The sequence below is a fragment of the Bradyrhizobium sp. USDA 4502 genome, from assembly GCF_054063355.1.
This window is the reverse complement of sequence record NZ_JBSSGF010000001.1, coordinates 9180592-9295934: the sequence shown is the minus strand read 5'-3', so window position 1 is coordinate 9295934 and position 115343 is coordinate 9180592. Positions and strand designations below refer to the sequence as shown.

Sequence of the window (115343 nt, the reverse complement as noted above, 5' to 3'; positions counted from 1 at the left end):
GGATTTAAAAGGTGCGATCGCTGCGACAATCAACCTGGTGAGCGGCGAGATCACGGTGCCGCGCTCATGATATTGGACGGTATCCGCTCCGCGCTTGCCTCGCCGCAAAGATGGGCATGCAGCGCGACCAAGCATTGATCCGCGCTCCTGTTATTACGCTTTCCCGGGACGATGGTGAGATCGGCAAGTTGATAGAACGGTTCGCGATCGCGGATCAATTGCGTGATCTTGTCCTCCCGGTCCTCGGTCTGCAACAGCGGGCGGGTGATGTCACGAGCAAGGCGCTTCCTGATCTCACCCGCGTCGGTATTGAGCCAGATCGAGACCCCTTTCTTGGCGACGCGGTGCCGCGTCTCCTCACGCATGAACGCGCCGCCACCAGTGGCGAGCACCGTGGGTCCCCGCTCGAGACACTCCGCGATCAAACTCGCCTCGAAGTCTCTGAAGTACTGCTCCCCTTTGGTCGCAAAAATCTCCGTGATCGACATGCGAGTCATCGCCTCAATCTTTTTGTCGGTGTCGATGAAAGGCAGCCCTAGTCTTCGCGCAAGATGTGGGCCGATAGTGGATTTGCCGGAGCTGGGCATGCCGACGAGCACGATCGGCCGGCCGTCGAGGGCAGCGACAACTTCCTTTGCAGTCGGTGATCGCTCGGGCGTCGCGGTCTGTTGGGCAGATCGCAACCCGAGGGTTGCGCCGACGCCAGCTGTCCGCGCCCCTTCGATCGAAAAGTGGGGAATGTTTCTGACACCCTCCGGTATCGCAACTTCTTTGCAGACCTCGCGCACGCGCTGGGTGAGCTGCTCCATCTTACGGGGATCCGGTGCATCGCCTCTGCGCCGTCGCTGGAGTTCCTTGTACGTGTCGTGATTGGCAATTTTGGCCTTGTAGCTGCCCGGCGTATGGAACTCCGCCTCGAATCGGTAGCCATCCGGCGTGGCGAGCACAGTCTTCATGCCGACAAACGTCGGAGCGCTCATCCTGAACCAGTTGGTTGTGCTGATTTCGGCGTAGCCTTGCTCCTCAAACGCCAGAATGCCTTTCGTGAAGGCACGTGCAAAATCCTTGTCGGGCACTTCGAAGACATGGCGCACGGCGCTGCTGATCAGCAGTGAGGCGCCTTCGGGGGCATCATTCACCTCCATGAGTTGGTCTCTGAGGGAGCTTTCCGATCTTAACCGACGGTCGAGATGGGGCATCTTCACATCGATGCCCAACAGCTCAAGGTCCTTGGCAACCTGACGTGCTGCTACAGTGATCTCCTTCTCTTCGGCTGCGGCGCGCGCGACCTCGATTTGGGCGCGCTCTGAAGCCTGCTCGCGAGTTAGCGTCAACGTGATGGCAGAAGCCTCGGCAGGCTGTCGGCCAAAGCCAGGCAGAATCCCTTTCTCCGCAGCAAGATGAATAGAGGCCTCCATGATTGAAGCTGCCAATGTGGGATTGTCCTTCAGATCCTCCAGGGTCGTGTCGACATTGAACCGTCCGTGGTTGAGGGTCGCCGCCATGCTCTTGACATAGGGCACGGACTTCAGGCCTGGCGTCTGCTGCAGGAGCCCCTGGAGCCATTCGCTTTTCTTCATGAAGAGCTGGACACTCGTGTCGGACTTGAAGGCGTCCGTTCCGACCTTGATCCCGAGGCTCAGAAGATTGCTCGCGCTTTGCACGAGGTCATCGGCAATGTACCCATCCGGCCGCGGAGTGATGCGCGGAGGATAGTGGTCGAGCAAGGACTGGATGCGGTCGCGTGGGTGAGCGGCTGCCGGATAAGTCTCCGCCAGGCTTGGGAAAAGCTCCGCAAGCGCTGGGCTCACAGTCAGTTTAGTGTCGCTCACGCTTTCGGATGTTTCGGGCAGCATCTGCTCAGCTGTGCTCGCTGCCCACGCCTCGAGGTCGTTGACGAGCAACTCGGCAATTTCGTGGGCGACTGCATGGTCTGCAAGCTTGATCTCGGGCCTCGCTCTATCGAGCATGTGCTCGACATCCTGGGCGCTCACCTGCTCCTTGGTCAGCAATTGACGGATGTCGCGCTGAAGTTCGTGATGAAACCCCTCGTAAGTTCCAAAAACCGCGCGCTCAGCAAACCAACGCCGTGCTTGATGGGATTGCGCCAGAAAGCTCCGCTGCAGGCCGCTATAAATTTCCAACGCGTTCCGCGTCGCCGCGAGGATCTGGCTGGCACGACTGAATTGGTAATTGTTGCCCTCGATCGCCGGGGTATACGACTTCGGCGGCTTGAGCGAGCGAACTCCGCGAGCTTGTTCCTTCTCATCGAACTGGCGAACATGCTCATACAGCTGCGGCCGATCGCCGATGATAACGACGGTATCCCCGTCGAAGTCGCCGTCGAGCTTTTTCTGCTCGCCGGTCGGGACTGCAACCAACGACCCCGGAGCGAACACTTCGGTCGCCTGCAGGATACCCACACAGTCGACCGGCGTGTCTACGTTTGCACGGTCTTTGCGCTCGGTCCAGCTCGAATGGCACTTGACGTCTTCGGCCGACATCACCAGCCCGCGGTCCGCGTAGTTGGCCGGCCACATCCCATCCGGCACCACGATCAGAATGCCTTTGGCAAAGAAGCTCGGGTCGTGGGCCGCCAGCTCCTCCTGCGACTTCTGGGCGACACTGAAACTGTATTGCATGGCCACGCATCTATCGAGGAATGCCGCAGTCGGATCCCCGTCAGCTGCCGACCTGACTCGCTCGGCGGCGAGTGGGCGAAGGTTAGGCTTGTCATAGGGAGATCGCCCGATCAGCACGCCCCCCGTTCCCGTTAACGTCTCACTCTTGCACTTCGGCACATGGAGGTAATCATCACTGGACGGGACGGCAACGCCACCGGGAGCATCGATGTGGCCTGCCGTCACCATGCGAAACAGCTGCTCGCCTATCAGGCTTTCCCCTCCTCTGCTGTCCAGCCAGCTCTTGGCCTTTTCGCGAGCCTCGTCGGCCACCTGCTCACTGCGCGGATAATGTTGCAACGCCGAGGCAGGAACGGACGATCTCCTTCCCTCACCATAGGCCGGCATTCGATCGGGGCCTTCCTGGGGGCCGGCCCGGCGAATAGCGAGCATACGTTCGGCGAGCGAGGCCTTGATAAAGCCACAGCCATCATGCGGTCGCAAAGCAATCGGGCCTTCCGGTCCAGTCAATTTGAACGGATGCTCCTCGTTGGTAGGGCGGTCTGGCGTCAGCAACAGCTTGAAGGCGCCCTCCAGCGCGTAATCGTGAGGGCCCAGATCCTTGATTGCGGGTGGCGCCGCAAACCCCCTGCGCTGAGTGTACCAATAGGCTTCCTTGAACGGGGCCCAGGCCCGCAACAGCTTCTCGAATGACGTCCCCGGCGCGGTTTCGGCATAGGGAATGGCGAGCAGTTTTCCCCCCGAAGACGGTGCTGCCGGTCCGCCTGGAGTATGGGCGGCGATTTCGAGCACGGTCGGTCTTGGTGCTTTCAACTTGCTGCCGCCGAACAGGTCCATGCGGTACGGCACCCCCTTGTAGGTGAGCGTGCGCGCCAGCATGAGGGCGCTCGGCTTTGCCGGCAGCTGGACGGCGACCACCTCGATCGCGCCTGAGGTCAGCCGATGAAAAACCGAGTATCGTGTCTCGGACTCTGTGGCCAGTGGCCGTCCTTGCATGTCCACCACCGGCAACCGCATCAGACCCGCTTCGCCCTGTGGGGGCCTCGGCTCGTGATCCATGGCTCGCAATACCTCGTGGACATCGAATGTGGACGCAGGATATTTGTCCCGGATCGTTGCCGCGTTTTGCTCGACGAATGTGTCGAGCGCATCGACCGGGCTCTCCGCCTCGATCTGTGCGATCAGGTTCCAGCTCATGTTGGAAAGATCGCCCTGGATGAGGTCGCGCGTGCCGGCCAGGATCTCTTTGGTACCGTGCCGCAGCTCTTGCTGCCTCTTCCGCAAATCGGCCTTCTTGCCCTCGATAACCGGTCGCTTGAACATGTTCGCCAGGACTGCACGAGCCTTGAGCATCTGATAGATCGAGAGGGCAGGATTGCGACTCGCGCGCGGCCCACGGATGCGCTCTGCCGCGCTTGTATTGAAGTGCGCCTCGATCTTTTGCTCCACGACCGGCTGGAGATCGTTCAGCAAGTGGAGAGCCACTCTGCGGTGCCAGCGCAGGTGCGGGCTGCGCGCCAGCGGCACCAGCGCGGCACAGAGATTGCCCATGGTTTCGAGGTTATTCTCAGCGGCAAAACCAGGGGCACGATGCAATTCGTTGAGCCGATCCAACCCGGTCGAGGCGAGCGAGCCAAGATCTTCGAATAGTCGAGCCTTCGCCAAGGCCTTGAAAATGGTGGCGATAGTCAGAACGTCGCCTTGCTCCAGCCGATCATTGTCATAGTGCAGGTGATGGGCCAGCTGATGCAAGCGATCCTTCAGCAGAGCGGTCTCTGTGATCTCTCCCGCGTCTTCCCCTCTCGTGATACCTCGCCCCAGGGCATTGGCGATCATGTTGAACTCGGGCGTCGTGAAGGCACCGAAGCGTTGACCGCCCCGGCCTAGTCCGCGCGCGATGTCCACTACCGCCCGGTGACACGCCGGGTCGTCCGGCCACTTGCTGAAGCCATTCATCAGATATGCCATCTGCTGCGGCGTGAAATCGGAGAGCGCGCGGCGACCGACCTCACCCGCGATCACGGCTGCGGAATGGCAAATGTCCTCGTCTTCCGGCCACTTGCTGAAACCGTTCACCAGGTTCGCCAGCTCCTGCTCATTAAAACGAGCGAGCCGGCGGCCGTCGTCACAGACCTCACGGGCGATTGCGAGGACGGCCCGGCCGGCATCGTCCTGGCCCGGCCACTTGCTGAAACCGTTCACCAGGTTCGCCAGCTGCTGCTCATGAAAACGAGCGAGCTGGCGGCCGTCGTCACAGACCTCACGGGCGATTGCGAGGACGGCCCGGCCGGCATCGTCCTGGCCCGGCCACTTGCTGAAACCGTTCACCAGGTTCGCCAGCTGCTGCTCATGAAAACGAGCGAGCTGGCGGCCGTCGTCACAGACCTCACGGGCGATTGCGAGGACGGCCCGGCCGGCATCGTCCTGGCCCGGCCACTTGCTGAAACCGTTCACCAGGTTCGCCAGCTGCTGCTCATGAAAACGAGCGAGCCGGCGACCGTCGTCACAGACCTCACGGGCGATTGCGAGGACGGCCCGGCCGGCATCGTCCTGGCCCGGCCACTTGCTGAAACCGTTCACCAGGTTCGCCAGCTCCTGCTCATGAAAACGAGCGAGCCGGCGGCCGTCGTCACAGACCTCACGGGCGATTGCGAGGACGGCCCGGCCGGCATCGTCCTGGCCCGGCCACTTGCTGAAACCGTTCACCAGGTTCGCCAGGTCCTGCTCATTAAAACGAGCGAGCCGGCGGCCGTCGTCACAGACCTCACGGGCGATTGCGAGGACGGCCCGGCCGGCATCGTCCTGGCCCGGCCACTTGCTGAAACCGTTCACCAGGTTCGCCAGCTCCTGCTCATTAAAACGAGCGAGCTGGCGGCCGTCGTCACAGACCTCACGGGCGATTGCGAGGACGGCCCGGCCGGCATCGTCCTGGCCCGGCCACTTGCTGAAACCGTTCACCAGGTACGCCAGCTCCTGCTCATGAAAACGAGCGAGCTGGCGACCGTCGTCACAGACCTCACGGGCGATTGCGAGGACGGCCCGGCCGGCATCGTCCTGGCCCGGCCACTTGCTGAAACCGTTCACCAGGTTCGCCAGCTGCTGCTCATGAAAACGAGCGAGCTGGCGACCGTCGTCACAGACCTCACGGGCGACTGCGAGGACGGCCCGGCCGGCATCGTCCTGGCCCGGCCACTTGCTGAAACCGTTCACCAGGTTCGCCAGCTGCTGCTCATTAAAACGAGCGAGCTGGCGGCCGTCGTCACAGACCTCACGGGCGATTGCGAGGACGGCCCGGCCGGCATCGTCCTGGCCCGGCCACTTGCTGAAACCGTTCACCAGGTTCGCCAGCTGCTGCTCATGAAAACGAGCGAGCTGGCGGCCGTCGTCACAGACCTCACGGGCGATTGCGAGGACGGCCCGGCCGGCATCGTCCTGGCCCGGCCACTTGCTGAAACCGTTCACCAGGTTCGCCAGCTCCTGCTCATGAAAACGAGCGAGCCGGCGGCCGTCGTCACAGACCTCACGGGCGATTGCGAGGACGGCCCGGCCGGCATCGTCCTGGCCCGGCCACTTGCTGAAACCGTTCACCAGGTTCGCCAGGTCCTGCTCATTAAAACGAGCGAGCTGGCGACCGTCGTCACAGACCTCACGGGCGATTGCGAGGACGGCCCGGCCGGCATCGTCCTGGCCCGGCCACTTGCTGAAACCGTTCACCAGGTTCGCCAGGTCCTGCTCATGAAAACGAGCGAGCTGGCGGCCGCCGTCACAGACCTCGCGGGCGATTGCGAGGACGGCTTTGCGGATATCCTCCTGATCCGGCAACTTGCTGATGCCGTTCAGCAGCAGTGACAGATTTTGACTGTTCAGCTTCTGAAGTAGTCGGCCTTCTTGGTCGAGACAAAACTGGGCGATTCTGATCACCCCATTGCGGCATTCCGCCGCCCGGAGGTTCCGACCAAACGATAATGCGAAGAGCGAAAGCGCATTAGGGTCGACTTTCGTTATTAACGCATCTTCCAGCTGCGACAGCCGAGCTGCCAAGGCCCTGCAAGCTTCCACACCTGCACGACCACCGGCTTCTCGGCTCACCACGTTGCATGTTGTGGCGTACCCCCATGATCGCCCGGCGCGGATGTTTTCCTCCAGGCGCGAAACGAATTCAGTCTTGAAATCAACGGCGGCCTTTTCCAGAAACCTTTCATGGTCCTCCCGGTCCGCCTTTCGCAGCCTCTTGTCATGCTGCACCACTGCAGTTGAGAACGCACGGATGTCGCGAACGTGATCAAGGTCCCTCAGAGCTGCATTAAGTTCATCCGCACGTCTATAAGGACGCGCCAAGCTTGCAGCCCGGACGCTCTCGGCGCCTATATCTTCGATACGCTGCATTTTTGGTCCAGCACCCAGGTCAGGCACGGATTGCCTATGTCGAGAGAGCGCATCTGTCTGCGAGCTGGTAGCGGCTTGATCGCCTCGCCAGTGGTCGCCGCTTGAACGCCAGCTTGCTCCCCCAGGTACTCCGTCAAGATAGGATCCATACGGTCGTTCGGAGCTCGCACCTTGGACCCTCTGCGCGGCGACATCGTCAATGCGCTGCCTTCCTGGTCCGCCACTTCGGTCAGAGATGGATTGGCCATGCGGCGCCAGCCCGCCGGCGCGATCGGCGCGCCGACGGTCGCCATCCGAAGACGACGGGGCAACTTCCAGATTGGCTGCGCCACGATAAGTTCGATGGGCTCGCTCCGAGCTTCCAGGCTGAATTGGCTGCGCAGCGACACCGCCGATGCGCGAGCTTCCTGGCCTGTCACCCCGCTCGGAGGCGGATGGTGTATCTGGCGGGAGCCCACCTCTCTGCGAGCGCTCAGCCGTTCGGTCGGCACGCCACTGATTGCCATCAGAGTGCGCCAGGCGTGTTTCCTGATTTGCTGCGCCATTATAGGTACGATCGCTTCGTTCCGCACCTTCACGCTCGATTGGCTGCGCAGGCGCGTCGGCGACGCGCCATCTTCCTGGTCTGCTACCTCGCTCAGACACGGACGGCGTATCCGGCGGGCGTCTACCCACGTGCGAGCTTTGAGCCTCTCTATCGTCGCGCCAGAACTCTTCGCCACGCGGATGCGAGGCGCCCGCGTTTCGACCTGGTCTCCCACTGTAAATTCCATAAGGTCGCTGCGGGCCTGGGCCTAGGACACTCTGCGTGGGCACATCGTGGACGTGTCCCACTTCTGGTCCGTCTCCGCCGTGCGATGGGAGAGAGCGTCCTAGCGAGCCTTCCGCCTCTGGATCGTCGCGACGCACTTCCTTATCAGATCGCGACGAGCCGGATCCCGGCAAGGAGCCGAAACGACGACGGCTCCCACCGATTACGCCATGCAGCGCAGCCCCAAAGAGTCGATGTGCGCTGGCGGGAGGAGCGGCAAATCGGCCTGCACCGCTGGCGCGCTGCGCGCTGCGCGAGTATGAAGCATCTGAATCCTGAGGCTCAGAGCGCGTCTGCTCCACAACGGAACTGAATGATCGGCCCTCTTCGCCGGGGGCACAAGCCGATCTAGCGCTAGAACCGTCAGCGCCTTGACCTTCATCGGCACCAAATTCCGAAATGGGCGATGTGCCGCGCTCGTCAATGCGCCTCATAATCCTTCTCCAATGTAGCAGAAACTGTGCAGGCTGCCCTCACGAGCGCGATAGCCACGTGCCGGCTCGACCACTTGTCCTCGTCTTGGCTGACAGAGCTGGCTGAATGGGCGCCGGATTAGCAACGGCTGAGCGCATGATTTCGTCAATTGGATGACCCTTAGTGTCCGACCGAAAAATAAGTTGAGTGATATCAGCGAGTTCTGATTCCATTGGTGTTGCGAAGCATCAAAGGGATCGAGAATGTGGACTGATATCACCCGGGCACAGTTTGCCCGAGAGGAGCTGCGTTTGCCAAGCGGCTGGACGGATGCGGAATGGGGCGTGCTGGAGAGGTTGCTTCCTGTGCGGGCCAAGCGCGGGCGGCGCCCGAAATGGAGCTATCGTGACATCGTCGAGGCGGTGCTCTATCTGTTGCGCGGCGGGTTGCCGTGGCGCATGCTGCCGCCCACTCTGTTCCCACCAATGACCACGGTGCAGTACTATTTCTACCAATGGCGCGACAGCGGATTGTGGCAATCGATCAACCACGCACTCCTGATGTTGGCGCGCGAGGCGATCGGCCGGGAAAGCAGAACATAGTACAATAGGTACAACTTGACGCGAGGTCCGATTCAAGCCCCTCCGATCTGTATCGCGCGGATGTGTTGAGGCTGTTGAGCGATCGCACTAGGCGGCCGAGCAAGTGAGCCCTCATCGACCAACGTCCGCGTCAGTGATGGCGAAAGGTCGAAAAGATGGATGGATGTCAATCGGCCCTTTAGCTGCGGGCTGTTTTCAAGCTGCCATTCTTTCTCTCCCGTGGCACGCTGGTGGCGATTGCTCCCTCGGAGCCGGGTCGGGGTTGCGGAGACGGAGTGATCGCGGTTCGGCGAGACGATCGCCTAGCGTGACTGGATAATCGATGCGTCCTACTATGGCCCAATACTCGTCAATGCTCCGCTGTACACAAACGTTAGCGGCTGATCAATTGAGGTATTGGTCACAACAGGCCGGAACGTCAAGGCGCGGCCATCGTGTTGGTCTGCAATCTTGCCTCGCCCAACCGTCCGACAAACTCCACTTGCGCTCGGTTACCGAGATCGCGACGTGCACCACGAAGCGCGGACACTTTGAACAGCCATGCGGCTTTATCATCGTCGACGCTCGAGGCATCGACAGCGAACGTCATTTTGACAACACTTTCTTGCCCGCCTTGAACGCTTCCTGATCTTTCGGGTCGGCAAGCTCAAACCAAGAGCCGGGTGCATACGTGGCGATAAGCGTTGCAAAGAACGATTGTGCCTCCCAATCTTGCCCTTCGCGCTTCTCCAAAATGATGACTCCGTCACGGGTAAAAGAACTAGGTCCGGGAACATTGCAGTCGACCGAAAGTTCGACCCGCCACAGCCCGCCCTTCGTGGCTTGCTGCTCATCTATTTATTGTCGGCGAGTAATGCACTCCAATCGGCTCGCCGATAGTGCAGCGGCCACGCCGCAGGAGATCGCCCAATTTGCCCTGCGCGGTGGTTACGAAGTTGAAGTTGGCGGGATTATGCAGAAAGCGACGGTTCACGCCACTTTCGTCGTTTGTGACTTCGTCCGCAATGAGCGAGAGCGCGAACGCCTGCCAGCCTAGTTCCATCGGCTTTGCATAAGGTGCCACAATTTTCGTTGCGCCATCGGGCGCCACCTCCCACGTGACCGTGTACTCTTCCTTTGCTTGATGGGCCCGATGTTTAGCCCACGAAAAGATAACTCGCTCGCCCGAGTGGGTCTTTTGACCAACCTCCCATCCCCGGGGGATGAAGTGTGCTACCTTCGAGACCTTGGAAAAGATTTGCTCCGCTCTCTCACCATCCTGCGCTCGCCAGGTTGATTTGACCTTGTCGATAAGCGGATTGTCGCTCGTACGAACACCATCGCTCTTACCGGCCAGCCCACCCGGCAAAATGAACCATACGCCAAGGCCGACACAGAGGCCAAGACCGAGGCAAAACCAAAGCACGCGCCGATCGATCATTTTCGCTTCCCCGAGCAGGTGGTTCCTATATCCGTTGTTGTTCGGGGTCGGCGGCGACTTATGGAGCATGGCGACAATTCCTACGAGACCGGGTCGGGATTCAGTTCGGGATTGGAATCCGGAGGGAAAAGCGCGCCGTCGGCCCTATTTCACGCGTGGCCGATTGTTTAACTTGTCGTCCGTTAACAAGCGGGGTCGAGGGCGACTGGGGTTGCGAAGGCGGGCCAAAGAGCGATCAGGATGAAGCGCAAGAGCTTCCTGAGCCAGGCGAGGATGCGGCGGAAGTTGTGGCCCATGGCTGAGAGGACGACGTTGGCGGCGTCTCCTGGCGGCCCTTGAGGTAGCAGCGGCCGAGGTGACCTTCGGCCTTCAGGTGTCCGATGATGGGCTCGATGGCGGAGCGGCGGCGCAGCTCGCGCTTGATGACACCGAAGACGCCGCGCTTCTGGCCGGAGATGAAGACGCGACGGGATCTTGCGCGTCGTGGCCGCGGTATCCCTTGTCGACATAGGCGCGCTCGATCGCACAGCCGGTGAGTGTCTCGGTGCGGTCGATGGCGTCCCGCAAGGTGTGACCGTCGTAGGGGTTATCGGGCAGCGCCTTGGCGTGCAGCACGAACAGGCCCCCAGGAGCACGGCGGTTGTTGGTGACGATGGAGGCCTTCACCCCGAACTCGTAAGGAGCGCTAGCCTTACCCTTGCCGATGCACTCCACCTCCGGAGCATGGAAGGAATACAGCTTCCAGCCGCGCTGGCGCTGCTGCTGCGAACGGATCTGCGTGGCCCGGCTGAGCGGCAGTGCGAACGCGTTCTCGAGCGCTTCCTGCCCTTCGATCTTGCGGCGGATGTCGCGGATGATCCGGCCCAGTCGGCTACGCAGGATGCGCAACTGCCGCTGATGCCGCTTGAATTGCTTGGCATGGGCGTAGCGGGAAGCCATCATTGCCGCGGTCTTGGCAATGCGAAGATAGGATTGTCGCAGCTTGACCCCGTGCTTCCTCGCCAGGCGGTTGAGCCCCTTGATCGCCGCGTGCAGCAGCTTGGCATCGGTCGGGAAGGTGATGGCCTTCGGCTGCACGGTGGTATCGACCGTGACCCGCTTGAGGTCTTGGCTGCGTAACGCGCCGGTCTCGTGCGCCACCCGCAAACTCTCGGCCAGCAACAGTTCCAGCTTGTCGCCGAGCCGCTTGCGCCAGTGGCTCAGGTCCGAGCGCTCGTGCGGGAACGCTGCTGAAAGAACTCTTCGCCGGTGAAGTACTGGAAATACGGGTCGTGGACCCAGCGCTCGCACAGCCCCTCATCGGACAGGCCGTAAATGTGCTTGAGCAACAGCAGCCCGATCATGAAGCGGGTCGCGATGCCCGGCCGACCGTTCTCGCTATAGAGCGGCGCGATCTCGCCGTCGATCCAGTCCCTATCGACCTTGCCGGCGAGTTGAACCAGCTCGTGCTTCATATTGATGATTTGGTCCAGCCTGGCCCGGAATAGATCGCCCGATCCCGTCGTCCTGTGCTTCTTCGGTCGCATCGCCACCTCCGATGCGCCGACGGAATCATGACTGGCGATTCGACGGAATCCTGAAAATGAAATTGCAAGGTTCCGATGCCCGAAGCTTCAAAATCCTGCAATCGCAAAACAGTCCGCAACGACAAATGCGATTCTAGAGCGGTTTCCAGTTGAGGTGAATCGGAACAGTCAAAGGGGATTCCCACGGGCACGCAAATTAGATTCGGTGTTGCCCGCGACAACATGCGGGGCATGCGATGGCGAAGGGATACTCCAAGGACCTCAGGGTGCGTGCGGTTGAGCTTGTTGAGTCCGGCGAAAGCGCACGTGAGGCTGCGCGCATTCTCAATCTCGGCGCTTCGACTACGATCCGATGGATGGATCGTTGGAGGAAGACCGGAAACGTTGAGGCCAAGCCCGGCACCGGGCACAGCCGCTCGCCGTTGGAGCAGCACAAGCAGTGGCTGATCGAGCTGATCGCCGCGGAGCCGGACCTGACGCTCGAGGAGATCCGCGCGCGTCTGCGCTCTCAGAGAAAGCAAAAGGCCGGCATCGGTTCGATCTGGCGTTTCTTCGACCGTCACAGCATCACCTTCAAAAAAACACTGCACGCCGCCGAGCAGGATCGACCTGACGTCGCTGCCGAGCGTGCCGCGCTGAAAGCCGAGCAGCCCAAGCTGCGTGCACCGCGCCTCATCTTTATCGACGAGACTGCGGTCACGACGAAGATGGTCCGGCACTATGGGCGCTCTCCTCGCGGTGAGCGCCTCGTCTCTGGCGTGCCCCATGGTCACTGGAAGACGCTGACGCTTGTCGCCGCGCTGCGCATCGATGGCCTCACGGCGCCCTATGTCATCGACGGTGCAATGGATGGGCCCTCGTTCCTGGCTTATGTCGAGCAAGTCCTGGCGCCGACCTTGCGCAAGGGCGACATCGTCTTCATGGACAACTTGCGCACTCACAAGATCGCCGGTGTCCGCGAGGCGATCGAGGCTGTCGGCGCCCGCGTGCGTTATCTGCCGGCCTACTCGCCCGACCTCAATCCAATCGAACAGGCCTTCTCCCGGTTGAAAGCTGCGCTGCGCAAAGGCGCCACCCGCACGGTCCAAGCCCTGCTCAAACTCATCGGCAAACTCGTCAAGTCGTTTGCGCCGCAGATGTGTGCCAACTACTTTAGGCATGCTGGATACACCAGATGATCCACATCATGTGAAAAATGCTCTAGCTCAATTGCTTAGCCGATCTTCACGGACGACTAACTTACCGCAGGCCGATGGACGTGTTTCAAACGATCCAATATCTTTGAGCCTTCGCTGAACGATTTCGACCAAGATTGCTCCGCAAAATCCAGGTGGCACTTCAGTAGCTCAGACGGGGTTTTCGAGTCGGCAAGAGCTCTCAGAAAAGCAGCCTGGTCGTGCAGTGAGCTGGCTGCGGTTGTCTGAACAGCAATTCCGCGTCGATAAGTGGAGCTTGTGCCAGAGTTAGGCTGCCGCGCGGAACGGCAGCGGGTTGAAGTAAGCTTGATCCGGGGTGCCGCCGTCAAGGCTCGAGTGGGGACGCCGGCCATTGTAAAAGACGAGGTATCGGCCGATCGAGGCGCCGGCGTCGGACACGGTATCGTAGGCGCGCAGATAGACCTCTTCGTATTTGATGCTGCGCCATAGCCGCTCGACGAACACGTTGTCGCGCCATGCGCCCCGGCCGTCCATGGCGATGCGATGACTGGCGAGCACGCCGGTGAACGCGGCGCCCGTGAACTGCGAGCCCTGGTCGGTGTTGAAGATGTCCGGCTTGCCGTGGCGAGCGAGAGCGTCCTCCAGCGTCTCGACGCAGAATGCGGGTTCCATCGTGATCGAGACGCGCCACGACAGCACCCGGCGGCTGAACCAGTCGAGCGCCACCGCGAGATAGAGGAAGCCGCGCGCCATCGGGAGTGAAGTAAGAAGCGCGAGCGCGCTTCTCCTCCCCGGTAGGGTCGAGGACTGGCGCGCCAACAGGTCTCTCGACCGTGCCACGTTTCCAGCCCCCTCCACGTCGCACGCAGCATGCGGATTTCCCGCACTGCGCGCCCCCATTTGCTTCGCTCCAAGGCTTATGGGACCTATCATGCTGGGATTGCTTTCGTTCCGTCGCGCCGCACCCGATAGCTGTTGAACAGCCTCAGAGTGTCGTGCAACCACGGCCTACTCCACTGGTCCCAGCCGAAGCCCTGTAGTTTCCGGGCGTGCGCCAGATGGCGCCTGACCTTCTTCTCTACCCAATCTTTGATATAGCCGAAGCACTCACTGGAGTGCCCAACTGCGAAGTAGTTCACCCACCCCCGGAGCATTGGATTGATCAGGCTTATCACCCTCCCAATCGGTTGCGACCGGTGTCGGCGGAACACCTCCTTGACCGCCCGCAGCAGCGCCGTCCACTTTTTGAGCTTGGGCGTGTAATGCGGCCGCATTGCTCCGCGTAGACTGCGGAGATAGCGGAAGTCGAACCCCAGAAAGCCGAAGCTCTCACCTCGTTCCAAGTCGACAACGCGGCTCTTTTCATCATTGATCTCAACCCGCAGCTTGGCGAACTCTTCCCGTAACCGCTTAGTTACCGCTCCAATTAGCCAGTCATGTCGCTTGTAGGCATCAATCAAGACCACCAGATCGTCAGCGAATCTCGCATATTCGACGTAGGTGTACTTGCCACTGCGTGTGACTTCCCTTGCTCTTTCCAGCATCTTATCTACCTCATTGAGATAGAGATTACTGAGCAACGGCGAGATCACACCGCCCTGCGGAACGCCCTTCTTGCCAGAGGCCTTCAGCATAATCTTCAGGAGATGCATGATATCCGCGTCATCGATCCGTTGCGCCACCTTCTCTAACAGCCGATCGTGCCGGACATTGTCGAAGTAAGCTTTCAGATCAAAGTCGAGAACTCGCGTCTTCCGTTGGACTACTGCTTCAGCCACTCGCTTGATCGCATCATGTGCTGCCCGCTTGGGACGATATCCAAACGACCCCGGTTGGAAATCCGCCTCGAAGACAGGTTCGAGTATGAGCTTGAGCGCACCTTGCACCACTCTGTCGCGGATTGCAGGAATCGAGAGGATGCGGACTTTACCCCATCTTTCGGTATTTCCTGCCGTCGCGCGGGGAGTGGCTTATAGGTACGCCCGGTCAGTTCGTCCCTTAGCTGCAAGCAGCGACTCCACATCTCGCGCCTCGATGGCTTCGAACGTCACCTCGTCTATTCCCGGTGCGCCGTCGTTTTCTTTCGCCATCTCATACGCCGCGCGCAGAGTCTCCATCTTGCACACGTGGACGTATAGACCCCAGAAACGCCAGGACGGTTCAGCCTTCGCCTTGACGTATAGCCTCCGCCTCAGGTCCTGCAAATCGATGGACGCCTTTGTCATCTCGTCCTTGCCTTCCTTACGTTGGAGACGTCACAAATGGCAGGGCCCCTTTGCTCCACGGACATTACTCCGCTTCCTCGCTACTCCGAACCCAGCCGCCACCCTCTCGCCTTCGGCCGATTTCCCGGTGTCGCCGGTTATACGGCCTACCTTGCTCCGTCGATTTCTCGCCGGGACGAGGAGGGTTTCTCCAGTTGCTCAGCATGTCCTTGTCACCGTGCCGTCGCTTCCACCCCGCCGAGATAAACAGCCGTATCGGTCAGTGTTCGGCTGTTCATGCTGCCTTCGCCCTACGGTTGCGAGCTCGGCCCTCGGATTTACTCACTTTCGAGGCCACAACGCGTTCACTGTTGTTACAGCCCGGTGACTCGTGGATCTCCCTCAAGGAGACCTTGTCGATAGGCTTCAGAAGTTCTGTTTCCATCTCCTCTGCTATCCAAACTACGGGCTCTGACTTCTACCCCGGCAGGACTTCTCCTGCTGAACACGCCAGCTTTACCTGGACACACAACCGTACGTGCACCTTTCAGCGCATACGGCTCTCTGTTCAAAGCTTGGCCGATGGCCATAGCAACATCATGTCGCGAGCTTGTGCTGCATTTCACTGATTATCAAAGGTCTTCACTCAGCAGCGGGCTAGGCTCCAATAACAGCCCGTAGGCGAGCTTGCAGTGCCAGCCTACTGACACTGAGGTTGTTAAGATTCTGCACCCCTCGCTGCCCTGCAACCAACCCACTAACGAGAGCTCGCGTACCGTCCACGACAAAGACGCCGCAATCATAGCCGTTCTGCTGTTGGGCGATGCCAGCTTGCACTACGTTGTCTAGAAGACCCAGTCTACCGGCCAGATGGGTGGCAGACGTCTCGTTGAATCCTCTGCGGGAGTCGTAGTGATAGGCAATAGGCGAGCTCCGGTCACGGCGATCAAGGAACAGCAGCGACCAATGATTCCCTTGGCTATAAGGATCCGAAGGATCGGCATCGCTTACGGGCAGGAACACGAAGTCGGCTGTATCATTACCCTTGTCATCATAGACAATGCGCTGAAATGCCCGTTCAACGACGGTATCGTCGGAAGAGCGCAGCAAATTATGGACCAAAGTGGGAGACACCAACCGCGTCCGAGTGGCGATATCCAGGGCGGGGAAATCCTGAGGGTCCCTGTGCAACTCCTGCTCCTGAAGCTGGTAATCCCTCAGGATATGCTCGTCGCCCAGCCATTGCTCGTCCCCCAGCACCAGCTCGCGAGGCAAGGCTGCCGCATTCAGCGCTACGATCTGATCATCGGCGGATGTGCTCGGAAACGCCGGCACAGAATTAGCATCGTCGCCCAATTCTGACAGCGTGAACGTAGTCAGATCAACCAACGGTTCAAGTCCGCCGTAGAGATCGGACGGAGCCCTGCAGATTGACGGTGAGGCAGATTCTTGCATCTGCCGCCGCGAGAACTCCTCCCTTAACCATACCATAGCTTCATCGTCCGAAAAGGCAGGCACCGGCGGTGAAAGCCCATGCGGCAGACTAGGCTGTCGACTGTCATCGTGATGATCCAGTGCTGATCCGGCAAATAGCGACCGTAAGTAAGACGTCGGGACGAGGCCGCCCGGTAGCTCGAAGGAATTGAGATGAACCGTTCCCTCAATCGGGCCCATGTCCCGAGTCGGCGAGAGATTGCTCCCGGTTGCCGCGGCCTTGCGGTTGGGGTGCCAGTTCAGGGGATGGTCGGACTCTCCGGAATCTCTTGCTTGGGGAGGGCTCATGATTGAGCCGCGAGACGGCGATGGGGCGGTTTCGTCCATCGCTCGCCAAAGCAGATCCTGATCGTAATATTCCGCGGGAAAGACCACCGGCGAACTGAGACCTCCCTGCGGTCCACTGTGCTGCGCGGCCGCGTCCCATTGCCATGCGACCACGCGGCCGAGGGGGGCCTGCATCAGCACGCCCTCCCCCGAATTGCCGTTTTCGATCAGCATTTCCTGAATTGCGACTGCTTGCGCCCTATCCAGATTCCTTGGCCTCTTCGCTGGTCTCAGTTCGGCTGTGCCGTGCTCATCATCGATGAGAACCCCTTCACTTTGCAGGACGTCACTCTGAGGCGCACTCATCAGCTCCTGCGGAGCCCCTAGGGGGTCGCGGTGCCGGCTCGGGTCAGCCAAGAACGCTGCGAGATGATCCAGCGCATTATTGTCGCGCACATTTGACCCGAGAGCCGACGAAGGGCCGGATTGATCATCCCGCAATTCGCGAGTCTCTTCCGGAAGCTGTTGATCCGGTCGCAGAAGCGCAGAATCGTCAGCCATAACCGGCCACTCGTCGCCCTCAACGTCCAACAGCTGCCAAAGCTCTTCGGGATCAACGTCCATTACTGCAAACTCGGCGCCCCTCACCGGCGCTCTGCCGAGAGCCGCCTGCCCCGAAGCACCTTCCCCTGAGGGTTCAGCACCCTTCGTCTGACGATACTCTCCAAGGGCTTTCAGCCCACCGTCCAAGGCCATCTTCCACTTTTCGTCGCGAAACATTCTGTCAGCGCAGATACGTAGGGCCGCGTTACTGAGTGCGGAAAGCGTGTCACCGTAGAGATCTAACTCTCGAGAGAATTTGCGAAGCGCCCAATCATAAAGTCGGGCGGTCGTCGAACTCAACCTGTCGCTCTCAAGAGCGTGGCTTATGGCTCCCTTAATGAGCACTTCGTCACCATCGGCAGGAGGAAGCGATGGGCGCCCGCCAACAGATGAAGCGCCCGGAGCCCTCGGGGCACGATGGTCCCTAAGAGCCCCCACCGCGGCCCGCATAAATTTATTGCTCTTGAAGAGTTTTTTTACATGGGCAAGCAAGTCTGCATCACTACTACTGTCCAGAGATAGGCCGCGCTCCCCGAGATCATTTGCCAACCTGGTAAGATTGCGCGCGTACCCGTTAGCCACCTCGCCTTTCAGCTTCCGACTTGCAATAACGCCCTGAGCCACCTCTCTGATAAGCCCTTGGTCGCGCTCAGACACATGGGGACAGACGGCGGATGCTTTTTGGCGCTTGCGCACGGGAGCTGGATGGGGGACGTGCCCCGTCGACCGCCAGGTCCGGAGATGGTCTAGGGCCAACATCAGATCATTATTATTTCCGCTGTATTGGAAGAGATCGCCATCAGTGGTCAGTGAATTGTTGTCTAGCCGAGCAATAACGCCCGTCTTGTTATTTGCGCACAGCCAGCGGCCAAAGCTAAGAAGAGGACCTACGATTCTCTGGACAAATGATTCAGCGAGCTTGCCCTGGGTGAGCGCCTGGCTAAATTCTACAATAACAACAGCATCCTTGGAATAAAGAGGCTGCTTCCTTTTCTTGCCCGCTATTGAAACCTGAGTTACCTGAGGCGCCCGCGGGGCAGCCTCAGCAGGCATTGCTCCACCAGCTTCAAGTGAGCTTGCGACCTCGCTCGGCTGCTGCTCAAAGGCAACGCCTTGCGAATTGATTGGGGACCTCGGCCTGTTCGTTTGCCTCAACTCAGCTGTGCCATGTCTATTGATGAGACCCTTCTCGCTTGGCGGAAGCTTGCTCCGGGCGAGCGCACCCATCGACGGGTCCGGGGACTGCTGACTGTCGCTAGACACACTGGGAGGGAGAGGCCGGTCGGGTATCGCGGTGTCAGCCTGGCGTGCCTCGTGCAGTTGCTGCTCAAAGGCGCTTTGCCCGGTTTGGCCCGCTTGCTGCTCCTGCAACAAGTCGTGCTGCACCTGCAACGAAGCTGTTGCGCTGCTTTCATAGTTCGGGCGGTCCACGTTACCTTCGCATCCACAGAATCATCTAAGCAGGTTTCTTAGTCAGTTAAGTTTTCAGAAAGCTGACGAGTCAGAGACTCCGCAAAATTGAGCATTGAGCTGCTGCCGGTTTGATGGACACCGACTTAAGCCTAATCCCACCTTGCGCTCGAACTCAACCAGGCTGAGATAGCCGATGGTCGAGTGGGAGCTATGACGGAAACTGGGTGATGACGACCTGAGAAAGGCGGCGTATCGAGGCGGGTGATGAAGCCTGCCAGCAACCTCCAAAGGAGCGATACGCCGTGAACGAGACTACCAATGTATTTCCTCTGCGTCAGCCCGATCAGATCGCTGATCCACTGACGGATATTCTGCGTGCCGGAGCTCGCGAACTGATCGCCCCGGGCTGTCGAGATTGAGTTCACTACATTCCTGGAAACGACGAAGCATCTGGCGCTGCCGGATGGTCGGGCGCGCGTGGTGCGGCATGGATATGGGCCGGCGCGCGAAATTGCCACGGCATCGGCCCTGTCGTGATCGCCCGTCCGAAGGCCCGCGACCGTGCAGCAAGCGGGCCAGGCGACAGGATCCGGTTTCATTCGACGATCCTGCCGCTCTGGGCCCGCCGGGCGAAGAGCTTGGACGCGTTGATCCCCGTGCTCTATTTGCGGGGAATCTCGACCAGCGACTTCCAGGAGGCGCTTTCGGCCTTGCTCGGCAAGGACGCGCCGAACTTGTCGCCGCCGGTCATCGCTGGCCTGAAGAAGGACTGGCAGGCCGAATACGAACGTTGGCAAAAGCGCGACCTGTCGGCGCGGCGGTACGTCTATATCTGGGCGGATGGCGTCTATCTGCAGGCTCGCATGGAGGACCATGCCGAATGCATCCTGGTGTTGATAGGCGCCACGCCTGAAGGAAAGAAGGAACTCATCGGCTTCCAGGTCGGGGTACGCGAGAGCGCACAAAGTTGGCGAGAATTGCTGCCCGATCTGCGCAAGCGCGGCTTGCAGATCGGGCCTCAGCTTGCTGTCGGCGACGGCGCTCTCGGCTTCTGGCGGGCGCTCGATGAAATCTTCCCCGGCACGCAACATCAGCGATGTTGGCTGCACAAGGTGAACAACGTGCTCGACAAGGTCGCCAAGTCCGTGCAGCCGGCAATAAAGAGTGATCTGCGTGACATCTACCTGGCGCCGAACCGGGCGGCCGCTGAAACAGCGATTGATATCTTTGTCGAGAAGTACGGCGTCAAATACAAGCCCGCCGTTGAATGCCTGATCAAGGATCGCTCGGCCATGTTGGCGTTTTATGACTTCCCTGCCGAGCACTGGTCGCATCTGCGCACGTCGAATCCAATCGAGAGCGTCTTTGCGACGGTCAGGCACCGGACTGTGCGAACGAAGGGAGCGTTATCGCCACACACAGCAAAGTTGATGGTCTTCAAGCTCGTCGGCGCCGCATCTAAAACTTGGCGACGGTTGAAGGGCACAAATCAGTTGCCGAAGGTGATATCCGTGGTAAAGTTTGCGGACCGAATCGAATTCATTCCGACCGCTGAAGTCCGCGCCGCCTGATCGGACCGCGTTACCCAAAATCCGTCATAGCTCGATTGGTGGTCTCAAAATAGCTGTAGGCGCGTAAAACAGCCCGCAAATACTTGTGCGCGGCGAACCGCCCGTTGTTCTCTGACGCCTTTTCCGCTGCTTTCCTCACTTTGCGAATCTGGGCAACGACCTTCTGGGCGGACAGTCCCGACGACGCTACTGACGATTTCATGAGCACCTCCTAGATTGGCGATGCTCAAAATTAGTATCGCAAGCGATGCTTCAGGCGATGTTCGAGGCGAAAATATAAAACTTCGAGAGATTTTTCGAGCTCGGGTTTCCGAGATTTGTTGAACGAATTTGTCAGCGAGAGTGCCCGCGGAGGCGGGCATACAGTCTAGTGACTATATGCCCGCTGAGGCGATTGGGCGACGGCAGAAACGACGGCCGTCTCGGGCGCAAAAAGCACGTTACTCAAGAGCAACTGCCGTTCCAGGCCGAGCTGGATCTTACCTACGTCCGCGCGATGAAAAGCTGAACGCGGAATCCAAGCCTGCTGGTTATGGCTAGGATTGCTTATGCTCCTCTGTTCTGCGACCAGCTTCTCGCTGACGAGGGTCAGTGAAAAATTAGTTTGGCGATGGCGGGCTTGTACATGTTCTCCGAGAGAACGCTCATTGGTCAGGCGCTACTAGCAACGGCTGCTTGAGGCTGGTCAGCCGCAACATCGCCAAGGCCAATTCAGGATCGGCACGCAACAAGGATTCGATGCGGGTCGTGTCGAACTCAAGCGCTTCCGTTGGCTCGACGGCCACTGCGGTGGAAAAGCGAGGCAGGCCATCAAAAGCCGACCCTTCTCCACATAGCGCACCTTGCGGTGGCCGCAGTTGCGGCCAGCATACGGCTCGCACGGTGGCGGCTTGATACGAGCCGCTTCCTCCGCTGGGAATGATGCGATCGCTAACATCCCTGTCATCGGCTGCCGGCTTACTGACGGCCTATTTCTGGCATTCGGCGTGGTTTCGTTGGCGCGGGGATTCCGCACATGTATGCTGATGCCGTTCGCGTAGTCTGGGCCGCGGCAGAGAAAAGCACCGCGCGGCTAAAGCCAGACAACCGCCACTCAGGATATCGGCCAGGATCCCATCGCGACATTTGCTGCGTTGTAAAAAGGATGATCGCTCTCGGGGCGAGCTAGACGTCTACGAAGATTTATGAACATGCGTGTTACATCGCGCTCCTCTGTCTGACCCAGCCTCCGCACCCAAGTGAACGTGAGATTGCAGTTGCTGCAAATCAGAGCGCCAACGAGGAAGTTTTCGCAAACTAAGTGTTTGGCAAAGCGGCGGAAATCTTTATCGACGGTCAACCACGCGCTCAATCAGCTTAAGTTTCCTTTAGCTTCTCGCTGTAGCAAAGGCGGCCTCAGAGCTTCACGCCGTGATCATTGAGCACCTTGTCTCTTAGAGCGCCCTTGATCTCGCGGGCGATTTCCTTGCGAATCTCAGCACCCAATTCTCGCTTGGCATCCTCGACGAGATCAGATGCACTCCCGGCCAAGCCTTTGTCGGCGAGTTGTTGCTCCAGCCGGTTGTCGAACTCTTCCCCCATTGCATCAATGAGCTGGCCCTGCATCATGGCATATTCTTCAGGAGCGATTCGCCGCACCAGGCCGTCCCAAGGTTGCCAGTCCGTCGCCAAATAGCCGGCGAATTCCGCCGCCTCCTTGGTCAGGACGGAGGTCTCCGCACTGTCAACGTCGGCATCGGTGACGCTGGAGACTTCAAAATAGCGCATAGCGGGCGCGACGTGTTGCAGTCCTAGCCGGTCGCGCAGCTTGTTCTGATAAGCAAGATAGACCTCAACGGCGTCGATGTCTTCCACGTTGTAGGCGGACTGAAGCGAGTGAGTCTTTTCGCGCGCAATCCGCTCAAGCGCGTCCAGACGGAACATGATGCGCCCAAGATCGACGAGATCGGGAAGTCGGGCCGTATCGTCGTAGGCCCCGTTCTCGACGTCTGCGATGAGCCGCGCGGTTTGCATGCCGTTCCAAGTCAAAGTTCTCCGATCCTCGCAGCTTTGGTTGGCGTCGAGAGCCAGTTGAAAGTACTGCGCGCGCAATTGCGGGTTGGTGGCCGCCAAGCGCAGAGCGTCAGCGACCGACTGCTGGAATTGTTCATTGCCAGAATTGACCGAGTCGAACAGCTTTTCGAGAAAAAACGCGTATTCTTGGGCGCCCGGCTCTTCTGCAAAGCTCTGCCAAGTGGCCAGTACCTCTCGATCGCCCTGCTTCGGATCGCTCCTGAGCCAGGCTGCGACTGTTTCAGCGAGATCATCGGCCTGTCCATCGTCTGTCCCGGACAAATCACTTTCGTCATCGCGCGAAAGGTAGACGGTCGGACCGGTATACCCTTCGGCGCGGAGGGTTGTGTCCAGGTTCGTCAGCACCTGCTCGGGCAGGGGATTTTCACCCAGCTCTATCCTGGCACCTGCGCCCAACTGCGTCAGCAGGTCCTCAGGCAGACTCGCCAACTGGTTTTCGCTGACGTCGAGAAACCGGAGCATGGCAGGGAGAGATTCCGGCAAACCCGTCAAGCGGTTTTGGCAGACGTCGAGAAACTGGAGCGTAGCAGGCAGATCCTCCGGCAGACCCGTCAATCGATTGTGGCTGGCATAGAGAAACTGGAGCGAAGCAGGGAGAGTCTCAGGCAGGCTCGGTAACTGATTGTGGCTGACGTCGAGGAACTGGAGCGCTGTAGGCAGGACCTCGGGCAGGCTCCTCAGTCGATTTGACCTTGCATCAAGCCCTCTGAGCTCGGCCGGAAGAGCCGACAGACTAGTCAGCTGATTGCCCCTGATGTCGAGACGCTGGAGCGAAGCAGGCAGACCATCGGGCAGACTGGTCAGCCGATTGAAGGGGACCTCGAGCACGACGATTTCGGTCGGAAGTCGAGGCAGACTGGTAAGAGACAATGATTCGAGATCCAGTCTCGCGACCTCATCCCGAGCATTCACTCGCCTTAGCGCCTCTTCCCGATCCTCCAGCGGACCCACGTGCTGTTCAGCAGCCCAATTCTCAAGCGTCTGGTCTATTTCTCCGTTCGCATGAGCTGAATCCGCCGGGCTTTCTGCATAGCCTGACACAACTCCGTCCCACTGCGCCGATGCCTCATTTTCCCGGTCGGTTTGGCCGGAAGACGCGGAAAGGCTGGCACTACCCCGCTGTATCTGTCGCTCCTGAAAAGAATCCATCCCCACCCCCTTGCGAGACCGAGCATACTCAGTCCATGACGACAGGTAGGAGGGCTTAAGACATCTAGCTTTCCATAAGCTGACAGGTCCGATCGGCAAAAACTGCAACCACGCGTCGGAAACGACACTGCTGTCGTGACCTGAAACTGGGTGTGGATCCTGGCTGAGGATACGATCCATTCGTACCCGTGCGTTCTTGCAATCAGCAGCAAGCGCTGCGATCTTCCAAAACGTGCGACGTCTCTCCCCAAGTAACAAGCAGTCGGCACCGACTCATCTGAAGAGGTTGATCCGCTCAGCCGTTGGTGTGACCTACTTTGGCAACAAAGGTTGAGCGAACTGGCCAACCTGGAGCAACGCTCGTCAGCTGATCGACAGGTAAGCCTGCTAAGCTCAGAAAGCTTCCACGATGACGGTCTTCAGGACTTATCTGGTCACGAAGTGGCAGCAAGCCTGGCAATAGGATCGATCCAATTGCCTCGGAGGGCCTCGTGTGAGGCTTACCGGCTTGGCCAGGAGTCGGTAGCCCCGGAGCGTCTGCGTTCGCTCGAACGATCGCTGCGCTGCGCAACGGCCTGCTTCGCTGTCTTGAGAAGCGCCGGGCGTACTCTTTGATTTCAACAGCGAAGAAAGTTGATGAACACAGGACAGGCACAGCGAAGTGCAAACTCCTCCCTCGACACTTTTGAAGATGGGGAGCAGGAAAGCTACCTCGGCGGCTTCAACCGAGCCTTGGCAGATTGGGTCGAAGCCTTGACAGGATATCGGACCCCCGCCTCTTCGCGTGCGCGCATCCTGGAAAACTGGGCCGCCGAAGAGGGCCAGGGCGAAGCCGAGAATCGGCGACAGGGGCGCTCACGAATTAGGGCTGCGGAGAACATTGGATCGCATTTGGTAGATCTGTCATCCCTCTCCCTGACCGCTTTGCCCGACGCCCTGCCGCCCCGGCTGAGGGAACTGCGCGCCATGCACAACGAGCTGGGCAGCCTGTCCGCTCGGCTGCCCCCGGGTCTCAACGAACTTCTTGTTAGCCATAACCAGTTGACCAGTTTGCCGGACGTGCTCCCGGCGAGCCTCTATCGCCTGGAAGCGAACGATAACAGGTTGACCAGTCTGCCGGCAGATCTCCCGCCGGGGCTCGGGATCCTAAGCGCAAACAATAACCGACTCGTCAGCCTGCCCGACGCGCTCCCGACCGGCCTGACCTCGCTCGCGGTTAGCGGCAATCAGCTGACCGAGCTTCCCGTCCTCCCATCGGGGCTTATCGAAATCGATGTCAGCAGCAATCAGTTGACCAGCCTCCCTGAACCCCTTCCCGGCTGGCTTCAATCGCTCAATCTGAGCGGCAACCGGCTGACCGGCCTGCCTGAGAATCTCCTATCGAGTTTAAACTACCCGAATTTGGAGCTTGCGTTTGCCGACAACCCGCTCCCGGACGAGGTCCGCGCTCACCTGGCGGCACCGCATCTTGAACAACGGTCTCTGCACGAGGCTGCGGCGCACTGGCTCGGGAACGACCTCGCAGCGCTTGCCGAATGGCAGCACTTTGCGGATGAGCCGGGCGCTCAGAACTACGCCCGCTTCCTGGAGAGGCTAAGAGGGACCGTAAACCAGGGCAGCGACGAGTTTCGGCAGGCAGTGGCTGACGATCTGCGGCAGGCGGCGGCCGATCCGAGACTGCGCGAGCAGTTTTTCACACAGGCTTCCGAGGCCAACGCGAGCTGCGAGGATCGTATTACCCTGCACTGGAACGGCATGCGGACCGCGCGCCTCAATACTGAGGTCGAGAATGGGTCGTATGATGATCGGCTTAGCGAGCTGATCCAGCGCGCCCGCGTTGCTTTTCGCCTCGAGGCGCTGGACGGGATCGCGCGCGACAGGGTTAAATCGCTCCTCAGCGTCGACCCGAACGTAGACGATGTCGAAGTCTACCTTGCCTATCAATACCTCCTGCGCGAGCCGCTGGAGCTCAGTCACGTCGCCCCTGAGATGCGTTTCCTGTCGGTCTCTCACGTGACCCCGGATGATGCGGCGCGGGCGCTGGACCTGGTTCGGGAGCAGGAAGCGAACCAATTCACCGACTACATGGCAACCCGCTGGCAACCCTGGGAGACGGTGCTGAGGCGCATCGCTCCGGACGAATATGAAGCAATGCAAGATCGGCTCGTCGAAGCCATGGGTGAGGAGTTTCAAAGCCGCCTGGATCAGCGCTTGGCCGAGCACGGTCTGCTAGGCGACCCAGATGCCGAGCGGGTGCTCGGAGCTCAAATCCGAAACCAAATCGCTGGCGAGATCAAAGGCGAAGTCATGCACCGGCTGCTCGCAGACCGCGGGATCGAACAATAAGACTTCTCAGAGCCGCCGCGCAGATATCTCTCTGCAGCGCTGATCGGTTGTGTCAACTGACATCATCTTCGAACTGCCGCTGACCATCACCGATCGAGATTGGTCAGCGGATCAAATAACGCACGCCGACGAGCAACGTCGGGCTCGCTCACGAGTGATGAGCAAGGATCGAGCCGGCACAAATGGGGATCGAATATAGCGCGACAACCAGGATGAGAGAAGTCTCACCCTGATCGCCGCCGCGCAATCGAAGGCGCGCAGTGGCAGCATAAGAGACTTGAAGTGCTCGCAAGCGTTGGAAGGTCGAGCTATATGGACTGCCGGACGTGGCGCGATGTGGCCAGACCCGAGGACGCTAGATTGCTCAGGCCTGAGCACGGTAGAACTGAGCTAGGGACCATACGTAGCAGGCGAGCCTGCCCGCCATGACTGGCTAGCCGCACTTGCGTCAACCCAAGGACCTGGATTGCCGATGTTCTCGCAGCGAGGGCTGGGCGAGGCTGTCTCAATAGCGCGATTGGTGAATTGCTTTAGGCGCTAACCTGCCGGCCGATGCGCCGTGGCGGGAAATCCCGCCGGGAGATGTTCGAAGAGATCGAGCGCGCGCCATTGGCGCCACTCACGACGAAATCCTTATTCGAATATGCCGAACACCCGCTTATCGTGTCAAAGTCGACAAGACCTTTTACTTGGCGCCGCGCCGGCTGATCAGTCGTCAGGTGGACATCCGGCCTGCCATCGCGCGGTCGACATCTTGCAGAATCACCACGTCGCCAGCCAGGCGCGGCGAGCGCAGTCGCCATGTTACGTTGAACGAGCACACCCCAATCCCATCGGCCTCACGTCAATATGACGCCGGCCAGCTTGATCAAGATGGCAGCGCGGAATGCGTCTGCCTCGCCATGCGGGTCGAGCGGTTGATGCGCGAGCGCCCGTATTCCGAACAGTATTTTTATTTCGCCACGGGCATTATCGCTCTGGCGCGACGCTACGAGCGCAATCGGCTGGAAGCAGCCTACGAGAGCGCGCTCAATGCGATTCAACTGCGCCTCCGTGAGCGCCGTCGTCAAGGCAGGGCTCGGCCGCGCGAGCCCGCAACGCGCCCGTCGAAGCCATGCCTTTGCCGCGCCAGCATCCGTGGCGGACTAATGTCAATGAAGGAAGTGATGACCGTGATGCTGAGCCACCCGCCCCTCGACCAGATGCGACTCGGCCCTGGCCGGAACGGTGGCGGCCTACTGACCTTCCGCATCGATCAGGGGCTGGCTGCACCCGTCATAGGCGTCTGCCTACAGGATGGCGTTATCGAGCCAGATGTGCCCGAGGATATTCAGCCGAGCGCTCGTGGGAACATTGATGCCGCCGGGCCGGTGCGCCACCAAACGACAGATCGTCCGGACATGGACCCAGCACCGGCGCGGATCGAGATCGGGCGCGCCGCGCTCAAGGAACAACGAAAAGCCCCAGCACCTTCTGGGGGCCGTGGAAGCCGGGATGCTGGGGCCATCGTAGCCTCATCCAAGAGCAGCATGGATAGGCAACCGCACTGTGCATCGCCAATTCGATTCGTCAAACCCGCCCAGGATACTTGTCTTCCTGGGGGCGAATCATGCAAAAGCGCCCTAAAATCCCGCCGAAGTTTGCCCACCAGCTCGCAAGGATATGACAGGTCTTTGCCGCCGTTCGTGATCACATTCGAACGGATCGCCGTCGGCACCGGACACATTTGTCCCTCCAACTAAAGCACACCGTGCCATGGGGCTGCTTGTCACCCGAGCGCTGGTCTTCGCACTCGGTCGAATCGCTTCGTAGTGGGGGCTTGCTCGTGCGGCATCGAAAACGGATTGCCTGCGATTGTGTAGATAGAGCGCGTGTCTCTTCCCGCGCCTCGATTCTCCCAGGAGTTGGTGCCCGCGGGCCCAAGGTGCGGTTCATTCGAACACTAGGATTCGGATGCGAAGAAGACCGATGCCGTCACCACAAGCGGCACTCTGCCGAGACGCCTTGACTGGTCTCGTGTCGAGTCACCTGCGTATCCCGTGCTCCGTCTCGGTAAAAGGATAGCCTGGGTACCCGCTAAAAGCGGCACCTAACAAGGATTTGCAGAACGCAGGTGTGAGCTTGCCGCGGTGAATCACGACGTCATCGTGGCCTGTTGCAGCTCGAGCGTTCTGCCAGAGGCGATTGTAGCCGCGCTGTTCGTTGGATTTCACGTGGCAAGCGGCGAACTCGGCGTGATCCAATGTCGCCAACTGCCATGCATGGACCGGCCGCTTCGTATGGATGTGCACCCACATCGGATGTGGCACCGCACCATTGACCAGTGGCGCAGGCTGCAGCTTGATCTCGAACAACTTTCCTGGCTCGCTCTTCAACGCGCGCGGTGGCTCCAAGGGAGCCACCTCTTCGGCCGCCTGCAACCGTTCGAGGTACTTCTGCGAGGGGAACGCGTAGGTCTTCATGCAATCGATCTCGATCGAGGCCTTTCGTGCCTTCAAAGCATGTATCTGCCCCTGAACCTCCGACAACATCGCCTTGAGGCGGACTATTTTGTCGTGCACTTCCGGCACTTGCACAGGCGTGAGTAGGCCGCGTCGGCGAGGTTCGTCGAGCGCGGCTACACACGCCTCTATCTCCGCAGATTGGCTCTGCAGCCGCTCGACCACGGTGTCCACGACGTGGTCGGCATCTTCCGGCTTCATGTGGCGCGCTTGCGAAATGGCTCTTTGCTGACTGCCCAGATCGAATTGCAAGAGTTCGTCCAACCGCTCGAGCAGGCGTGTCAGTGCCTCCTTCGATGGCGGAGCCTGCCATATCGCCAAGTGTCCACTCGCCGACGATGACGTCCTCGCATGCGCCTCCTCCGCACTCGCGAGTTTCTTCGTGCCCAGATCCGAGAGCACAATAACCTTGGCGGCTCGCGCCGTGTCGGCGTCGGGCATAGCCGGCTGCGGCTCGGGCCGCCGCCCGGCTGCCGAACTCCCCGCACCTCCGGCCTGCCTGCGCTTTCCCTTCCCTTTCCTGCGCGCTGGACTGTCTTCGGCCGCCGGGGCCCTGCCGGCGGCGTCGGCCGGTATCGCAAGGCCAGCCTCCGTTGGCGGTGCAATGATGACTGGTGTCTTCGGCTGCACTGCCAGAAGGCGCATAACCTCATGGGCAGTGACCCACGCTCCTTCCACGATCTGATCCAACAGTTCCAACGGAAGCTCGGGACTTGCTCCCTTATTCCTTAGCTCGGCAACCATGTTCGGCAATGCCGACGCAAATTCCGATAGGCGCTCCATGACGCCTTCCAGAACAGCGCAGTGCGCTGCATCGAGGGCTTGCCCTTTGCTGTTCAGAACAGCGTCGCCCGTTGAGAGGAATGCCGGAATGACATCCTCCATAAAGGTTCCGAGTAGACGTGCCCGACCGTTCTCACCCAAGAGGATTTGCCTGACGGCCGGGTCGAGCGTGCTCGCCTGCGACTCAATCATGACCCGCGCGAGAGCGACCTGCGACTGCAGATGCACGCACTTCGTATACAGTGCCCAGCCGGTGTGCAGCCGTAGTGTCGCCTGCTCGGCCTGTCGTATTTGGGCCGTTGCACTTGGCAAGTTGGCAGTGGCTCCGCAGACGGACTGCATCCGTTCGGAGCGCAATGCCTTTTTTCCCCACCACTCCGTGCAGGCCAAATAGTGTTTCGCCGCACTAGAAGCCGCTCGGATCAGGTGGTCCGGCGGAGCATTGGATTGGCGCATCCGCTCGAGTATCTTTCCTGCATTCTTCCTACTCTGCTCCAAGGCGTAGATAGTCGGCGCGGCCAGCGCGTTGCATTGGTTCCCCGCATCCAGCGTCTGGTCACGAACTCGGCGAGCCTGATCGTCGGAAAGAATGCCGCGCGCCACATCTGGGGGCAGGCTCGCGTAGTAGTCCAGAACTGCTGCGCCCGCTTTGACAACCTGATCGATCAGCTCTTGCGCCTCAGACGAGCTCTGAGCGCCCATGGCAGCACTGTGGCAAGCATCAAGTTCCTCAAGCAGGCCGTCCATATTTCGTTTCGCTGCGTTGATCCCCTCACCGCTTGAGGAAATGGGGACTGCCACACCCGAACCTGAGGGCAGGCTCGCGAGCGTCGCCATTCTATCTTCAGGCGCTAAGCGCATCCGCTCCACGACGGAGTCGAAAACCCGGTTACCTTCCGCAGGGACAAACGCAGGGACAAAATTGGGCGCCGAAGGCGTACTACTCGATCCCGACGTGCTGTTGGCTCCTGTCGCCCCAACATACGGTTCGCCAGGTCGGCCAATGCCCGTCATGTCCATCTCCCATACGGTCAACAATGCGCAGCCTCCCTGGATAGACCGCCTGGCTGACGGTTGGCTGACGAAGGATGCTCTGCGGATGCACAAAGAACCCCCCGGCCGCCCGAGTTCCAATTTCATGGAAGCTGTTGTGGCGCTGGAGGCAGCAATAGGGATGACCCATGAGGCGCGGGAGGCTCGGTTGTAACGCGTGTCCGCATTCGGCGCTGCCTCGCCGTGACCAATAGAAATGCGCGCTGCCAGGCTGCGCGTGATGGCAGTGACGCCGATCCCTCAAGGACTCGGCGATGGCGGCGGCTTGTCTAGGGCATAGCCCTGCCAGTGCCTTTGCCGAATACCGAAGGCTGTCTAGCATGCCGAACCGTGGAACGGACTGGAGGACTGCGGCAAAGTAAGTACCGGAAGGATGTCGATTTTCAGACTTCTGGCAGCAGCGAACCTCTTGCTAACCGGGAAAGAGATGCCGTTGTTCGACCGAAGAGTTTACGGATCCAACGAGAAGAGTTTACCGACCCAACGATACGTAGATGTGGCTCGATGTGGAACGGTGCGTCATAACAACCTCTTCTTCTCGTGTTCGAATTGACGTTGTGCAAGTCTTTTTCAGGATAGAACCGCCGAGATGCTACCCATCTAGGCGTACTTGGAATATGCTCATAAAAATAACGCGGCGAGCGTGCCAAGCACGCCGAGCGCCAATCCGATCAGCGAACCTACCGTCGGCACGTCTCGAAACAGCAGAAGCGTGAGAATCGGTTCCACCACTAAAATTGCTCCCACCGATGTCGCGATGATGACCCAGATATTCTCAAGATACATGTAACCCAGTGCATATCCGAAGACGAGAAGGATGCCGCCGAACGCTATCAGCAGGAACATCGGCAGGAGAGTTGTCAAATCGCCGCCGTCCTTTCCGAACTGCTTTGAGGCAACCAACTCTGCAATGATCGAAAGCGCTTCTCCAAAGAAAATCGCGCCCACCGCTACAATCTTCAATGTTGAGCTCATCGCTTGACACATCGAAATTGCTGTCAAAGGTTGTTTCCAATCTGGGATCGGTCTCTGGCCTGCCTCAGACAGCAGGAAAACCCGACGCCCTCGAGCACCTCCATTCGTCGCTTGTCGCAGGCGCTCAACGTTTGCCGCAAGCCGCCCGGCTCCCGAGACGCCTCGCGCGGATCACCGCTTTCGGTCCTGCGCGGCGGAGAGTGGTCAAACAGGGAGACGAGACCGCGCAGCTGAGCGGCTGCTAGCCGGAGCATCACGACCTAAGCTGCAATCTGCGCAGGAAGAGCGGAATACCCGTGGACAAAGTTGGACGCAATTCGCTCGGGTTCGCCGACAACCTTGATCTCCAGCCGCGCCTTCAAGATTTCTTCCCAGAGGATTTTCAACTGCAGCTCTGCAAGATGTCGCCCAACGCAGCGATGGATCCCGAATCCGAACGAAAGATGTTGCCGCACGTTCTTGCGGTCGATGACGAAGCTATCGGCATTCTCGATGACCTCTTCGTCCCGGTTACCGGAAATATACCACATGACGACCTTGTCGCCCTTCCTGATATGTTTCCCACCTACGATGATATCGGCCGTGGCGTTGCGGCGCATATGTGCGATGGGCGTTTGATACCGAATAATCTCGGACACGGCGCTTGAGACCAGCTTGGGATTATCGCGTAGCTTTTGTAGCTCGGAGGGATGCTGGTTCATGAACAGAAGACCGCCGGTAATCGAATTGCGCGTTGTATCATTCCCACCCACGATCAGAAGAATTAGATTGCCAAGAAATTCGCTCGGCTCCATGTGTCGAGTTGCAGGCGAGTGCGCCATCATTGAAATCAGGTCGAGACGCGGCTCGGCATTGATGCGCTCGTTCCAAAGCCGCACGAAACACGCCAAGCACTCAGACAAGATCGCACTTCGCTTGTCCCAGCTATCGATGGGCTGGCCGATTTTCGGAATTGCAACAGCCACATCCGACCAATAGGTCAAGAGCCGCCGATCCTCAAATGGAAAGTCGAATAGCGTAGCAAGCATCTGCGTCGTCAACTCGATGGAGACCCGATCCACCCAATTGAAGTCATCATTACGTGGCAAGCCGTCCAGAATCGTTCTGACGCGACGGCGGATCAAGCTTTCGAGCTTCGTCAGGTTTTCCGGCGCGACGATCGGACTTACAGTATCACGCTGCTCGCGATGCTTAGGAGGACCCATCTTGATGAAACTTTGCGTCCAGTGCTTATCAGGCACGTCGGCGATGGTAACACCCCGCTCCGACGAGAATATCTTGTGATTGGTATCTACCTCTACGATATCGCGGTATTTCGTTAGCGACCAATATGGACCATAGAAGCTTTCTTGGCAGTAGTGGACGGGATCTTCCGTTCGCAGCCGCTCGAAGTAATCCCATATGCTATCGTCTTGAAAGCGCTTGGCTTCGCTCACATCCAGCTTGCTCAGCGGAACATTGGAGGCGTCGTCGTCGGCTCGAAAGTCCGCCAATTGCGTTTTCATGATCGTCTCCGCAGATTTTGCTCTCTCAAGAGATGAGGGATCCACAGATCGCGATCGATAGTTTCGAGCTGCCGTGGCGTGCCGGTTGCGAGCGGGTCGCTGCTCCAGCAGAGTATCGCAAAAACCGGACAGTCACCCCTACCATTTCCGGCAGGTAAGTATCGTATTGACTTCCTAACTCCGTCCGCTCCAGTGGGGCGATGAGAACCATCCGCGCTACGTAAGCGGTGCCTAATGCTCCAGCTAGTGGCTGCTCAAGCTATCAAACAGGACGCAATGCGACCGCAGCTCCCCCCTTCTTTAAGAGGCCAAAATGCGAAGTCTTCAGCTCCTAACGGCCGCACTCAATTACTTGCTTGGCGCTGGATCGTGCGGTGACCACCGCCCGCGCTGATCCTGCCCACGAAAACGGTTACCGCCCGGGAACAGCTAGTTTGTTCATCGGTATGCAACAAGGCTGCTTCATCCATCATCCTGACCAGCAACTTGCATTTGGGCGGGACGGGGAGCTCTCGCGGACGACTGCCGTCGAGGGCTGCGATGATTGATCGTCCGCGCCATCACGTTCACATCGTCGGGGCCATTCGGGAGGGCTATCGCTCCGCCTGACATAAAAAAGAGGGCCTCGGGTCCGCGCCGCCCGTCAAGAGGAAATACGAAGTCCCGATGGGGCGGGCGGGCCAGATGCTCGTTCCGCTTCGCCAGGATTGCGTAAGCGTCCCCACCGAGGTTACCGAGTCCAGCAACTATGATGCCAATGACGGCCAACGGTACCAAGTGGCGGTCGTGGCGGAGAGGAGGAGTTGACGCGCCAGATCAGCCCCACCTTGGTTGAGCATTATCGAACTCAGCGCGTTGTTAGCGTTGAGGCAGGATCTTGATCTAGGTCGTTTCGCCAAACGACCTATCCTGGATTTGCAATCCGTGAGAAGCAAGGCAAGCCGCTGCGCACCAAATGCTGCGCTCTTTCTCCAATTCTCCGGCACCTGAAAGGACCAGACAGAATGATGGCATATCCCATGGTGTTACAAAGCTTACGCGCCGTCAATCCTGGTCGCAGGGTGTTGGAGATAACCACGACCGCAGGATGCATCGTCAGATGTTCATATTGCTCCCAGGACAAGTTCGCCGATCGTCAAAGACCTGTGTCTCTAGCGAAGCATCTTGGCCTGCACGATTTCGAGCGATGTTTGACACGCGTGCCCACGGCTACCGACATCAGTTTTGCCGGCTACTCGGAGCCTTGGCTGCATCCGTCGTGCACCAGCATGGTTGAGCATGCTTACACACGCGGCCATGACATCCGAATTTTCACGACACTTGTCGGGATGAACGGGAGTGACGTCCGGCGCTTGCAAATGCTCCAATTTAGGGCTTTCGTCGTCCATGTTCCTGATGACGGCAGTTATATGAACAGACGCCTCGTTGGAAAGTCCTATCTCAACGTCATGGGCCAACTTCTCGAGGCGGACATTCCCTCAATTCGATTCGTCGTGCTGGGCACAATCCATCCCGCTCTCGCCGACATCATTCCCGCTAAAAAGCTTGAGCGCTTGCGGCCACTGAGCAGCACGCGAGGACGTCTCGATCCGGATATCATCAAACCACGACGGCCGGTCATCGGAGCCTTGACATGTCTTGGCAAACAACAATATCGCAATATCCTTCTTCCAAACGGCGATGTTACTCTGTGCTGCATGGATTTCGAGCGGCGTCATGTCTTGGGCAATCTTTTGCGCGACGAGTACGAACATCTCTTTGAAGGAACAATCTTTCGCGAAGTCGTCGATCGCATGAACGGAATGGCTGGTTTTCTGCTCTGCAGGAGGTGCGAGTTTGCCAATTCGCAGACGTCAGGACGGCGTATGGACGCCGACCAACAAGCTTGACGGCAGGGCCACGCGGCTGCGGATGTCAAGAATTCACGTAGATCGCTACATGCCGGAAATGGCCATACCGACGAGGAAACTCGCCTTGATCGGATATACAACTGCCACTAGGTGGATCAGAGACGCGCTCCAGCGAGGTGAACCAGCTGGGAGCCTGCTCTGTAGAGGGCCTCACGGGCGGCACGAAACCGCCGATGTTCAACAGGCGCCGCTGGAAGTGGTAGATCCTTTTCTGCAAGGTGGCCGAGGACGTAGGACGCCAACACACGGCCAAAGACGGTGCCGGGTGCAATCCCGCGTCCGTTATAGCCGTCGAAGGAGACGAGGTTACGGTCGAGCTTGTGAAAGCGCGGCAGGTGGTCGAAGTCATGCCGATCATCCCGAACCAACCGGTTTCGAACTCAAGCTCATCGAGCTGCGGAAACAACCTGCGAAGCGATCTGATCGCCCAGGCTCGGTGAACCAAGGCACCGATATCCTGTAAAGCGCCAACGCTGCCGAACACCAGACGGCCCGACCGATCGAAGCGAAACGAGGAAAGGACCGCGCTGGTGTCCCATGCTCCCTGCCGTTCGGGCAGATTGAGGTCCTGAGACGATCTGACAACGGCCGCGTGGCCAAATTGAAGTAAGGAAGACGGACCTGCGACCGAGGTCTGTTTCCGTAAGCGTCGGTGGCGACGACCACCCACTCAGCACGTACGGATCCCATTGCCGTGCCGACCTCCAGCACAAACCCATGTCGCTGACTGTGAGAATCTCAGTCCGAGTGAATATCCTCGCGCCCGCTGCAAGCGCAAGGCGCGCCAAACCCCGCGCATAGGCCAGCGGCTGTATTGTACCGGCGCGCTTGTCTAGCATCGCGCCAGTATAGTTGCCTCCGCCAATCTTTCTGCGGGTCTCCTCCGCGTTAAGCACGACGACCGGAGCACCGCGCTTTTGCCACTGCTCGGCACGTATCTGGATTTCCTGCAAGCCCCTATGGCCGACCGCGCAATGCAGGGTCCCCGCGCGCTCAACTTCGCAGTCGACCACATCTCTCTAGATCAGTTCAAAAACCTCTTGCGGTGCTCCACCTAGCAATTCGATGAGCCGTTCGCCAAACGGAAGGGCCAAGCGTACCCGAGAGTCGTGTCGGGCATGACCCCCATGCCCGCATTGACGAGCCCAACGTTGCGCCCAGAACCACCGAACCCAATTTCGTATGCCTCCAGCACGACGGCGCGCGCGCCAGCCTTCGCGAGGTGAATGGCTGCAGAGAGACCGGTGTATCCACCGCCGATCACGGCGACATCAGCTCTCGCATCGCCTACAAGAGGACCCGTATTCGGCGGCGCGGGTGCCGTCAGTTCCCACAAGCCGTGCGATTTGGGATTGCCGTGCATCCGACGAACTCGTTCTGTCCATCATCATGAATGATCTCGACCTACACATCGTGGCTGGCGGCAATAGAAATCAACTCCAACATTGTGCACTTGCTCTTCTAGGAGGCAAGTGCGTTGGCCAATTGCCGTGCTCCTCCCCTCTTTGTCGCCAACTTTATCTTGAGGGCACGACCACGCAGCAGCACCTCGGAGAAGGCATTTGCAGACTCCCATTGATTCCTACATTTGGCGAGCCCACGTCAGGTTTTGGAAAGCTGAGGGTACTAGCGAGAGAACACGAGGGCGACACCAGCAGACGAGAGCATGGACCGATTCAACAATATCAACCCAGCCGATACCGGACCCGCTGCGTCCGAAGCAACGGTGGAGCAACCGCAACGGCAGCAAGCCGAATTTGAGCAGCACTTGGGAGAAGCGGGTCAGGCTGGCCCTATATATCCACACCGAGAGCTTTATAATGTCTCTGACGAAGACGATCGCCTGATCCAGGCAGCGTCCAGCGCTGCTCTCGAGCGAGGGCCACCGCCGGGTTCTACCACCGTGAGCATTTATGATCGCCGACTTCGCAAATTGGCCGAGTTGCTGAAGCAGTCAGGTAAATCGATTGCTGAGCTCAATGACGATACGTTGCTCGCTTACGCCAAGAAGCTGCTGCCAACGGACAAAATCATCGCTCCAGCATTGTTTATGGTCAGCCGCTACCGCGATCCTGACGCCATCGCTACCGCAACACATTACCGTCCTTCCAAGGAAGATGAACGGCTCATCAGGGAGGCCGCTGAGGCAGGCTTCGGTCGAGCAATCGACGCGAAAACGGCCGGAAATTATGCTAGCAGTCTCCGGAAGCTAGCGGCAGCACTGCGCCCCCTGTCAATGGCTAAGATCAGCGACGAAGCGCTGCTCGGTCATGCCAACGCATTGTTTCGGGGTGACGATATACTTGTCTGCGCCTTGAACGGGCTCCGCAATTATCGCGCGATCATCGGGCCGAACAATTTGGGAGGACAGGCAGCCAGCTCGCGCCTGCCGACACAGCCAGCCGCCCATTCACCGCTGCAGGTTCTCGAGGGTCAACCCTTTGGGAACGCTGCGGATCGGAGCGCATTGGCGGCTGACGGTTTCAATGCTCCGCAGGATTGGCATGAAATGGGTTTAGCCACTTATTCTCCCATCCAAAGTGTAGCCCAGGACATGCTTTTCGATGCCGCGGAGCGGAGCGGGGAGCTTACGCCTTCCAGCTTCGATGCATCGCTGCTTTGGCAGGGAACGCGCGATGCCGCTTCCTCGCCCGTGCAAAGTTTCGCTCAGGAAGAGCTTTTCGATGCCGCAGCTCGCGAGAGCCTGCTGCCAGCCATGCCCTACGATGCATCGGCGTCTTGGCCGACAATGAGCTCCGCCGGCCACTCTAACCCGCAAAGTGTCGACGAGAATGAGCTTTTCCATGCCGTGAATCGAGAGGACGCGCCGGCAGGCACAACTTTCGATGCCCCTGAACTGTGGCCGCCGCCAAGTTCAGTCGTCGCCTCGCCCATGCAAAGCTTCGCCCAGGAAGATCTTTTCGATGCCGCGGATCGGGAGGGCTCCATGACCGCGGACCGTCTTGTTGTACCGGAGTTTTGGCGGGAAGTAGGCTCGCCTGACCACCCACCGATGCAAAGTGTCCGTGGGAAGGAGTTTTCCGATGTCCTCCCCTCACAGCCGAGCTCGCGGCCGCAGAATCCTGCCTCTGAAGAGTACCTTGCAGGGATGATGGACCAAGGCGGCGCTGCCCTCGCCACGAGGTCTCCCCCAGGCAGCGAAAGCTTTGATACTTCCTGGGCCGTTCCAGACAACTTCTCCCACGGCAATCAGTCCGCGCCGGATATGATGCTCACCAAACTTGGCCACTGGGGTCTGTTGCCCGACGCGGCAGAGCGGGTAAAGACCTACGACATTGCCGGTGAGCGCTATACGGCCGTGTTAGGACCGGGAGGGCGCAATGATGTTCAGCTTATCCATCTTCGGTCTCCCGCTGCCGGTGACACCTTCGACGTTTCATTCGCAGTGCCCAAGGACTTTTCCCATGGCACCCAGCTGGCGCCCGACATGATGCTATCTACGCTGGGCAAGTGGGACTTCTTGCCTAATGCGGAACATCCGATCATGAACTATGAGATTAGCGGCGAGCGCTACACGGCTGTGTTGGGACCGAAAGGACCTGACGACGTTCAACTCATTCATCACCCCAAGTTCGCTTTACCGGGTGACACTGCGCTTTTGGCACCGACCGGTGTCGCGCATACGTACGGCGCCCTTTTACCCGGGTTCGATCCGCCCGCGTCGCTCGAATTGCGAAAGGCGGCGGCAAACCCTCCAACGCCGTCTGCGGCGCAGGCGTCGGGCCATCAGCCGCTACGGCAAGTGCCTGAAATCGGAGAGTTGTTCCCCCGCGATTGGAGGCACGGCCCCCAAGAGGCTTCGCCTGCCGTAATCGACACGCTCCAAAATCTGGGTCTTCTGCCGAGCGAGTATGTCCCAATGACACGATTTTTAATCCACGGTCAGCCCTACACGGCCGAAAGCCTACCCAGAGGCCGCGTTCTTCTCTTTCATCGGCCACAATTTGGCTGAACGAGGTGCTCGACGCCTCGGACAGCTGCTCAAGCTGAACGATTTCAATCGCCTTGTGCATCGCATTCGGCAGCTAACTGACGCTAGGTTGAATGTCTTTGCAGGAACAGCTTGGCGGTTGCTCGCATTAAAGGTCTCGATTGGAGGCCGGGTCCACATCTGTCGAACCTGAAATGCGCCCCCCGGCGCTATAACATTTATGAGGAGCTCGATCTCGAACAACACGTCTCCCTGTCGCAGTACCTCCACGGCAAGGAGAGATCGAGATCTCCTGCTTGCCGGTGACCCCGCAACGCGCAATTTTTCGAGATCGAGCACAGCGAAGAACGGGCGCTGCGCATAGACCTAACATGTCGATTCCCGGGTTTAGGGTAGAGGACCGGCAGATAACGATTGTTAAACGACTCACAGGCAATTGGCCTGCGGCATGCAGGTATAACGGGTCAGATGCGTCCGGGTGTTGAGCCGACGTTGACCCATGTCGACGAAATCAGTTGGTTAGTTAATTGGCCATGGACAGCCAAAGAGATTTTAGCCCCCAGTCGCTAGTGATCCGGGACAGATACCATCGACGATCGCTTTGGCCTATACCGCTGCGGAATTTTAATCGAAAAGCAATGACAGCTTGTCATGTCCGATCACTTGGGCCTCCGAGCGGTCGAATCTTGAACGGGCCGCCGTCGAAGCCAATTTTCGTCCTGCTGCGCCTGTCGTGTTCGTTTGACGACGTTCTATGCCAGAAGTCGGACATCGAGCCGGGAAGCTCAGCGCATATCACGTAGTCTCCGCGTCTTCAGCAAAGGTGCCGGATGATATCTCATTGGCACGCCGATTGCTGAGGAGATGGCAGATGCGTGCCACTCGGCTGGGCCGCCAGCAGGAGTTCGCGGGCTTGATCGGCCGTGAGCCTGGCCACGAAGGTGACGGCTCCTGATTCGAGAGGACCAGACAGATCATGCGCTGCGGTCACCTGCAGAAGTGCAATCTCGCACTGCGATTCTCAATGGTGCAATGATTGCGCCCTCAAGACGAATCCGCCGCATTGCGATGCGCCAGTGTATCCACTCTTCGTCAATGGCGCGCAGTAGCATCCGTATAGGCACCAAGGAGAATTTATGAACGCTTCTCCAGAGATGATCCCGTCAGAAGCCGACGTCGAGCCTGTCAGCAGGGATAACCTCTCCTCGTTGCTCGCCGAGATCCGAAGCCGTCGAAACACGTTCGCGGTCGCGCAACAAATTCCAGGCGACATAATCGATGGCTTTAAACGAGTTGGCGTCTATCGAGCTATGGTCGCCAAGCGTTTCGGCGGCGAGGAGCAAACGCCGGCCGCGTTTTGTCAGCTGATCGAGCGCATTTCCGAGGCAGATGGCTCGGCCGGTTGGGTCGCCAGCTTCGGTGATGGGGCTTGCAATCTCGCTGCTCTTCCGGATGAAACGCTCGCCAAAGTCTACGCGAATGGACCCGATGTGGTGTACGCGGCTGCGCTTTTTCCGCTACAGTCCGCCAGACGCAGTGCCGGCGGATTTGTCGTGAACGGCGTGTGGCCATTTGCCAGCGGCTCGCCCGGGGCGGCTTTGATTGGCGTCGGCATCAGGGTGGAAGACGACCCTATCGGCGATCTTCCGCGTGTAGCCGTAGTGCCGGCCGAAAAGGTAACTATCCGCCCCAATTGGGACGTCATTGGGCTGCAGGGAACCGGCAGCCATGACTTAGTTATCGAAGATGTCGTCGTGCCGGAGGAATGGACCCTGATCCGCGGCGGCTCGCCGACAATCGACCGGCCAATCTACCGTTATCCATCAGTGACGTTCGCCGCCCAGGCGCATGCGATCGTTGGCGTCGGTATTGCGCGCTCCGCACTGAACGAGGTGATCGCTATGAGCAGGAACCGCGCCTCGATCACCGGAGCGCCTGTGATGGGAGAGCGGGGCTACATCCAACTGGAAGCGGCCAGAGCCGAGGCTATGCTGCGTTCCGCGCGGTCCTTCTTCTATGATGCTACCGAGGAGCTGTGGAACGAGGCGCTCAACGGCGCGGTAAATCCGAATACGGCGACGCTGATGCGGCTCGCCGCGACTAACGCCGCGCTCCAAAGCGCCGAGGTCTGTAAGATCGCGAGCCGTCTCGCCGGCACTGACTCGCTGTACACGACGAGCAATCTGGCGCGCGCGATGTGCGACAGCTTCGTGGTTGCTCAGCATGCGGCTTTGAACGAGGGGACATTTCAGCGTGCGGGCCAACTCCTGCTCGGAGGTGCAGTGCAGCCAGGTTTTCCTTGACGTGGTTCATCCGGGAGCATTTTCGCACGAATAGCTGCGAAGAAAAGGCCACGAGCCATCAAACGGCCAACGCCGGAACAGCGTTTCTCCGCTCGCTCCGATCTCGCTATCTTCAGGACCGGGACCCCGCTGTCGTGGCGGGTATTCGCTCGGTATCTTGAGCGACTACAACAAGCTCGAGCAACTCGATGAGCGTTGCGGAAAAGACGGCCAGAAACAATCTGGCCGTCTCTCATGATCGATATTATTCGTGTCGTGGCTTGCGAAGATGCCTGCACGGTTAAAGGATCGAGGTCTCCAAGCGCATCCCCGTCCCTGTGTTCTTTCGTTTACCAGATGAACTTTGCGCCATCCGGCAGTTCACAGATGAATTCGCCCTGGTTCACGAGTTCGGTGGTCCCGACGACAAGCTTTGAGGCCCGCACCGTGAGCTTACCTTCGCGGCTGAGGCTATGACGAATGTATTCGGTCACCGCATGTCCGGAGCTGTCCACCGTTTGGTGCGCATTGGCGAAGCTGATGCCGTTCTGCGGGGTCACCCTGAATGCATTGATGACCAGGCCGGCCTGTGTCGCCGAAGCTGGCTTGCCACCCTCCGCGGCAGCACAGCGGCTCATGTCCAGGATGAGCTTCACGTTCTTGCCGGCCTGCAGGGCATTGAGCACCTCAGTGTATTTCGGCGAGGGCTCATCGGCTCTCGCCATCGTGCTCACACTCATGGCCGAAAGCAAAGACAGCAGGATCGCCAGCCCTTTGCCAATAGACTTCATATGCTTTTCTCCCTCGATAAGTACCACAGATCACACGTGGCAAGATGCCGTGCTCGCAAACTGTTTGGTGGAAACCAGACATCAAGCGCACGCGCGCCTGCGAGAAAAACAACCTGTCGCAACCAGGCGCAAGTGGTTGAGGCGGCTATCCCTACCTCACAACCTCGTAGGTCAGGTTTGTTAAAGTGCGACATCGCTGGAACGATTTGATCAAGTAGCAGCCGCTCGGAAACCACAAACGGCAAGCGGTCACGCTGATCCAATGGAGACGAACGATCGCGACGATGCGGTTCCACGCGCGTAACGGACGATTTCCAACGAGCATTTGGACCAGCCACATCTGCCGGCTTGTCCACGTTGATACCTGGGGCTCCCTGCCACTCAGACGACAGACAACAAGGAAGCGAATCTGGCGTCGCGAATGAAAAAGCTCTTCAAGGCCCAATTTCGACCTCGTCACAAATGGCAAACCGCACAAAGCAGCGCTGATTTGTGATCCGTCGATTAGCGTCGCTTCCACCTGGCTCAGCGCTCGCCTCACTGAACTGAATTCAGCCGGTGACCGTCAAACCGACACTGGCTCACCGCCTGGTCCGTCAGCTTCTCGAAAGCTGCACCTGCAACAGTCTACACTAATAGCCGGCACTCGAGGGGAGAGAGAAATGAATATTGATCCACGGAATGCTGCAGACGCTCCCTTTGAGCTTCAGGACGTGCTGCGGCAGCCACATCGGACGGGCCGGCAGCCAGACGAGCTAAGCGCACAAACCAGCACACCGGCACACAGCTCAGACGATCAGGCAAGCTTTGAGCAGCAGCTAGATGATTTGGATCCAGATGAATTGAACTCGGTCTACCCTGCCTCCTTGGCGGCAAATAATACGACTGCTACGTCCTCGACCGCGCCGAGCGAGAGCCCCCCGGAAACCGGCCCCTATCCAGCCACATCATTTGTCAGCGCGCGCGCTCAACTTGCCGCGACGCTGACAGGCGCCACGCTTGAAGCGCTCAGAAACGAGATCGACCTCGCCACGCATCAATCAGCACGTTGGTCGCCGGCGACCGCAGTTCCCGTCGATCGGAACCTCGTATTCGACGACGTAGCAGGGTCGTCATATGTCACACTGCGGCGCTTTCAGACTCAGGACAACGATTGCAAGCCGCGCACGGAAGAAAACACGAGAGCAATCTCGCATATCCGTAACACGGCTCGGGATCATTCTTCTGTTGGAGATCCTCTGGAGCGATATACTATGGACCGGGCGCGTCAGGCCGGATGGCATATGCGCGGCAAGACAGCAGCATCTCCTTTTGTGTCGCTGGTTGAGGATCCCTCAAAACTGGTTGTTTCGCGCGACCACTGGGCGAGAGCGATCGCCAACAATGCGAACACGCTGCACACCTACACCGTCCCGAAGTCCGCGGTCTGGACGCCCGACGACGTGCTGAGCAGTATCGGGCTTGGAATGAACGTTGAGGACCAGGACAACATCGATGCGGACGTGGATCTGATGTGCTCGCTGGGCAGAACACCAACCCGAGAGACCGAACGATTGTTTCTAGGCGGCAACCTCGACGATTACCGGACGGACAGCGAGGCAAATCCGTACAAGCGCGATGGCGCTGATTAATGCATTTGCTGAGCTCCGCGCTGCAGCGGTGTGCTTATGTTCAATCACAAAGGCACTCCGCTTAAGGACGAGTTGGAGAACGCTGACAGGCTTTACGAACAATAACTTGGGCAGCCCGCGCATCGAGCTATCAAGCGGTTCAATCGGCCCCGTCCTGCTGCGAGCGAACTCGACGCCTGGAGCCCATTCAACTCGCTCTTACAACTAATTCTCTGGCGGTACTCACGGCTGACATCGATCCAACTCGCCGGGATCACATTTCTCACTGAGCTCGCGGCGTGAGCCGGTGAAAGCCGCGCCTCTACCCAGTGGCTGGCTTGGCGTGACGCAGGAGGCGCGTTCAGCCGGAATATCGGTGGACGCGACCGCATGGCCAGCGCGCTAAAAGCTGCATCACCTATGGAAGGCAAGCGGCGGCGAGCGCCGCGCCTATCCGCCGCTTGAATGCGTTCCATCAAAACAATTGATTTTTCCGATCCCGCCCGAAGCCCCCATAGTCGGCCGCAGTTTTGGAGCAGCATTCAGGAACGTGGTGTGACAGTCGACCCTCTCTTCAATCCTTTGCCAGTCAATTCGATTTGGCAACCGCGCGTCTGCACCCGCGACGTTAAGCGCTATGCGTCAGATCAGTCCACCTCGGCCGGCCATAGTCCGCCTGCCAATCGCCACGTTTGAGGCAACCAGGGCAATCTCATGCTCGCGCGCGCTATGGCTTGCCCTAACGCGCAGCGGGAACAACTAGCTCACGCTATCGCAACAGCTGAAGCTGCACCTCGCAGAATTTGGAGAGGCGAAATGCTCACAACCTTCGAGAACACAAGAGCGACAGCGACCCACGAGGCTATGACAGTGTTCAAACTGTGTCGCGACCGAGTCAAGACGCGCACAAGATGGAGGGTACTCGTAATTAAAGACACTTGATCCTCACCTGACGTCAGATTGTAGGATTTCCGACAGCTTCGCGACACCGAACCCGCGCGCGAAAACTTCCTGACAGGTAGCAAGAATTGCGAATGTCTTTCAAACTTTACGACGCTCCGCTCCGCCCCATCACGTGGGTCGATCACTGCTGTGGACGACGTGTTCTCCGTAACGTCTATGTGCAGGACAGAGAAGTCGGCGCCACCCCTGTTGCGGCCCGAGCAGCATTTAGCGGCCGAGTAGAACTCGGATTCCATTTGCCTTGGCCTGACCGCGCACCACGCAGCCTCAAATTTCCGCTTGGATTACTTTGCAGTCGATCATCGCAAGTGAAGCGATGCAACTGGCATAGCAATATCAGCCAGATGGGCCATCGCCCAGAAATGCGGCAGTCCCCTCCGTCTCTCGTTCGCTACTTTCGAGGGGATCGCCCATCGGACCCGACCGAGAGTTGGGAGCGTCGGCGTCCTGCGCGTCTATCACCGGCTTGGGAAAGGCTTTTTCAGTAGCCCGGAGGCGCATCATCGTTCATTCGTCGCGCAACGCAGCTCTGGAGACATCGCCCGGACGCGTAGCGTGAAACTGTCTTCACGCGGAACAGCTTGCCTTGTCGCGACACCATGGTTCGACAGCACAGCAAGTACTGACCGCGGGACTGGGGAAAAGTGGGGAGTTCCCAATGCCGATTTCACTAGACTATTCAACCACGACTCCATCCGCTCGCTCCTGCGCTTGGGTGTCGATGTCGATTGCGAGGTCCAGCGCTATAAAGATCGAAGGCTGCTGTGCAGTAGGTGCAAACACGGACGCGATTGACGCGCAGATGCGTCAAACTGCTGCGACGGCTTTCGCCCTCGTGAATGATTTCGAAAGTCTTCCCGGTCCAAGGGGTCTGCTCGGCATCGACGACGGCGCATGCAGCCCCTGGCGGTCCATCGCGCTTTCCAACCCGGTGACAAGGAATTCACCGGGATTGATAGCCCGTCACCATGCTCTGCTTCCTCGCCGCCGGACATTGCCGCTCATGTCGAAGCGGGCGCCGGTCAGCTTCATCGAACCTCTTGGTCAACCGTGACGCGCCTAAAGTCTTGGCGCGGATGGACGAGAGGCGATGAAATGCGAATTCTCCTGGTTGATCATCATGCGGACTTTGCCCGTGCTGTGAAGGACGCACTTCCCGATTGCGGGTTTGCCGTTGACGTGACACGCACACTGGACGAGGCGTCGGCCGCGCTGGATTGCGCGAACTACCACATTCTTTTGCTCGAATTGGTTTTGCCCGATGGAGACGGCTTGGACTGGCTGAAGCAGCTCCGGCGCGAGGGTTATTCAATGCCGGCCATCATGATGAGCAGCCTCAACGACCTCGGGCGGCGGATTGCGATCTTTAACGCGGGTGCGGACGACTTCCTCCCCAAACCCGTGTCGACCGAAGAACTCATCGCGCGCATGCGAGCCATTCTGCGGCGGTCAACGCAAATGACGGCGCCGGTCGTGACATTCGGCAATCTGCATTTCGATCCGATCGCGAGGCAAGTCGCGGTCGGCGGTCGGATACTGAGGATTGCCCGCCGCGAAGTGTGCATTCTCGAACATTTGCTCAACCGTGCCGGTCGTACCGTGCCACGCGCATCTCTGGAGGATAGCCTTTATGCGTTCGACGACGAGGTCTCGACCAATGCGCTGGAAGTCGGCATCTATCGCTTGCGTACGCATTTGAGCCAGTCGGGTGCGACGCTCAGGATCAAGACGGCGCGCGGCGTCGGTTACACCCTTGAACTCATTGGCGCAGCGTCGGCTGCTTAGCCGATTCAACTTGAAAGCAATAACCCCTTGAATTTCGATAACAATGCTGCGCGCGCTGATGAGCCGTCGATGGTAGCTGGGGCGACGCGCTCTGCCGTTTTGCATCGCCTCTGCTACGTCCTGTGCGGACTTGCTCTGCTATTTCCGCTTGCTGCGGCAGCCCAAGCCAAGCGGGATGGCAAAGCAGAACCGCCGCATAGCGCGCCCGGCAGCACCTCCGGCACGCTGAACCTGATTTCCTCACAGGGCAAGACGATCCATCTGACCGCTGCGGCGGCGAGCATCTTTGTTGCCGACCCGACGATTGCGGATTATCAGGCGCCGTCAAATACGACAATCTTCGTGTTTGGCAAGAAATCAGGACGCACCAGCCTGTTCGCCCTCAATGAGAACGGAGAAGCTCTCGCCGAGCTGCGCGTTGTCGTCACACAGCCGATCGAGGATCTGCGCGCCGCGCTGAAAGCTGAGGTCGGCGACTATCCGATCCAGGTTAGCTATACCCCGCGCGGAGCGATCTTAAGCGGTACCGCGCCCAATGCCGAGGTCGTCGAGATAGCCAAGAAGGTCACCGAGCAGTTTCTCGGGGCGGGTGCGCTCGTCGTCAACAAGATCCAGGTGGCCGGCTCGCTGCAGGTGAATCTCAGCGTACGGGTCGCAGAAGTGTCCCGCAGTGCCGTCAAGGATCTCAATATCCACTTCACGGCCTCCAGCCCAAACGGCGCTTTCCTTATCAGCGGCAAGGATGGCGGATCCGCCGCGGCGAACGGCGGCGGCACGATCGGTATCGGATTCAGCGCGGGCAATACCAATCTGAGCGCTGTTCTCGACGCGCTCGCCAGCGAGCACCTCGCCTCGATCCTGGCTGAGCCGAATCTGACGGCGATGTCCGGCGAGTCTGCGAGTTTCCTGGCCGGCGGCGAATTCCCCATTCCTGTGATGCAGGATAATCGGCAGGTGTCGGTCCAATTCCGCCAGTTCGGCGTGAGCCTCGAATTCGTCCCGACAGTGCTCAACAATAATCAGATCAATGTCCGTGTGAAGCCCGAAGTCAGCGAACTGTCGAGCGAAGGCCAAGTCAAGATCAATGGCATGGAAGTCCCTGCGCTTTCGACGCGACGAGCTAGCACCGTGGTCGAACTCGCCAGCGGTCAGAGCTTTGCCATCGGCGGACTGATCAGGCGCAACTTCAACAACGACATTGGCGAGTTTCCCTGGCTCGGCGACGTGCCGATCCTTGGCGCGCTGTTTCGCTCCTCATCGTTTCAAAAGCGCGAGACCGAGCTGGTTATTATTGTCACGCCTTACATCGTCCGGCCCGGATCGAACCCGACCCGGATGAGTGCACCGACCGACCGCATAGCACCGCCCTCAGACACGGGCCGCATCTTGACGAACACGCTGGCGCGGCCGCCAAAAGACCGCGATGCGCCCCGCACGAGCGCACCAGGATTGACCGGCAGCGCTGGATTTATCATCGAATGAGGATCGTCAAATGACGTTGCGACATTTGTGCCATTTGATCGTTGTTGCGGCAACATTGAGCGGATGCGCAAACAGTGCTTCGATCCGTCCCGGGCCGGCTGAACAGGCGATCCAAGTGGAGCAGAAGAACAGTGTTTTGTTCCTACAGAGCCTTCGTGGCTCCGAAAGGCACCGGCTGCGGAGTTTCATTGCGAGTGCAAGTGGCGGCCGGCGGGACGCACTCCATGTCGATGTCACCGGCACGCCCCGGCTCATTGCACAGGTGGCCCACGAGGCCCGTGCCATGGGCGTTGCCCCCTATAATATTCGCCTGTCCGCCTCACCTCTCGATCTGCCCTCCCGTTTCGGGGTAAGGATCGAGGCGATCACATTTGAAGCCCAGCCTCCTGTCTGTCCGTCGCTTTCCATCGTCGGGCCTGCGGTCAACGATAATTCGTTCGACCCGACGCTTGGCTGCTCGACCAGAAGCAATCTGGCAGTCATGGTCAACGATCCGCTCGACTTACTGGACAATCGCTCGGTCATGACGAGTAATGGCGATCGCGCCGCCATTCCGGTTGCCAGCTATGGCACGTTTGGCCCGGGCAACAAGAGCAACGGAGAAGGTGGACAGAGCAATGGGGCCGCGTCGGAAGCTCCCGCGGCGGCAACGAGGGACGTACAGCCTCCTCGGTGATGGGCGTTGCATCGCCGCCGCCTGATCAAAATGATCTAGCGATTTCCCGTGCCGATTGAATCGCAGGTCGGATTTTTGTTCTGGCGCGCTTTCTTCCGCGAACCGGTACACAACTTCGCTCGAAAGCCGTCTAGTCTAGAGACTTTTCCGTTCCGATTGAATCGGAACGGAGCTGTAGATTCTTGTTTGACGCATTTCCTTCGCGCGAACCGGCGTCCACCTCGCTGGAAACCGCTCTAGACCAGCCCGGCAGCGTAAAGGGCTTTTGCGACCGACTCGAAATATTGCGACGGAACCGGGTTGCCGAGTCTTGCTTTGCCGAGCAGCTGATGTGTCAGGACGTCGTCATCCACTATCTTGAGGCGCAGCGCGCGCGCCTCGCCTAGCAACTTGGAAGCAGCTTCGCCCTCACCCCGACAGACCAGAACCGGCACGCCGGTTTCGCCGCGAACATAGCGCAGCCCAATCAAGGCTGCGGACCCCCTTAGTATCAAGTTGGCGCGATTGACGCCAAGCGGAGCCTCGTTCGCCGACACTTGGCGCAGACGCCTGCGTTCACTCTTCACCTGCGGATTGCCTTGCTGCTCCTTGTTCTCGCGCTTAGCCTCGGTTTCGGTCATGCGCAGCTCCTGCATGAACAACCAGCGCTGGATCAGAAGGTCGGCCAACCCGCCGACGAGGAACGCCCCGGCAGCAATCCCGGCCAGCAGCTTGACCTCTGTGAAGACTATTCCGAGGCAGCCCATGCCACAGACCGGCAAATACACCAGTGCCTTCCAGCTTGCGGTCACGGTAAGGAAAAAGCACGTCCCGAGGAGCACCACCTTAACCAGCGTCTTGCCAAGCTCGACGGCCGAACGTTTGGATGCAAGCCGCGTCAAGCCTTTGATCGGATCCAGTTTCTCAAGCTTCGGTTTGAGCGGCTCCAACGCAAACATGAAACCGCCATTGGCCACGACATTGGCCAGAAGGGCTGCTGCGACGGCAGCCGCGAGCAAAGGCCCGACCGTTGCCATCGAAAGTTCCAGCAACCCGTTGAGCGCCTGCGGAACCGCGCTCGTGAAGGGCTGCTCCTGCAGTTTGTCGATCAGCTGGACCGTTTCATGCCACTTGTCTTCGATCGCACCCGCTCTCCACCACAGACAGGAAAAGCCGGCGCACGCGCTGACCCCGCTCACCAGATCGGAGCTGCGCGCGCTCTGCCCTTTCTTGCGCGCATCGCGCAGCTTCTTGGGGGTCGGGGGAAGCTTCTTCTCCTCGCTCGTGCCGCTCATTTCAAGAGCTTCTTGAAGGACTCGAGCACGTTGTTCGGCGTGAGGATTTCAGCTCCTGCGTATTCGAGGAGGTAGACGGTATAGCTGACCATGATGACACCGAAGGCAACATTCTTGATCGTGGGCGAAAGATCGTTCAGCTTGAGTTGCGATGCAAAGCGGCCGAGCATCATGACCGACACGTCGATCAGCAGCAGCAGGGCCAGCACCGGCCCGGCGACCAATAGCGTCGTCAGCATGATATGATCGAGAAGAGCGAGGCATTCCATTGCTCCCAGTGCCGTCACCGCAGGCAGGAACTGATGCACGGGCCAGATCAGATAGCTGCCATAAAGGCTGCTCACCATGGTCTGCAGGCCGCCGACCAGAACGAAGATCGTGACCGCAGTGACGCCGAGAAAAAGCCCGGTCCCCGACGCTTGGCTGTGCGTCGCAGGATCTTCTGCTGCGACCTGGCTGGAGATTCCTCGTTGCGTATCGATGATGTCGCCGACTGCCTGGATGCTCCATAGGGGAATGCTGAGCAGGATACCGAGCAGAAGGCCGACGAACACCTCCTTCAAACCGAGCATGGTTACGCTGACCATACGCGTGTTCGGATCTAGCGCCTCCAGTCCCAGCTTGATCTGCGCCAGACACGGTAGCCCGATCGCGATCGTCAGACTTCCGCGGATCAGGCCACTGATGCGCGGCCGGGTGAAGACGGGAAGCACAAGCATGATGCCCAAGGCGCGGGCCGCGCTCAGGCCGGTTGCTGCGATAAGTTCGATTCCGCCCTCGACGAGGGCATGCGCATCTGTGGGTGACAGGCCGGCCATCCAAGCCCTGCTAGTATCTTGCGGTGAGTGCAGGAAACTCGCTGAAAATGCGTTCGGCCTGCTCGATGAGCGGAGCGCTGAGGACCGGAGAGAACCCGGCGAGTACGGCGACGACGACGAGAAGCTTCACCGTCAGGGGTAAGGTTTGATCTTGGAGCTGGGTTGCCGCCTGGATGAGGCCGATGATCAATCCCGAGATCAGGGCTGCCAGGAGCGGCGGCAGAACCCAGATCATGAAAAGCACGAGCGATTCGCTCAGGTACTTGAGGATGCTGGCTTCGTTCATTATCAACCTCCCGGCGTCGTGTAGCTCAAAACCAGCCCGTGCATGAGACGTGACCAGCCATCAATGGTAACGAACAAAAAGAGCTTGAAGGGAACAGATATCACTGTCGGCGACACCATCGACATGCCCATGGCCATCAAAATCGTCGTGACGATCAGGTCGATGGTGATAAAGGGAAGATAAAGAAGAAAGCCGATTTCGAAGCCGCGCTTGAGCTCCGAGATCAAGAACGACGGCACAAGAATCACAAAATCATCAGCCGTGGCGCTGCCGCGCATCTCCTCCGACCAGACATGTTCGGTCGATGACAGGAAAAACCGGCGCTGCTCTTCATTGGTGAACTTCTTCAAATGCGCGCGCAGCGGCTCCTGCCCCTCCTTGGCGGCTGTTACCCAGTCATCAAATGTTTGGTAGCGGAGTTGCGGATCCGTCAGGCGGTTGTAGGTCTGCTCAAACACCGGCGCGCTGATGAAGACGGTCAGGATCAGTGCCGCCCCATACAGGACGATATTGGGCGGTATCGATTGAGTCCCGAGCGCGTTGCGCACCAGGAAAAGCACAACGGAGACCTTTATGAAGGCGGTCGTCGTCACGACGGCGAAGGCGAGCAGGCCAAGACCGACCGTGATCGCCAGAAGCGCGAGGATGCTGGGTTGAATCTCAGTCATTGACCGCCAACCTGCCACGTAATCTGACGGCAAGTTCGTCGCCGACCCGCACGATATCGCCACGGCCGATGCGCTGCCCGTTGGCAAGGATATCAACTGGGCCGTCAAGCGACCGGCCGAGTTCGAACACATGGCCTTCGTTGATGCTCCGCAAGGTTCCAATCGGCATCGGCCAGCGGCCGCATTCGAATACGAGTGTGATCTCGAGGCTGTCGATATCGGCCTCGGAGGGAGGCTGCTGGGCTTGGGATTGTGTCGTCATGTGTCCACTTTTCGAGGGGTGAGATTGCGAGCGGAATGGTCCCCGCAGGACCAGTCGGTCGCCGGCAACCTCCGCAGGGGCCCACAAAGTGCCGGCAGTGAGGATGATCTGGCCACGAGCAAGGTAAATTGCGTCCGGCAGCAGCGCATCGCCTTGCTGGGCTTGACGAACAAGGCCGATTGTAATGCGGAGCGAGCCAACCTCGCCTGCAACGATCACAGGGAGTTCAGGGCGAAGCTTAGGCGTCTGTCGCGGCAATCGGCCAAGCAATTCACCTAGGACGCCGAAAGCTGGCGGAACCAGACCGTCAAGAGACGAGAATAGGAGCAGGCGAACCTTGCTCGTGAGCGGCCCATAGGCGACATCGAACTCAAGGAATGGACCTGATTTCGCCGCTTCATCGGTGCGGAGAAGCTGCAAATGCCGCTGCGTCAGCTGCTCCAGAGAAGAGAGCAACGGGTCTAGCGCGAGTTCAAGGACCAGCGAACGCGTTGGCTCGGAAGGTAAGGTCAGGCCATTCTGCACCGTCGCAATCAGCGCTTCGGCAAACGACCTGGGCAAGGACAGGACGAGCGTTTCGCCGCCTGCGTCAAAGACGCAGTCAAGCATCGATGTCTCAGGTGGCTCGACCTGCCAGACAAGCCTGACCATGCGCAGCGATAGCGGCTTATCGCCGAAACGGCTTTGCAGAGGTCCGCGGAAAGCTGCGATCTCATTGAGCCAAGAGACCACAGCACGAGATAGGGTCAGCTGTGGCCTGAATGGTACGGGCCCACCCAGCCTCTGTGTCGCAGGCGGCGCCTGCCCATCGCAGCACACCGGCAAAGGAGAATTGGCCATCAGCTCGGCTCGCCTCCCGCTTGGACGGGGGCGCCTCTGCGGTAGCGAAGCAACACCTCATCATCGGCTTCGATTTCCGCCGCGGCTTCAACATGAGCATTGGTGATGCGCTCAACATTACGCTCGATCTCTTGCCATTTGTGGCACGCAGCGGAACGTTTGGCCCATAGCGTCCGCGCCTCACGGACCGCCGCCTCGGCCTGATCCTGAGCGGTGTGCGCCTTGTCAAGAAGTAGCTGCGCCGCCGCGATATCCTCTGTGAGCCGCCCAATGATAAGATGATGGCGGCGCTCGAGCTCGCTGACGGATATCGCATCGGCCGATAACATCTCCCGATAAAGCTCGGCTTCGACCCTTGCGCGGTGTCTTTCGGTATTGGCAAGCTGCTCGGAAGCCTGTTCGACGGCTTCACCTGCGATGCGGCGCTTGGCTTCCATGTCGGACAGTTCACGAAGGGCGCTTCGCTCCCTCATGTCCTTCACCGCCCGCAATTTCGACGCATGAGCGGTGTTCAGGCGGTCAAACGTGACATCCATGCGATCGTCTCCTCAAATTTGCACGCCTCGTCCTGGCCTTGACGCAGGAACGTCCGCAACTCCTCAATCGAGGCGATCGCCCGGTCGGTCAGCGGATCAGCGCCTTGCTTATATTCGCCGACCTTGATCAAAAACTCGGCCTCGGCGTAGCGCGAGAGCTGATCACGAAAGAAGGATGCCGCCTTGCGATGCGGCACAGACACGACCGCATCCATGACGCGGCTTCGGCTCGACAGCACGTCGATGGCCGGAAAATGCTCCCGCGAAGCCAGCGCACGCGAAAGAATGATGTGTCCGTCGAGAATGCCGCGCGATTCTTCGGCGATTGGATCGCCCGTGCCGTCACCTTCGACTAGCACGGTATAAAAGGCCGTGATGGAGCCCTGCTCGCCCATGCCGGCCCGCTCCAACAGACCCGGCAGCAGAGCAAAGACGGAGGGCGGAAATCCGCGCCGGGTCGGAGGCTCTCCCGCGGCAAGGCCGATCTCGCGCATCGCACGACTAAAGCGCGTCAAGGAATCCATCATCAGAACGACGCGCAGCCCCTGATCACGAAAGTATTCGGCCAGCGCCGTCGCCATATGGGCGCATTGTGCCCGCTCCATCGCCGAACGGTCGGAGGTTTCCACGACGACGACCGAACGGCGGAGTGCCTCGCCAAGATGACGTTCGATGAATTCACGTACCTCTCTGCCACGTTCGCCGATCAGCGCGACAATCGTGACGTCGGCGGCTGCGCCTTTGACGATTTGCGACATCAGCGTCGACTTGCCGCAACCGGCGTCCCCATAGATTCCGATCCGCTGGCCTTCACCACATGTCAGAAGCCCATCTAGGACACGAACGCCGAGTGGGAAAGGCTGCTCGATACCTCGCCGTTTCATGGGGTTGGGCGCCTTGCCGCGCAGCGGGCGCACTTCGCCAGCCTTTATTGGCCCCTTACCATCGAGTGGACGACCGAAACTGTCGATCACGCGGCCGAGCAAATCGGGGCCGACCGGAACTTCCTGCATTCGCCCAGTCGTGACGACCTCGGCACGGTTGGACAAGCCGACCATGTCACCGATCGGTGTGAGCAACACCCCGTCCGGCAACAAGCCGATCACCTCCGCCTCGAGCGACCACCCGCTGCGGGGGTCCTGCAGCAGGCATAGCTCCCCAACCCGGGCTTCCGGCAAGACGGCATGGAGCAGCGTACCGATAGCCTTCGTGATCCGGCCGCGGACGGCACGCGTGTCGATATGCTTGGCGGAAGATCTCAAGGAAGACAGTGCGGCGTGGACAGCCTCTTCTTCAGCCGCAGCACCATGGGTCGATCGTTGCGCGGTCACGGTCCACCTTCCTGCGACGGCAAGCCAAACCCCACACGAAGCGCACGGAGCTGCGCGGCAAGTCCGAGATCGACATTGCCAAACTCGCTCCACAAGACACATTGGTCCGCCGTGAGCGCCGGATCCGGCTCGATCCTGACCTTGGGCCGGCCCTCCTGTCCGTTGTAGGCTGCGAATTCATTGGCAAGCAGATCGGCTTTCAGGGGGGACACGTGAAGGCAGACTTCCGTGTTCTTGTACTTTTGCTCAATCGCGTGACGAACGCTGCGCACCAGCATCTCGCCCGGATCAAAGGCGCCGAGCAAATCTCGCACGATCTCGATGACCAGCTCGGGCAATTCTTGTTCTAGAACGGCCTTTCGCTGCGCGAGTTCGCAAGCAGCCTGCGCAATCAGGCGTGCGATTTCCTCTGCGCCCGTTTTTACCCCCTCCGCATGGCCGCGCGCCCGTTCCCGCTCAAAAGCTTTGCGTCCCCAGCCGCGAACACGCTGCAGATGCCGCTCAGCAGTGGCCCGCGCGTGCACGGCGTCATGCCAGATCTCGAGCTCGGCTGCCGGGATCAGGGGCCCAAGCGGACGGATCTGTGGGGCCACAGGCAATGCTGGGAAGTCGACTGTCATACCGTGGCAGCCTCCGTCCCCAAATGGGCCACAACCAAGGAAAGCAGCGGGCCTGAAGCACGATGGTGCTCAGCCGCCGGATTGTCCGCGGCCGTCCCACGAGGCAAGCGTAGAAGCACGCGGATACGCTCAATCGCTGGAGCCCGGTCGAGCCAGGCGCCCAGACAGGCATGTCCATCGCGTTCAATCTGTCGCGACAGGTGTTCCGGATCGGCAATGAGTGCTGTTGCAACCGCACTGGGTAAATGCCGGATGGCGAAGGCATGCGCTTCGGCACCGATCATCTCGACCAAGATCGAAAGATCGCGCTTTGAAACCAGCTTCAGGACGGAATGAGCATGCCAGATACCGCCGGCGAGCAGCGCAGCCCGACGCGGATCATGCCCGAGCAGAAGGTCGTCGTTCCAGCCAGCTCCGCTCACATCCACGTCGCTGCCGAGCAGCAGCTCGGCCAGCCTTGGCTGCAACCTGGAACTCTGCTGCAGTCGGAGTAATGTGGCGGGCGACAGCAGCGGATCGAGACACGCGGCAAAACGGCTCGGATGGATCGAGGCAATAAGCTCGCGCAGCCGTTCTGAAGCCAGCGTGATCGAACGATTGGGTTCGGTGGGTGATATCGATGACGACATGAGCGTCCTGGTTATGTCGCATCGGAGGTGATCTTTTTGCCAGCAGCCTGGACAGCGGTCACATTCGAACGCCTGCCGAACATGGTAAGTTTGCGCGATGATTGACCGAACTGACGAAGACGCGCGCCAAGCAACAGATAAGATGCAATGACGAATGCGGCGCTTGCGCCCCCGACCCCAAGCGCAAGCCACGGCGTTGAAGCCGGCCTTGTTGATTGAGACGAAGCGGCTGCCGACTGCGCCGGCTGCTCAAGCGGCGCTCGCTCAACCGGCACAAAGACCACAGCCACCTTGTCGTAAGACAGCCCTTCGATGCTGTTGGCGACGAGCATCTTGATCTGAGGCAACAGCGCCGAGAGCTTGGCGTTCGAACCATGTCGGATGAAAACCGACGCCGACGATGGGGTGGCGTCTTGCCGCAGAAGATCGTTCTTCGGCAGAACCACGTGCACCCGCGCCGAAAGGACGCCATCGATGTCGCTAATGGTGCGCGACAATTCTTCGCTGAGGGCATAAACGTAACGGGCGCGCTCCTCGATCGGGGAGGCAACGAGGCCCGATCCCTTGAATACCTCGCCGAGATTCTTGAAAGATTGACGCGGCAGCCCCTCAACATTGAGCAGGTCAATCGAATATGCAAGCTGCCTTTCCTCGACCTGGATCGTGCTGGTTCCATCCTTGGCGACAACGCGAACAGCATCGACACCCTTGCCAAGGAGAAGCGCAAGCATCTCATTGGCCTCACGCTCCTGAATCTTGCTGTAGAGATCAGCCTTGCAGCCGATCAACGGAACAAGAAGCGGCAGAGCAAGGCAAATGCGAAGCCGCCGCCACCATTGACGGCGGCCGCAACCCCCACTGTGCATCACACCAGGCATCAGCTCCACTCAGCCCGCCGATAGCAGCTTGTTCAACGAGGAGCTCACGGCGCTGGTGCTCTTGGAGACGAGGGAAACCTGAACGACGTCCCGGTAGACATCCCGTAGATTTACCATCATCGAATCGAAATCCGCAGCCACCGGTTTAACCGCCGCATGCGCGCTGATGTCGACCGGCGGCAACAGCGGCCGCGCGGCGGGGCCGGCTTGTACGGCACTCGCAGCAGAAGACGCGCCACCGACCGCGGGAGCAACGGCATGGCTGTGGTACATGGTGGAAAGAGTTTGAAGAACGCGATCGCCCGGCGGCACCGCCAGCGTGTTCGTGCGCTGCACCTCCAGTACCGGCGAAACGACTGCAGCTCTGTCCGCGACTGGTGAGGCAGGCCCCTGACTTGAGACCGCTTGCGCAAGAGACTGCTCAAAGTGTGCCTGCTCGACGGGAGCTGCCGGCGAACAGGCATTGGAAAGGCAGTCGGCTGAATTGGGAGAGATCGGCGTTGCGCCTAACATCATATAAGGAGTCATTGTGCTCGCTGGTGAGACCAAGCGTTCTCGACGGATGAACAGATCAAAATCTGTAGATTGGTGAGCTGACGAAAACCTGACGAAGATGGAGGTTATTACGCCATCTAATGATCACGTTTGGCTTCCAAGCTGGAACGAAATTCCAGGTTTAATTCTCAGGTGGAAGGCCTTCGGGAATGCTCGTTCGATCCACGATGGCGCAAAGTTTGAAGAGCAGTCTCTATGCCGGAGCTCTCATTTGTCTTGCAATGGTGAGCGCGTTTGGCGCGCCCCTGTCGCTGCCTTCGACTCCTTATAGCTATACGGTTCTCGATCAGGACCTTGCTGCCGCGCTGCAGGAGTTCGGCAACAATCTCAATATCAGGGTCAATGTCAGCACTGAAGTGAAGGGCCGGATTCGCGGGCGAATGCCGGACCTGCCGCCGCGCGACTTCCTCGAGCGTCTGACCAACCTGTACAATCTTCAATGGTACTACGACGGCCTCGTGCTTTACATATCCGCAGCCCACGAGGCGCAGAGCCGGCTGATTGTGTTGAACCCGATCAGCTTCGATGCGTTCAAGACCGCGCTCGAGGCGCTCAACATCTCCGATGAGCGCTATATCGTGAAGCCGGCGCCGGGGGATGGTCTTGTCCTGGCTTCGGGTCCGCCACGCTTCATCGCGCTGGTGGACCAGACGCTGAAGGGTCTTGTGGCGGAGGAGCAGGCGCGGCGCAATCCCGCCATCGCCGAAAGGCCGCCGCGGGATTCCGTTTTGATGTTGTTTCGTGGTTCCTCCAGCGTGGTTATTCGGGATGGGCGCCCGGAAGGGCATTATGCGTCCGACGCGCCGCGTCAGGACGGCACCGTGCGTGGAGCTGACACAGGCCAGAAATGACCTAATTGATGCGAGGCAGCTTGAGCCGAAGTCGATCCAATCTGCATCGGCTCAAGTCCTTCTGATCGTCAGCTTTTCGAAAGCTAATGCTCCCATGGGCGTGCGGACGCTGGACGGCGGGGCCTCCTACCGACCGCAACGGATGTGGGCAACCAGCCACCCTTGACGCGAGCGGAAGCTGGCAAGCGCCATCTTTGACGGAAGCTCGGGGCCTCAAATATCGATGAGAGCCTTCGAACCGGCTGCGTCAGAGCCGCAGGGCATGTCTCGCTCGATCCGCTCCATCATCGAAAAGGAGTAACAGGATGGATTTCAATGCAATCGGTCCAGCGAATACGAGGCCAGAGCCCGACTTACCAGAACCGTCTATGGACGCGACCGGCTTTGAGCAGCGGCTCAGTGGCGCGCAAGCTGGTGCTCTGCCACAGCACGCAGCCCCGCCGGTCCTGCAGGGAGGCGCCTATTCGCCATATTTGGACGCAGGTCATCCTTATTCACCGTACTTGGATGCTGGTCACCCCTATTCTCCGTACCTGGATTTAGCGCATCCCTGGCTGGACTTGGATCGGGAAAATGATCCGTTTACGCCAAGCGCGGAGCACGTCGCGCCAGAACCGGAAAGCCCGCAATATCTCCCCCAGCAGACGATCGCTCAGGCGATCGAGGCACATCCTGGTGTCGATCAGGATCTGATATGGCAGAATGTGGCCGGCCCTTCACACGCTGGGCCATCGTACGCTGGACCACTGCTGGAGGGACCGTCCCATGCCGGGCCATCGCACGCCGGTCCCACCCACGCTCGGCCATTGCAAGCGGGCCCCTCTCAGGCTGGTCCGTCCGAAACTGCACCACCAGAACTTTCCGAGTTCCGGATGCTGAACGGACGTCTCGCCAAGGATTACTGGGTTTTCACTGGCCAAACGGCCACAGCCGCTCAGATCGATATGCTTGAGCGCAGCGGAGTGAAGCCGAGCAAGGACCACCCCACAAAGGTTTTTACCTTTCTCGGCGTGCCTCACACAGCCGAATGGAGAGAAGAGGGCTTCATTCGTCTTACACCGTCGCTGGACCAAACCCTTTGGCCTGAAGAGCCGGCTGAAAATAGATCTTTGGACTCCGACTCTGAGGAAGATCCGCGTATCCGCTAGGGACGGGCCGTACCTTGGCTGGGCCACGTCCTGGAAGCGGATAGATTAAAAATTGCGACGGCAGCAGCAGTTGGTACGGGCCCGCAGCCGGCAAATATTGCCATTCACCTGGTTTAAGCCCACTTGATCATTACAGAATCGGTCAAGTCAGAATAGCTGCACGCTCGAGATGAACGATCGCAGCCGTCCTCCTGTCGTTTTAGTCTCTCCGTCCCGCTGTGCCGACGCCACGAAGTCGGCAGCCTTGATCATCAACGCGATCGTCACATGCACAATCGCCCTTGATGATTAGCTCCAGCATGACTACGTCCGGCCGAAAGCTGCCCACACCCCGTCTTCGCCATCCCAGCTGCCGCGGCTCGCCGCCTTGGAGTATTCCGTGGCGCGCTGCTCGAAGAAATTGGCGTGCTCGACACCGTTGAGAATCTCCACGAGCCATGGCAGCGGATGTGCCTTGAGCCGGATGAACCCGCCCTCCTTAGCCTCGAAGAAGCCGAATACCGGGGCAATCCGCAGCTGGGTCAGTCGCCAGTCGGCGACGTAGCGGACGTAGGCATGGATCTGCTCGGGATTCATACCCTCGATCTCGCCGAGGCCAAAGGCGAGGTCGACGAAGTTCTCCTCCAGCTTCACCATGGTCTTGGCGACGTCGATGATATCGTCACGGACGGAGCGCGTCACCGCGCCAGTTTCGCGGTGCCATTCGTGAAACAGCTTTATGATGCCCTCACAATGCAGGCTCTCGTCGCGCACTGACCAGCTTACGATCTGTCCCATACCGTTCATCTTGTTGTGGCGCGGAAAGTTGAGCAGCATCGCGAAGCTCGCGAACAACGCCATGCCTTCGGTGAAGGCGCCGAACATCGCCAACGTCCGGGCGACATCGGCCACGGTGCCGACGCCGAACTCGTGCATGTAGTCGGCCTTCGCGCGCATCTCGGCATAGCCGCGGAATGCCTCGAACTCGGTTTTGGGCATACCGAGCGTTTTGAGCAGTAGCGCATAGGCATCGATGTGGACCGTCTCCATGTTGGTGAAAGCTGCAATCATCATCTGGACGGTGAGCGGCTGGAAAATCGGGATGTAGCGCTTAAGATAGTTGTCGCCGACCTCGATGTCCGATTGAGTGAAGAAACGGAAGATCTGGGTGAGCAGCGCACGTTCGTTGTCGGTGACGCGGTCCGACGCCCAGTCCTTGAGGTCTGCGCCGAGCGGCACCTCCTCCCCCATCCAATGGGTCTGCTGCTGGCGCTTCCAGAACTCGTAAGCCCAGGCGTAGCGATCAACGTCGTAGCTGCCGGTCGAGTCGAGGAGGCCGACGCGCTGCTTGCCGATCAGCGTACGCGGATCGACGGACGAGGGATCGATCACTGACATGCGAGGCACTCCTCATAGTCGGTGCGCTGCTGCGATGGTTGCGGGGGCGCAGCCTTGTCGCCATCGGCGATGGCGCCGGCGAACGCCGCGCGCGAAATAGATTTTGAACGGCAGTAGTAGAGGCTCTTCACCCCCCGCTTCCATGCCGTCCAGTGCAGCATGTGAAGATCCCATTTATCGACGTCAGCCGGCAGATAGAGGTTGACCGACTGGCTCTGGCAGACGAACGCGGCGCGGTCGGCGGCAAGTTCGACGATCCAGCGCTGGTCGATCTCGAAGGCGGTGCGAAAGACCGCTTTCTCGATTTCCGAGAGGATGTCGAGATGGGCGACCGAACCCTCGGCGGCGATGATGGACTGCCAGATCGCCGAAGTATTGGCGCCCTTGGCGGCCAGCAGCTTGGCGAGATGCCGATTACGCACCGAGATGGCGCCGGACAAGGTCTTATGGGTGTAGATGTTGGCCGGGATGGGTTCTACACAAGCGCTGGTGCCGCCGCAGATAATGCTTATCGAGGCGGTCGGCGCGATCGCGATCTTATGGCTGAAGCGGGCCATCACGCCTCGTTCCAGGGCATCCGGGCACGGCCCCCGCTCGCGCGCGAGCGTCACGGATGCCGCATCAGCATCGCGACGGATTTTCCGGAACATGTTCAGATTGAACGACTTGGCCACGACGCTTTCCATCGGAATGCTCTTGGCCTGCAGGAACGAGTGGAAGCCCATGACGCCAAGGCCGACGGAACGCTCACGCAAGGCGGCGTAGCGGGCACGCTTCATGACGCCCGGCGCCACCGTGATGAAGTGGGTCAGCACGTTGTCGAGGAAGCGCATGACGTCCTCGATGAAGCCAGGCTCCTCGTTCCACTGGTCCCAGGTCTCGAGGTTGAGCGACGACAGGCAGCACACGGCGGTACGCTCCTCGTCGCGATGATCGATGCCGGTCGGCAGGGTAATTTCGCTGCACAGGTTGGACGTTGAGACCTTGAGGCCGAGCTCGCGCTGGTGCTTGGGGAGCGCGCGGTTCACTGTATCGATGAACAAGAGATAAGGCTCCCCCGTCTGCAGCCGGTTCTCCAGGATGCGTTGCCACAGCTGGCGGGCGTCGATTTCGCGGATAACCTCCTTGGTCTTCGGACTGCGCAGAGCGAACGCAGTGCCGGCGCCTACGGCACGCATGAACTCATCGGTGACGTTGATGCCGTGATGCAGGTTGAGACTCTTGCGGTTGAAGTCGCCGGACGCCTTGCGGATCTCGAGGAACTCCTCGATCTCGGGATGGTGGATATCGAGATAGACCGCAGCCGAGCCGCGCCGTAACGAGCCCTGGCTGATCGCCAACGTCAGGCCGTCCATGACGTGGATGAACGGGATGATGCCTGAGGTAACGCCGCCCTTCACCTGCTCGCCGATCGAGCGAACATTGCCCCAGTAGGTGCCGATGCCGCCACCGTTAGAGGCAAGCCATACGTTCTCGTTCCAGGTGCCCACGATGCCTTCGAGCGAGTCCGACACCGAGTTAAGGAAGCAGGAAATCGGCAGGCCGCGCGTCGTGCCGCCGTTGGAGAGCACCGGTGTGGCTGGCATGAACCACAGCCGAGACATCGCATCGTAGAGACGTTGGGCATGCGCAACATCATCCGCGAAGGCGCAAGACACCCGCGCGAACATGTCCTGGATCATTTCGCCGGCGAGCAGATAACGGTCGCTCAGCGTCAGCTTGCCGAACGGCGTCAACAGGTCGTCGCGCGTCCGATCGAGCTTGAGATCGGCCGGCTTTGGCGATGGCGCAAGGGGGTACGGCAGCGGGGCCGGCGACGGCGGCGGCACAAGACACAACTCAGGCGCGCTGGGCTCTGCCTGCAATGGCTGCGACCTCACGCGCGCCGGCTCCTCAATGAGATGACCATGCTGATCGAAATCGTAAGACGGCGACATCGGCAACCCCGCGATGTTAGGCGGGGGGGACTGCGCGGATGACTTGCGAGGAAACCGGTCAAACGTCTCCGGCTGCAAGCGACCCAACGGGGCACCCCGCCCGAGGACTTTCGTTCAGTCGCGGCAGGTCTCCTGGCTCGCGGGTCGCCGCGGCTGTCGGCCTTCCCGGCGCTGTGCTGCGCCAGTGACCATGATGACAACCGCTCGCCGCTTACAGTTGCGGGGGCAGCCCCGGAGTAGCCGTTCGGCGCACCGGGTTCCCTCTTAGCTTCCGACCTACAAAATGTTGGGGCCAGAAGACCGTGACTGGCTAGACATAGGCACTACTCGCCGGGATTCGTCAACTGGGGAGATCCAGATTGAAACGCAAAAACATACCGAAGCCCGGACGACTTTGTCGCCGCTGTCGGCTTCTGCTGCAGGTGATTGGATATGCCGTTGGGCTGCATTACCGGTTTCCGTCAAGCCTGCGCAAAGGTCGAGGGAATTCCTGGCTCGCACGTCGCATTGATGGAATCTAAGAAACGGCGCGTCAGTAGAGGAGCAATTCGGCCAGACGCTTGATTTGATTCGCAGCGCTCCTGCTCGCCGCGACCAATGGCATCTGGACGAATTCGTTATCCACTCGCGGGCGAACAACATCGGCTCTGGCGCGCCGTCGACCGGAATGGCCTTGCATCCAGCCCCGAACCGAATCGCGCTGCACAGTGGTCCCACGCCTGTCACGGCTCCAGCGCGACCTGCAAGCCCTCCTTACTTTCAACATGAACGTAACGGGGTCCGATCGGCCGTCCCCTGCCGCTGGCGACAGTGACAATGTCTTCCAAAGGCATGGCGCGCGCATCCGCCTCGGGGCGAGACAAGATCAGATCGGCGTGAAACAGCCCTTCCGATTCGAGGCCGGTGGCATCCACGCCAAGGGCCGCCAAGCTGGCCAAACAGCTCTCAAATTCTTCAGCATCGCGAAAGCGACGCTGGATAAACGTTGCGCCGGCAAGACGTTCTGTCACAAGACCACGGTTTGCGAACGTCGCGGCGAGCGATTCAAATGGGAACATTCGTAGCACGAAGGAGATGATCCATGGTTGCTTCTCTGCCGCATCGAGAATCTCGCCGAACGTCTTCTCGGTAACGTAGCCGATGCATCCGGTCGACATGATAACATCCACGGAGCGGAGAATGCGCGCGCTGTCCATCGATAGCGCCTCCTTTTCAAGGTCAGCGACAATGCCCTGCTCTAAAAGGCCAACATTCTTCGCATAGCTGACCGCCGCTGCCGACACATCGAGGCCGATAAAGCGTGCCAACCCGACATCAGGCCAGGCTGCATAGAAACTGCGATCGAGACTCACCAATGTCTCAGAGCTGATCGCTCTCATCTCACGCCGGGCGTAGCGGTGACGCAAGCCCGCGAAGGTCAGCGGAAAGCGATGCACCGCTGCATTGATACCGTACGAACAACCAACATCGAGCACGACGGGCTTGAGGCCGGTGGCCGAAGCTTTCGCTGCCAGTATTTGGCGCACAACCGGCTCAGCCACGTCCGGTATCATATAATCCAGGTCTCCGAGGACCGAGAAATATGCCCTCGGATCATCCGAAGCATAAATATCGTGGAATGCAGCTTTAGACCGATTGATGCGCGAGAAATCTATCCGCAACGCAATGTCTCCTCTCATTTGCAAGCAGCTCGACGGCTGTTGCCTTCGTACCCGCCTGCACTTTGGTTATATAGGGTGTAGGCCCTTACATCCGCCGATGCGGTAGCAGAAGTGGCAAGTGAACAAGCGCATCACCCCCTCTGCGCGTCGCGGCGCGAGCGATCCTGCTGTTGTGCGAAGAAACCATCAGCCCGCTCAGCCCACCGATAGAAGCTTATTCAGAGATAAGCTGACGGCGCCGGCGCCCTTGGAGATGAGCGAAACCTGAATGACGCGATCGCCAACACCCCACAGGTTCGTCAAGGCCGAATCGAAATGATCCCTACCTTCCGGTTTACCTGCCGGATGCCAGGCGGCAGGCCCACGAAGCTGCACCTTGCTTCGAAGCTGCCTGCGCAAGACTATCATGAAACTGGTCCCGCACCGATAAACAGCCGCTGGAGAACCATTCAGCCGGGTTGAGAGAGATCGAGGCAACGGCAGGCAACATGAGAAGAACCGTTTTGTCACGTGATGAGATTGGCACCTTCGTGAGCGCGAATGGGCCAGCACCCTAGAAACGCAAGCTGACCGAAAGCTGACGAGCCTTCGTCACCTGATGATCATCGAGCGCGAAACCAGTGCCCCATCTTGAGATGCTCCGGAGATCTTGCGAGATCGTTAGACCAAATCAACGAATGCTGCGGATCGGCAGACGGGAATTGCACCAGGCCAAGTCAACGCAACCATACAAAGCTGACACCGGCATTGAAAATCCGTCCGGCCTTACTGGCAAGGCCATGTCATCAATCGTGTCGAAATCGTCTGAGCGCCGTCAGCTTCTCGAAAGCTTGTCCGTCCTAGCATACGGCGTGAAGACGGCGGTGTCCCCATGGATGGTCGCGGAACTGAGCGCTGGAGGCGCACCGAGCAACAGGATGCAAGTGGTAGGACCTGTTGAACTCTGCCGCTCAACACTCCTTGTTCGTCGCGATCTCGGGCCGCAACTAGGTGACCGTCTTGTGGTGCACCCTTAAATCGGAGAACGTATAATGTCAGTCGACCTATCGCCAACCGCCAATTCAACTGTGGCTTTACCCGGAATGCCCGCCCCGCCCTCTTCGGCGCAGGACTTTTCCAGCTTTCAGGCGATGTTGGTCAGCCTCGCGTCGAAGGACGCGACTAGCGATCATTCCGCACCGCAGGAGCCGGTGCCGACAGACGCAGCCCAGCAACTGACAGAGGAACTCACGCGGGAGACGCGGAGTATTCTTCCACCAGAGATTAGGGCGGCACTGGATGGATATCAGGATGACCCACAGCCGTCCTGTGCTGCGAGCAGCCCAATCATTGCGGAGGCACCCGTACAAAGCTCAAGGATCACCTGGAATGGTGGCACGCTGACTAATGCGGAACTGCAGATTGTCTCTGTCCTGAACCGCCACAAGGACAAATGTCCGCTTGATTGGAAGTCCCTGGGAGATTTGGCCAACGATCCCTCGACACCGCCGGATCTAAAGGCGGCGATCGAAGCGCTGCAACAGGACCCGGAGCTCTTTTATGCGATCGGTTCGCAAGGCGACGGCCGCTGTGGCGGCAAGATCAAGGTGGGCGATCTCTGCGGCTTTTCCGATCACCACCCCCAAGTTGCCGCGTTCCAAGAGCAGCGGGCGCGGACCTACGAGCAGAACTACATACCATCCGACGGGACCGGAAATGGTGAGCCATCGGTCATGACCCTGACCGATGCCATGCGCGAGCTCTACCGCTATTCCGATAACCTGCCCAAGAACTTGAGCCTTGCGGATTTCAGACACATCGTGGACGGCAACGCCGACATTGGCAAATGCCCCCCACAGGTCCTCGCGGCGGCTCAATATTTTCTCGACCACCCGGATCAATGGAAGCAGTTATACGGCGGCTCGATCGATAAGGTCCACAAAGAGGACTTTTTGCAGGTCGCTTCATCATCGATGAGTCTCAGCCGACCCGAGCTGAGCACACTAGACACGATTAACAACAACCAGGACGCCTTCTTTGGAAATGGCGTTCTGACCCGGGAAAAGCTCGCGAGTATGGTGGACGACAAGAATCTTTCTCCCGAGGTACGAAAAGCGGCCTCCCAGCTGCTCTCGGATCCTGTGCTGTTTGGGTTGATGAACAACGCGATTACCGGCTACAAAACCCACCACAAGTTTTTCGACTTCGGCGGCGGCCACACGGTTGATTCCGGAAACATCAGCGGAAATGATTTCAAGCAGTTCTTCAATAACATGTCTGGTGCGAACCGCGCTGCTCCGCAGTTGAAGACGCATGCCGCTCAAACGCCTGCCGAACAGGAGGCTACCGCGGACATGATGGATGGCGTGGCAGACCAGCCCGACATCAAGTCTCCCAAGAAGAACGGTGGCGCCCTCATGCATGCACTTGATGACGTGCTGAAGGTCGGCTCGAAGCTGCTCGACTGGACAGCGACGGCCGTTGGTGTACTCGGCTTTATTCCAGGGCTGGGTGAGCTGGCCGATCTTGCTTCAATGGTGATGGAGGCCGAGGCGCAAGCTGCAAATCTTCTGCACACCGCGATCACCGGTGGCAACATAAAACAGGCGCTGGCGGAAGCCGGGCTCAGTCTCGCGGCGCAGGCCGTGGGCTGCATCGCCGGCCCCGAGGTCAAGATAGCGATACGGGAAGGCTTGGTGAAGCAGGCAATTCAAGAAGCGGCGACGGCCGGCATCAACCTGCCGGTGTCGATGGCTCAGTCCTACGCGGAGAACTATCTGGATAACCTCAAGGCACGGATTGAATCCGAGCGCACGCAAGCTGCAGGTGCCTACGCCTAGTCGTAGCGGCGCTATCGACACAGGGTGAAGCTGGAACGAAAGGCTAGCTTGCGAGGCCACCGCGCGCACAGTCGTCCGCGCGGTGCAGCTTCCGCAAGCTCCGCCGACATTCGATGCTTACACCGACGAGCGTATTTGGCGATAGCTAAACCGGCGCATTTGTCGGCTGTACTCGAGCGACCGACCGACATTCTCACATCGCGTATGCCAACGCGAAGATCTCGCCGTACTGATGGATCTCGCCGTACTGATGGCGCCACCCGTCGCGAGCTGTCAACTTTACGCCGCCACCAACCGGGCGGAGCTGCAAACCTCACCAGTTTACGCCGTCGGATCGAGACCACATGAGTGATTCGTGAGGCTCAAGGTCCTTGTCTCCGACGCCTCCCGATCGTGTCCGATAAAGTGGACCGATTTTTATGGGTTTGCCACGAGCGGAACTGGAGGATCGCGCTTCGTTTCTGACGCGTATAAGCACCTTTAACCTGCCGCCCTGGAGCGGGGATGGAGACAAGTCGCTGAGTCGCTCGAGGCAAATAAATTGCCGAACGAGTTGCGAGTATTCCTCCCCTCAGATTGGGCTACATCAATGATCAAGCCCATTTTATCCGTCCTGGCGCTTACATTCCGCTCACCAAAGCTGCGCTTGAATGATCAGCGGGCTGCCTGATCAAGTGCCACATCAGCGAGGTTCTTGTACCAACTCTCTGATCTGCAGCTTTCGCCGGCCTAGTGCCGACATATGAGGCCACCTGAGCAGAAGCAGCGTCAATGAGCTCACTGTATTTTCTGCGGCTCGTCAGCTTGTCGAAAGCTAACGCTTGCATAGTAAACATGATGGAGACTCCTTCCACCGCACGAACGAAGTTTGAAGTAGGAGACACCCGATGCGTATTTCCAGCACAAGCGGCGCTGGGCACCTTGATACCGACCTCCATGCGGCTGGCGGCGCCAAAAAGGGATCCCGGAGCCCTGGTGAGCACGATGATCATGGTCGATCGACTGGTGCAGGAGCTCCCGTAGATGGCGGCACGTCTAGTCCAGACGCTGGCTCGCAAGCCGCCGCTATGCAGCAAGCGTTCAACGTCGCTCTCGGCTCCGTCGTTTTCCAACTTGCAAGTAGTGCAATGGGCAAGTTCGACGATACCATGGCCGAGACAGAGGAGGATTCCTGACCTCGCATGTTGCGGTGTCAGGAAAATGAGAGCCGCAAGTCGCGGCAATGTTCGAACAAACAGGAGAGACAATATGGCTGATAAGGTTGGTGCGTCCCATTCCTCGACTGCAGGTGGCGCAGCTGGTACTGCTGCTGCAGCCGCGGGTTCCACCGCAGCTGAAGTTGCCGGAGAAGCGGCATTCAACAGGCAACTCGCCGCACTGACTGCCACCAGCACGAAGGCTGCTGAAAGGGATGTGGAACTTCGCGTCGTCACGACAGAGCTCTCGACCGTCAAGAAGGTGGCCGACGAGCGGGTGCAGTAACGGATGAAGCGGGACGCCGTTATGTCCTTCCCGCTTTTGCGGGCCGCATAATCTGTGAAGTCGCAACAGACCGTACGGCTTGCCGTACGGTCTCGTTCTTCATTCAGGAGGCGACCGTGAATGAACCAGCTTCCCCGCTTTTCGAAGTGTTGTCGGGGTCTTATTCCGGGCTGACCGGCAAGGCGGGGGGCGGCTCGTGCTTGATTGGCAGCAGCCTCGATGCTGATTTGGTCTTCGTCGAGCAAGGCCTCGAACCGCACCATCTTCGCGTCAGCTGGCATGTCAGCTCGATCGAGATCGAGGCCCTTGCCGCAGACGTCGCGATCGAGGGCCGCGACTCTATTTCGCCAAATGAGATCGTTGTTCTCCCTCTTCCTGCCGTCATCCGTATGGGCGCGATGTCCATTCGCTTGTCGATCGATGGCTCTCAACAAGCCGGCTCTACCGGTCGCCGGCATGTACCGATTACCGTGCTCGCCTTGGTCCTTATCAGCTCTGCCGCAGTTAGCACTGTCTCAACGGGCCTTCTCCAGTCCGACGGCGCCGCAGTACCGAGCACTTCGTCCTCCGCCGCGGACATTGGCCCCAAAGTCGCGCTCGCCGCCCCTGATGCTCCGGCCGCCGACGCAGCTGCTCGACGGCTGCAAGGGGAAGTTGATGCAGCGGGCCTGCTCGGTATCAAAGTCGGTTCTGGGCCGGGCGTTGTGACGGCCGATGGCACCATTACGCCTGCCTCGCTCGCTAAATGGCGGGAAGTCCAGCAGCGATTCGATGTCGACAGCAATGGTGGTTATACGCTCGTCAGCGCGGTCGCCATCAAGGATGAGAAGACGCCCCCCGCGATTGCCGTCCAGGCGGTTTGGCGCGGAAACGACCCTTACCTGGTCATTTCTGGTCAAAAGTATTTCGTGGGCGCGATCTTGAGCAATGGATGGACCGTAAAGGAGATCGAGGACGGACGTGTGCTGCTGACACGCAATGGCCAGCTTGCTGCTCTATCTTATTAAAGTTTTAGCCCTCGGGCAACGAAGGAACGTTTCATGACTAGGCTGCCGCAGCGGTCCGTAGAGCTTGGCACCGCCTTTCAGGGAATCAACAACGAGCATCATGCACCTGCCGTCGCCCCGGCCACACCTCAGGCCAGTGGCATCGGCATCGACAAGGTCCATGGAAAAGGCGGTAACGCTCACACGTCAGTTGTCCAGGACCGCGCGGCGCAGGAGCGGTTGGCTGCCAATACGATCGATAACGCGCTCGAACTCAAGTCAATCGATCCAATCTCGCGGATCAATCCCACCGATGCCACCGAGCACGCAGATAAGATCGGAACGAATTCGGAACTTGCATGGCTGAACGGCCCCAATCTCGCGGATAGCCTGCTCTCCTTCGTCACGCCCCGCCTGCGTCATTCGCATGTTGTGCGTCCAGAGCAACACGGCCTTCTCCTCGAGCGCCTGGCCGATGCGCTGTCAGCCGCGCCAGAGGGCTCGGTGGCACGCGAAGGGGCCGCGCTTCTGCGGCTGGAACTACGGCGGTTAATCCTGCTCCGGCAGAATCACAACGGCTTGATCCAAGGTTAGCAATGCCAGATCCGCGCGGAGTGCAACACTTCACACCTACCCAGTCCTCAAATGTTTTCAAAACCGATGGGGTGGTGCCGATCTCTGGGCCCGAGCGCGATTTGCTCTGCGCGCTTACCTATGTCCACCTTGCGTGCGGGCAGAGCGCACACAGCCTGGCTCTTTTACGGCCCGTGGTTCACGAACATTCTCAAGACGTCGAGCTGCTTCGTATCCTCGCCTATGCTCTCATCTCAGAGCGCCTCGGCGAGGAAGCGCTATCGGTATTGGACAGGCTGGACGTGCTTGATGATCAGCCATCGTCGCGCCCGCCATTGCTCCTGCTACGCAGCCATGCTCTGCGTCAGGCTGGCCGCATAGTCGAGGCGCAGGCCACCTTCAAGCGCTATGTTTCATTGCGGGGCAGCACGGCTCCGGTCAAACGATAAGGCTTTGCATGGCCAGGAACCTACGAAATCTCGTCGCCCGCGCACCGTCTCACCCGGATTTGATGGTCGCGTTGATGCTGCTTCTGGCGATCGGAATGATGATCATGCCGATGCCAATCGTGGTGCTCGATATGCTGATCGGCTTCAATCTCGGCTTTGCCATATTGCTGCTGATGGTCGCCCTCTATCTCAATACGCCGCTCGACTTTTCGTCGCTGCCGGGCGTCATCCTTATCTCCACAGTCTTTCGTCTAGCACTTACCGTTGCAACGACGCGGCTGATACTCGCCGAAGGCGATGCCGGCAGCATCATCCATACGTTTGGCGATTTCGTCATATCGGGCAACATCGCCGTCGGAATTGTCATATTCCTCATCGTGACCATGGTACAGTTCATGGTTCTCGCTAAGGGGGCCGAACGCGTCGCAGAGGTATCGGCGCGCTTCACGCTCGACGCCCTGCCCGGCAAGCAGATGGCTATCGACGCGGAGCTGCGCAACGGCCACATCGATCAGCACGAAGCCCGCAGCCGGCGCAGCGCGCTGGAGCGAGAAAGCCAACTTCACGGCGCCATGGACGGCGCTATGAAATTTGTGAAGGGCGACGCTATCGCCGGCCTCATCGTCATCTGCATCAACATGCTGGGCGGCATCACGATCGGTTCGCTTTCTAAGGGCATGTCCCTTGAGGAGGCGATGCATCAATACACCATCCTGACTATAGGCGATGCACTCATTTCGCAGATTCCGGCCCTGCTACTCTCAATTACAGCGGCGACCATCGTCACTCGCGTCAACGGTCCCTCTAGGCTTAATCTTGGCGCCGATATCGTCAACCAGCTTACTGCCAGCACACAAGCGCTACGGCTGGCCGCCTGCGTCCTCGTTGTGATGGGGCTTGTTCCGGGCTTCCCTTTGCCACCCTTCGTCATTTTGGCCGCACTCTTCTGTGCGGCGAGCTTTCTCAAGGTTGGTATGCAGGATGGCAAAGCGGACATCAAGACAGGCGCCAGTTCGACCGGTGCGGCTCCCACTTCCGCACAGGGTCAGAAGCAACCCGTGCCTGCGGAAGCACTTCCGATCACGCTCTTGCTGGCGCCGAACCTGACACAAGCGATCGACAAAGCAGACCTTGAGCAGGGCATCGCACGGGTTTCGGCACTGGTCTCATCTGATCTTGGCATCGCGATTCCGCGCATTCCAACCCAAGTCGACCAGCAGTTGGCGGATTCGCAATTCAGGGTGGATGTCGAGGGAGTGCCCGTCGAAGCGGACAGCCTTAAGCCGACACAACTCTTGCTCAACGACGACGCGGTAAACATTGAATTGAGCGGAATCCCCTTTCGGCAGGACCCAGACACGAACCGGATCTGGATCGAACAAGCTCATGCTCCTGCTCTCAAAGCAGCCGGAATAGGGCATCACCGTGCAAGCGATGTGATCGCCTTGCGGGTCCAGTCGACGTTGAGGCGCTATGCTCAACGCCTGGTGGGCATTCAAGAAACCCGTCAGCTGCTCGGACGGATGGAGCAAGAATATGCTGATCTCGTGAAGGAGGTGCTGCGCACGACGCCGATCCCCCGCATCGCGGACGTTCTGCGCCGCTTGCTGGACGAGGGCATCCCGATCCGCAACACTCGCCTAGTCCTGGAGGCGCTCGCAGAATGGAGCGAACGGGAGCAGAATGCCGTGCTGCTGACCGAATATGTCCGCTCCGGTCTGAAGCGCCAGATTTGTCATCGCTATGCCAACGCCCATCGTGTTGTCGCTGCCTTTATCGTCGAGCGCGAAACCGAGGATATCGTGCGTGGTGCCGTGCGCGAAACCGCTGTCGGCCCCTATCTTGTTTTGGAAGATCGGCAAAGCGAGATGCTGCTTTCACAATTCCATCAGATCCATGCGAGCCTCGCGCGGAGTCAGAGCCAGCCAGTCATTCTTGGCTCGATGGATATCCGGCGCTTCGTCCGCGGCTTCCTCACCCGTAACGGAATCGATCTGCCCGTTCTCTCGTATCAGGATCTTGCCGCGGACTTCACGGTCCAGCCGATTGGCTCCGTCAAACTTTCCGCTGGCAAGGACAGGACCCCCATAGGAGAGCATCGCGATCCTCTCCGTGCGGCCGGCTGACGAGTACAGCTGTGGGCGTGAGATAACTTATGAAGTCGTATGAAATCGACATTCTGCGGTGCCGGCGTAGCTTTCGTCCGCACGCGAGCTCAGCCTTTCTCCCAGTTCTCGCCGTTTTGCTGCTCGCAGGCTGCGCTAACCTGGACCACCCGGGTCTTTCATCGCAGCAGACGCCTACAGCAGAGTTGGTCGGCGTTGCGAAGATCAATCCCGCCATGCGAGAGCGAATCGCTCACGCCCTCGTTCGAGACGCTGGCGAGCGGCATTTGTGCGATGCGCTGAAGCAAAGACCAGACAACGCCGATGCCGCGATTCCTCTGACGCGGGAACTGCTGGCTCGTAAATGCCCGGGCGAGGCGATTGAGGTGCTTGATACCGTCTTGTTGGCGTCACCCGGCGACCTGCGCGCACTGAACGCCAAAGCCGTCGTCCTCGATCACCAAAGCCGCCACCAGGAGGCCCAGGCGCTATACCGCCAAGCTCTCGCGGCCGACCCGGCAAATCCGATGTTGCGCAACAATCTCGCGCTATCGCTCGCACTTGACAGCAAGACAGAGCCAGAGAGCGTCAGCCCCCAATCGCAGACCGACGGCCGACAGGCGTTGGCCCGATCGAGATAGTCCAGCGAGCAAGAGCGGACCATGAATGCTTGATGCCTGCCCCCACCGCCTGCTTACGGTGAACCGACTATTCGCCGCGCCGCGCGAGGACGGCCTTCATGGAAAGTGATGTCTTTGGTGGAATGGCAATCATGCCCCATAATCGCATCAGTGACCCATCATGCAACAGTGCTCAAGTGTTTCCGAGGCCGATGAAAATGAGACAGCGCGCTGAAGGGCGATTCTTGTGCACGAAGACAGCCATGTCATTGTCTCGGATCAAGGGATTGCATCGGCGAGACTTGCCAGCAAGTTGGAACTCGCCGCGCGTCCTCCTCCTTCGCGTGCACGGTCGTGAGACGATCTGCAATCAAGCGTGCGCAACGAATCCATTTGCATCTCTTCGTTCGGTCTTGAAATGGCATAGCCGAATGGTGCGCGGGACTTCGCGCACCCCAGGAACGGCTGTTGCGATGTTGCGAAACAATCTCGTGCTGTCGCTTGCGCTAGAAGGGAAGACGGAGACCGACGCTCGCCCACAACCGCAGAGCGACGGCAGGCACGCCGTGGCCCGATCACGATGGCGCGGCCAGCGCTTGATGCCTGTGCGGCGGCTTGTCGACACTAGGCTGACTGTAAGCCGCCGCTAAGACTCAGGAAGAGACAATATGTGGTCGATAGGTACACGAATCGACAGGCACACCATAGCGGTTCAGCCGTCACCCTATCTTCCAGGTGTTTACGAGGCCGCTACCTTGCGATGGCCGGGAACCAGTCAAGCCTGCAGTCCGACATTAGTGAGAGCTTTCGCGGTTTCAATTGAATAGATAAAATCCTCCGTGACCCGCTGCTTGGCGCCTTTCACCCAGGCCTGAAGAACGCCGATCTGGTCGGGCGCCGAAGTCGTGGAGGAGACTTCCTTGAAGAACTCCGTCAATTGTGTCGATTCGGTTTGAAGGCGCTCCTGCCAGTGCCAATAGGCCTCTGAGTACTTTTTCAAAAGCTCGTTTTGCGTTCCGATGACTCGCTTGGTGAAGTCCTGAAACGCGCCGGCTGCAATGCCGATGTCATTGTTTATTCCATTCTCTTTCGTCATCATCATCTCCTTTGTCGTTGTATATGGACGACGACGCCTGAGCAGAACCCCCGCCTGTCATTCGTGGTCACCAATTGGCACGTCTGTGCTCTCGCCTACAATTGCGGGGCCAATCTGGTCCCTTTGCTCGACGAGCAAACGACGTGCCATAAAAGATCCCTGAGAGGCTGCCGTCCACGAACAGGAAAGACACGTGCTTGATATAGCGCTCCGGACGCCCTGCTACTGCGGCGTCGCCGTCGAGACATGAAAGTATCAAATCGGACACGGCAGAGCGACAGCAGTGGAGGGCGAATGGCAGCTCTCGTGCCGAACAGCGATGACGATCGACGGGGAGCAATTGCTCATCGTTCCGATGTTCGGATCTATTCAACCGCTGACCAGCATCCTAGCACAATACGCTGCTTGGGCGCGTGCCCCATTGCTCGAAGCTGCGCGACAGAAAACTGGTAGCGATTCAAGATATAGCGCGCCCGAGCAGCCGGCCGACGGTGGCCTAGCGATGCTATGCGTATTGATAGCGAACGGTTCAGTGGGCTTCGCGGAGACGGCGTTCGAGCCAATCAGCGGTCATCATGAGCGTATCGGCTTGCTTCGCACTGCGATGAGCTTGTACTGGCTGTTTAAAGGGGACACTGGTACGCCGGGAAGTGTATGCCCGGAATAGCCCCTACCAAAACTAGGAGGCGACGACGTGCCTGTATGTAGCTAATATGGTTCTTGGGTTCGGGAGGTCAAGCAGACGACTTGTCCGCCAGAGCGCTCGCGACGAGGGGACTCGGATGATCACGCCGGTTCGACGGAACTGGAATCCAAAAGAATTGTTCAACGCTCTTACGCCTGCGATGTTCACCGCCGAACCATCGGCCATACGCGCACGCTGGGATAAATTGTGGCCTGATCTGTATACGGAGTATGACGCCCGATATCTGAAACAAGAACTAGCCGACCGAAACCTCATCGCTACCGATGAAGCTGCGGCATTTCTCGACGCCTGGGCGATCGATGAAGAGCGCCACACCGATGGCTTCATCCGCATCATTGAACTTGTCGCTCATGGAGCCGAGAGGGATCTTCGAGAGAGATTGGACGCTCGACCGCATGATTTTGGTCCGATCACTGAGCACCTAACGGACGAATTCTCCCTCATGGTTATGATCGCATTTGACGAGATGTGCACTTGCCGCGCCTACGCAGCAGAAAAGCCGTTTTATGACGGCCTTGGGAACACTAAATTTCATCATTGGCTGCGGGAGATCATTGCCGACGAGGCGGTTCACTCGATGAACGCTGTTAACGTCATCCGCGCGCGCTATCGCGACCGCATTGGGCAAGTCGGCCCAATTCTCGATAACCTAATCCGCGCGAGCGCAAATCTACGCTATTCTGGCACCTTCGTCCTGGACTACTTCGGCACAGTGTACTCCAAGGAGCTCATCGCAAATTCTCGGCTCGCAACCATGAGAAATATTGCCAAGCCACTTGCGGTGTAGAGCGAGATTCTACCAGCGAGCCCTCGCGAACGTTTATTCGGCATCATCGCAGCTCAATCCGTCCTTCCCTGTAAGTTGCTAATTGGCGCCAACCGTTGTGGGCTTTCGTGCGCAACGTCGTGCCCACGACATGCCGGCGCTTGATGTTTGGCCAGAACAACCGGGCCGGGTTTGTTTTGCGTCCGGTTGGCGCGTCGTTCGGCCTTGCGCGGGCCATCGGGCAATTGGCCCGGCCTTTGCTCTATTGCTTGCCAAACAGTGTGCAGCTTCCCGCTTTGTCGGTCTGTCCGCCACAGCACGTGAATCTCTATTGAATGGAAGGCGATGCCATGTAGAACGGGCGTTCGGTCACCACCACGGCGGGAGGTATCACCACTGACGCGATCGGTTCGATGACGCGCACCGCCCTGGCGATCGAACACAGAACAGATGATAGCACGGATGGTAACCTATACTTTCCCGAGGAGGAGAGCGTCTTCGCCCAGAACACGGTCACGTCAGATCGACCGGCTAGCTTTGTGCTTCATAACGGCCTGCAGGTGGTGGTGATTCCGGATCATCGGATACCCGTTGTGACTCAGATGATCTGGTATAAGGTCGAGGCCGCCGATGAGCCGCCGGGCAAATCGGGGCTGGCGCATTTCCTCGAACACCTAATGTTCAAGGGCACCTCCAAACATCCGGCGGATGAGTTTTCCCAGACCGTGTTGCGCGTCGGCGGCAACCAAAAATGCGTTCACCGGAACCGACTATACCAGCTATTTCCAGCATGTGCCGCGCGAGCACCTCGGCAAAGATAATGGAACTTGAAGCTGACCGCAATGACTGGTCTCATGCTAAAAGATGAGAACGTGCTGTCCGAGCGCAACGTCGTGCTTGAGGAATTCAATATGCGGGTCGCAAACGATCCGGGTGCGCGGCTCGCCGAGCAGATGATGGCGGCGCTTTACCTCAACCATCCCTACGGCCGTCCTGTGATCGGTTGGCGGCAGGAGATCGAAAAGCTCCAGCGCGAGGATGCGCTCGCGTTCTATAAGCGTTTCTACGCACCGAACAACGCCATCCCGATCATCGCGGGCGACGTCGAAGCCACTGAGATCCACGCGATGGTGGAGAAGAATTTTGGCGACATCCCCCCGTAGCCGTCGATCCCCGCTCAACGCCTGCGACCGCAGGAGCCGACCCCGGCCGCGCTGCGCGCCGTGACGCTGGCCGATCCCCGCGTCGAGCAGCCAGCCTTGCACCGCTGCTATCTCGTACCGTCGGCTCGCACCGCGGCCGCCGGGGAGAGCGCAGCGCTCGAGGTGCTGGTGAAACTGATGGGCAGTGGCGTCAACTCATATCTCTATCGCGCGCTGGTAATCGATAAGCAGCTCGCGGTCAGTACATCGGCGGGCTACCACGCTACCGCATTCGACCCCTCGCAATTCGGGATTTCCGTCACACCAAAACCTGGCGTCGAGTTCGCCCGGATTGAGCGCGCCGCCGACGAGATGATCGCCGACATTGCGCATCATCCGGCGACTCCCGAAGATCTCGAGCGGGTCAAGACCTGGCTGATTGCGCAAGCAATCTACGCCCAAGACAATCACGAAATGGTCGCGAGCTGGTATGGCCGCGGCCTGACGACGGGACGAAGCATCGACGATATCCGAGGCTGGCCGGACGGCATCCGCGCCGTCGGCGCCCAGCAGGTGCAGGAGGCCGCGCGCAAATGGCTCGACAAGAGACGCTCGGTGACGGGTTATCTCATCAAAGAGTCAGCGCCACAGCACGGGGAGAAGCTGCAGTGACCTATTCTTGCACACGACGTGAGGTTCTCCTCGGCGGCGCGTCGCTCTCAATCGCGATGCTCACCTCGCCACCTTCGCTTGCCGCCATCACGACCACGATCCAGCGTTTGGTCTCGTCTTGCGGTATAGAAGTCTGGTTCGTCCGAGATTCCACCGTCCCGTTGATCGCGATGGAATTCGCTTTCGGGGGCGGCGCGACTCAAGATCCCACCGACAAACCCGGGGTTGGCCACATGGTTGCTGGCCTGCTCAACGAAGGTTCCGGCGATCTCAACTTCAAGGCCTTTCATGAGCGACTCGACCGCCGCGCCATCGAGCTAAGCTTTGGATCGACCCAAGATCACTTCTGCGGTGGCTTGCGCACCCTCGAGGACAACGGGGACGAGGCCTTCGACCTTCTAAGGATGGCGCTAACCTCGCCCCGCTTCGACCCCGCCGATGTCGAACGAATCCGCGCCGGCGTACTTGCGCGCCTTCGGCATTACTCGACCGATCCATCATCACTCGCCGGTCGCAAGCTCCTAGAGGTCGCCTTCAACGATCATCCTTATGCCCGCCCAACCGCAGGCTCGGTCGAAAGCGTGCCGAAGATCGAAGTCGCGGATCTCAAGAGCCATGTCCGACGCGTGATCGCAAGAGACACGCTCAAGATCGCGGTGGTCGGCAACGTCGATCCAGAGGTACTCTGCAAGCTTCTCGACAAGACCTTTGGCGGCTTGCCGGCCAAGGCGGACTCGACGCCGGTACCCGACGTGGTCGTGGCAAAGCCGCCGCAGCGCGCATTCATTCCGTTCGATGTGCCGCAGACAGTCATGGCTTTCGGCGGTCCGGCGTTCGCCGCGGCGAGCCCGATTTCATGGCCGCCTATGTCGTCAACCACATCCTCGGCGGTGCAGGTCTGAGGTCGCGGCTGTTCCGCGAAGTCCGCGAGAAGCGCGAGCTAGCCTATTTCGTACGTGAGCACCTGGTCTGGAGGACTCATTCGGCCATGTTCGTCGGCAAATGCGCGACCCGAGCCGATCGCGCCGGCGAGACGGTCGAACAGATCGAGAAGCAAGCCCGCCACATCGCCGAGGTAGGGCCGACCCAGCAGGAACTCGATGACGCAAAGTGTTACCTGAAGGGCTCGCAAATGCTGGCGCTCAACTCATCATCAAAACTTGCGCGCACGCTGCTGCAGCATCAGCTTGACAAGCTACCGATCAACTATTTCGAAAAGCACAACGCCGTCGTCGACGCAGCGACTGTGGGGCCAGGGCCTGCTCACCATTATCGTCGGCCGCGCCCGCCTTGGCGAAGCCCAGTCGTCCCCTGTCCCATCGGTCGCGACGCCGCCGCCACACACCGAGCAGCTAAGCGCCACGCCATCACCCACCTTACCGAAAAAACCCAATTAGCTTGTAGGTAACCCGGCTCGTAACCACGAGGCTCACTCTCCAATTCTCCTTCCGGTCGAGAACTGGCACTTGGCAACCGCGGGGGATCGGGCTCAACTCTCGGACTCACGGCTGAGCAGCACAAATGAGCGCTCACCGATTGCCTTGTTACCAATCTTTCACTTCTCGCTCAAGCAGCGATCCCCGGCACCCGGAAGTCCTCACAGCGCTAGAAATCGCATCTTTTGGAGGCTCCGGGACGAAGACGCAGGAGCTATGAAGTCGACGCTTCCTGTTTCCCCTCCTTACTCGATCTGCCGCGATAAGTATCCGCCTTTAGGCGTCTTACAGTTGTGCTCAGCTGGTGTTACCGTCGAGGAATAGCGTTATGTACCGTGGCGCCAGCGGATCGACACCTGCCCTACAGCGCAACCTCTAGAGGGTAAACTAAAGGGTCGGTGGCCCCATGGAGGACGTGGAGGCGAGTGTGAAGAAGCTTCATGCCGAAGCCGGATATGCGGTAGCAAAAAGTGCGACTGACGAGAAGAAGCGCGATCTGTACGAGCATCTCGGCGCCCGTTTTGCAGCTTGCCGACCAAATCGAAGAGGCCATGGCCAAACGGTCAGAGTGATCGGTCGATAAACGGTGCTGTCGGTATTAATAAGGGCCGATCCGGTCAGCGCAATTTCGACATCAGATGCACAGATCAGCCGGTGCAGGTCGTAGAGTGTACGCCGTGAAAGCCTCCTCACGTCGGGCGTGCGCGAGGCGGGCGCCCCTTAAGCCACTCAAGCAGCTTCACACTCTTGCGCCAGCGCTCCACGGCGACCGGATCACGATGGACAATCGTCAGATAGGCGCGCGCGGTCTGATCAGGAGCATATCGCCTTTGCTCCCAGATCTCGCAGTCTGGCCAATCTTACAGAGCAGCGCGGGGCAAATTCCTCCTGCGTTAGTCCGACCTTCTTCCGAATTGCCTTCACATCCATCGTTGTGCGGCATGCTCTAGGGCCAACGCAACCCATTCGCGACGCTCTTCACACATACGACGCGTCAGGTCGCCGAGATCAAGCGCGGTGTAGCGAATCCGAGCGCTGAAAGACTGCCAAAACTCGCACGCGCATTCGGCTCCAGCTCGAATTCGTGCCAATTACGCCAACCACGTCCGCATTGCCAAGCTGAGCGCGCGGCCCGGAGCCTCGGCTCTGTTGACCTATTTGACGTCGGGAAGCGATGTCCGACCGACGTTCTCCAGGTGCTTTGGAGGCGAGCCTGATGGCAGTCTTCCATTGGCGATCCTCACTTTACGCGCAGGCGTCACGTGGGCCGCTGTGACCCCAACAAGCATCTCGGACGCGGCCGCACGCAGCGGTCGGCCGCCGCCTTCTTCACGGGAGCAACTTCGGCTCGCTGGGTGCTAAAGTGGCTACGCTTCCACTCCAGCGCTCAAACCTGCCGCGTGTCTTTCAATAGACCGATGGCTCGATACTTTCATTGTCATCCTCGAACTGACTAGCCACGTCACCTGCCGAAGACGACAGTAATGATTGTCAAGTTAAATGTTTGATGATCGACCAGGTCATCACAGCCTGCGACCCGACGGGCCGAACGCGTCTACGCAGCCGCGCCGCACTGCCTCGATCCTGCTTCCACCAAGTCTACAATCTGATGTTACGTGAGCTTCAAGTCATGTCATGCTGGTCAAAGAGCTGGAACTGTGCAGTTGATGGTGATCGCGATGGCCATCACCTGCGCAGAGGCGACTCTTCGACTAATTGCTCTTTCAGCTCCTCACAAACCTCACGTGAAGCACGATCACGGGTGATTAGCTGCTGTTCTCGACTGCATCGCCGCTGCAATCAAAAACGCTCTGATGGCTTGACGTTGGTAAACTTCATCAGTTGCGCCGCTCTCGGATCGAAGAATCTATTGCCCCTTCTTTCTGCCATGTTCACACCCAAAACAGAGACTCGCCGTTTGCGCACTTCGCGCGGCGATAGCGAGTGTCTCAGGAGAATTCCATGGTGAAGCCAGTTGTGATTGTGGTGGGCGCAGACAAAGGAGGAGTTGGCAAGACGACCGTGTCACGGACGCTCCTTGACTACTTCAATGTCAATAACGTGCAAACACGCGCATTCGACACGGAATCGCCGCGGGGAACGCTGAAGCGCTTCTATCCCGCAATCACCGAGATCGTCGATATGACGACGACTGCGGACCAGATGAAGATCTTCGATACCCTAAATTCAGGACTGTCCGTCACTGTCATCGACGCTCGGGCCGGCTTGCTATCCACAGCGTTGGCCTCCTTGCGCGACATCGGCTTTTTGGATTCGGCCCGGTCCGGCCAGATCACCTTCGCCGTATTCCATATCCTGGGATCATCCATCGCTTCGCTGGACGAGATCGCCGAGACCGCAACTTTCATGGGCGGCGCAAAGTACTATCTGGTCAAGAACTTCATCAACGACACTCAGTTCTTCCAGTGGGACCAATCGACCTATAGTTCCTATTTTCATCGTATCAAGCATGCGACCGAATTGACCATACCGAAGCTCAACGAGATGGCCTATGAGCAGGTCGAAGTCGCTTCTGTCCCTTTCGTAGACTTCGTCGCCAATAAGGGGCGGAACGATGAGCCGGCGAACAACTCCTTCGTGCTGCGCGGCTATGTACGGCACTGGTTGGCAAATGTCTGGAGCGAATTTGATCGCATCAACCTGACGGAATTGGCCGGCGCCAAGTCAGCAGTCCGGAGTGCCGAGAAGTAATCGCATTATCGACGAGCGACGGGTTGAGCCCAAGCACGAAGCGAGATTGATCTGCTGGCTATGTTAGCGACACCCATCTACATCATCTGCTCTCCTAGCCCGCAGGTCGGCAAAACCCTCGTCGCTCGCCTTGTGAGCGAGTACTTGCTGCTGAAAAATGGCACGGCGCTCTCCTTCGATGTCAATCTGAAGGAGCCGTCGTTGCTCGATTACCTTCCTAACATCACGGAGACCGCAGATGTGATCGATACTTATGGCAAGATGCAGCTGATGGACCCGCTGATCATTCACGATCGGGTAGCCAAGGTGATCGACCTCGGCTTCCACGCCTTCGACGAGTTTTTCAAGATGTGCGAGGAGATCGGCTTTATGAAAGAGACTGCGCGCTGCCATGTCGTGCCTATCATCCTCTTCGTTGCGGGCGCTGACCGCATCTCCTTTCGTGGCTATGAAATGCTGCGGCGGCAGATTCCTCCGGCGTCGCTGGTCACCGTCCACAATGAATTCGTGCTGTGCGGAGGATTACCTGAAGCGATGGACACAGAGCGGGTGCTTCGAATTCCCGCGCTGCCCCTGTTTCTAAAGAGATATATAGACCGACTTAGCTTTTCTTTTACCGGATATCTGCGCAACGAAAAGGACTGGTCCTCCGAGCTGCATCAGTGGATCCGACGAAATTACACCATGTTTCGCGATTTGGAATCGAGCGTGATGCTGCGGGGGCCTTATCGATCTCGGGCGACGAATATCGAGAGCCTGCGGCGCGCCAGGGTAACTTGAAGTTCCCGCTCGCCATCTATGTCGATAGGGTGCGTGATCGAATGCAATTGCGATAAGGATTCCATCTCGATTATGCGGTCGTCCGTGAAGATCCGGTGCAGCGCCCGGCTCAAGCGATGTTGTGACCCGGGACGGTTTCGACGAGGGCGCGGATGACGCGCAAAAGCTCTGCCAGCCATCGGAGGAGCAGTCCGAAGTTGTCGCCGGCGGCGGCAAGGACGACGTTGATGCGGTCGTCGAGGGCGACCTTTGAGATGGTTGCGCTCCGTGCGATGTTCGCCCTTGACGTAGCTGATAACGGGCTCGATAGCCGCGCGACGCTTCATCTCGCAACGAATGGAAGCGGTGACGCGGCGGACCTGGCCCGAGATCCAGACCCTGAGCCGATGCGGGTGCTTGTGACCATGATGCCACTTTGTCGCGTGGATGCGGCGAGTCTCCACGCCGGTGAGCTTCTCCATGTCGGCAATGACAAGGCCGAGCGTGCGCCCGTCGAAGAGATTGCCATGCAATGCCTTGGCAAGGAGGAGGAACTGTCTGCCCTTCGGAGACGTCAAAGGGTGGCGATACTAACCCTGCAGCCGACTCGTAAGGAGCGCGGGGCTTTGCCCTTGCCGTTGCGCTCTACCTCCGGCGCATGTAACGCATAGATCTTTGGACCGCGCTGATGCTGATCCTGGCTGCGCACCCCGCTGCACTAAGCCGAAGCAGTGGGCCCAAGCGAGCTTACAGCATTGTATCATCACCAATCTTGCAGATGAGCGTGAGTATAGCAGTCGATCATGATGGCTGCGCGCTTAGCGAGGCGTAGATAGCTCTGGCGCAACAGCACACAAATGTGCTTGGCGCCGCCCGCACGCATCGTCGCGCGCTCTTGGCTGCTTGAGAACTCCGGACAACCTGTCTAATCCTGATCGCTCATACGGCACCAATATGCGGAAGACCCTGATTGCCTGGCTCCGCCTACCTAGATTGCCCCGCCGTAGTGACACCCGCCGATAGGAAGAATCGAACTGGCAGGCCCTGGAATTGAATGCGGCTTCACAGTTGGAGGCCGCGCTCAGTAAGCACCTGGCGCATTAGCCCGCCCTTGATCTCGCTGGCGATCTCATTTGAGATGTCGGGTCCGAGCAACCGCTCGGCGTCCTCGTCGCCGATCAGTTGAAGTTCGGCTTGCAGCGATTCGACCTTCTTGCGGGCAATCCCCTCCAGCGCGTCCAGGCGGAACATGACCCGGCCCAGATCGATCAGATCGGCAAGGCGACCGTCATTATCATAGACGCCATTCTTGACGTCCTCGATCATGCGTGCGTTTTGCATCGCGTTCCAGGTCAACGTGACCCGATCTTCGCACGTTTCACTGGCGTCAAGGGCCAGGTCGAAATACTGCTCGCGCAAGTTGCTGTTCTCCGCGGCCTGCCGCAGATCATTAATCACCGTCCGCCGGAACTCCTGATCGCTAGAGCTCACTGTTCTCGACAGCCGGTCGAGGAACCGCGCGTATTCCGGGGCTCCCCGTTCTTGTTCGAAGCACTGCCAGGCGGCCATTACCGATGGCTCGGCCTCGAGCCAGTCCGCGACAACCTCTTGCAGAGACCGCGGCTGGACTTCCACAGCTCCTTCGGCGATCGAGAAAAAGACCTGCGGACCCGCATAACCTGCGGCATGTATCGCTGTCGCCAGGCCGGCCTGCATGCCGCGCGGCAATCAGGATGGAAGCAAAGCGTCAATCAGGATGAGAGAGCGTCGCCGAGCTCGTGACGCAGGGAGGGCGTAGCCCGACCGGAGTTACGAGCTCGGCGACGGCGCGATCCACAAGGGACCGCGCCGTCTGGTGATCGCGGCCGGCTGGTTATGCAAGTGGTTCTTCCGCCAAGAGGAATCACTCGCTTGCCAGGCCGTCACATTACCGATCACCAGATGAGGCTCTACATGAAGTACCGTCAGACCGATACCCCGCCCGTGGCCGCCGCCAAGGCGTCGTTCAGCACGTCAACCGCCTACCGGATTGAGAAGGATCCTCGCCTGCCATCGCGGAAGAAGGGAGCCCGCGGCAGCCGCCGGCCAGATCCCTTGGCCGGCGTGTTTGAGGCCGAGGTGGTGCCGATGCTGAAGGCCGCCCCCGGCGTGCGGCCGATTGCGATCTTCGAGGAGATCTTGCGACGCCATCCTGAACTCGGGAGCGGAATCCGCCGCACGCTGGAGCGCCGGATCCGCGCCTGGCGGGCGATCCACGGCGAGGAGCAGGAGGTGATCTTCCGCCAGATCCACGAGCCCGGCCAGGTCGGCCTCTCCGACTTCACCGACATGGGTGAGCTCGGGGTCAGCATCGCTGGCATGCCGCTCGATCATCGCCTCTATCACTTCCGGTTGGCCTATTGCGGATTCGAGCACGCCCATGTCGTGCTCGGTGGCGAGAGCTTCGTCGCATTGGCCGAAGGGCTGCAGAATGCCCTGTGGTCGCTCGGCGGCGCGCCGCGGGAGCATCGGACCGACAGCCTGTCGGCCGCCTTCTGCAATCTCGACCGCAATGCGCGGGACGATCTGACCCGGCGGTACGAGGACCTCTGCGCCCATTACGGCATGCGGCCCTCTCGCAACAATCGCGGCATCGCCCACGAGAACGGGGCGATCGAGAGCTCGCATGGCCATCTCAAGCGGACGATCGCCGATGCGCTGCTGTTGCGCGGCACTGCCGACTTCGATGATCTCGCCGCCTACCGCGGCTTCATCGACGAGATCGTCAGCCGCCGCAATGCCCGCAACGCCAAGCGGATCGACCACGAGCGCGCCACCCTGCAGGCGTTGCCAGATCGCCGCACCTCGGACTACGAGGAGGTGATTGTCCGCGTAACGTCAAGCGGCGGCTTCACCTTGCGCAAGGTGTTCTACACCGTGCCGTCACGCCTGATCGGCCACCAGCTGCGGGTGCGCCTTTACGACGATCGTCTCGACGTGTTCGTCGGCGGCACCCATCTCGTCACCCTGCCGCGTGGGCGGCCGCATCCCAACGGCAAGCACGACCAGGTCGTCGATTATCGGCACGTGATCCATTCCTTGCGGCGGAAGCCAATGGCGCTGCTCAATCTGGTCTACCGCGATCGGCTGTTCCCGCGCGAGGCCTATCGGAGAACCTTCGATCGCCTGCGCGAACGGCTGTCGGACAGGAAAGCCTGCCGGCTCATGGTCGATCTGCTGGCGCTGGCGCACGAGCGCGGCTGCGAGGCCGAACTCGCCGGTCAGCTCGCCGCCGACCTTAACGCTGGCCAACTGCCCGACCTTGGACGGCTGTGCGCCCACTTCGCGCCCGATCCTGCCTGCGTGCCGCAGGTCATGGTGCAGCTTGCCCCGCTCGCCAGCTATGAGTGCCTCGTCGGCGCCAGCCAGATCGGAGACGCCGCATGAACACGGCCAACACCGTCGACACCGCGCGCCTCAATCTGTTGCTCAACGAGCTGCGGCTGCCCGCCATCAAGGTGCTGTGGCCACAGTTCGCCGAACAGTCCGACAAGGAAGGTTGGCCAGCGGCCCGCTTCCTCGCCGTCATCGCCGAGCACGAGATCGCCGAACGCGGCCGCCGTCGCATCGAGCGCCATCTCGTCGAGGCGCGGCTGCCGGCCGGAAAGACCTTCGACAGCTTCGACTTCGAGGCCGTGCCGATGATCTCCAAGGCGCAGGTGACCGCGCTCGCCGCTGGCGATGGCTGGGTCGGCAAGGGCGCCAATTTGCTGCTGTTCGGTCCGCCCGGCGGCGGCAAGAGCCACTTGGCGGCAGCGATCGGCCTCGCCCTGATCGAGAACGGATGGCGGGTCCTGTTCACCCGCACCACCGATCTCGTGCAGAAGCTCCAGGTGGCGCGGCGCGAGCTCAACCTCGAGGCCGCCATCAACCGCCTCGATCGCTTCGATCTCCTGATCCTCGATGACCTCGCCTACGTCACCAAGGACCAGGCCGAGACCAGCGTGCTGTTCGAGCTCATCAGCGCGCGCTACGAAAGGCGCTCGATGCTGATCACCGCCAATCAGCCCTTCGGCGAATGGAATAGGGTCTTCCCGGACCCCGCCATGACGCTCGCCGCCATCGATCGCCTCGTTCACCACGCCACCATCATCGAAATGAACGTCGAGAGCTATCGCAGGCGCACCGCGCTCGAGCGAAAACGCGGCCCAGGGCGGCCACCGTCGCACGCGACACCAAAAATACTCGCTGATTGACGCTCCGCGTCAATCAGAGCCAACAAAACTCTTGCGCGCGACAATCATCGCGGCAATCATCACCTCGCTTGCGACACCGACTCGCCATCCTGATTGTCGCGCGCTTCCCAGCCAGATTGTCGCGCTATAGGCCTGCACCCAATCGGGGAGCGGGTTATTCTCCAGATCAACACTCGAGTCATGACTTAGCTGTGTCAGGCAGGGTCTCGGGTACGCTGGTTAGCTGGTTGTTGCTGGCGCCGAGCCATAGCAGTTCAGGAGGCACCGTTTCGGGCAGACTGGTCAGCTCGTTATGGCTAGCGCTGACGCTGGAGCCCGGCTGGAAGCTCGGGCAGACTGCTCAGGCGGTTGCCGCTAGCGTCCAGTTCCTCAAGCGTCGCCGGAAGGCGATCAGGCAGACTGGCCAGCTGATTGTTATCGACGTTCAGGCGCCGCAACCCGGGCGGTAACTGTGCCGGCAGGTTGGTCAGCCCGTTGCTGATGACATATAGCCGTCGCAGGCCAGCAGGCAGCTCAGGTAGGTTGGTCAAGCGATTATTGCTGGCATAGAGCCGCCGGAGACCAGCCGGAAGGTCCGCGGGAAGGCTGTTCAGTTGATTGTCATCGACGTTCAGGCGACGCAGCCCGGCCAGGATCGGTCCAGACAAGGAGGTCAGGGACAGCGATGACAGATCCAGGGCCTCATTGAGGTCGCCCGTCTGCCGCCAATCCATCGTTCGACTTACCGCCTGTTGACGATTCTCATGTTGCCCCTGCCCGTCTTCGGCAGCCCAGTCCGCCAAGGTCTCATGCTGCCGGCTGGATGCCTCATTGGCGAATGCCAGCGCATCCGTCAGGGCTTCGCGCCACTGCATCGTGGCCAGAGACCCCGGCTCGGACGTTTCCGAATCGGAAGTTTCGGAAGGAGAGCCTGAGCCAAGTTGTTCTGTATTCATCGACGCCGTTTCTTCCTGTCCAAATGAAGCGAATGCGTGCGGAGCCGCACCTTTAAGCTGTCAGGCCTTACCATGGTTGGCGTGCTCATCAGCTGATGACAAAGCCGGCGATCAAAGCGCGGTCACGACCCGCGATCGGCACAAACGTCCAGCCGGTCTTTTCGGCCGGGCGACTATGTCTTCCTGGATGACGAACTCCCACCTATTCCGACATCGGGCGGCGAGGACCGATCCTCGCCAGATCGACTCACGTTTCCGCAGGCTTCGGCCAACGAAAGCTGACCACTGGCTCTTGCCGGAAGGCCTTTTCGGTTGAACAATTGAACAGCTGCATCTGCAGATGCGATGGAATTCCTTAGACCTCGACCTCAATGTAGTAGATCCGCGCCGCGACCGACAAACTCGAGCACCGAATGCGCCTCGTTGATCTCACGTGAGACGCGCTTCAATATCCGGATTGCCACCTCTTCCGTCGCGATCAGCCCCGCTTTCTCGCAGGCCAAGCCGAAATGATGCATCACCTGTTCATAGGAAGGCGCGACACGATTCTGCAACAAGCTGATCGTCAATGATGAGAGCATCTGCTCGACGATATCCTTCTCAGCCTGGACCAAGAACTACATCCTCCTGATTTTTTTTCGGTTCTGTGAACTGTAGACGCCGCCGACGGCATCACGAGAGCATCTCTGCGTAGATTGTCGTATTGCGACGTCGCCGCATCATGCGCGTCGAACACGGCTAGGAAGAGATTTCTTTGGTCGATTGCCTCTTTTGGTTGGCCCACTTCTCCCCCGTACGAGGCTGGGTCGCTTCACTTTGTATGAGTTGCAGCTCCCCGATGATCTTCGCTATCGCCTCATGGCCCGTAGCGCCTTGCGGCCATCTGCTGAAGTCATCCAACAGACTCTCCGATTCCGGCTTGGTAAAGTCAAAGAACCGAACACCGCGGCCAAGGACCTCATTAACGATCGCAATCGTGGCTTGCCGAGCCGCGCTCTCCTGCGGCCATCTGTTGAAACCGATCACCAGGCCCCTGAGGTCCTGGGTGGTAAAGTCTGAGAGCCCCGTCCTCCGCCCGGCGCGGCGAAGGACTTCGCCCGCGAGTACAACGGTCACTTGACCACAGGGCAGCTCCTCCGGCCAATTGCTGAAGCCGTTCACTAAGTTCGCTAGTCCCTGTTGTGAAAACTCGCAGAGCTGAGTGGCACGGCGCAGAACCTCACGAGCGAGTGCGACTACTGCGCGGCAAAACGCCGGCTCTTCCGGCCACTTGCTAAAACCGTTCACCAGGTTCGTCAGCCCCTGCTGAGTAAGATCGGGGAGTTGGGCTGCACGCCAAAGTACCTCACCAGCGATCGCGACTGTCGCCTTACGACATGTCGCATCGTCAGGCCACTTGCAAAACCCGTTCACCAGGTTCGCCAGTCCCTGTTGACTATAATGAGGAAGCTGGTCAGCACGGCGCAGCAGCTCACTTGCAATCGCGACTGTGGCCTGACGAGAGACTGCCTCATCCGGCCATTTACTGAAGCCATTCACCAAATTTGCTAGATCTTGCTCGCTAAGCTCAGGAAATTGGGTGACCCGTCCAAGGACTTCGCCTGCGATCGCAATCGTGACTTGACCACAGGCCAGCTCTTCCGGCCACTTGCTGAAGCCGTTCACCAGGATGGCTAATCCCTGCTGAGGAAATTCGCAGAGCCTGCCGGAACGACGCAGAATTTCGCGTGCAAGCACGGCTGCCGCCTTGCATGAGGCCGCCTCATCCGGCCATTTGCTGAATCCGTTGACCAGGCTCACCAATCCTTGCTGTGTAAAGTCAGAGAGCTGGTGATGGCGGCCTGAGCGCCGAATGACATCGCCCGCGATTGCAACCGCCGCCTGGCGAAAATCTGCTTCTTCCGGCCATTTACTGAAGCCGTTTATCAGCGCCGCCAGGCTTAGGTTGTTCAACTCTTGAAGCGGCCTGCTTTCGTCGCGACAGAACTTAGCTATTCTGATTGCCCCTTTGCGACATTCCGCTCTGTTGGAGTGCCGACCGAATGATGCTGCAAATATGGAAAGCGCCCTTATTCCGATTTTCCCAATCAGCGCATGTTCAAGCAGCGACAGACGACAAGCTATTCTCTCGCAAGCGTCCCGGCCGGCCTGACCTCCCGCCTTTCGGCTCACCGCATTGCACGTCGTGGCATAGCCCCACGACTTCCCGGCACGGATGCTTTCCTCGAAATTTGGCAGGAACCTAGATTGAAACTCAAGGGCTGCCTGTTGCAAAAAGACTGGATGGTCCGTCTTGCGCAGCTGCCTATCGCGCGCAACCACCACAGTTGAGAATTCAACGATGTCGCGAGCACGATCGATTTCGGTTAGCGCCGCGGTCAGATTGGCTTGAGCAGACATGGGATCTTCCGAGCTTTCGCCGCAGCGCCTTGTGCGGCCACGAGCTCAATGCGACCGGTTTTCGCTTCTGGCTGATAGTAACCGCCTATGCAGTTTAGGCATCTGCTTGCGACAGCGGGGCGGTTCACCGAAGGCGCTCTCACTGCGCAACGAGAAATGCGGTTGCAACCGCTGTCAGCAATTTTACGCACATCATTCCATTACCTCGTGGCATATCGCGACTCCGGTGTTGCAGCGCAACTGATAACGGCGAACACGGCATCATCCCAGCCGATCGATGCACCTACTCGCCCCTGGCCGCGAGTGAGACAATCGGCACAGGAAGCTCGCCTGCCGGATGATATTGACTCACTCGACGGTCACCCCAGCCTGCCTTTGTCTTTACGGCTTTACATCCTACAACCTGACGCAGCGTGGGGTTCAAGCCATTAAATGTTGGCTTGCACTTTGCACGACCCACGATCGCAATGACTATCAGTGGAAGCCTTATTCAGCTCAAACGACTTCAACTGAGATTCTTCATCTGAGATCCCAAGCTCGCTCTTGCATTTCGTCGATCGATTCGCGCGCATGATATCGCGGTAGAACTCGTCTTTTCTATGGGGGACAATACTTGCGCCACGCCATTTCCATGATGTCGGTGAGCGCGCGTCCCTTCCCATTGAGAAGACGATTACGATCGTCCGCCGACAAGCGCGGGAACGGCAAGCGCAATGAAGCTGCGAGATAGCGTACGCCGCTCGAGGTCAACATCGCTATGCTTGCAGTCGCGAGCTCCCGCTCTGATCCCCTGCGGAGCGCAGGAATTCCGCAACTCGCACGATTGTAACGCAGAAAAACCGCAACGATCCGCGGCAAATTCCGGTCGCGCACTTAGCGCAAAGTGATATCGCTTGATAGGAGCCTTGAATACATCGAATCGTTCGCCACATGCGCCGGGCAATGACGGCAAGTCGCACGTTCAGGCGCAGTCCATCGCATGAACGCGGATGCAGCGACTGCGAAGTGCTGAGGCGTACGCGTTGTAATTCCAATGCCAACTGAACCTGCATTTGTGATGACTTCGATTGATGATAGATTAAGTGAAATCAGATGGGTGCGAAACGAGATCTGGCGCTGTCGTAGGCTGCTTAAAGCGGAGCTGCCTCGCGAGGAGAGTGAGGCCGTTGAGAAGCGTCTGCTCGAACAGCTTTTTGCCTTCGAAAGGCTCCTGACGACCGCATTTCCTCTGGTCTTGAGTTCTGGGGTGCACTTAACGAGAACCAGTCCCATCAGTTCTAGCGAATCCATTGAACCGCTCGTTGAGGAGCCCGCAACGGCACCAACCGGTTCCTTCGGAAGCACGATCGGCGCCTAATCCAAGCGGCTTCCCGCGCTCAAGAAGCCCTCCGTTTTCACTCCCGATGCAGGACGATTGGGAGGTTGTTGGCCCCTCGTTTTTTCGATCCGCCCTTTCTCTGCGCCGCGATTGGCATCACCCGGCGACATTCGACACGCAGGAGCTTGAAATTATCCCTCAGGCAAAACATGGCCGCGTCCACATCGCCACGCCCTGTAAAGCGGTCACAGAAGCGCATCACGTCCGGTCTGCAAGACGTCAAGATCTCTTCTGATCTTAGTTCGCGGGCACGAGCGTATCCCGCGCACCACGCAGCTGCGATCGCAATCGAAAAAAGGGCGGTTACATGGCGAGGTACAGGGTAAGTCCAATCCCCTCGTTGTTTCTGTTTCAACAAACCTCTCTTGAGCTGCATACCCTTCACTGTTCCTCCCCGCGAGTATCATCTGTCTGGGAAAAGCAAGTCGCCGCATCAGCGGGAGCGGTCTTCCACTGCGCACTTGGCATCATTGTTGCGGTACTAACGAATCATCGGTGCATCGCACGCACCAAGCTCTCTCGCCAAGCCAACATGGCTGGCAGCATTTGCAGCGCACGCAGCCCACTTTAGGTAATGCGTTAGTTCTTGTGACATTCGCGACGTTAGTTCCCAACATGACATTTCTGCAAAGGCGCCCGATCTTGCTTTGTGCTGCCTACAACCTGCCGCTACGGTAGATTCAAGCATTTTAATCGTCGGGCACGTTCCAACACGTTTCAGGATGAGCATATCCATATTCTTATGGAAGACACTAAGGCGGGCGCTCATCATTCATTGGCAAGGCGGCGACCATACCCAGTTGACGGTCAAAAAGAACAAGATCGGACAGACCCGCTGGACGGTCGAAGCCGATGTCCTCGATCTCGTTCGCGTATTGGCGAGGCAATTATCGGACACAGCAATCGCTGCGATCCTCAATCGGTCCGGCAAGCTGACTGCACATGGTGCGAGTTGGACACGATCCCACGTCTGCAGTCTCCGGAACACCAACAGCATTCCTGTCTACCGCGAAGGTGAACGAGCCGAGCGCGCCGAAGTGACGTTGGATGAGGCCGCCGACATTCTGAGGGTGAGCCGCACGACGGCCTATCGGATGGTCAGCAGTGGCACCCTTCCGGCCCGGCAGCTGTGCGCCGGGGCGCCCTGGATTATCCGGCTCGCCGACCTGCAGCGAGACGCTGTGTGCCGCGAAGCCGATGCCAGACGATCGCATCGTCCGATATCTCGAGATCCGCAACAGAATCTCCTTCCTTTATAAGGGCATCACCAGATGAGCAGTATGACGCGCCAACGTCGCTGCCGGCGAAGAGGCTATTCTTTCTCGTGATTGTTTGTGGCCGGATGGCGCGCTCGACGATGTTGGAGTCGAGCTCGATACGTCCATCGGTCAGGAAGCGTTCGAAGATGGCACGGCGCGAGACGGCATAGCGGATCGCCTCGGCCAATTTTGATTTGCCGGAGATCCGCCGCAAGGTCTGCTGCCAGAGATCGAAGAGATCTGCGACGATCGCCGCGGAGGCTTGCTGGCGCGCGGCAACGCGAGCGTCGGGGCTTTGACCGCGCACGGTTTTCTCGATCTGCCAGAGCTTCGCCATCCGCTCGACCGTCGCCGTTGCCCCTTCTGAGCTCCCCGCAACATGCAGCTCGTAGAACTTGCGTCTGCAGTGTGACCAGCAGCCAGCCAATGTGATGCCATCATTGCCGCGATCGGATCGCGCGAGCTTGTTATAGGCGGCATAGCCATCCAAGGCCTTCGACCGCGCGCGGTTCGGCCGACCATCGGAAAAGCTCGACTCTGCGAATGGCGACGTTGAACAGCAAGCCTTTGCCTTCGAGGAGATCGAGGACCGGCATCGCTGCGATCAAGGCCCGGGTCAGCAAGGGCCGTGCGCAAGCGGATAGCAAGCGTGCACCGCGTCGGCGCAAGGGCTTTGCGCCCCATCTGGAACGGGTCGAGATCGTCATTGAGCCGGAAGAGCTGGCTGAGCATGCCGGCAAGCAGAAAGTGCTGATCGGCGAGGACGTGTCGGAGCGTCTGGATGTGGTGCCGGTCAAGTTCCATGTGATCGTCACGCGCCGTCCCAAGTATGCGTTCAAGAACGCGGACGGCGTGATCCAGGCGCCGGCCCCGGCCCATATCATCGAAGGAGGCATTCCGACCCGCTTGAGGTCTTGGCTGCGTAACGCGCCGGTCTCGTGCGCCACCCGCAAACTCTCGGCCAGCAACAGTTCCAGCTTGTCGCCGAGCCGCTTGCGCCAGTGGCTCAGGTCCGAGCGCTCGTGCGGGAACGCGTGCTGAAAAAACTCTTCGCCGGTGAAGTACTGGAAATACGGGTCGTGGACCCAGCGCTCGCACAGCCCCTCATCGGACAGGCCGTAAATGTGCTTGAGCAACAGCAGCCCGATCATGAAGCGGGTCGCGATGCCCGGCCGACCGTTCTCGCTATAGAGCGGCGCGATCTCGCCGTCGATCCAGTCCCAATCGACCTTGCCGGCGAGTTGAACCAGCTCGTGCTTCATATTGATGATTTGGTCCAGCCTGGCCCGGAACAGATCGCCCGATCCCGTCGTCCTGTGCTTCTTCGGTCGCATCGCCACCTCCGATGCGCCGACGGAATCATGACTGGCGATTCGACGGAATCCTGAAAATGAAATTGCAAGGTTCCGATGCCCGAAGCTTCAAAATCCTGCAATCGCAAAACAGTCCGCAACGACAAATGCGATTCTAGCTCAATTGCTTAGCCGATCTTCACGGACGACTCCTTAACCGAGCCAGATTGCCCAGCGTCTAGCCTGCCACCGGCGCAGAGATAGCCGTGCAGTTCGCTAAGACAAGCATCGGCGCTCTTGAGTTCCCGCCGGGCCTGTGGGGCAATCGTGAGATTGGCGAGCTTATACACAGGATTGCGCTGCTCCATCAGGTCTGTGATCATCTCGTCCCGGTCTGCGGTTTGTATTTTCGGACGGTTGGTGTCGTGTCGCAGGTTGCGCCTGATCACGTCCTCGTTGGTATTAAGCCAGATCGAGACCGCTTTCTCGCCGACACGACGCCGGACTTCTTCGGTCATGAAGGCTCCACCACCGGTTGCGAGCACCAGCGGCCCCCGATCGAGCAGCCGGCTGATCTCGTTCGCCTCGAGATCCCTGAAATGCGCCTCGCCGTCCTCCGCGAAAATCTTGGTTATGGACTTGCCAGCCTTCGCCTCGATCTCTTTATCGGAGTCGACGAACGTCAGCCCCAGCTGCTTTGCGAGTGCACGTCCCACACCGGATTTCCCGGCCCCCATCATACCAACGAGCACGATCGGGCGGTTGTCGAGGGCGCCAACAATCTCTGTTGCGCGAGGCGACCGCGCTGCGCGTGTCGGCCGGGCCACGTTCGACACACGAGCATGGCTAGCGCCAACGCTGTTGCCGGCTTCGGCTTCCCAATGGGGGATCTGTGTGGCCCCCTCGGGGATGACAACCTTGTTGCACGCCCGTCGCACGCGCTCCAGGAGTTGCTCGGCTATAGACTCATCCGGGGGCTCCTCGCTCCCTCGCTGCAGCCGTCTGAGCTTCTGCAGCTCCTTGTACGTGTCATGATTGTCGAGCTTGGCCTTGTAGCTGTCTGCCGTGTGAAACTCGAGCTCAAAACGGTAACCGCCAGGCGTGCCGAACACTGTCTTGATGCCAGCGAAGGTCCGCGATCGCGTCCTGAACCAGTTAGTCGTGCTGACCTCGCTATACCCGCTCTCCTCGAACGCTAGAATGGCTTTCTTGAAGGCACGTGTAAAATCCCTGTCAGAGAATTCGAAGACGTGGCGTACAGCGTTGTTGAAAAGCTGGACGCCGGCCTCAGAGCTGGCCTGGATTCCGGTGAGCTCGTCTGTCATTGAGCTTGGCGATCTAAGACGCTTAGCCAAATGGGGCATCTTCACCTCGATGCCGGCCCCCTTAAGGGCTTCGGCAACCGACATTGCCGTCCGCGTGATGTCCTTCTCTTCGGCTTGAGCGCGGGACGCCTCCATTTGGGCGCGCTGTGCCGCCGCCTCGCGAGTCAACGTGATTGTGGTGGCGACATCTTCGGCAGCAAGCGTTGGAGCCGAGGGTTCGCGCAGAATCCCCCGCTCGGCAGCAAGCTTGATCGAGGCTTGCATGACCGACGCCGCGAGCGTCGGATTGTCATTGAGATCCTCCAAGGCCGCATCGACATCGAAACGACCGTGGTTGAGGATAGCCGCCAAGCTCTTGGTGTATGGAGCCGATTTTAACCCGGGTGTCTGTTGCAACAGGCGCTGAAGGTGCCTGCTCTTGATCATAAAGGTGTAAACGCCAGTGTCGGATTTGTAGGCGTCAGTTCCGACCTTGGTGCCGATGCTCAGCAGATTTTTTGCACTTTGCACGAGGTCGTGCGGCATGTAACCATCCGGTCGGGGCTCGATGCGCGTAGGGTAACGATCGACCAGAAGCTGGACGCGGTCCCGTGGGTGAGCCGTTGCCGGATAGGTCTCGGCAAGCGGCGGAAACAGCTCGCAAAGCTCTTGGCTCATTGCGAGCTGTCTCTCACTCGCAGTGGCGGCTGTTTCGGGCAGGAGTTGAGGCGGAACTTGCTCGTCGAGACCAGCCGCCCACGCCTCGAGTTCGGTGAGAAGCAACTCGGCCGCCTCGAGCGCGACGGGATGGTGTGCCAGCTCAATGTCGTGCCGCGCCTTCTCGAGCTTGTCCCGGACGTCGTGAGCACTAACCTGTTCCTGCTCCAGCAGGCCGCGAATGTCTCGCTTGAGCTCTCGGTCAATGCCTTCGTACGTGCCGAATATGGCACGTTCGGCAAACCACTGCCGGGCTTCATCTGATTGAGCCAGAAAGCCTCGCTGCAGGCCGGTATAAGTTTCCAGAACGTTCCGCGTGGCGGCGAGAATCTGGCTGGCGCGACCGAAATTATAGCGACCGTCCTCAATCGCCGGGGTATGGGATTTTGGCGGCTTGAGCGAGCGGAGGCCGCGAGCTTGCTCCTCTTGGTCGAATTGCCTGACATGCTCGTAAAGCTGCGGCCGGTCGGCAATGATAATGGCCGTATCGCCATCGAAGTCGCCGTCGAGTTTTTTCTGTTCATCAGGCGGGATGGCAACCAGGGACCCCGGAGCGAAGATCTCAGTGGCCTGCAGGATCCCGATACAATCGAGCGCGCTGTCCGCCGTTACGCGGTCCTTGCCCTTGATCCAGCTCGAATGGCACTTGACGTCCTCGGCGGACATCACCAAGCCACGGTCGGCGAAGTCGGCCGGCCACATTTCATCCGGCACCACGATCAGAAGCCCCTTGGCGAAGAAAGTCGGATCATCGACTGCCAGCTTCTCCCCCGACTTCTGGGCGACGTTGAAGCTGTATTGTATGGTCACGCACTGATCGAGAAACGCCGCAGTCGGGTCCCCGTCCGCAGCTGACCTGACGCGATCGGGGGCGAACGGGCGGAGGTTGGGCTTGTCGTAGGGCGATCGCCCGATCAGCACGCCACCACCGGTCAATGTTTCGCTCTTGAGCCTCGGCACATGCAGACAGCCATCAGCGGATGGGACGGCGACGGCGCCCGGACCATTGATATTCGCGGCTGTTACGACGCGAAACAGCTCCTCCGACGTCAGCTCTTGCTTTACCCGACTCTCAAGCCAGCTCATCGCCTTCCGCCGGGCCTCATCCGCTACTTGCTCGCTGCGCGGATAATGTTGCAAGGCCGACGCTGGCAGGGATGCTCTCCTTCCCTCGGCAAAGGCCTGCACGCGGTCAGGACCTTCCTGCTCGCCGGCGCGGCAAACAGCTGGCATAAGCTTGGCCAGCGAGGCCCGGATGAAGCCGCAGCCGTCGTGCGGTCGCAATGCAATGGGTCCGGCCGCCCCCCTCAGCTGGAAGGGATGCTCCTCGTTGGCAGGGCGGTCAGGCAGCAGCGCCAGTTTGAAGGCGCCTTCCAGCGCGGAGTCGTGGGGTGATAGACCTTTGATCGCCGGCGGCGCCGCAAAGCCTCTGCGCTGAGTATAATAATAGGCCTCTTTGAAAGGGGCCCACGCGCGCGACAGCTGCTCGAATGCTGTACCCGGCCCGGTTTCGGCATAGGGAATCGCCAGCAGCTTTCCCCCCGAAAGCTTTGCTTGCTCGTCTGGGGCGCGGGTCGCAATTTGAGACACAGTTAATCGTGGCGGCTTTAACTTGCTGCCGCCGAACAAGTCAATCCGGTATGGAATACCGTTTACATTTACCGTACGCGCCAGCATGAAGGCGCTCGGGGGTGCCGGCAATTGTACCGCGACGACGGGCAGGGCCCCCGAAGTCAGGCGATGGAAAATCGAGTACCGCGTCTCCGGCTCCGTGGCCAACGGCCGCCCATGCATGTCCACGACCGGCAACTGCATCAGTCCCGCCTCACCTTGCGGAGACCTCGGGGCGTGGTCCATGGCTCGCAATACCTGGTGCACGTCGAACACCGACGGAGGACGTTGCGCCTGGATCGCCGCCGCATCCTGCTCCATGAATAAGTCCAGCGCATCCACTGGACTATCCGCCTCGATCTGCGCAATCAGATTCCAGCTCATGCTGGACAGATCGTCTTGAATCAGGTCGCGAGCGCCAGCCAGGATCTCTCTCGTGCCGCACTGCAGCTCTTTCTGCCTGATCCGTAAATCGGGCCTGTCGCCCTCGACATAGGGTGACCTGAACAATCTCTCCAGCACCGCACGAGCCTTGAGCGTCTGATAGATCGATAAAGCGGGGCGGCGGCTCGCAATGGGCCCACGGCTCCGCTCCGCACCGCCCGCGTTCAGATGCGCCTTGATCTTTTGCTCGAGCAAGGGCTGAAGATCGTTAAGCACGTTGAGGGCCTGCCTGCGGTGCCAGCGCAGTGGCTTCTCTGGGCTGCGCGCGAGCGGCAGCAGAGCAGCACTCAGATTACCCATGGTTTCGAGGTTATTCTCGGCGGCAAAACCAGGAGCTGAATGCAATTCAGAGAGCCGACTCAAGCCTGTCGGCGCGAGCAAACCGAGATCATCGAATAGGCCAGCCTTACCCAGAGCCTTGAAAATGTTCGTGATGTTCAGAACCTCAGCCGTCAAGAGGCGATCATCATCATACTGCAGGTAGTGGGCGAGCTTGTGCAACCGATCCTTCGGCAGAGCGGCATCCGTAATCTCCCCACTCTCCTCCGCCCTCCTGATCGTTCGGGACAGAGCGTTGGCGAGCATAGCCAGCTCAGGCGTGGTGAACACACCAAATCGCTGTGCTCCAGCCCCCAATTCGCGCGCGATGTCCATGATGGACTGACAGCACATCGCGTCAGGCCACTTGCTGAAGCCGTTCAGAAGGTGCACCACGTCCTGCGGAGAGAACTTAGAGCGCTGACGCTGACGGGTTTCCCCGGCGATTACTATCGCGGCTTTGCGACAATCCTCACTCTCTGGCCATTTGCTGAAGCCGTTCAACAGGTTTGCCAATCCCTGGGGGGCCAAATCAGAGAGTTCGGCGCGAAGGACCTCACGCGCGATCGCAAACGTGACCTCGCGACAGTCCCGCGCGTCGGGCCATTTGCTGAAGCCGTTCACCAGGTTCGACAGGCTTTGGTGCGTAAACTCTGAGAGTCTGGCGTGACGAAGGACCTTACGCGCGATCGCAAGCGTCGCGTCGCGGGAGTCCTGCGCGTCCGGCAATTTGCTGAAGCCGTTCACCAGCATCGCAAGGTCCTGACGGTCGAAATCAGAGAGTCCGAACTCACTGCGCGCGTCGCGGCGAACGACCTCACCCGCGATCGCAAGCGTGGCGTCGTCACAGTCCGGCGCGTCAGGCCACTTGCTGAAACCGTTCACCAGGTTCGCCAGCTCCTGCGGAGTAAAATCAGAGAACTGGGTACCCCGGCTAACGACCTCGCGCACGATCGCAAGCGTAGCGTCACGACAATCCCGCGCGTCCGGCCATTTACTGAAGCCGTTCACAAGCATCGCCAGGTGCTGGTTGTCAAAATGCCGGGCGCCGCGGCGAAGGACCTCACCCCCGATCGCAACCGTGGCGCCGCGCGGGTCCTGTCCGTCCGGCCACTTGGCGAAACCGTTGACCAGATTTGCCAGTTCCTGCGGTTTGAAATGGAAGAGCTCGACGCGGCGAATGACCTCACGTGCAATCGCAAGCGTAGCATCGCGACACTTCGGCTCGTCCCGCCACTTGCTGAAGCCGTTCGCCAAGTTAGCCAGATTCTGGCGAGTGAATTTAGAGAGCCAGGCATGGCGGTCCCGGCGAAGGACCTCACTCGCGATCGCCAAAGTCGCCTCGCCCGACTCCGTTCCGTCCGGCCACTTGCTCAAGCCGTTCACAAGATTCGCCAGTATCTCCGTGGCAAAATCGGATAGTCCGAACTCACCGCGGACGGCGCGGTGAACGACCTCAGACGCGATCGCAAAACTGCCCTCGCGACAGAGGCGCGCGTCCGGCCATTTGCTGAACCCGTTCACAAGCATCCCCAAATGTTTCTGATCAAAATCAGAGAGCTCGCAGCTGTGACCGGCACGACGGACCACGCGGGCAATAGCTTCCGTGCCTTCACGAGTTTCCGCCTCGCGCGTCCACTTGCTGAAACCGTTCACCAGCAGCGAGATATTTTGGCTATTCGTCGCGCCAAGTACCTTGGGTTCATCACGACAAAACTCGGCAATTCTGATGACTCCATTGCGGCATGTCTTCGACTGCTGATGCCGACCGAATGCTGCCGCGAACAGCGAAAGAGCAGCGGGCTTAAGTTCGCGCAGTAACGAATTGGAAAGCTGCGACACCCGAGATGCCACCGCTTTGCAAGCTTCGAGGCCTTCCTGACCGCCGGCCTCGCGGCTCACAACGTTGCATGCCGTGGCGTAGCCCCAGGATTCCCCGCGGCGGATATCGTCCTCGAAGTGGGTGACAAATTGGCTCCTGAACTGGGCGGCAGCCTTTTGCACAAAGACCGCACGGATCTTCTCGTCCTCCCGCTGCAGCCGCTTGTCATTTTCCACCACTGCACGTGAAAATTCGACAATGTCGCGAGCGAAATAAATGGCGTCCAGAGCGGCGTTACATTGCTGTTGTGAAATCGCAGCTTGCGCGCCCTGCGGGGCGACAAAATCCAGGCGCCGCCGTTTTGGCCCTGCCTCGAGGTCCGATACAGATTGCCTGTACGAGGAAGAGGCACCTCGTGAACTCCTGGACTGATCGGCACAGCGGCTCTCGGCACCGGAACGCGACGAACTTTCTTCGCAATTTGGCGCGCCGCGATGCGCCAAATACCGCAAAGCTGGCTCGTCGACATGCGTATTCACGGAAGGTTCGGTTGACGTACGGCGTTGGGCATCGCTGGCCGAAGTCGGCCTTCCGGCCGAGCCCGCAGCCAGGTCCTGATTTTCAGAGCGCAAGCCCTGCAAGACAGAACTGAACTTCGAGCGATCGTTTCCGCCGCCAAGATCTGCTTCAGGACCGGACCAGTCCATCTCTGATCCGCGGGCTTCCTTCGCTCTCCAGTCGGCTCTCGTCAAAATCAATCTCCCATGCGAGCTAGAATGCGCCGATTCCGACGGTGGCATAGAGGCCTGCGGCGTCGGCCTCAACGACTTTTGCTTCAGAGCGGAGCCCCTTGGCCGCGTTGACAGGACGTCACTCGCCACTAACCTGACGTGCGAGTCAGTTTTGTACGATTGTGCGCTCTAGCGCCGAAGATATGCCCTGGACCTGACGGAAATCTGATTAGCGTACAGCCGACTCGGGATTCATCGGAGTAGTTTCATTGGATTGGTTAAGCCGGATGAGAGTGGTCATAGGCGGTTTGACTTGCGCATGCGCGACGCCATTAGGCTGGCCATCACCGGCTGGCGGTCTTCGACGAACGGGCATCAACCGTGTCCGCGCCATAGGTTGTTTCAGCAGACGAGCGTGTCAGGGCTTCGACGGCGTCAATCGGTAGATTCGGTCGGTCAGGATCGTCCGGCCTAGGTTCCGGGCGCCACTCACAGCGGACTCGCCGCTGATAGTCGGCTTGGTGACATCCGTTTTGGCGGCCACGATTTTGTGCCTCGGCCTCGAACTGTCACCCTGGCCGGCATCGTCGGTGTCAGGCAGGAGACCCAAGCGGCCCAGTCTCTCGACCATTCGGCCGGGAGCGGATTGAGAGCCGTGGGCAAACTTCTCGGGAACGGCGAATGAAACATCGTACGCCGTCTCCTCGGGCACGGCGGACGAGGATGGCCCGGGCTCATTGATGATCCGACTGAATAGATCCTGATCCTCTTGTGTCCAGTTGAACGCTGCTGGAGACCCTGGGGATCCACCGCCGTCGATCTGGTTAAAATCCATACAGCTCTCCTTCTGTTTTGAGAACATAATCTCTTGCAGATCCGCCCGGCTTTTACTGCCACCAGTTCAGTCATAGGTCGCATCAATCGAGAGACGAGAGCCTATGCTAAGAGGCTTGGCTTTCGAAAAGCTGGCGAGGGGGCAAGCCAAACGCACGCTGCAATTGTGGATCACGGCAAAGGTAATGCCGCAGATGCGCGCTTCCCGAAACGAAGTCCAGGCCGTTTGTGATTTCTCGAAGCCGAACACGCTTTCACGGGGATGTCCCGGGTTCTGTTGAATTTCTGAAGAGGTCGGCGTTGCCCACCTTGAGCCGGTAGGCTCGGGGTGCTGATTCCACAAAGGAGAGCAACGCCATGACGAGAGATATCACACCGGCTAGTTGGCCGGCGATCGGGGCTGTGGACGACGCGTTTGCGGAAGTGCGAGCGAGCTTCGATCGGTTCTGCCTTGCGGCAGGGATCGAGGCGCTCGGCACGATGATGGAGGCGGATGTCACGGCGGCCTGCGGGCCGCGCCACGGTCGCGACGCGGCGCGGCGGGCGCACCGTTGGGGCCGAACGCGGGGACGAATCGGTTTCCACGGCGGCAAGATCGAGGTCGAGCGTCCGCGGGTCCGGGGCGTGGACGGCCGCGAGGTCACGATCCCGAGCTGGGAAACGGCGGCGCAGGAGGATTGGCTCGGTCGCTGGGCGATGAACCTGATGCTGATCAATGTGTCGACGCGCCGGTTCGGCCGCGCTGTCCGGCTGCCCGAGGGTGACGTGCCGGCACCGCCCGGATCGGGGGTTTCGAAGTCGGCGGCCTCGCGGAGGTTCGTAGCGCTGTCGGCGGCGCGGCTGGCCGACTTCATGGCTACCGATCTGTCCGCGCTCGACCTTCTGGTGGTCCAAATCGACGGGCTGCATCTCGGCGACGATCTCGTGCTGGTCGCCGCGATCCGGGTTGACGGCGAAGGCAACAAGCATCCGCTGGCTCTGGTGGAGGGGCGACCGAGAATGCCGCAACGGTTCAGGCCCTGCTGGACAACCTGGTCTCGCGCGGGCTCGCCCCGACGGTGCCAAGACTGTTCATCGCCGACGGCGCGAAAGCGTTGTCGAAGGCGATCCGCCGCACCTTCGGTTCGGCCGCTGCGATCCAGCGCTGCCAGATCCACAAGGCGCGCAACATCATGGAACGCCTGCCGAAACAGCATCATGCGGCCACCCGTCGGGTGCTGCGCCAGGCCTGGGAGCTCGATGACGCCGACAAGGCTGAAAAATTGATCCGCAATCTCGCGCGTCGACTCGACCAGCAATGGCCCGGCGTCGCGGCCAGCATCCTCGAAGGCCTCGACGAAATCCTGACTGTCGTCCGGTTGAAGCTGCCGAAGGAACTTCGTCGATTGCTCGCCTGTACCAACATCGCCGAGAACATGATGGGCACCATTCGCCGCGTCACGCGCAACGTCAAACGCTGGCGGGATGCCGGTATGGCCTTGCGATGGGTCGCGGCCGGCATGATCGAGGCCAACAAGGGCTTTCGACGATTGAAGGCGCATAAGCAATTGTCGGTTCTGCGTGCGGCCCTTCAAGCTCACTACGATCGCATGACGATCAAGCCCGTTGCCCACGTCACGAGGGCCGCGTAACATTCATTCCGGCAGCGTCGGCCCGACGTAGTTCAACACCGATCGGGACATCCCCCGCTTTCACACCAGAGGCCGTGGTGCCTGACAGTTCCTCCCAAACGTGCCGGAGTGTCAGCATAGCAGCCAGGAACATTAGTCGTCCGTTAACAAGCGGGGTCGAGGGCGACTGGGGTTGCGAAGGCGGGCCAAAGAGCGATCAGGATGAAGCGCAAGAGCTTCCTGAGCCAGGCGAGGATGCGGCGGAAGTTATGGCCCATGGCTGAGAGGACGACGTTGGCGGCGTCTCCTGGGCGGCCCTTGAGGTAGCGGCGGCCGAGGTGACCTTCGGCCTTCAGGTGTCCGATGATGGGCTCGATGGCGGAGCGGCGGCGCAGCTCGCGCTTGATGACACCGAAGACGCCGCGCTTCTGGCCGGAGATGAAGACGCGACGGGGATCTTGCGCGTCGTGGCCGCGGTATCCCTTGTCGACATAGGCGCGCTCGATCGCACAGCCGGTGAGTGTCTCGGTGCGGTCGATGGCGTCCCGCAAGGTGTGACCGTCGTAGGGGTTATCGGGCAGCGCCTTGGCGTGCAGCACGAACAGGCCCCCAGGAGCACGGCGGTTGTTGGTGACGATGGAGGCCTTCACCCCGAACTCGTAAGGAGCGCTGGCCTTACCCTTGCCGATGCACTCCACCTCCGGAGCATGGAAGGAATACAGCTTCCAGCCGCGCTGGCGCTGCTGCTGCGAACGGATCTGCGTGGCCCGGCTGAGCGGCAGTGCGAACGCGTTCTCGAGCGCTTCCTGCCCTTCGATCTTGCGGCGGATGTCGCGGATGATCCGGCCCAGTCGGCTACGCAGGATGCGCAACTGCCGCTGATGCCGCTTGAATTGCTTGGCATGGGCGTAGCGGGAAGCCATCATTGCCGCGGCCTTGGCAATGCGAAGATAGGATTGTCGCAGCTTGACCCCGTGCTTCCTCGCCAGGCGGTTGAGCCCCTTGATCGCCGCGTGCAGCAGCTTGGCATCGGTCGGGAAGGTGATGGCCTTCGGCTGCACGGTGGTATCGACCGTGACCCGCTTGAGGTCTTGGCTGCGTAACGCGCCGGTCTCGTGCGCCACCCGCAAACTCTCGGCCAGCAACAGTTCCAGCTTGTCGCCGAGCCGCTTGCGCCAGTGGCTCAGGTCCGAGCGCTCGTGCGGGAACGCGTGCTGAAAGAACTCTTCGCCGGTGAAGTACTGGAAATACGGGTCGTGGACCCAGCGCTCGCACAGCCCCTCATCGGACAGGCCGTAAATGTGCTTGAGCAACAGCAGCCCGATCATGAAGCGGGTCGCGATGCCCGGCCGACCGTTCTCGCTATAGAGCGGCGCGATCTCGCCGTCGATCCCGTCCCAATCGACCTTGCCGGCGAGTTGAACCAGCTCGTGCTTCATATTGATGATTTGGTCCAGCCTGGCCCGGAACAGATCGCCCGATCCCGTCGTCCTGTGCTTCTTCGGTCGCATCGCCACCTCCGATGCGCCGACGGAATCATGACTGGCGATTCGACGGAATTCTGAAAATGAAATTGCAAGGTTCCGATGCCCGAAGCTTCAAAATCCTGCAATCGCAAAACAGTCCGCAACGACAAATGCGATTCTAGCTCAATTGCTTAGCCGATCTTCACGGACGACTAATTATTTACGTGATCGAGTACGGACCTGTGGTCCGCTAGATCGATCGTTTGGCCGTGAGCGCGAAAATCATTGCCTAGCCGACGAAGTGCCAGAGTATAACACAAAACCTTTGTACGTGGCGGGTTTTTCTGAGCCACATATTGAGCAATCACACTATCGATAAGGTTCCGGTCTTCTGGAGAAAGATTGGGATAGTTGGGGTCTAAGCCATGATACGCAAAAAGGACCCTCACCCCTGCGTTCACATGTGCGTCGTCTGGAAAGTAGGTATTTACGTGATCGAGCAGGGGCTTGTGGTCCGCTAGATCGGTCGTTTGGCCGCGACTGCGGAGATCATTCCCCAGCCGACGAAGTGCTCTGGTATAAAGCTGAACCGTTTTAGGTGCCGGGTTTGTCTGAGCCACATATTGAGCAATCGCATTATCGATCAGGTCCCGGTCTTCTCGAAAAAGATTGGGGTAGTAGTCGCGGTTTAAGCCATGCGCAAGAAGGACCCTCACCCCTGCGTTCACATGTCCGTCGTTCGGAAAGTAAGTATTTACGTGATCGAGCAGAAACTCGTGGTCCGTTAGATCTGTCGGTTGGCCGCGACCGCGGAGATCATTAACCAGTCGAAGAAGTGCCTCATTGAACCGTGCCTGGGCTTAAGTTGTTCTCCGCCGCATATTGAGAGATCAGGCTATCGATAAGCTTCCGGTCTTCCGTCAGAAGTTGCGTACGAAGAACGCTCAGCGCTCTTTTGATATGTTTATCTTTTGGCAAGTAAGTATTTGCGTGGTCGAGCAGGCGCTTGTAATCGGTCAGTTTGGCCTCTTGGCCGCGAGCGCGAAGATCATTCACCAGTCGACGAAGTGCCTGAGTATTAATCTCAACCGTTTCAGGTTTGGGGCTTTTCTGAGCCGCATATTTAGCAATCAGGCTGTCAATAGAGTTCCGGTCCTCCATAGACAGATAGGGATAAGCAGGACCCCTGCTGGCGATAGGAGCGGCTTGGCTTGCCTCGGCCAAGTGCTGCTCAAATTGTCCGGCCTCGTCCGTCTGCGGCGCTTCGGAAACCGCGTGCTGCACCTGCAACGAAGCTGCTACATTAAATGAATCAAAGTCTTGCGGGTCCATGTTAGCCTCAGGTTCAAGCTCGCCTGAGCAAGTCTCTACTCCTGCAAACTTTCGAGAAACTGACGGCCCACCGGCCAACCACTGAAGCGGCGGCGCTGGGACTAGGGTCTCCTCCGCGATCTAGCAGGGTGTTGAAGAAGTCTTTGAACGGCGCGCGATGAATGGGATGTTGTTACCGTTGAGGAGGCAGATCTCCCCTTCGAGTGAGCCGTCATCCTTTAGTTCGGCCCAACCATCACCCTCGGCTGGCTCCATTTCGTCGTTTCCTTGGCAGCCGAACTCGACGGTATCGCCGTGGCAGGCTCCAAGAATGGAGCCAGTGAGGCAATCGAAGGCAAATTCGCCGCCGGCCTCATCGAACAGAATGTAGGCGCCCGCCAAGGCCATGTGTAACCGGTATGAGCTCCCACGTCCGCGATGATTAGCGGTCGCGGGCGTAGCGGATGGGCATCCAGTGCTGGCGCAGCGCCTCGACGACGGCTGGCATATCGAGGTAGGCGTTACGGAGGAAATCCTCGGTTTTGCGACCGCTTCGTGGCGGTCCGAGCGGCGGACGGGCCTGATCGTCGCGGCAATGCAGCAGGATGGGCAGCAGCAGGCCGTGATTGACGTTGTTGACGTCGAGCAACGGCGCCCACGCCGACAGTCTGAGCCGCATCGCGGCATAGAAACCCTGGCACCAGGGATGCGCATCGATGTTGCCGCTGGGGTCGCGCCGGTGCATCGGCTCGAACCGATCGGGGGCAGTCGAGAGGGTGTTGCTGATGTCGTTGTGGCGCAGCGCGACGGCGGAGATCGCGGCGAACTCCGGCGTGCCGCCATGGTTGAAAGCGTCGGCATCGATCGCGAGCAGCGGGCAGATCCAATCGAGCGGGCTCATTGACACCGGTCCGGCCACGATCGCGGCGGTATAGCCGTCGAGCATGGGAATGCTGGTGGCGGCAGGATGGCGATCGACGCGATCCTGGAGCCATCGCTCGAGCTCCGCAAGCGACATCGCGGCTGACGCCATCGATGATCCTGCCTTATGGCGACGTGGGCTCATGCCGCTGCCTGCGGTGTGTGCCGGCGCGCCGCCTTCCAGTTCCAGGCGAGCAGCTCGTGCAGCTGATGGCTCTTGGTTCGCCCGGACACGATGCGCTCCAGCACATCGGTCAGGTAGGCCTGCGGGTCGAGCTCATGGAGTTTTGCCGTGTTCACGAGCGACGCCAGGATCGCCCAGCTCTCGGCGCCGCCTTCGCTGCCGCTGAACAATGAGTTGCGTCTTCCCATCGCAATCGGGCGCATGGAACGCTCGACTGTGTTGCTGTCAACTTCGACACGGCCGTCGCGGAGAAACAGCGTCAACCCGTCCCAGTGATTGAGTGCGTAGTTGATGGCCTCCGCCAGCTTCGATTGGGAGAAGAGCTGGCCGACCATTGCGGTCAGGCGCGTCCTGAGCGCCTCCATCAATGGAGCGGACCTGGTGCCGCGGGTGGCCAGCCGCTGCTCGGCACTGCTGCCACGGATCTCTGCTTCGATGGCATAGATCGCCTGCAGGCGCTCGATCACTTCGCGCGCGAACGGCGACTGGGTCGTCTTATACACCTCGACGAATTTGCGGCGGGCGTGGGCGAGACAAAAGGCGAGTTGGATCGCGCCGCCATGATCGCGGGCGAGCGCTTTGTAGGCGGCATAACCGTCGACCTGTAGAATGCCGGAAAAGCCCATCAACTGTCTGGCGATCTCCGCCGTGCCGCGGCCGTCGGCGAACACGTAGGCCACCGGCGGCGAGGGACCGCCCCATGGCCGGTCATCCATGGCATGCGCCCAGAACTGGCAGATGCGCGGGTGATGTCGTCCGGGATCGAGCACCGGCATCGGCGTCTCGTCGCAGAACAGGCGCGGCGCGGTCTGGATCGTGCGCAGCTGAAGCGCATAGAGGCTCCTGAGCCACCAGGCCGCACGCTTCACCCAGCCGGCAAGCGTCGCCCGGTCGAGATGGACACCCTGGCCGGCCAGAATTTGCACCTGTCGGTACAGCGGCAGATACCAGGCGAACTTCGAGACTACCACGTGGCTCGCGAGTGCGGTCGAAGCCATGCCGCTCTCGATCAGGCGCGGCAGCACCTTCGCCTGGATCACACCATCGGTGCAGCGGCGGCAGCCGTACTTGGGACGGACCGTCCGCAGCACCCGCAGGATCGCCGGGATGATGTCCAGCACCTCGCTGACGTCCTCGCCGATCTTGTGAAGCTGGCCCTGGCAACACGGGCATGCGGTCGCCTCCGGCTCCAGCACATGCTCACAGCGCGGCAGGTGCTTTGGAAGCGCGCCGATGTTGCGGCGCGCCTTCTTCCGCAGTGGCTTGCCGGGCGGCTTTGCCGCAGCTGCATCGTCGTTGGCAGCTGCAGGCGGCGTGACGTCGGTCTCAAGATCGCCAAGCTCAAGCGCGAGCTGCTCGGCCACGAGCGCGGCAAGCCGCTCCGAGCGCTTCCCGAAGATCATGTCCTTGAATGTTTGCATTGCTACGCGCAGCGTCTCGTTCTCAGCGTCAAGCGCGAGCACCATCTCGGTCAGAGCTGCCGGATCGGTCGGGAGAGTGTCGGGGCGAATCGCCATCACCAGACGATACATCCGTGCGACCCATGCTCCAGTGAAATCCTCACTTCTCAGCCGACAATGGCCGGCTGCTTCACAGGCTTGGGCGACACACGCGTCCACTCGAGCCCGTCGAGCGAGGGCACATCGAAATATCCCCTCTGGGGAGTCTGACGAATCACCTGCCATCGAGGTTACAGTGTGCGAACCGACGCATCCGTTGTTTGGCCGCACATTCCGCGTCATTCGCCGTTCAGTCCATCGCGGCGGCGGCTTCCCGCTTTCGTACGAGGTCGAATATCGAGACGGTGCCAGCCTTTTGATTCCGGTCGTGGCAACCGAACCACGGATGTCGATGGAGAGTCGGACGAAGCTGAGCGTCGAGGCACTAGTGGCTCTGCACAGTGATTATGACTCTTTGGAAGGCGCGGGATAGGCGCGGCCCATTTTGGTGCGGGCCTTGTCTGTTGTGAACATCCATTTGATGCGAGAGCGGGCGGCATTTCGCTTCCGTTCCCAAGCGGCGATTTCGCGGCGCAACCGCTTGGGGGCGTCGATTCTGCGATTGAGGCACTGGCCCCGCAGGACGCCGATCTCGATCTCGACCATGTTGAGCCAGCTTGCGTGCTTGGGCGTGTAGTGGAACTCGAGCCGTCGCAAAATCCGCCTGGCTTCGGCGGGCGGGAAGGCCTGATACAGGGCGCCGGCGGAGTGGGTCGATAAATTATCCTGGACGACCCGGATGATCTCGGCGTCGGGATAATGGATGTCGACGAGGTCGCGCATGCAGGAGGCATAGTCTTCAGCCGCGCGCCGCTCAGTGACTTTGACCTTGCGCCAGGGACGATGCACGTCGAGGAATACGAAGAGATTGACCGTGCCGTTGCGACGGTACTCGTAATCGTAACGTTCGAGCTGGCCGGGCTCGGCCGGAATCGGTTGACGCGCCTCGCCGATGAGCTGCACCGGGCTTTCGTCGAAGCACACCACCGGCCGCTTGGGATCTGGCGCCTCGGCGTAGAGGTCGAGCACGTCCTCCATACGGGCGACGTATTCGCCGTCGATCTGCGGAATGCACCACATGTCCCTGCGCCAGGGCTTGAGGCCATTTTCGGCCAGGCGCCGCCGAACCGTCTCATGCGGACAGGCTCTTGTGTTCGGTGAGCTTGACCATCGCACCTGCCAGCAGCTCAAGCGTCCAGCGGGCCCGGCCTTCTGGCGGACTGGCGCAGGCCGTCGCCACCAACAAGGCTTCTTCCTTGACCGTGAGTTTGCGCTCCGCTCCGGGCCGCGGCTCATCGCTCAGCGCCCGCTCCAGATTGCCTTCCACGAAGCGGCGCTTGGTCCGGTACACGGTCGAGCCGCCCACGCCGACGCTCCGCGCGATCTCCTCATCGCTGCCGCCGGTGTCGGCAGCCAGCAAAATCTGCGCGCGCTTGAGCTTACGGGACGCATGCTTGCCGCCGCTGAGCAGCGCCTTGAGTTCCGTGCGCTCGATTTGGCTGAGGTCGACCCGATAGCGTACATTCATGGCATGCCTCCGTGTTCGAGGCACGCACCAACAACTGAATCGGATGGCCGGCGTGAGTCCTTCGGCAAAACCCTTCACGCCCACACAGGGGCAGTACCTGGCCTTCATCCACCTCTACACGCGCCTGCACCGCAGACCCCCGGCCGAAACCGACATGCGGGAATACTTCCGCGTTAGCCCGCCCTCGGTTCACCAGATGGTGCTGACGCTGGAACGGGAGGGCCTCATCAGACGGCAGCCAAGGACCCCTCGCAGTATCGAGGTCCTCGTTGATCCAAAACACCTGCCGGAGCTACTCTGACCGCCAGACGCAACCCGTCAAAATCACTGTGCAGAGCCACTAGACGATCTGGCCACTCTGGTTGAGCAGCTCGAACACGATGCCAATCGACCCGAAAGACCTTTGGGCCACGCTGCCAACGGCACTGCAGCGCCAAATCGTCAACGAGGTCGCCGCAGTGCTGGCGGAGGCAAGTCATGAAATCCGAGCTCGTCAAGCCGATACACCTGGCGCGACGCGCGGTCGTGTACATCCGGCAGTCGACGACCCATCAGGTTGTGACCAACCAAGAAAGCCTGCGATTGCAATACGCGCTTCGCCAACGCGCGATCGAGCTCGGCTGGCACGAAGCTGGCATCGACGTCATCGACGCTGATCTCGGCATCAGTGGGGCGTCGGCGGCTCAGCGCAGCGGCTTCAAGGAACTGGTCGGACGTGTTGGGGTTAATGAGGTTGGTCTGATCCTGTCGATCGACGTCACGCGTCTCGCCCGCAACTGCTCGGATTGGTATCCGCTGCTCGATATCTGCGGGCTGCACGGCTGCCTCATTGCCGACCGTGATGGCGTCTATGATCCGGGCAGCGCGAATGGCCGATTGCTGCTCGGCCTAAAAGGGACGATATCGGAGCTTGAGCTCCATACGATACGTAGTCGATTGACGGCTGGTCTTCTCGCCAAGGCGGAGCGCGGCGAGCTTGCGCTCACTTTGCCGATCGGCCTTGTCCGTGATCCCTCTGGCGTCGTCGTCAAGGACCCGAACCTGGAGGTGCAGGAACGGCTTGAGTTGCTGTTCGAGACCTTCCTGAAACTGCGTACCGTTGCCAAGGTCATGCGTGAGTTCAACCACCGCGGTCTGGAGCTGCCGCGCCGCAATCGCCACGGGGACCTGCATTGGGCGCGGGCGACGACATCCGCGGTCGCGGCGATTCTGAAGAATCCTGCCTATGCAGGCGCGTTCGTCTACGGACGGACAAGACTGCGCAAACCCTTGGACGGAAGATCGCCGACGAAGGCGCCGAAGCCGATCGGGCAGTGGCGGATCATCGTCAAGGACCGCTATCCGGCCTATATCGCTTGGCAAAGCTACGAGAAGATCAGGGACCTTATCAGCGACAACCGAGCAGAATACATGCGCAACAAGACCAGAGGGGCTCCACGTGAGGGCGAACTACTGCTGCAAGGCATCGCATGGTGCGGAAGATGCGGTCACAAGATGTACGCTCGCTACAAGGGGGGCGCCGAGTACGTCTGCAATCACCTGCGTTCACATCAGGGGCTGCCGGCGTGCCAATACATCCGCGCTCCCCGCGTCGACGCCGCCGTGGCGCAAGCGTTCCTCACGGCGCTGGCGCCGGCCGAGATCGACGCTTCGTGCGCTCGTCGCGCTCAGCAACAGACGTACAAAGCAATACGAAGCAATGCCGAGCAGCAGCTCGAGCGCCGGCGCTACGAAGCAGCACTCGCCGAACGTCAGTTCAACCGCGTCGATCCTGACAACCGGCTCGTCGCCGCCGAGCTCGAGCGCCGTTGGGAGGCGGCTCTGGAAGGAGGCCCGAGCGGCAGAGGAGGCCCTGGCCCGTTTGAAGTCTCCCCAGGCTATCGCTCAGATCACCGTCGGCTACAAGACGCTGAACGACAAAGTCGTCCACCTCTCCGGCCGTCTTCCTGCGATCTGGACGGACTCGAGCACGACCGACGCGAAACGCAAGGCGCTGTTGCGCTGTCTCATTGACAAGGTAATCCTCGATCGTGGCGAGCATGACGTCGTCAGGGTGAGGATCGTGTGGCGCGGCGGAGCCGTCACCGAGATCGAGGTAAAGATGCGTGTCAACTCAGTAGAAAATCTCACGCAGGGCGCTGAGATGCGAGAACGCGTGCTCGAGCTCGCCCGCACCAAGATGCACGACGACGAGATCGCCGCCATGTTGACGGGCGAAGGACACCGGTCACCAAAATGCCCCGACAGGGTGCTGCCGATCACTGTCCAGCGCATTCGCTTCCAGGCCGGCCTCAAGGGGCTTACCGAGCAACGCACGCGATGGCGGCATTCACCCGACTTGCTCAGCGCACAGGAACTCGCGGGCGTATTGAACATTCCGGTGAACTGGCTGTACGTTCAGATCAGGCAGGGGCGCCTTTTGATCGATCGTCATCCTTCCGGCGCGCACCTGTTCTCCAACACGTCGCGCGTAGTTGAGGCTGTTCGAAAACTCCGCAATCACGAGCTCGATCATCTAGATATCCGAATCACTGAGCCTTACGAGGAGGGGCATTCACATGGATAGTCGAGTAGCATTGCAAGCTGCGTCGCACTGAGATGCACAACGCCGTCGCGGATCGGCGGCCAGGTGAAACGCCCCTGGTGCAACCACTTCGTTACCAACACCATGCCGCTGCCGTCCCACGCCAGAAGCTTCACTCTGTCCATCCACTGCGTTTCAAAAAGCATCACTCCGTTAGATGCCGGGAAGACGGACAACTCTATCATATTGATAGTCTTCAAAAATTTTCGGGCGTCGCTCGATCACTTTCGGCACTCCTATCCGAACCGCTTCGGTGTCGAGGACTTCGACTGGTACAAGCCATGGTGCTCCCTTCATGATCTGTGTGCCTGGCAGGACGCCCTTTTCAGCCAAGGTTCGCGCCGACCCAAGGCATATGCCGAGGCGCTCGGCGGCCTTGGCGAGGCTGATGAACTTCCCATCGCTTTTGCTAGGGTCATATTCCGGTAGCCCGAGCCGTTCACGCATGTCGCGCACTCGCACGGTCGTCCAGGTGTTCTCCGTCGCTGGTTCTGCACAGCATCCGATTGAGCGAGACGGCGAGTTCTCGATCCGGCCAATGCCCAGCCAGCTTGCGAAGTGCTTCGACCGCGGGAGGGACATTGTCTTTCGGATAGCGACCGGTTTAAACCCGGGCCACCCGTACGCGTTTCAAGTTCCCGCGCGACGTGCCTCTCCGAGCACAATGGCTCTTTGGCTCTAGCTGGTTTTCCTGATCCAGATCTGTTCGATCATTACGCCCATTCGGGTCGTCGACTTCTCACACCCCCTCACCAACCCAGGCTATTCAGTGCTGCATGAAATCATGCCGTCACGGCCTGCGTCGGATGTCGATAGTCCTCCTTCCGGATGAGCATGGCCCAAATCGCCCGAGCCATCTTGTTCGCCAAGGCGATCGCCACCAGCATGCGTGGCTTCCTGACGAGAATCTGCGCAAGCCATGAGCCTTTGGGGATCGACTTGCACCCCAGCCAGTTCAATCGCGACATAGCCCCCACGATAAGTAATTGGCGAATGTCCGCCTGTCCCTCTCTCGAAACGCGCCCAAGCCTTTCCTTTCCTCCGGAGGAATGTTGCCGCGGGACTAAGCCGAGCCAAGCTGCGAAGTCTCGACCACATTTGAAAGTTGTCATGTCGGGCGCGAAAGCCTCGATCGCCAGCGCGGTCAGCGGACCGACTCCTGGCATTGTTTGCAGCCGGCGCGCCGCTCCAGTCCGCGCCGCCAACTTCTTGAGTTGCTCTGTCTTGGCATTAATCCGCTCCGTCTTCTGGGTAATTTGATCAATGAGACTCCAGCATTCCTCCCGAACTAGTTCCGGCAGATCGACGTTCGGCTCCTTGAGGATTGCGGCAATGCGTTTAAGTTGTTCGATGCCTTGTGGGACGGTATGACCAAATTCGTAAACAGCAGCACGTAATGCGTTGACTAAATCAGTACGCTGACGAACAAGCCGCTGCCGACTCCGAAACAACATTGCTCTGGCCTGCTGCTCTTCCGATTTCGGCTCGACGAAGCGCATCTCTGGGCGCTGTGCAGCGATTACTATTGCTTCGGCATCAGCCGCGTCGTTTTTTTGGCGCTTCACGAAAGGCTTCACGTATTGCGGCGCGATCAGTCTAACTTCATGGCCGAGCTTAACCATCTCTCGTGCTCAATAGTGAGCGCTGCCGCAAGCTTCCATCACCACCATTGCCGTTAAGTGCTCCGCCGTGAACTTCCTGAACTGTGGCCGAGACAGCTTCTTTCGAAACTTGAGATGCCCAGTTGTTGATGCGCCGTGGAGCTGGAAGACATTCTTCGCCAGATCTACCCCAATCACCGTATCCATCAATTTGCCGTCCTATTCGCTGTGATCAAACAACACGTTTTTGGCACATATCGATGCCATCGAGGAGGGCGGCAACCATCCCGTCTCATCGGGTGGTCGGTGATGTGCAGGCCAGGCAAGGCATCGATTCCCTCTTGCGCCCTCCCTTCGGTCCGTCCCCATCGGCGCAGTTTCATCCTGATTGTCGCCGGCTTCCCACCCAGATTGTCGCGCTATACGTGCCGCAGCGCTGCGATGAAAGTCATGGTCTTCCAGTGACCGAAAGGCGCGGATGCTTGGAGCCGCTGTCCACTCGGTCCCCAACCGCGCAGTGGCGCCATATTGGTCTTGATCCAGGTCTCGTCGATAAAGAGTCGTCCGTGAAGAATGCGGATTGACTTGAGAAATAAGCAGAATTGGTCTTGATGTAGTATTCGATTTTGCAGGAAAGCGGGGTATTGGACCTCGCTTTCTTGCGTTTTAGATTTTGCTTTTGGGTGATTCGTGATTCCCTGACAGCGTCGTCGACATTGGGGAATGCGATGAGCAAGCCGCGGGATGATCGCCAGAAAGACCTGTTGCTTCCGGCGCTTGATCAGATCATCGACATGGGTCATCCGCTGGTGCGGTTGGCAGCGCTGATCGACTGGAACATCCTGAATGAGCGCTTCAGTTCGGTGTGCCAAGCAGGGTCGGGACAGCCGGGCTTGCCGAGGCGGCTAGTCGCCGGCCTGTTCATTTGAAGCACATGCACAACCTGTCAGATGAGGTGCTGTGCGCTCGCTGGATCGAGAACCCCTATTACCAATACTTCTGCGGCGAGCTGAGCTTCC

The 115343-nt window shown here is 59.6% G+C and carries 73 protein-coding genes, 15 pseudogenes and 1 riboswitch (1 of these 89 running past the window's edge); of the genes and pseudogenes, 35 read left to right on the top strand and 53 right to left on the bottom strand.

Annotated elements, in window-relative coordinates; translation table 11 throughout:
- Positions 1–50 precede the first annotated feature (50 nt).
- Positions 51–7028: a shikimate kinase gene (locus tag ACVW1B_RS43205; protein ID WP_253603946.1), complete on the bottom strand. Its 6978-nt coding sequence runs from the start codon at positions 7026–7028 to the stop codon at positions 51–53.
- Positions 7007–7573: a hypothetical protein gene (locus ACVW1B_RS43200; protein ID WP_141713704.1), complete on the bottom strand. Its 567-nt coding sequence runs from the start codon at positions 7571–7573 to the stop codon at positions 7007–7009. The genes ACVW1B_RS43205 and ACVW1B_RS43200 overlap by 22 nt, the downstream gene beginning before the upstream one ends.
- Positions 7574–8516: 943 nt before the next feature.
- On the opposite strand from ACVW1B_RS43200, the pseudogene ACVW1B_RS43195 reads away from it, so the two are divergent.
- Positions 8517–8846 (top strand): annotated as a pseudogene (locus ACVW1B_RS43195) (transposase); the annotation flags it as partial.
- A gap of 427 nt (positions 8847–9273) precedes the next feature.
- Here ACVW1B_RS43195 and ACVW1B_RS43190 read toward each other — a convergent pair.
- The 4 genes and pseudogenes from ACVW1B_RS43190 to ACVW1B_RS43175 form a co-directional block, all read right to left on the bottom strand.
- Positions 9274–9444 carry a hypothetical protein gene (locus tag ACVW1B_RS43190; protein WP_253588012.1) on the bottom strand — a complete coding sequence of 57 codons (171 nt, stop codon included), beginning with the start codon at positions 9442–9444 and terminating at the stop codon, positions 9274–9276.
- Entirely contained in the window at positions 9441–9587 is a 147-nt protein-coding gene (locus ACVW1B_RS43185) for a hypothetical protein (protein ID WP_253588013.1), read from the bottom strand. The genes ACVW1B_RS43190 and ACVW1B_RS43185 overlap by 4 nt, the downstream gene beginning before the upstream one ends.
- 97 nt (positions 9588–9684) lie before the next feature.
- On the bottom strand, positions 9685–10275 hold the full coding sequence (locus ACVW1B_RS43180) for a hypothetical protein (RefSeq protein WP_253588014.1): 591 nt from the start codon (positions 10273–10275) through the stop codon (positions 9685–9687).
- Positions 10276–10457: 182 nt separating this feature from the next.
- Positions 10458–11801: pseudogene (locus ACVW1B_RS43175) on the bottom strand (IS5 family transposase).
- 236 nt (positions 11802–12037) lie between these two features.
- Between ACVW1B_RS43175 and ACVW1B_RS43170 the strand changes: the two are divergent.
- Positions 12038–12979, top strand: coding sequence for an IS630 family transposase (locus ACVW1B_RS43170; protein ID WP_141343507.1), 942 nt, complete (start codon positions 12038–12040; stop codon positions 12977–12979).
- 285 nt (positions 12980–13264) lie between these two features.
- On the opposite strand, the pseudogene ACVW1B_RS43165 reads toward ACVW1B_RS43170, so the two are convergent.
- From ACVW1B_RS43165 to ACVW1B_RS43150, 4 genes and pseudogenes are all read right to left on the bottom strand, one after another.
- Positions 13265–13726: pseudogene (locus ACVW1B_RS43165) on the bottom strand (transposase); the annotation flags it as partial.
- A 161-nt stretch (positions 13727–13887) separates the two neighbouring features.
- Entirely contained in the window at positions 13888–14877 is a 990-nt protein-coding gene (locus tag ACVW1B_RS43160; protein ID WP_309145042.1) for a reverse transcriptase domain-containing protein, read from the bottom strand.
- A gap of 51 nt (positions 14878–14928) precedes the next feature.
- The gene (locus ACVW1B_RS43155; protein WP_253588016.1) at positions 14929–15183 is read right to left on the bottom strand and encodes a hypothetical protein; all 255 of its coding nucleotides are present in this window, start codon (positions 15181–15183) and stop codon (positions 14929–14931) included.
- Between the two features lie 636 nt (positions 15184–15819).
- On the bottom strand, positions 15820–18957 hold the full coding sequence (locus tag ACVW1B_RS43150; RefSeq protein WP_253588017.1) for a Ulp1 family isopeptidase: 3138 nt from the start codon (positions 18955–18957) through the stop codon (positions 15820–15822).
- A 284-nt stretch (positions 18958–19241) separates the two neighbouring features.
- Here ACVW1B_RS43150 and ACVW1B_RS43145 point away from each other — a divergent pair.
- Positions 19242–20510: pseudogene (locus ACVW1B_RS43145) on the top strand (IS256 family transposase).
- Between the two features lie 10 nt (positions 20511–20520).
- On the opposite strand, the gene ACVW1B_RS43140 reads toward ACVW1B_RS43145, so the two are convergent.
- Together ACVW1B_RS43140 and ACVW1B_RS43135 are read right to left on the bottom strand one after the other, a co-directional pair.
- The gene (locus ACVW1B_RS43140) at positions 20521–20712 is read right to left on the bottom strand and encodes a hypothetical protein (RefSeq protein ID WP_069279834.1); all 192 of its coding nucleotides are present in this window, start codon (positions 20710–20712) and stop codon (positions 20521–20523) included.
- Positions 20713–21905: 1193 nt separating this feature from the next.
- A complete protein-coding gene (locus ACVW1B_RS43135; protein ID WP_253588018.1) occupies positions 21906–23732 on the bottom strand; it encodes an NEL-type E3 ubiquitin ligase domain-containing protein in 1827 nt (608 codons plus the stop codon).
- Positions 23733–24368: 636 nt separating this feature from the next.
- Here ACVW1B_RS43135 and nopM point away from each other — a divergent pair.
- Both nopM and ACVW1B_RS43125 read left to right on the top strand, forming a co-directional pair.
- Positions 24369–26078 (top strand): T3SS effector NEL-type E3 ubiquitin ligase NopM, encoded by a 1710-nt coding sequence (gene nopM / locus ACVW1B_RS43130; RefSeq protein ID WP_253588019.1) that lies wholly within the window; start codon positions 24369–24371, stop codon positions 26076–26078.
- Positions 26079–26887: 809 nt separating this feature from the next.
- On the top strand, positions 26888–27820 hold the full coding sequence (locus tag ACVW1B_RS43125; protein WP_253588020.1) for a hypothetical protein: 933 nt from the start codon (positions 26888–26890) through the stop codon (positions 27818–27820).
- Positions 27821–28102: 282 nt separating this feature from the next.
- On the opposite strand, the gene ACVW1B_RS43120 is transcribed toward ACVW1B_RS43125, so the two are convergent.
- From ACVW1B_RS43120 to ACVW1B_RS43110, 3 genes are all read right to left on the bottom strand, one after another.
- On the bottom strand, positions 28103–30376 hold the full coding sequence (locus ACVW1B_RS43120; RefSeq protein WP_253588021.1) for a hypothetical protein: 2274 nt from the start codon (positions 30374–30376) through the stop codon (positions 28103–28105).
- A gap of 660 nt (positions 30377–31036) precedes the next feature.
- The gene (locus tag ACVW1B_RS43115) at positions 31037–31417 is read right to left on the bottom strand and encodes a hypothetical protein (RefSeq protein WP_245324887.1); all 381 of its coding nucleotides are present in this window, start codon (positions 31415–31417) and stop codon (positions 31037–31039) included.
- A 233-nt stretch (positions 31418–31650) separates the two neighbouring features.
- Positions 31651–32895, bottom strand: a complete 1245-nt coding sequence (locus tag ACVW1B_RS43110; RefSeq protein ID WP_253603950.1) for a cytochrome P450 — start codon at positions 32893–32895, stop codon at positions 31651–31653.
- Positions 32896–33899: 1004 nt separating this feature from the next.
- On the opposite strand from ACVW1B_RS43110, the gene ACVW1B_RS43105 reads away from it, so the two are divergent.
- Positions 33900–34784 (top strand): radical SAM/SPASM domain-containing protein, encoded by an 885-nt coding sequence (locus ACVW1B_RS43105; protein ID WP_253603952.1) that lies wholly within the window; start codon positions 33900–33902, stop codon positions 34782–34784.
- 116 nt (positions 34785–34900) lie between these two features.
- Here the strand turns inward: ACVW1B_RS43105 and ACVW1B_RS43100 are convergent.
- Positions 34901–36168: pseudogene (locus ACVW1B_RS43100) on the bottom strand (NAD(P)/FAD-dependent oxidoreductase).
- A gap of 303 nt (positions 36169–36471) precedes the next feature.
- Between ACVW1B_RS43100 and ACVW1B_RS43095 the strand changes: the two are divergent.
- Positions 36472–38778 carry a hypothetical protein gene (locus tag ACVW1B_RS43095; RefSeq protein ID WP_253603954.1) on the top strand — a complete coding sequence of 769 codons (2307 nt, stop codon included), beginning with the start codon at positions 36472–36474 and terminating at the stop codon, positions 38776–38778.
- A gap of 1115 nt (positions 38779–39893) precedes the next feature.
- Positions 39894–41060 carry an acyl-CoA dehydrogenase family protein gene (locus ACVW1B_RS43090; RefSeq protein ID WP_253588024.1) on the top strand — a complete coding sequence of 389 codons (1167 nt, stop codon included), beginning with the start codon at positions 39894–39896 and terminating at the stop codon, positions 41058–41060.
- Positions 41061–41389: 329 nt separating this feature from the next.
- Here ACVW1B_RS43090 and ACVW1B_RS43085 read toward each other — a convergent pair whose 3' ends face one another.
- Positions 41390–41830, bottom strand: coding sequence for a VirK family protein (locus ACVW1B_RS43085; protein WP_253588025.1), 441 nt, complete (start codon positions 41828–41830; stop codon positions 41390–41392).
- A 662-nt stretch (positions 41831–42492) separates the two neighbouring features.
- Between ACVW1B_RS43085 and ACVW1B_RS43080 the strand changes: the two genes are divergently transcribed.
- The 4 genes from ACVW1B_RS43080 (at position 42493) to ACVW1B_RS43065 (ending at position 48346) form a co-directional block, all read left to right on the top strand.
- A complete protein-coding gene (locus ACVW1B_RS43080) occupies positions 42493–43461 on the top strand; it encodes a hypothetical protein (RefSeq protein ID WP_253588026.1) in 969 nt (322 codons plus the stop codon).
- Positions 43462–45498: 2037 nt separating this feature from the next.
- Positions 45499–46188, top strand: a complete 690-nt coding sequence (locus ACVW1B_RS43075) for a response regulator (RefSeq protein ID WP_253588027.1) — start codon at positions 45499–45501, stop codon at positions 46186–46188.
- Between the two features lie 69 nt (positions 46189–46257).
- Positions 46258–47670, top strand: a complete 1413-nt coding sequence (locus ACVW1B_RS43070) for a type II and III secretion system protein family protein (protein WP_069280072.1) — start codon at positions 46258–46260, stop codon at positions 47668–47670.
- A gap of 10 nt (positions 47671–47680) precedes the next feature.
- The gene (locus ACVW1B_RS43065; RefSeq protein ID WP_069280052.1) at positions 47681–48346 is read left to right on the top strand and encodes a CpaD family pilus assembly lipoprotein; all 666 of its coding nucleotides are present in this window, start codon (positions 47681–47683) and stop codon (positions 48344–48346) included.
- 236 nt (positions 48347–48582) lie between these two features.
- On the opposite strand, the gene ACVW1B_RS43060 is transcribed toward ACVW1B_RS43065, so the two are convergent.
- From ACVW1B_RS43060 to ACVW1B_RS43010, 11 genes are all read right to left on the bottom strand, one after another.
- Complete coding sequence (locus tag ACVW1B_RS43060) at positions 48583–49620, bottom strand: EscU/YscU/HrcU family type III secretion system export apparatus switch protein (protein ID WP_069280053.1); 1038 nt, start codon at positions 49618–49620, stop codon at positions 48583–48585.
- Positions 49617–50438 (bottom strand): type III secretion system export apparatus subunit SctT, encoded by an 822-nt coding sequence (gene sctT / locus ACVW1B_RS43055; protein ID WP_069280054.1) that lies wholly within the window; start codon positions 50436–50438, stop codon positions 49617–49619. The genes ACVW1B_RS43060 and sctT overlap by 4 nt, the downstream gene beginning before the upstream one ends.
- Positions 50439–50448: 10 nt before the next feature.
- Positions 50449–50724: an EscS/YscS/HrcS family type III secretion system export apparatus protein gene (locus tag ACVW1B_RS43050; RefSeq protein ID WP_057018251.1), complete on the bottom strand. Its 276-nt coding sequence runs from the start codon at positions 50722–50724 to the stop codon at positions 50449–50451.
- A gap of 2 nt (positions 50725–50726) precedes the next feature.
- A complete protein-coding gene (gene sctR / locus ACVW1B_RS43045) occupies positions 50727–51392 on the bottom strand; it encodes a type III secretion system export apparatus subunit SctR (protein WP_028343882.1) in 666 nt (221 codons plus the stop codon).
- Positions 51385–52386, bottom strand: a complete 1002-nt coding sequence (gene sctQ / locus ACVW1B_RS43040) for a type III secretion system cytoplasmic ring protein SctQ (protein WP_081334767.1) — start codon at positions 52384–52386, stop codon at positions 51385–51387. The genes sctR and sctQ overlap by 8 nt, the downstream gene beginning before the upstream one ends.
- 107 nt (positions 52387–52493) lie before the next feature.
- Positions 52494–53030 carry a hypothetical protein gene (locus tag ACVW1B_RS43035; protein ID WP_069280055.1) on the bottom strand — a complete coding sequence of 179 codons (537 nt, stop codon included), beginning with the start codon at positions 53028–53030 and terminating at the stop codon, positions 52494–52496.
- Entirely contained in the window at positions 53006–54361 is a 1356-nt protein-coding gene (sctN, locus tag ACVW1B_RS43030; protein WP_069280056.1) for a type III secretion system ATPase SctN, read from the bottom strand. Before sctN ends, ACVW1B_RS43035 begins: the two co-directional genes overlap by 25 nt.
- On the bottom strand, positions 54358–54981 hold the full coding sequence (gene sctL, locus ACVW1B_RS43025; RefSeq protein WP_069280057.1) for a type III secretion system stator protein SctL: 624 nt from the start codon (positions 54979–54981) through the stop codon (positions 54358–54360). The genes sctN and sctL overlap by 4 nt, the downstream gene beginning before the upstream one ends.
- The gene (locus ACVW1B_RS43020) at positions 54978–55610 is read right to left on the bottom strand and encodes a nodulation protein NolU (protein ID WP_081334766.1); all 633 of its coding nucleotides are present in this window, start codon (positions 55608–55610) and stop codon (positions 54978–54980) included. The genes sctL and ACVW1B_RS43020 overlap by 4 nt, the downstream gene beginning before the upstream one ends.
- An 11-nt stretch (positions 55611–55621) precedes the next feature.
- Complete coding sequence (gene sctJ, locus ACVW1B_RS43015) at positions 55622–56488, bottom strand: type III secretion system inner membrane ring lipoprotein SctJ (RefSeq protein ID WP_069280074.1); 867 nt, start codon at positions 56486–56488, stop codon at positions 55622–55624.
- Positions 56489–56497: 9 nt separating this feature from the next.
- The gene (locus ACVW1B_RS43010) at positions 56498–57001 is read right to left on the bottom strand and encodes a nodulation protein NolB (RefSeq protein ID WP_245314107.1); all 504 of its coding nucleotides are present in this window, start codon (positions 56999–57001) and stop codon (positions 56498–56500) included.
- A gap of 191 nt (positions 57002–57192) precedes the next feature.
- On the opposite strand from ACVW1B_RS43010, the gene ACVW1B_RS43005 reads away from it, so the two are divergent.
- Positions 57193–57894: a secretin N-terminal domain-containing protein gene (locus tag ACVW1B_RS43005; RefSeq protein WP_375167005.1), complete on the top strand. Its 702-nt coding sequence runs from the start codon at positions 57193–57195 to the stop codon at positions 57892–57894.
- Positions 57895–58199: 305 nt separating this feature from the next.
- A complete protein-coding gene (locus ACVW1B_RS43000; RefSeq protein WP_253603956.1) occupies positions 58200–59042 on the top strand; it encodes a hypothetical protein in 843 nt (280 codons plus the stop codon).
- A 303-nt stretch (positions 59043–59345) separates the two neighbouring features.
- On the opposite strand, the gene ACVW1B_RS42995 is transcribed toward ACVW1B_RS43000, so the two are convergent.
- The 4 genes from ACVW1B_RS42995 to ACVW1B_RS42980 form a co-directional block, all read right to left on the bottom strand.
- Positions 59346–60419 carry a ribonucleotide-diphosphate reductase subunit beta gene (locus ACVW1B_RS42995; protein WP_253603958.1) on the bottom strand — a complete coding sequence of 358 codons (1074 nt, stop codon included), beginning with the start codon at positions 60417–60419 and terminating at the stop codon, positions 59346–59348.
- Positions 60410–62299 (bottom strand): ribonucleoside-diphosphate reductase subunit alpha, encoded by a 1890-nt coding sequence (locus ACVW1B_RS42990; protein ID WP_253603960.1) that lies wholly within the window; start codon positions 62297–62299, stop codon positions 60410–60412. The genes ACVW1B_RS42995 and ACVW1B_RS42990 overlap by 10 nt, the downstream gene beginning before the upstream one ends.
- Before the next feature lie 162 nt (positions 62300–62461).
- Positions 62462–62676, bottom strand: a riboswitch (cobalamin riboswitch).
- Between the two features lie 402 nt (positions 62677–63078).
- Positions 63079–64035: a class I SAM-dependent methyltransferase gene (locus tag ACVW1B_RS42985; RefSeq protein ID WP_176731416.1), complete on the bottom strand. Its 957-nt coding sequence runs from the start codon at positions 64033–64035 to the stop codon at positions 63079–63081.
- Positions 64036–64212: 177 nt separating this feature from the next.
- Positions 64213–64425 (bottom strand): nodulation protein NolB, encoded by a 213-nt coding sequence (locus tag ACVW1B_RS42980; protein WP_253588032.1) that lies wholly within the window; start codon positions 64423–64425, stop codon positions 64213–64215.
- A 623-nt stretch (positions 64426–65048) separates the two neighbouring features.
- Here ACVW1B_RS42980 and ACVW1B_RS42975 point away from each other — a divergent pair.
- Positions 65049–66836 carry an HrpF/NolX family T3SS translocon protein gene (locus tag ACVW1B_RS42975; protein ID WP_375167006.1) on the top strand — a complete coding sequence of 596 codons (1788 nt, stop codon included), beginning with the start codon at positions 65049–65051 and terminating at the stop codon, positions 66834–66836.
- Between the two features lie 620 nt (positions 66837–67456).
- On the opposite strand, the gene ACVW1B_RS42970 is transcribed toward ACVW1B_RS42975, so the two are convergent.
- Positions 67457–67828: a hypothetical protein gene (locus ACVW1B_RS42970; RefSeq protein ID WP_069280061.1), complete on the bottom strand. Its 372-nt coding sequence runs from the start codon at positions 67826–67828 to the stop codon at positions 67457–67459.
- A 256-nt stretch (positions 67829–68084) separates the two neighbouring features.
- Between ACVW1B_RS42970 and ACVW1B_RS42965 the strand changes: the two genes are divergently transcribed.
- The 6 genes from ACVW1B_RS42965 (at position 68085) to ACVW1B_RS42940 (ending at position 73072) form a co-directional block, all read left to right on the top strand.
- On the top strand, positions 68085–68318 hold the full coding sequence (locus ACVW1B_RS42965) for a hypothetical protein (protein WP_069280658.1): 234 nt from the start codon (positions 68085–68087) through the stop codon (positions 68316–68318).
- A 116-nt stretch (positions 68319–68434) separates the two neighbouring features.
- Positions 68435–69325 carry a SctD/MshK family protein gene (locus tag ACVW1B_RS42960; protein WP_069280062.1) on the top strand — a complete coding sequence of 297 codons (891 nt, stop codon included), beginning with the start codon at positions 68435–68437 and terminating at the stop codon, positions 69323–69325.
- 33 nt (positions 69326–69358) lie between these two features.
- Positions 69359–69898 carry a hypothetical protein gene (locus ACVW1B_RS42955; protein WP_069280063.1) on the top strand — a complete coding sequence of 180 codons (540 nt, stop codon included), beginning with the start codon at positions 69359–69361 and terminating at the stop codon, positions 69896–69898.
- Between the two features lie 2 nt (positions 69899–69900).
- Positions 69901–70326: a tetratricopeptide repeat protein gene (locus ACVW1B_RS42950; protein WP_069280064.1), complete on the top strand. Its 426-nt coding sequence runs from the start codon at positions 69901–69903 to the stop codon at positions 70324–70326.
- An 8-nt stretch (positions 70327–70334) separates the two neighbouring features.
- Positions 70335–72452 (top strand): type III secretion system export apparatus subunit SctV, encoded by a 2118-nt coding sequence (gene sctV / locus ACVW1B_RS42945; RefSeq protein ID WP_069280065.1) that lies wholly within the window; start codon positions 70335–70337, stop codon positions 72450–72452.
- A gap of 29 nt (positions 72453–72481) precedes the next feature.
- Positions 72482–73072, top strand: a complete 591-nt coding sequence (locus ACVW1B_RS42940; protein ID WP_069280066.1) for a tetratricopeptide repeat protein — start codon at positions 72482–72484, stop codon at positions 73070–73072.
- Positions 73073–73826: 754 nt separating this feature from the next.
- Here the strand turns inward: ACVW1B_RS42940 and ACVW1B_RS42935 are convergent.
- The gene (locus tag ACVW1B_RS42935) at positions 73827–74147 is read right to left on the bottom strand and encodes a hypothetical protein (protein WP_141713663.1); all 321 of its coding nucleotides are present in this window, start codon (positions 74145–74147) and stop codon (positions 73827–73829) included.
- A 782-nt stretch (positions 74148–74929) separates the two neighbouring features.
- On the opposite strand from ACVW1B_RS42935, the gene ACVW1B_RS42930 reads away from it, so the two are divergent.
- The 5 genes and pseudogenes from ACVW1B_RS42930 to ACVW1B_RS42910 all read left to right on the top strand — a co-directional run bounded on the left by ACVW1B_RS42930 (position 74930) and on the right by ACVW1B_RS42910 (position 82361).
- Positions 74930–75640 (top strand): hypothetical protein, encoded by a 711-nt coding sequence (locus tag ACVW1B_RS42930; protein WP_245314099.1) that lies wholly within the window; start codon positions 74930–74932, stop codon positions 75638–75640.
- A 518-nt stretch (positions 75641–76158) separates the two neighbouring features.
- Positions 76159–77433, top strand: a pseudogene (locus ACVW1B_RS42925) (M16 family metallopeptidase).
- A gap of 56 nt (positions 77434–77489) precedes the next feature.
- A pseudogene (locus ACVW1B_RS42920) lies at positions 77490–78830 on the top strand (M16 family metallopeptidase).
- A gap of 2001 nt (positions 78831–80831) precedes the next feature.
- Positions 80832–81581: a P-loop NTPase family protein gene (locus tag ACVW1B_RS42915; RefSeq protein ID WP_057018235.1), complete on the top strand. Its 750-nt coding sequence runs from the start codon at positions 80832–80834 to the stop codon at positions 81579–81581.
- A gap of 60 nt (positions 81582–81641) precedes the next feature.
- Positions 81642–82361 (top strand): hypothetical protein, encoded by a 720-nt coding sequence (locus ACVW1B_RS42910; protein ID WP_069280069.1) that lies wholly within the window; start codon positions 81642–81644, stop codon positions 82359–82361.
- A gap of 109 nt (positions 82362–82470) precedes the next feature.
- Here ACVW1B_RS42910 and ACVW1B_RS42905 read toward each other — a convergent pair.
- Both ACVW1B_RS42905 and ACVW1B_RS42900 read right to left on the bottom strand, forming a co-directional pair.
- Positions 82471–83208, bottom strand: a pseudogene (locus ACVW1B_RS42905) (IS5/IS1182 family transposase); the annotation flags it as partial.
- A gap of 194 nt (positions 83209–83402) precedes the next feature.
- Entirely contained in the window at positions 83403–84056 is a 654-nt protein-coding gene (locus ACVW1B_RS42900; RefSeq protein ID WP_253588035.1) for an NEL-type E3 ubiquitin ligase domain-containing protein, read from the bottom strand.
- Positions 84057–84251: 195 nt separating this feature from the next.
- Between ACVW1B_RS42900 and istA the strand changes: the two genes are divergently transcribed.
- Together istA and istB are read left to right on the top strand one after the other, a co-directional pair.
- Positions 84252–85766 carry an IS21 family transposase gene (gene istA, locus ACVW1B_RS42895; RefSeq protein ID WP_456794406.1) on the top strand — a complete coding sequence of 505 codons (1515 nt, stop codon included), beginning with the start codon at positions 84252–84254 and terminating at the stop codon, positions 85764–85766.
- A complete protein-coding gene (istB, locus tag ACVW1B_RS42890; protein WP_253603964.1) occupies positions 85763–86575 on the top strand; it encodes an IS21-like element ISBj11 family helper ATPase IstB in 813 nt (270 codons plus the stop codon). Before istA ends, istB begins: the two co-directional genes overlap by 4 nt.
- A 296-nt stretch (positions 86576–86871) precedes the next feature.
- Here istB and ACVW1B_RS42885 read toward each other — a convergent pair whose 3' ends face one another.
- From ACVW1B_RS42885 to ACVW1B_RS42875, 3 genes are all read right to left on the bottom strand, one after another.
- Positions 86872–87510, bottom strand: a complete 639-nt coding sequence (locus tag ACVW1B_RS42885) for a hypothetical protein (protein WP_245314102.1) — start codon at positions 87508–87510, stop codon at positions 86872–86874.
- Between the two features lie 368 nt (positions 87511–87878).
- Positions 87879–88124, bottom strand: a complete 246-nt coding sequence (locus tag ACVW1B_RS42880) for a hypothetical protein (protein ID WP_253603966.1) — start codon at positions 88122–88124, stop codon at positions 87879–87881.
- Positions 88125–88248: 124 nt separating this feature from the next.
- Positions 88249–89910 carry a hypothetical protein gene (locus tag ACVW1B_RS42875; RefSeq protein WP_253603968.1) on the bottom strand — a complete coding sequence of 554 codons (1662 nt, stop codon included), beginning with the start codon at positions 89908–89910 and terminating at the stop codon, positions 88249–88251.
- A gap of 2100 nt (positions 89911–92010) precedes the next feature.
- On the opposite strand from ACVW1B_RS42875, the gene ACVW1B_RS42870 reads away from it, so the two are divergent.
- Entirely contained in the window at positions 92011–92547 is a 537-nt protein-coding gene (locus ACVW1B_RS42870; protein WP_309144993.1) for a helix-turn-helix domain-containing protein, read from the top strand.
- Here ACVW1B_RS42870 and ACVW1B_RS42865 read toward each other — a convergent pair.
- A pseudogene (locus tag ACVW1B_RS42865) lies at positions 92438–93037 on the bottom strand (IS66 family transposase); the annotation flags it as partial. The gene ACVW1B_RS42870 and the pseudogene ACVW1B_RS42865 overlap by 110 nt on opposite strands.
- On the opposite strand from ACVW1B_RS42865, the pseudogene ACVW1B_RS42860 reads away from it, so the two are divergent.
- A pseudogene (locus ACVW1B_RS42860) lies at positions 93036–93450 on the top strand (IS66 family transposase); the annotation flags it as partial. The pseudogenes ACVW1B_RS42865 and ACVW1B_RS42860 sit on opposite strands and share 2 nt — an antisense overlap.
- On the opposite strand, the pseudogene ACVW1B_RS42855 reads toward ACVW1B_RS42860, so the two are convergent.
- From ACVW1B_RS42855 to ACVW1B_RS42845, 3 genes and pseudogenes are all read right to left on the bottom strand, one after another.
- Positions 93447–93881 (bottom strand): annotated as a pseudogene (locus ACVW1B_RS42855) (transposase); the annotation flags it as partial. The pseudogenes ACVW1B_RS42860 and ACVW1B_RS42855 overlap by 4 nt on opposite strands.
- A 146-nt stretch (positions 93882–94027) precedes the next feature.
- On the bottom strand, positions 94028–100762 hold the full coding sequence (locus ACVW1B_RS42850) for a shikimate kinase (RefSeq protein ID WP_253588038.1): 6735 nt from the start codon (positions 100760–100762) through the stop codon (positions 94028–94030).
- 442 nt (positions 100763–101204) lie between these two features.
- Entirely contained in the window at positions 101205–101621 is a 417-nt protein-coding gene (locus tag ACVW1B_RS42845) for a hypothetical protein (protein WP_253588039.1), read from the bottom strand.
- A gap of 356 nt (positions 101622–101977) precedes the next feature.
- On the opposite strand from ACVW1B_RS42845, the pseudogene ACVW1B_RS42840 reads away from it, so the two are divergent.
- A pseudogene (locus ACVW1B_RS42840) lies at positions 101978–103251 on the top strand (IS256 family transposase).
- Positions 103252–103394: 143 nt separating this feature from the next.
- Here the strand turns inward: ACVW1B_RS42840 and ACVW1B_RS42835 are convergent.
- From ACVW1B_RS42835 to ACVW1B_RS42810, 6 genes are all read right to left on the bottom strand, one after another.
- The gene (locus ACVW1B_RS42835; protein WP_253603970.1) at positions 103395–104741 is read right to left on the bottom strand and encodes an IS5 family transposase; all 1347 of its coding nucleotides are present in this window, start codon (positions 104739–104741) and stop codon (positions 103395–103397) included.
- Between the two features lie 795 nt (positions 104742–105536).
- Positions 105537–106028 (bottom strand): hypothetical protein, encoded by a 492-nt coding sequence (locus ACVW1B_RS42830; protein ID WP_253588042.1) that lies wholly within the window; start codon positions 106026–106028, stop codon positions 105537–105539.
- A 120-nt stretch (positions 106029–106148) separates the two neighbouring features.
- Positions 106149–106409 carry a hypothetical protein gene (locus tag ACVW1B_RS42825; RefSeq protein WP_253636007.1) on the bottom strand — a complete coding sequence of 87 codons (261 nt, stop codon included), beginning with the start codon at positions 106407–106409 and terminating at the stop codon, positions 106149–106151.
- A gap of 40 nt (positions 106410–106449) precedes the next feature.
- Positions 106450–107040: a UPF0149 family protein gene (locus ACVW1B_RS42820; protein ID WP_253588043.1), complete on the bottom strand. Its 591-nt coding sequence runs from the start codon at positions 107038–107040 to the stop codon at positions 106450–106452.
- A gap of 29 nt (positions 107041–107069) precedes the next feature.
- Positions 107070–108629: an IS66 family transposase gene (tnpC, locus tag ACVW1B_RS42815; protein ID WP_253609788.1), complete on the bottom strand. Its 1560-nt coding sequence runs from the start codon at positions 108627–108629 to the stop codon at positions 107070–107072.
- 387 nt (positions 108630–109016) lie between these two features.
- Positions 109017–110139, bottom strand: a protein-coding gene (locus tag ACVW1B_RS42810) for an IS630 family transposase (RefSeq protein WP_069280104.1) whose coding sequence is annotated in 2 segments (ribosomal slippage) — positions 109017–109748 and positions 109750–110139 — 1122 coding nt in all. Because the reading frame shifts where the segments join, the coding sequence is not laid out codon by codon here.
- On the opposite strand from ACVW1B_RS42810, the gene ACVW1B_RS42805 reads away from it, so the two are divergent.
- The 3 genes from ACVW1B_RS42805 to ACVW1B_RS42795 all read left to right on the top strand — a co-directional run bounded on the left by ACVW1B_RS42805 (position 110138) and on the right by ACVW1B_RS42795 (position 112705).
- Positions 110138–110440, top strand: a complete 303-nt coding sequence (locus ACVW1B_RS42805) for a LexA family protein (protein ID WP_309144994.1) — start codon at positions 110138–110140, stop codon at positions 110438–110440. The two genes, ACVW1B_RS42810 and ACVW1B_RS42805, sit on opposite strands and share 2 nt — an antisense overlap.
- 176 nt (positions 110441–110616) lie before the next feature.
- On the top strand, positions 110617–112152 hold the full coding sequence (locus ACVW1B_RS42800; protein ID WP_456822995.1) for a recombinase family protein: 1536 nt from the start codon (positions 110617–110619) through the stop codon (positions 112150–112152).
- A complete protein-coding gene (locus tag ACVW1B_RS42795) occupies positions 112136–112705 on the top strand; it encodes a hypothetical protein (protein WP_456822994.1) in 570 nt (189 codons plus the stop codon). The genes ACVW1B_RS42800 and ACVW1B_RS42795 overlap by 17 nt, the downstream gene beginning before the upstream one ends.
- Here the strand turns inward: ACVW1B_RS42795 and tnpB are convergent.
- The 4 genes and pseudogenes from tnpB to ACVW1B_RS42775 all read right to left on the bottom strand — a co-directional run.
- Entirely contained in the window at positions 112678–112848 is a 171-nt protein-coding gene (gene tnpB, locus ACVW1B_RS42790; RefSeq protein ID WP_375167301.1) for an IS66 family insertion sequence element accessory protein TnpB, read from the bottom strand. The genes ACVW1B_RS42795 and tnpB overlap by 28 nt on opposite strands.
- 28 nt (positions 112849–112876) lie before the next feature.
- Positions 112877–113170 carry a hypothetical protein gene (locus tag ACVW1B_RS42785; protein WP_253588047.1) on the bottom strand — a complete coding sequence of 98 codons (294 nt, stop codon included), beginning with the start codon at positions 113168–113170 and terminating at the stop codon, positions 112877–112879.
- Positions 113171–113505: 335 nt separating this feature from the next.
- A pseudogene (locus tag ACVW1B_RS42780) lies at positions 113506–114531 on the bottom strand (IS110 family RNA-guided transposase).
- 221 nt (positions 114532–114752) lie between these two features.
- A pseudogene (locus ACVW1B_RS42775) lies at positions 114753–114884 on the bottom strand (IS630 family transposase); the annotation flags it as partial.
- 168 nt (positions 114885–115052) lie between these two features.
- Here ACVW1B_RS42775 and ACVW1B_RS42770 point away from each other — a divergent pair.
- A pseudogene (locus ACVW1B_RS42770) lies at positions 115053–115343 on the top strand (IS5 family transposase) (it continues 1043 nt past the right edge of the window).

Bases quoted from the DNA above. Each gene is read 5' to 3' on its own strand.
- ACVW1B_RS42965 (WP_069280658.1), top strand. From the start codon at position 68,085: ATGGCTGATAAGGTTGGTGCGTCCCATTCCTCGACTGCAGGTGGCGCA.
- ACVW1B_RS42835 (WP_253603970.1), bottom strand. From the start codon at position 104,741: ATGCGACCGAAGAAGCACAGGACGACGGGATCGGGCGATCTGTTCCGG.
- ACVW1B_RS43140 (WP_069279834.1), bottom strand. From the start codon at position 20,712: ATGAAATCGTCAGTAGCGTCGTCGGGACTGTCCGCCCAGAAGGTCGTT.
- ACVW1B_RS43050 (WP_057018251.1), bottom strand. From the start codon at position 50,724: ATGAACGAAGCCAGCATCCTCAAGTACCTGAGCGAATCGCTCGTGCTT.
- ACVW1B_RS42980 (WP_253588032.1), bottom strand. From the start codon at position 64,425: ATGATAGTCTTGCGCAGGCAGCTTCGAAGCAAGGTGCAGCTTCGTGGG.
- ACVW1B_RS43110 (WP_253603950.1), bottom strand. From the start codon at position 32,895: ATGAAAACGCAATTGGCGGACTTTCGAGCCGACGACGACGCCTCCAAT.
- tnpB (WP_375167301.1), bottom strand. From the start codon at position 112,848: ATGGACAGAGTGAAGCTTCTGGCGTGGGACGGCAGCGGCATGGTGTTG.
- ACVW1B_RS42910 (WP_069280069.1), top strand. From the start codon at position 81,642: ATGTTAGCGACACCCATCTACATCATCTGCTCTCCTAGCCCGCAGGTC.
- sctL (WP_069280057.1), bottom strand. From the start codon at position 54,981: ATGACAGTCGACTTCCCAGCATTGCCTGTGGCCCCACAGATCCGTCCG.
- ACVW1B_RS43180 (WP_253588014.1), bottom strand. From the start codon at position 10,275: ATGATCGATCGGCGCGTGCTTTGGTTTTGCCTCGGTCTTGGCCTCTGT.
- ACVW1B_RS42975 (WP_375167006.1), top strand. From the start codon at position 65,049: ATGTCAGTCGACCTATCGCCAACCGCCAATTCAACTGTGGCTTTACCC.
- ACVW1B_RS43060 (WP_069280053.1), bottom strand. From the start codon at position 49,620: ATGAGCGGCACGAGCGAGGAGAAGAAGCTTCCCCCGACCCCCAAGAAG.
- ACVW1B_RS43120 (WP_253588021.1), bottom strand. From the start codon at position 30,376: ATGACGGGCATTGGCCGACCTGGCGAACCGTATGTTGGGGCGACAGGA.
- ACVW1B_RS42805 (WP_309144994.1), top strand. From the start codon at position 110,138: ATGGCATGCCTCCGTGTTCGAGGCACGCACCAACAACTGAATCGGATG.
- ACVW1B_RS42935 (WP_141713663.1), bottom strand. From the start codon at position 74,147: ATGACGAAAGAGAATGGAATAAACAATGACATCGGCATTGCAGCCGGC.
- ACVW1B_RS42785 (WP_253588047.1), bottom strand. From the start codon at position 113,170: ATGCGTGAACGGCTCGGGCTACCGGAATATGACCCTAGCAAAAGCGAT.
- ACVW1B_RS42930 (WP_245314099.1), top strand. From the start codon at position 74,930: ATGATCACGCCGGTTCGACGGAACTGGAATCCAAAAGAATTGTTCAAC.
- ACVW1B_RS42915 (WP_057018235.1), top strand. From the start codon at position 80,832: ATGGTGAAGCCAGTTGTGATTGTGGTGGGCGCAGACAAAGGAGGAGTT.
- ACVW1B_RS42845 (WP_253588039.1), bottom strand. From the start codon at position 101,621: ATGGATTTTAACCAGATCGACGGCGGTGGATCCCCAGGGTCTCCAGCA.
- ACVW1B_RS42800 (WP_456822995.1), top strand. From the start codon at position 110,617: ATGAAATCCGAGCTCGTCAAGCCGATACACCTGGCGCGACGCGCGGTC.
- ACVW1B_RS43020 (WP_081334766.1), bottom strand. From the start codon at position 55,610: ATGTCGTCATCGATATCACCCACCGAACCCAATCGTTCGATCACGCTG.
- ACVW1B_RS43155 (WP_253588016.1), bottom strand. From the start codon at position 15,183: ATGACAAAGGCGTCCATCGATTTGCAGGACCTGAGGCGGAGGCTATAC.
- ACVW1B_RS42850 (WP_253588038.1), bottom strand. From the start codon at position 100,762: ATGGACTGGTCCGGTCCTGAAGCAGATCTTGGCGGCGGAAACGATCGC.
- ACVW1B_RS43085 (WP_253588025.1), bottom strand. From the start codon at position 41,830: ATGAAGTCTATTGGCAAAGGGCTGGCGATCCTGCTGTCTTTGCTTTCG.
- ACVW1B_RS42900 (WP_253588035.1), bottom strand. From the start codon at position 84,056: ATGCAGGCCGGCCTGGCGACAGCGATACATGCCGCAGGTTATGCGGGT.
- ACVW1B_RS43090 (WP_253588024.1), top strand. From the start codon at position 39,894: ATGAACGCTTCTCCAGAGATGATCCCGTCAGAAGCCGACGTCGAGCCT.
- sctJ (WP_069280074.1), bottom strand. From the start codon at position 56,488: ATGCCTGGTGTGATGCACAGTGGGGGTTGCGGCCGCCGTCAATGGTGG.
- ACVW1B_RS42950 (WP_069280064.1), top strand. From the start codon at position 69,901: ATGCCAGATCCGCGCGGAGTGCAACACTTCACACCTACCCAGTCCTCA.
- istB (WP_253603964.1), top strand. From the start codon at position 85,763: ATGAACACGGCCAACACCGTCGACACCGCGCGCCTCAATCTGTTGCTC.
- ACVW1B_RS42875 (WP_253603968.1), bottom strand. From the start codon at position 89,910: ATGTCTGCTCAAGCCAATCTGACCGCGGCGCTAACCGAAATCGATCGT.
- sctT (WP_069280054.1), bottom strand. From the start codon at position 50,438: ATGGCCGGCCTGTCACCCACAGATGCGCATGCCCTCGTCGAGGGCGGA.
- ACVW1B_RS42885 (WP_245314102.1), bottom strand. From the start codon at position 87,510: ATGAATACAGAACAACTTGGCTCAGGCTCTCCTTCCGAAACTTCCGAT.
- ACVW1B_RS42820 (WP_253588043.1), bottom strand. From the start codon at position 107,040: ATGGCGTCAGCCGCGATGTCGCTTGCGGAGCTCGAGCGATGGCTCCAG.
- ACVW1B_RS43205 (WP_253603946.1), bottom strand. From the start codon at position 7,028: ATGCAGCGTATCGAAGATATAGGCGCCGAGAGCGTCCGGGCTGCAAGC.
- sctR (WP_028343882.1), bottom strand. From the start codon at position 51,392: ATGACTGAGATTCAACCCAGCATCCTCGCGCTTCTGGCGATCACGGTC.
- ACVW1B_RS43080 (WP_253588026.1), top strand. From the start codon at position 42,493: ATGAATATTGATCCACGGAATGCTGCAGACGCTCCCTTTGAGCTTCAG.
- ACVW1B_RS43075 (WP_253588027.1), top strand. From the start codon at position 45,499: ATGCGAATTCTCCTGGTTGATCATCATGCGGACTTTGCCCGTGCTGTG.
- ACVW1B_RS43200 (WP_141713704.1), bottom strand. From the start codon at position 7,573: ATGGCGCAGCAAATCAGGAAACACGCCTGGCGCACTCTGATGGCAATC.
- ACVW1B_RS42955 (WP_069280063.1), top strand. From the start codon at position 69,359: ATGACTAGGCTGCCGCAGCGGTCCGTAGAGCTTGGCACCGCCTTTCAG.
- ACVW1B_RS43190 (WP_253588012.1), bottom strand. From the start codon at position 9,444: ATGACGTTCGCTGTCGATGCCTCGAGCGTCGACGATGATAAAGCCGCA.
- ACVW1B_RS42940 (WP_069280066.1), top strand. From the start codon at position 72,482: ATGAAGTCGTATGAAATCGACATTCTGCGGTGCCGGCGTAGCTTTCGT.
- ACVW1B_RS43000 (WP_253603956.1), top strand. From the start codon at position 58,200: ATGGATTTCAATGCAATCGGTCCAGCGAATACGAGGCCAGAGCCCGAC.
- ACVW1B_RS43135 (WP_253588018.1), bottom strand. From the start codon at position 23,732: ATGGATTCTTTTCAGGAGCGACAGATACAGCGGGGTAGTGCCAGCCTT.
- ACVW1B_RS42985 (WP_176731416.1), bottom strand. From the start codon at position 64,035: ATGAGAGGAGACATTGCGTTGCGGATAGATTTCTCGCGCATCAATCGG.
- ACVW1B_RS42870 (WP_309144993.1), top strand. From the start codon at position 92,011: ATGAGCATATCCATATTCTTATGGAAGACACTAAGGCGGGCGCTCATC.
- ACVW1B_RS43105 (WP_253603952.1), top strand. From the start codon at position 33,900: ATGATGGCATATCCCATGGTGTTACAAAGCTTACGCGCCGTCAATCCT.
- nopM (WP_253588019.1), top strand. From the start codon at position 24,369: ATGAACACAGGACAGGCACAGCGAAGTGCAAACTCCTCCCTCGACACT.
- ACVW1B_RS42995 (WP_253603958.1), bottom strand. From the start codon at position 60,419: ATGTCAGTGATCGATCCCTCGTCCGTCGATCCGCGTACGCTGATCGGC.
- ACVW1B_RS43170 (WP_141343507.1), top strand. From the start codon at position 12,038: ATGGCGAAGGGATACTCCAAGGACCTCAGGGTGCGTGCGGTTGAGCTT.
- ACVW1B_RS43095 (WP_253603954.1), top strand. From the start codon at position 36,472: ATGGACCGATTCAACAATATCAACCCAGCCGATACCGGACCCGCTGCG.
- ACVW1B_RS42970 (WP_069280061.1), bottom strand. From the start codon at position 67,828: ATGATCATCGTGCTCACCAGGGCTCCGGGATCCCTTTTTGGCGCCGCC.
- tnpC (WP_253609788.1), bottom strand. From the start codon at position 108,629: ATGGCGATTCGCCCCGACACTCTCCCGACCGATCCGGCAGCTCTGACC.
- ACVW1B_RS43005 (WP_375167005.1), top strand. From the start codon at position 57,193: ATGCTCGTTCGATCCACGATGGCGCAAAGTTTGAAGAGCAGTCTCTAT.
- ACVW1B_RS43070 (WP_069280072.1), top strand. From the start codon at position 46,258: ATGGTAGCTGGGGCGACGCGCTCTGCCGTTTTGCATCGCCTCTGCTAC.
- ACVW1B_RS43010 (WP_245314107.1), bottom strand. From the start codon at position 57,001: ATGTTAGGCGCAACGCCGATCTCTCCCAATTCAGCCGACTGCCTTTCC.
- ACVW1B_RS43035 (WP_069280055.1), bottom strand. From the start codon at position 53,030: ATGGATGTCACGTTTGACCGCCTGAACACCGCTCATGCGTCGAAATTG.
- ACVW1B_RS42830 (WP_253588042.1), bottom strand. From the start codon at position 106,028: ATGGACCCGCAAGACTTTGATTCATTTAATGTAGCAGCTTCGTTGCAG.
- sctV (WP_069280065.1), top strand. From the start codon at position 70,335: ATGGCCAGGAACCTACGAAATCTCGTCGCCCGCGCACCGTCTCACCCG.
- ACVW1B_RS43065 (WP_069280052.1), top strand. From the start codon at position 47,681: ATGACGTTGCGACATTTGTGCCATTTGATCGTTGTTGCGGCAACATTG.